Here is a 115343-nt window from a genome sequence, read left to right as displayed (position 1 = left end):
CTGGAACGAGATACACGGCATCGTGCAGCTCGCCGTCGCCGAGGGCACCCTCGCCGAGGCCCGGCTGCGCATCATGGACGGGCACGGCCGGGTGCTGCGCACCGTACGCAGCCGCTCCAAGCCGATCGTGCACGGCGACGCCCCGGGCTCGTTCGAACTGATCGGCACGCTCCAGGAGGTCTCCGAGCCGCCGCCCGAGGCCGCGTCCCGCACCCCGGTGACCGGCGACTGGCGGCGCTCGCGCGAGGCCTTCCTGCTGGACGCGGGGCGGGCGCTCGCCGAGGCCGGGTCCACGGAGGAGGTGCTGCGGGTCGCCGCCGGGCTCTCCATGCCGGGGTTCTCGCCGGACGGTCTCGCGGTGTTCGGTGTCGCGGGCGACCGGCTCACCGTCATCGGGCACCACGGCCAGGAGGACGGCGACGAGTCCCCGTTCACCGACATGGACCTGGCCACGGACTATCCGGGCGCCGAGGTCGTCCGCACCGGGCGCGCGGTCTATCTGTCCTCGCCCGACGAGTACCGCGCCCGCTACCCGGCGGCCTGGCCGCTGGCCGCCCGCTTCGAGCGCAAGTCGTGGGCGTTCCTGCCGCTGGTCGTCGCGGGCCGCACGATCGGCGCGTGGATGGCGGGCTTCATGTACCCGGTGTCGTTCACGCCCGACGAGCGCTCGGTCCTCACCACGGTCGCGCGGATGCTGGCGCAGGCCCTCTCGCGGGCCGGGGTCGCCGAGTCCGAGCGGGAGCTCACCGACGGCCTCCAGAAGACGATGCTGCCCTCGATCGGCCCGGAGATCCCCGGCATGAGCATCGCCGCCCGCTACGTGCCGACCGGCGGCGGCCTCCAGGTCGGCGGCGACTGGTACGACATGATCCCGCTGCCGGGCGGCGGCATCGCCCTGGTCATCGGCGACGTACAGGGCCATGACGTGCGCGCGGCGGGCCTGATGGGGCAGCTCCGGGTCGCCCTGCGCGCCTACGCCTCCGAGGGGCACCGGCCCGACGCCGTACTCTCTCGCGCCTCCCGCTTCCTGCACGGCATCGGCGACGCCGACGAACCCGGGTCCGACCCGCGCTTCGCGACCTGTCTGTACGTCCAGGCCGACCCGGCCACCGGCGTCCTGGAGATCGCCCGTGCCGGGCACCCGGACCCCGCGATCCGGACGGCCGACGGCACCGTCCTCGTCCGCCCCACCGCGGGCGGCCTGCCGCTCGGCGTCGACCCGGACGTGGACTATCCGACGACCCGTCTCGTCCTCGAACCCGGCGAGACGCTGCTCATCTGCACGGACGGGCTGATCGAGACGGGCGGGCACGACCTGGACACCGGCTGGTCGCGGATCCGCGCGGCCCTGGAGTCCGGCCCGGACGAGCGCCTGGAGGAGCTGGCGGACGCCCTGGTGCAGGCGGTGCACGGGCCCTCCTCGCACCACACCACGGGGCCGCTCGCGGACCGCCGCGAGGACGACATCGCGCTGTTGCTGCTGCGCCGCACCCCCCAGTCGGCCGGTGCCACCGTGGCCCGGCGCACCGCGATGACCATCGCCCAGGCCGAGCCCGAGCGGATCGCGGCCGCCCGCCAGCAGTTGCGGGAGCTGCTGCACGACTGGGCCGACACGGATCAGGTCGACTCGGCGGTGCTGCTCGTCTCCGAGATGGTCACCAACGTCCTGGTGCACACCGACGGCGACGCGCTCCTGGTCGCCGAGATGACCCGGCACGGCGCCGAACCCCGCCGGCTGCGCGTGGAGGTCGCGGACGCCTCCGACGACCTGCCGCACAAGCGCCGCCCCGGCGAGCTGGCGTCGTCGGGGCGCGGTCTGGTGCTCATGGAGCTGCTCGCCGACCGCTGGGGCGTGGACCCGCGGGGCGAGGGCAAGAGCATCTGGTTCGAGCTCTACGAACCCTCGACGGCGCCCGAGGACCCGGCGCACCCGGCAGGCCCAGAGGGCCCGGAGGCCTCCGAGCTTCCTGAGCCCCCTGACGCCCCTGAGGCCCCGTCACCCGTTTCACGTGAAACCGAAGGCGGTCCTTCGCCCATGTCGTCCGGCGCGTAACGCCTCCTCAGCTCCCCGAGGACGCCGAATGCGGCGGCCACCAGCGGCACCGCGAGCAGCATCCCGAGAATGCCCGCGACCGCGGCGCCCGCGGTGATCGCCAGCATCACCATCGCGGGGTGCATCTGGACGGTCCGCGACTGGATCATCGGCTGGAGGATGTGCCCCTCCAGCTGCTGCACGGCGAGGATCACCCCGAGCGTCCACAGGGCGATGATCAGCCCCCGGTCGGCGAGCGCGACGAGCACGGCGACGGCCCCGGACAGGGTCGCGCCGAGGTAGGGGATGTACGCGCCGACGAAGACCAGCGCGCCGAGTCCGACCGCGCCCGGCACCTGGAGGATCAGCAGCCCGACGGTGATGCAGATGCCGTCGATGAGCGCGATGAACGTCGTGCCGCGCATGAATCCGGAGATCGCCTCGAACGCCCGGCGCCCCATCGCCTCCAGGACCTCGCCGTGGTGCGGGGCGATGGTGCGCGCGAGCCCCGAGGCCCGGTTGGAGTCCTTCAGAAAGAAGAAGGTGAGCAGCAGCGCGAGCACGCTCGTGGCGAGCAGCGAGCCGAGCGCGGAGAGCCCGGCGATCACCCCGCCCGCCAGGTTGGACCCCCACTTGCCGACCTGGTCCTTGGCGTTGTCGGCGACGTTGCCGAGGTCGTCGGCGCCGACGATGCCCACGTGCTCCCTGAGCCAGTCCCCGGCCTGCCGGAGCGAGTCGACGATCTGCTCGCCGGTGTCGATCAGCGCGGTGACCACGATGTAGCCGGCGCCGCCAACCACCGCGACGAGCGCGACGCAGGTGAGGATGGCGGCCAGCGCGCGCGGCAGTTTCAGCTTCGTCAGCCACTCGAAGACCGGGCCGAGCAGCGCGGTGCCGAGCAACGCGAGCAGCACGGGCGTGACGGCCGACTGGAAGATGATGACCAGCGCGATCCCGACGGCGGCGACGCCGACGACGAGCAGGACGACGCCGCACCAGGCGGCGAGGCGGCGGGCGGGATCGGGGAGAAGTGGCTTACCGGTCTGCACCCTGACAGTTGATCATGCGTGCGAACGCCCCGCCTCCCGGCCGGGTCCGGCCGAGTGACGGGGCGTCATTTATTGCTCGCTCGTCGTGACGCGTCAGCGCATCACGTGTGCGGCAGACGCTCCTTGCTGGGGATGACGCCCAGGCGTCCGGCCTGGAAGTCGTCGAAGGCCTGCTGGAGTTCGGCCTTGTTGTTCATCACGAACGGGCCGTAGTGCGCCATCGGCTCACGGATCGGCTGACCGCCCAGGATGACCACTTCGAGGTCGGGGGTGTTCGCGTCCTGGGACTCGTCGGCGCGCACGGTCAGGGACGAACCCGCACCGAACACGGCGGTCTGGCCCGTGTGCACGGGACGCCGGTCGGCGCCGACGGAGCCCTTGCCAGCGAGCACGTACACGAGCCCGTTGTAGTCCTCGCGCCAGGGCAGCGTCGCCTCGGCGCCCGGGCGGACGGTGGCGTGCACCATCGTGATCGGGGTGTGCGTGATGCCCGGCCCCTCGTTGCCGTCCAGCTCACCGGCGATGACGCGAAGCAGCGCGCCGCCGTCGGCGGTCGTGAGCAGCTTGACCTGGCCGCCGCGGATGTCCTGGTACCGCGGGTTCTTCATCTTGTCCTTGGCGGGCAGGTTGACCCACAGCTGGAGGCCGTGGAACAGACCGCCGCTCATGACGAGCGACTCCGGCGGCGTCTCGATGTGCAGCAGACCCGAGCCGGCCGTCATCCACTGGGTGTCGCCGTTGGTGATGGTGCCGCCACCGCCGTGCGAGTCCTGGTGGATGAAGGTGCCGTCGATGATGTACGTGACGGTCTCGAAGCCGCGGTGCGGGTGCCAGGGGGTGCCCTTGGGCTCGCCGGCCTCGTACTCCACCTCACCCATCTGGTCCATCATGATGAACGGGTCGAGGTACTTGTAGTTGATCCCGGCGAACGCGCGGCGCACCGGGAATCCCTCCCCTTCGAAACCGCTCGGCGCGGTCGTCACAGCGAGCACGGGGCGCGCCACGGCGTCCGCCGGCGCGGCCACGCGGGGCAGGGTCAGCGGGTTCTCGACGGTCACAGCGGGCATGGCGGCCTCCTCGGGGTCTGCCATCAATTTAGTTGAACGGTGAACATCCCGCAAGTCGCCACCTATTCCCGGGCACGCGAAAGGCCCGGACGCGAGGTGCGTCCGGGCCTCTATCAACGATGGGCGACTACTGGCCGCAAGTGGGCGACCGACGACAACGCCGCGAGCGTGCGTGCCAGGCCCCGCGAGCCCGGCCTGATCCAAACGACAAGCCCTAGCCGTACATGCGACGCATCGCGAAATCGACCATCTCCTCGACCGCCTTCGCGTCGAAGACCATCCGGTGCTCGCCCTCCATGTCGAGCACGAAGCCGTACCCGGTGGGCAGCAGGTCGATGACCTCGGCGCCGGTGATGACGAAGTACTTGGACTCCTTGCCCGCGTATCTGCGCAGCTCCTTGAGGGTGCTGAACATCGGGATCACCGGCTGCTGGGTGTTGTGCAGCGCGAGGAAGCCGGGGTTGTCGCCACGCGGGCAGTAGACCTTCGACGAGGCGAAGATCTGCTGGAAGTCCTCGGCGGACATCGAGCCCGTGGTGAACGCGCGGACCGCGTCCGTCAGCGAGGGCGGCGACGGCTCGGGATACAGCGGCGGAGCCTGCTGCCCGTACCCGCCCTGCGGCGGCGCGTACTGCTGCCCGGCGCCCGGGCTCTGGTCGTAGCCGTACATGAAGGGAATGCTACCGAGCCGCTCAAGGACAGGGGCGCCGCGTTCGTCACAGTTGGCCCACTGGGGGTTGATTCTTATTACCCACGGGTAGCATTCTGTTGGTTACTAGTTGGTATGCGTACGAGGACACGGAGCCGTCGCCATGGGGCACTACAAGTCGAATCTCCGCGACATCGAGTTCAACCTCTTCGAGGTGCTCGACCGCGACAAGCTGTACGGCACCGGCCCGTTCGGGGACATGGATGTCGACACCGCAAAGAGCATCCTCGAAGAGGTCGCCCGCCTCTCCGAGAACGACCTCGCGGAGTCCTTCGCGGACGCGGACCGCAACCCGCCGGTCTTCGACCCGGAGACCAACACGGCTCCGGTCCCGGCCTCCTTCAAGAAGTCCTACAAGGCCTTCATGGACGCCGAGTACTGGCGTCTCGGCCTGCCCGAGGAGATCGGCGGCACCACCGCGCCGCGCTCCCTGATCTGGGCCCACGCGGAGCTGATCCTGGGCGCCAACCCGGCGATCTGGATGTACTCCTCCGGCCCGGCGTTCGCCGGCATCCTCTTCGAGGAGGGCAACGAGCAGCAGAAGAAGGCCGCCGAGATCGCCGTCGACAAGCAGTGGGGCTCGACGATGGTGCTGACCGAGCCGGACGCCGGTTCGGACGTCGGCGCCGGCCGCACCAAGGCCGTCGAGCAGGCCGACGGCTCCTGGCACATAGAGGGCGTGAAGCGCTTCATCACGTCCGGTGAGCACGACATGTCGGAGAACATCCTCCACTACGTCCTCGCCCGCCCCGAGGGCCACGGCCCCGGCACCAAGGGCCTCTCGCTCTTCCTCGTCCCGAAGTTCGAGTTCGACTGGGAGACCGGCGAGCTGGGCGAGCGCAACGGTGTCTACGCCACCAACGTCGAGCACAAGATGGGCCTCAAGGCCTCCAACACGTGCGAGATGACCTTCGGCGACCAGCACCCCGCCAAGGGCTGGCTGATCGGCGACAAGCACGACGGCATCCGCCAGATGTTCCGCATCATCGAGTTCGCCCGCATGATGGTCGGCACGAAGGCGATCTCCACGCTGTCGACGGGCTACCTCAACGCCCTCGAGTACGCCAAGGAGCGCGTCCAGGGCTCGGACCTCGCCCGCAGCACGGACAAGACCGCGCCGAAGGTCACCATCACGCACCACCCGGACGTGCGCCGCTCGCTGATGACGCAGAAGGCGTACGCGGAGGGCATGCGCACGCTCGTGCTCTACACGGCCTCCGTGCAGGACGCGATCCAGGTCAAGGAGGCGGCGGGCGAGGACGCGGCCACCGAGCACGCGCTCAACGACCTCCTCCTGCCCATCGTGAAGGGCTACGGCTCCGAGAAGGGCTACGAGCAGCTCGCCCAGTCGCTCCAGACGTTCGGCGGCTCCGGGTTCCTCCAGGAGTACCCGATCGAGCAGTACATCCGGGACTCGAAGATCGACACCCTCTACGAGGGCACGACCGCGATCCAGGGCCAGGACTTCTTCTTCCGGAAGATCGTCCGCAACCAGGGCGCCGCGCTGAACGCGCTCTCCGAGGAGATCAAGAAGTTCCTCGCCGTGGAGACCGGCGGCGAGGAGCTGGCCGCGGCCCGCGAGACGCTCGGCAAGTCGGCCGGCGAGCTGGAGGCCATCGTCGGCCTCATGATCAACGACCTGGTCGCCACCGAGCAGGACGTGAAGTCGATCTACAAGGTCGGCCTCAACACGACCCGCCTGCTGATGGCCTCCGGCGACGTGGTCGTCGGCTACCTGCTCCTCAAGGGTGCGGCCGTCGCCGCCGAGAAGCTCGCCGCGGGTGCCTCCGGCAAGGACGTCGCGTTCTACCAGGGCAAGATCGCCGCTGCGAAGTTCTTCGCCGCGAACGTCCTGCCGGGGGTGACGGGGGCGCGGAAGCTCGCGCAGACGACGAGCGAGTCGGGCGTCGAGATCATGGACCTCGACGAGGCGGCCTTCTAGGACCCGTCGTGGTGTGGCCCGTCGTCCCTGTTGCGGGACGACGGGCCTTTGCCTTTGCCGGTTGCGCGCGCAGTTCCCCGCGCCCCTTTTAGGGGCGCGGGGAACTGCGCAAAGCCACGACGCGGCCGCAGCCCGCACAGCGGACAGACACCACACGCACACCGGCGCGAAGGCCGCCGGAGGCAGGCCACCGGGGCCGCGCCGCACCCGGAGGGACTGGCTACCCTTGGCCGCATGAACACCGCCTCCCGCCCCTTCGATCGTGGGCACACCGACGACCTGATGGCCTTTCTCGCGGCGAGCCCCACGCCGTACCACGCCGTGGCAAACGTGGCCGCACGGCTGGAGAAGGCGGGATTCCAGCAGGTCGCCGAGACCGACGCCTGGGACGGCACGAGCGGCGGCAAGTTCGTCACCCGCGGCGGCGCCGTCATCGCCTGGTACGTCCCGGAGGGCGCCGGCGCCCACACGCCGTTCCGGATCGTCGGCGCGCACACCGACTCCCCGAACCTGCGCGTGAAGCCCCAGCCCGACATGGCGAGCAACGGCTGGCGCCAGATCGCCGTCGAGATCTACGGCGGACCGCTGCTCAACTCCTGGCTCGACCGCGACCTCGGCCTCGCGGGCCGCGTCTCGCTGCGCGACGGCACCGAGCGCCTGGTGAACGTCGACCGCGCCCTGCTGCGCGTCCCGCAGCTCGCCATCCACCTGGACCGATCGGTCACGTCGGACGGCCTGAAACTCGACAAGCAGCGCCACATGCAGCCCATCTGGGGCCTCGGCGGGGACGTCCACGAGGGCGACCTGCTGTCCTTCCTTGAGGACGAGAACGGGCTCGGCCGCGGCGACATCACCGGCTGGGACCTGATGACGTACGCCATCGAGGCTCCCTCCTACCTGGGCCGCGACAAGGAGCTCGTCGCCGGGCCCCGCATGGACAACCTGCTGTCCGTGCACGCCTGCACCGCCGCGCTCGCCGAGGTCGCCAAGCAGGAGGACCTCCCGTACATCCCCGTGCTCGCCGCCTTCGACCACGAGGAGAACGGCTCGCAGTCCGACACCGGCGCCGACGGCCCGCTGCTCGGCACGGTCCTGGAGCGTTCGGTGTTCGCGCGCGGCGGCTCGTACGAGGACCGCGCGCGGGCCTTCGCCGGCACGATCTGCCTCTCCTCCGACACGGGCCACGCCGTGCACCCCAACTACGGCGAGCGCCACGACCCCACGCACCACCCGCGCGCCAACGGCGGACCGATCCTCAAGGTGAACGTCAACAACCGTTACGCGACGGACGGTTCGGGCCGCGCCGTGTTCGCGGCGGCGTGCGACAAGGCGGGCGTCCCGTTCCAGTCGTTCGTGTCGAACAACGCGATGCCGTGCGGCACCACGATCGGCCCGATCACCGCCGCCCGGCACGGCATCAAGACGGTCGACATCGGCACGGCGATCCTCTCCATGCACAGCGTGCGCGAACTGTGCGGCGCCGACGACCCGTACCTGCTGGCGAACGCGCTCACGGCGTTCCTGGAGGGCTGAACTCCGGTGTGAGGGCGAGGGGTTCGGGGGTACCCGGGCCCCTCACTCACGTTCGCACACACCACAGGAGGCGGAGCTGATGAGCCTTGGAGGTTCCATCATCCTGATCGCGGTCGGCGCGATCCTCGCGTTCGCGACCGACTGGCACATGCAGAGCGTCAACCTCGATCTGGTCGGCTGGATCCTGATGATCGTCGGGCTGATCGGCACCTTCGTGTTCCGCAGCGTCGGACGACGCCGGGGCCTGGTCCCGCCCGCCAATCGCACGACCGTGGTCGAGGACGAGCGGGATCGGCACATCTAGACCACCACCGTCAGGTCCCGTCCTCGTCCAGGCCCGCCAGCACCAGCGGCAGCCGCTCGGCCCCGCCCTCGGCGACCCGCACCGGGACGCCCCAGTCCTGCTGGTGGACGTGGCAGGCCGGGTACTCGTTCTCGGGGTCGTCGTCGCAGGACGCGGCCATCGCCGAGACGTGCAGCACGCCCTCGGTGACGGCCGGGTCCAGGGTCAGCTCGCGGGTGAGGTCGGTGCCCGCGCCGTCCCCCGCGGCCAGCAGCTCGGGCGGCGTCGACGAGACGAGGAGGCGGGTCGAGGGCCCGTACCGGGTGTCGAGCTTCTGCCCGGCCGGGGCCTGGAACACCACGTCCAGCCGGAGGCCGCCGCCCGCGACCTCCGTCGCCGCGCGCTGCGTGCGATGGGCGACCGACTCGACGCGCACGGCCTCCTCGGGCAGCCGCAGCCGGGTCAGCCGGTGCCGCGCGGACTCGACGACGACCACGTCGTCCCCGACGACCACCGCGTCGCTGGGCTCGCGCAAATCGGTGGCGAGCGTGGTCACTTGGCCCGTCGAGGGGTCGTAGCGCCGCAAGGCGTGGTTGTACGTGTCCGAGACCGCGACCGAGCCGTCCGGCAGCGCGGTGACGCCCAACGGGTGCTGGAGCAGCGCCTGTTCGGCGTCCCCGTCGCGGTGCCCGAAGTCGAAGAGGCCGGTGCCGACGGCGGTGTGCACGGCGCCGTCCCCGTCCACGTACCGCAGCGCGCTGGTCTCGGAGTCGGCGACCCACAGCCGGTCGCCGGCCGCGGCGAGCCCGGACGGCTGCGCGAACCAGGCCTCGGCGCCGGGGCCGTCCACAAGACCCTCGTTCGTGGTGCCCGCCGCGACGGCGACCGTCCGCGCCTCCGGGTCGTACGTCCACAGCTGGTGCACGCCCGCCATGGCGATCCACACCTTGCCGCCGAAGACGGCGACGTCCCACGGGGAGGAGAGGTCGACCTCCAGGGCAGGACCGCTGGTCGGGGACCCCTGCCACCACTGCTTCCCGGTGCCGGCGAGGGTGGTGACGCCCCCGGTGACGAGGTCGAGCGCACGCAGCGCGTGGTTCACCGTGTCCGCCACGACGACGGTGTTCTCGTCGAGCAGCGCGAGCCCCTGCGGCTCGTTGAACGAGTCGGGACCGAAGCCCCGCTCGCCGCTGCCGATCCGCCGCACGACGCTCTCGCCGTCCTCGGCCAGCTCCACCAGCTGATGCCGCGTCGTGTCGCTGACCAGGAAGTTCCCCGACGGCAGCACGATCGCCTTGCCGGGAAAGCGGAGGTCGGTGGCGACCGGCTCGGGCGCCACGTACGGCCCGTCTCCGCGCCGCAGCGTCCCCTTCGCCGCGTGCTCCGCCTCCAACTCCCCGACCAGCGCCTCGATCGCGTGCGCGTGCCCCTCACCGGCGTGCTGCGCGACGACGTACCCCTCGGGGTCGATCACGACGAGCGTGGGCCAGGCCCGCACCGCGTACTGCTTCCACGTCGCGAGCTCGGGGTCGTCGAGCACCGGGTGCTCGACCCCGTACCGCTCGACGGCGTCGACGACGGCCGCGTGCTCGGCCTCGTGCACGAACTTCGGCGAGTGCACCCCGATGATCACGACGGTGTCCCGGTGCTTCTCCTCCAGCTCCCGCAACTCGTCGAGGACGTGCAGGCAGTTGATGCAGCAAAAGGTCCAGAAATCCAAGATTACGATGCGTCCGCGCAGGTCGGCGAGGGTGTAGCCGGTCCCGCCGGTGTTCAGCCAGCCACCTTTTCCGACCAGTTCGGGGGCGCGGACACGGGCTCGGCGGGTGCTGCGGGCGGGCGCGGAGTCGTTCATGCTTCAAGCGTGCCACGCGTGCCGTGCCGCGGCACCGAGAGCCCTCGCCACGGTGTGGCGGTCGAGCGCTAAGTGGATTCGTATCCCATCCTCGCGCACCGCGATGGGGCTCAGCGGCGCGTCGCTCGACCAGGTCAGGCAGGTCTACGCGGCGGGAGACTCCGGGACGCGCGACACCTCGGGAGTGGTCGGTGTCCTCGTCACGCTGCTGTCGGCGACCGCGTGCAGCCGGGCGTTGGGCGGTGGCTCGCGTGGCTCGGGGTGTGGACGGCGGCGATCCTCGCGCAGGGCGTGCTGCGGGACGGCTTCGGCCTGGGGGCGTGGCTGGGGTTCGTGCTGTCGTACGTGACGAGCGTGCTGCTGTGGTGGTGGACGCAGCATCTGCTGCTCAGGAGCCGGGTGGCGTGGCTGCCGCTGCTGCCGGGAGCGCTGCTCACCGGGGCGGGCGTGGCCGCGCTGTCGTGGGCCTCGCATCTGTACATGCCGCGCGTGCTGAACCGTTCGCTCGCGCAGTTCGGCCCGTTCGGGCTCGTGTTCACGCTGTTGTCGTGGCTGATCGTGCTGTTCACGGTGGTGTGCGTGGGGATCTCGGTGGGTCATGTCGTCGCCCGGGAGCGGCCGGTGGCGCGGCTGCTGCGGACGCCTGGAACGGCGTAGGGCCGCACCCCCGTGCGGCGGTGCGGCCCTACCGGGTCCGTGCGGGGTCAGCGCAGCGGGTTGCCGAACAGCGCCTTGGTGTCCGGGGCGCCGAGGTCCTTCGGGTTGATGGCCTTCGAGCCGGTCGCGGTGATGCCGGTGGCGGTTCCGGGGAACGACCACACGGCGCCGGAGGAGGCGTTCTCCCCGGTCGCGGAGACCGCGAGGTCGCGGTTGCCGTCGCCGTTGGTGTCGAGCAGCTGGCAGCCCGAACCGAACGTGTCGCCCGACTCGGCGACGCCCGGCACGTTCGCCGAGTTCTGGTTGAGCACCTGGGAGCCCTCGCCGGTCACGCCGTCGGCGGAGCCGTGCAGCAGCGCGACGGAGCCGGCGTCGGTCAGACCGCTGAAGTCCTCGCCCGCGATACCGAGGGCGACCTCGGCGCGGCCGTCGCCGTCCACGTCGGCCACGGAGACGCAGGAGCCGAGCTTGTCGCCGTCCTCCTGGGCGCCGTAGAAGCCGGGCAGGGACTGGTCGAAGGTCTGGGTGGCGTCGCCCTTGAGGCCGTCCTTCGAGCCGAACGCGAGAGTCACCTTCTGCATCGTCTCGCCGATGTCGGACTCCTCGGGGTCGGAGCCGACGACCAGGTCGTCGATGCCGTCGCCGTTCACGTCACCGGAGGCCAGTTCCCCCTGGGTCTCCGGTGCCCAGCCGCGCTTGAAGCCCGAACCGCTGCCGTACAGGACTGTGTTGTTCCACACGCCGTCGCCGTTGTACGAGCGCACGGCCAGGTCGTCGCGGCCGTCGCCGTTGAGGTCGCCGACCGCGTTGAAGAACACGGGGCCGGTCGTCGAGTCCGGCCCGTCCACGCAGCCGTAGTCGTCGTCGACGCAGGTCGCGTCGTCCTTGCCGTAGCCCCACCACTCGGACTTGTCCATGAAGTTCAGCTTCTGGGCGGGGGCGCCGGCGCGGGAGACCGGGCCCTTCCACAGGGCGGCGCCCTGATGTTCGGGGTCGTCGCCGTAGCTGCCCATGTCGGCGAGGAGGGCCAGGTCGGCCTTGCCGTCGCCGTCGAAGTCGCCGATCTGGGGCGAGCGTCCGTACGTGGCGATCTTCGTGCCGCCGGTCAGGCCGGAGGCCGAGCCCCAGACGATGACGCTGCCGGCGTCCTTGCTCTTGGAGCCGATCACGAGGTCGCTGTAGCCGTCACCGTCGAGGTCGCCCTTGGTGAGGTACTGGCCGAACGCCTCCTTGGCGGCCGCGGAGCCCGGAATCCCGCTGGTGGAACGGGAGATGAGCTTCTTGTTCGCGGCGTCGAGGCCGTTCGCCGAGCCGTACGTCACCGCGACGTAGCCGGCCCCCGCCTGGCCGGAGATCGTGCCTCCGGGCGCGGCGGTGACGAGGTCGGCGTAGCCGTCGCCGTTGAAGTCCTCCGCCGGGGCCGCCTTGCCCGCGGCGGTGGTGGCCGCCTGCGCCGGGGTCAGCGACACGGCGGTGAGGCCGCCGGCGACGAGGGCCGCGGTCGCCATCGCGATCCGCAGCCTGCGGACACTGTGGGGTCGTGCGCGCAACATGTTGTTCCTTCGGTCGTAAGGTCACGTCCACCCCAAATGACCCATCACTCCCGCCGGTGGTTGCAGCGACCACCGAACTCTCTTTCGTAGAACGCACGTTGGGACAGAATCACAACAAAATCAGAACCGACTGGGGCTCGATTCGGGAGCCCGGCTTCCCTCATCCGGCCCTGAAGAGGGCCGCCAGGGGGATCCGGTACGCGAATTTCGGGCACTGTTCGACGTATGCGCTACGAAGTGAGGGAACGGATCTTCGCCATCGGCGAGGACTACTGGATCGAGGACGAGAACGGCCACAAGGCGTTCCTCGTCGACGGCAAGGCGATGCGGCTGCGGGACACCTTCGAGATCAAGGGGCCCGACGGGCGGGTCCTCATCGACATCCACGAGAAGATGTTCGCGCTGCGCGACACGATGGTGATCGAGCGCGGCGACGAGGAGCTGGCCCGCATCAAGCGCAAGCGGCTGTCCCTGCTGCGCAATCACTACCGGGTGCAGCTGGCCGACGGCAGCACGGAACTCGACGTCAGCGGCAAGATCCTGGACCGGGAGTTCGCCGTCGAGTACGAGGGGGAGCTGCTGGCCGAGATCTCGCGGCGGTGGCTGCGGGTGCGGGACACCTACGGCGTCAACGTGGTCCGCGACGACGCCGATCCGGCGCTCCTGATCGCGGTGGCGGTGTGCGTGATCCACCTGGCGGAGAAGGAACGGGGGGTGGTGGACTGACGCCCGCTCACGGTGCTCCGCCGCCCATCTCCCACTCACCCGCCCCCTCCGGGAGCGTCGGCCGCCGCCTTGGGCAATCTGCCGCCTTGGGCGGCAGGGTGGGCAAGGCGGCGCCCCGGTGCCGCGCGCCCAGGACGAGGGGGCGCCGACCACGGCGCGGCCCAAGAGCCCCGGTGCGGCCCCTATCGACCGGTCGGCGGCGTAAGCCCCAGTTTGCGGTCCTTCAGGGCCGGGAACTTTTCGCGGGTGGCCTCGACCTCCTGCGGGTCGAACTCCACCCGCAGCACCTCTTCACCGGCCCCCGCCTCGCCGAGCACCACACCCCACGGGTCGACCGCGATGCTGTGCGCGGCCTGCGGAACCCCCGCGTGCGTACCGGCACTTCCGCACGCGAGCACGAACGCCTGGTTCTCCACGGCCCGCGCCTGCGCCAGCAGCGTCCAGTGCGAGCGCCGCCGCTCCGGCCACCCCGCCGACACGATCAGCGTCTGCGCGCCCCGGTCGACCAGGCCCCGGTACAGCTCGGGGAAGCGCAGGTCGTAGCACGTGGTCACGCCCACCACGGTCTCCGGCAGGCGCACCGTCACCAGTTCCTCGCCCGCGCCCATCAGCACGGCCTCGCCCTTGTCGAAGCCGAACCGGTGGATCTTGCGGTAGGCGGCGGCGAGTTCGCCGTCGGGGGAGAAGACCAGCGACGTGTTGTAGAGGGGGCCCTCCGGGTCCCGCTCCGGGATCGAGCCCGCGTGCAGCCACACCCCCGCGTCCCGCGCGGCCTTGGCCATCGCTTCGAAGGTCGGCCCCTCCAGCGGTTCGGCCTCCTCGGCGAACCGCTCGTAGGCGAAGGCCCCGGTCGTCCACAGCTCCGGGAGCACGACGAGATCGGCGCGCCCCGCCTCTTCTCGTACCAGTGAACTCACGCGCTCCCGACGGGCGTTGACCGTTTCGGCCGACGTGTCGTCATTTACCGCGATCTGGATGAGCGAGGCGCGCACACTACCACCGTCCTGGCATTCGAGCCGTCGGCTCTACGTCAACAACAGCCCTGCGTTCGTCACACCAAAGCACTGCCGGGGTGCCTACGGGCAGCGTAACTTAGCCTCTCAAGACACCCACGCCCGTGCCCGACGACTGTCTAAACGCCCGTGTACCACCGCTCGAGGGGTCCCTTTCCGTGAGTCTCCACCCCAGCCTTCAGACCTACGCCGACGCCTGGACCCACTCCGTGGAAGCGATATCCGAGCTGGTCACACCGCTCGCCGAGGGTGAATGGAACCGGGCCACACCGTGCCCCGGCTGGTCGGTGCGCGATCTCGTCTCGCACGTGATCGGCGTCGACTGCGAGATGCTCGGCGACCCGCGGCCGATCCACACGCTGCCCCGCGACCTCTACCACGTACAGACCGAGTCGCAGCGCTACCAGGAGATCCAGGTCGACATCCGCCGGCACCACACGGCACCCGAAATGGTCTCCGAGCTCGAGTACACGGTCATCCGCCGCAACCGGCACCTTCGCAACGAGTCGCGCGACCCCTCGACCATCGTGCGCGGACCGCGCGGCATCGAGGAGACCCTCGAATTCGCGATGCGCAGGCGGGCGTTCGACATCTGGGCGCACGAGCAGGATCTGCGCTGGGCCCTCGGCAAGCCCGGCAACCTCGACTCCCCGGGTGCGTACGTCACCCGGGACCTGCTCCTGTCGATCCTCCCGAAGATCGTCACGAAGGACGCGGGGGCTCCCGCGGACTCGGCGGTCGTGCTGGATGTGCACGGGCCGGTGGAGTTCCTGCGTACGGTGCGCGTGGACGCGGACGGCAGGGGCACGGTCGACGGGTCGCCTTCGCTCGGTCCGGCGGTGACGATCGCTCTGGACTGGGAGACGTATGTGCGGTTGTCCTGTGGGCGAGTGGCGGTGGATGCGGTGTCCGACCGGGTGAAGACGGAGGGCGATCCCGCCCTCGCGGGGGCCATCCTGGCGGCGCTACCGGTCACGCCCTGACCCTCCGGGGGACCGGCACCGGCATTACGGCCACAGGGCTCCGCCCCGGACCCCGCGCCTCAATCGCCGGCGGGGCTTCACAAGATCGGGGCTCCGCCCCGGACCCCGCTGCTCAAACGCCGCAGGGGCTTGAATCACCGGCACCGGCCCCGACGCTACGGGCCCGTGCCACCGCCCATCTCCCACCCACCCCCTCCGGGGGCGTCGGCCTCGCAGGGTGCCGCACCAGGCGATCGGCAACCTGCCACCGGCACGGCTCCCACCCGTGACGGTCGACCGCAACCCCTTGGGGTGGCCGCCGACCGCGGCTCCCCGCCCTTGGCGGGCGGCCGTCACCGGCTTGGGCAATCGCCGCCTTGGGCGGCGGGTGGGCAAGGCGGCCCCCGGTGCCGCGCAACAGGGACGACAGCCCGGCCACGAGGCCGGTCGCACGGGGACTGCCGGCCCGGCCACGGTCACACGGGGACGTGGACCGAGGCCACCCGGGAAGCGACCAGGCGTTCCCGTTCCGCGCGGGCCGCTCGCCCGCGCAGACGGAGGATCTGACTCACGCCGAGCGCCTCCAGGACGAACACCGCCGAGAACGCCACCCGGTAGTTGTCACCGGTCGCATCCAGCAGCACCCCCACCGCCAGCAACGTCGTCATCGAGGCGATGAACCCGCCCATGTTGACGATCCCGGACGCGGTCCCCTGCCGCTCCGGCGGATTCGCCGGCCGCGCGAAGTCGAACCCGATCATCGACGCGGGCCCGCACGCCCCGAGCACCACACACATCACCACGAGCAGCCACATCGGCGCCTGCCCCGGCCACACCACCGGCATCGCCCACATCACCGCGGTCGTCGCCACGGTCCCGAGCGCGAGCGGCAACCGCGCCGCATGGTGCCGCGCCACGATCTGCCCGTACACGAGCCCGACCATCATGTTGGAGAGGACGACGAGCGTCAGCAGCTCGCCGGCCGTGCCCCGCGAAAGACCCTGCGCCTCCACCAGGAACGGCAGCCCCCACAGCAGCAGGAACACCATCGCCGGGAACTGCGTCGAGAAGTGCACCCACAGGCCGAGCCGCGTCCCCGGCTCCCGCCAGGTCGCCGCGATCTGCCCGCGCACGTACGCGGCCCCCTTGTGCGTACCGGACAGCGGGGCGGGCTCGTACCCCTCGGGGTGGTCCTTGAGGAACAGCAGCATCAGCACGAGCACCACGACACCCGCGAGCGCGCTGCCTGCGAACGCGGCCGTCCACCCGATGCCGTGCAGCAGTCGTGCAAGGACCAGCGTGGAGACGAGGTTGCCCGCCATCCCGACGAGCCCCGCCAGCTGCGCGACCAGCGGACCGCGCCGCGCCGGGAACCACCGCGTACCGAGCCGCAGCACGCTGATGAACGTCATGGCGTCGCCGCAGCCGAGCAGCGCGCGCGACACCAGCGCCATCGTGTACGAGGAGGAGAACGCGAAGCCCAGCTGCCCGATGGTGAACAGGATCACGCCGAGCGTCAGCACCTTCTTGGTGCCGAGCCGGTCGACCATCAGGCCGACGGGTATCTGCATGCCCGCGTACACGAGCAGCTGGAGAATCGAGAACGTCGACAGCGCGGAGGCGTTGATGTGGAAGCGTTCGACGGCGTCGAGGCCCGCGACACCCAGCGACGTACGGAAGATGACGGCGACGAAGTAGACGGCGACGCCGATCGACCAGACCGCGACGGCCCGCCGACCGCCGGGCGGATCGCCGGGCAGGGACATCGAGGGGGAGGACGGGGAGGTGGCTGAACTCATCGCTCGTCACCCCGCGCCAGGCTCCGCACCCAGCTGACGTGCCGGCGCACGACCGCGACGGCGGCCTCCTCGTCCGCGGCCCGCAGCGCGTCGAGGATCTCGCTGTGCTCGCTGAGCGTCTTCGCGATGCGGTCGGGGTGCGAGCGCATCACGGCGACGCCCATCCTCAACTGCCGGTCGCGCAGCTGGTCGTAGAGGCGGGAGAGGATCTCGTTGCCCCCGCTGCGGACGATCTCCGCGTGGAAGCAGCGGTCGGTGGTGGCGGCCTCGGTGAACTCCCCGGCGGCGGCCTGCGCCCGCTGCTCGTCCAGGAGCTCCTCCAGGCGCGCGATGAGCCGCGGCTGCGCGGGCACCGCCTTGCGCACCGCGTGCTCCTCGACGAGCAGTCGCGTCTCGACGACGTCCGCGATCTCCTGCGCGGAGACCGGCAGGACCAGGGCGCCCTTCTTCGGGTAGAGCTTGAGCAGCCCCTCGACCTCCAGCTTGAGCAGCGCCTCGCGCACGGGCGTGCGGGAGACCCCCACGGCCTCGGCGAGCTCGCCCTCGGTGAGCAGCGTCCCGCCCTCGTAGCGGCGCTCCAGGACGCCTCGCTTGACGTGGTCGTAGACGCGTTCGGCGGCGGGTGGGCGCTTCTCGGTGACGGGCTTTTCGGTGGCGGTCGCAGGCATGCGCACATCATAGATACAACACGTACGCAAGCCGATGGGCGTCCATCATGCGGAATGTCACGCACCCCCCTCCCCGCGCAACCAGGGGAGCCCTCCACGTGTCTCACACGGCGCGACCCTGTTCCCAAGGGGCGTGATTCCAGGGACATTTGGAGCATTTATCTTGAAAACTCGCAGAGCGGGCATCGCCGTCGTCCTTGCCGGTGTCGTGATCACCAGCGGTGCCCTGACCACCACCGCTCAGGCCGCCACCGCACCGGCCAAGCCGAGCATCGCCGCGGCGGGTGGCTATGTCATGAACAACGGGACGGGTTCGAGCCTCTACACGAAGGCCGCGGACACCCGCCGGTCCACCGGCTCCACGACCAAGATCATGACGGCCAAGGTGGTGCTGGCCCAGAAGAACCTGAACCTGGATTCCAAGGTCACGGTCCAGAAGGCGTACAGCGACTACATCGTCAAGAACACCGCGTCGTCGGCCCGTCTGATCGTCGGCGACAAGGTCACCGTCCGCCAGCTGCTGTACGGCCTGATGCTGCCCTCGGGCTGCGACGCCGCGTACGCGCTCGCGGACAAGTTCGGCTCGGGCTCGACCCGGTCGGCGCGCGTGAAGTCCTTCATCGGCAAGATGAACAAGTCCGCGACCGACATGGGCCTGAAGAACACCCACTTCGACTCGTTCGACGGCATCGGCAAGGGCGCCAACTACTCGACGCCGCGCGACCTGACGAAGATCGCGTCGTCGGCGATGAAGAGCTCGACCTTCCGCGCGGTCGTGAAGACGAAGTCGACGAAGCAGAAGGTCACGACGAAGTCCGGCGGCTACCGCTACATGTCGTGGTCCAACACGAACAGCCTGCTCGGTACGTACTCCGGCACCATCGGCGTCAAGACCGGCTCGGGCCCGGAGGCCAAGTACTGCCTGGTCTTCGCGGCGACGCGGAGCGGGAAGACCGTGATCGGGACGGTGCTGAAGTCGACGTCCGTCAACGCGCGGACGTCCGACGCGAAGAAGCTCATGGACTACGGGTTCAAGAAGTAGTGAATCAAGCCCCTCCGGCGATTGAGGAGCGGGGCCTGGGGCAGCGCCCCAGGCCGCAACCCCGTCGCCGGAGGGACATGCGATCAGGCCCAGGTCAGCAAGCGCTTGGGGCGTTCCAGGATCGCCGCCACATCGGCCAGCACCTTGGAGCCCAGCTCCCCGTCGACCAACCGGTGATCGAAGGAGAGCGCCAGCGTCGTCACCTGACGCGGCTTGACCTTGCCCTTGTGGACCCACGGCTGAAGCTTGATCGCTCCGACGGCGAGGATCGCCGATTCACCGGGGTTCAGGATCGGCGTACCGGTGTCGACGCCGAAGACGCCCACATTGGTGATCGTGACGGTCCCGCCCTGCATCGCCCCCGGGGACGTCCTGCCCTCCCGCGCGGTGGCCACCAGCTCGCCCAGCGCGGACGCCAGTTCGGGCAGGGTCTTGGCGTGCGCGTCCTTGATGTTCGGCACGATCAGACCGCGCGGCGTGGCCGCGGCGATGCCCAGGTTCACGTAGTGCTTCTGGACGATCTCCTGGTTCGCCTCGTCCCATGCGGCGCTGACCTCGGGGTTGCGCTTGATCGCGACGAGCAGCGCCTTGGAGATGAGCAGCAGCGGGTTGACCCGAAGCCCCGCCATGTCCTTGTCGCCCTTGAGCTCCTCGACGAGCTTCATCGTGCGCGTCACGTCGATGGTCACGAACTCCGTGACGTGCGGCGCCGTGAACTTCGAGTGCACCATCGCCTGCGCGGTCGCCTTCCGGACGCCCTTGATCGGGATCCGGGTCTCGCGGACGGAGTCGTACGCGGCGGGGGCGGGGGCCGCCGCCGGCTCGGGGGCCTGGGCGGGCACCTCGGGCGCGGGCGCCGGCGCGACGGCCGCGTGCACGTCCTCGCGCGTGATGATCCCGTCGGTGCCGGACGGGATCACGGTGGCGAGGTCGACTCCGAGGTCCTTGGCGAGCTTGCGCACGGGGGGCTTGGCGAGCGGCCGGGTCAGCGTGGCGGTGCCGTTGGCGGTGGTCGCCGCCTCGCCGCCCTCGGCCCCCTTGCGGGCCCGCCGCTTGGTGGAGGACTCGGCGACGCCGTACCCGACGAGCACGGGCTGACGGCCCTGCGGCGCCTCGGCGTCGGCTGCGGCCTCGGCCGGGACCTCGGCCTCCGGCTCGGCCGCGGGCACGGGCTCAGGCGCGTCCCCCGCCACGTCCACCGAAATGATCACCTGGCCGACGTCGACCGTCGTCCCCTCCGGGAAGAGCAGCTCCTTGACCACCCCGTCGTACGGGATCGGCAGCTCGACGGCCGCCTTCGCGGTCTCGACCTCGCAGACGACCTGCCCGTCCTCGACGGAGTCGCCCGGCTGCACGTACCACTTGAGGATCTCGGCCTCGGTCAGGCCTTCGCCCACGTCGGGCATCTTGAACTCACGAGCCATGATTCAGCCCCCTCTCAGTACGCCAGCGAACGGTCGACGGCATCGAGCACCCGGTCGAGCCCCGGCAGGTACTCCTCCTCCAGGCGCGCCGGCGGATACGGCGCGTGGTACCCGCCGACCCGCAGCACGGGCGCCTCCAGGTGGTAGAAGGACCGCTCGGTGATCCGGGCCGCGAGCTCCGCGCCGGAGCCGAGGAAGACGGGCGCCTCGTGCACGATGACGAGGCGGCGGGTCTTCTCCACCGACTTCTGCACGGAGTCGAAGTCCATCGGCGAGATCGAGCGCAGGTCGAGGACCTCCAGGGACTTGCCCTCCTCCTCGGCGGCCGCGGCCGCCTCCAGGCAGACCTTCACCATGGGCCCGTACGCGGCGAGCGTCAGGTCGCTGCCCTCGCGCGCGACGGCGGCCTTGTGCAGATCGCCGGGGACGGCCTCGGTGTCGACCTCGCCCTTGTCCCAGTAGCGGCGCTTGGGCTCGAAGAAGATCACCGGGTCGTCGCTCTGGATGGCCTGCTGGAGCATCCAGTACGCGTCGGAGGAGTTCGAGGGCGAGACGACCTTGAGGCCCGGCACGTGCGCGAACAGCGTCTCGGGCGACTCGCTGTGGTGCTCGACCGCGCCGATGCCGCCGCCGTACGGGATGCGGATGACGACGGGCGTCTTGACCTTGCCGAGCGCGCGGGCGTGCATCTTCGCGAGCTGCGTGACGATCTGGTCGTACGCGGGGAAGACGAAACCGTCGAACTGGATCTCGACGACGGGCCGGTAGCCGCGCAGCGCGAGGCCGATGGCGGTGCCGACGATGCCGGACTCGGCGAGCGGGGTGTCGATGATCCGGTCCTCGCCGAAGTCCTTCTGGAGGCCGTCGGTGACGCGGAAGACGCCGCCGAGCTTGCCGACGTCCTCGCCCATGACGAGGACCTTCGGGTCGTTGTCGAGCGCCGTGCGCAGCGACTCGTTGATCGCCTTGGCGATCGGAAGCTTCTGTACAGCCATGATCGTCAGGCCCCTTCCCCGTCGGCGAACGACGCCTGGTAGGCGGCGAACTGGGCGCGCTCCTCGTCGACGAGCGCGTGCCCGTCCGCGTACACGTTCTCGAAGATCGCCATGAGGTCCGGGTCCGGCATGGCCCGTACGACCTCGCGTACTCGCTTGCCCAACGTCTCGCTCTCGGCGTCGAGTTCCGCGAAGAATCCCTCATCCGTGTCGGTGTGGGACTCCAGGTACGCGCGCAGGCGCAGGATCGGGTCCTTCGCCTCCCAGGCCACGCGCTCGTCGTCGGAGCGGTACTTCGACGGGTCGTCGGACGTGGTGTGCGCGCCCATCCGGTACGTGAACGCCTCGATCAGGGCCGGGCCCTCGCCCTGTCGGGCCCGGTCGAGGGCCCAGCGGGTCACGGCGAGGCAGGCCAGCACGTCGTTGCCGTCCACGCGGACGCCCGGGAAGCCGAAGCCCTGCGCGCGCTGGTAGAGCGGCACGCGCATCTGGCGCTCGGTGGGCTCGGAGATCGCCCACTGGTTGTTCTGGCAGAAGAACACCACCGGGGCGTTGTAGACGGCCCCGAAGTTGAAGGCCTCCAGGACGTCGCCCTGGCTGGAGGCGCCGTCGCCGAAGTACGCGATCACCGCGCTGTCCACGCCGTCCTTGGCGACGCCCATCGCGTAGCCGGTGGCGTGCAGGGTCTGCGAGCCGATGACGATCGTGTACAGGTGGAAGTTGTTGCTGTTCGGGTCCCAGCCGCCGTGGTTCACGCCGCGGAACATGCCGAGCAGGTTCGTCGGGTCGACCCCGCGGCACCAGGCCACGCCGTGCTCGCGGTAGGTCGGGAAGACGTAGTCGTCCTCGCGGGTGGCCCGGCCGGAGCCGATCTGGGCCGCCTCCTGGCCGAGCAGCGACGCCCACAGGCCCAGCTCGCCCTGGCGCTGGAGGGCGGTGGCCTCGGCGTCGAAGCGGCGCGTGAGGACCATGTCGCGGTACAGGGCGCGCAGCTCGTCGTCGGTGATGTCGGCGACGTACTGGTCGTACTCGGGGTTCGAGACCCGCTCGCCCTCAGGGGTCAGCAGCTGCACCAGGTCGCTCTGCGGCGCCTCGGCCGTGGCGGCCTTCTTGGCCGTCCGCTTCGCGGGGGCCTTGGCCGCGGCGGTCTTGCCGGGGGACTTCTTCGCAGACTTCTTCGCAGCGGGCCGCTTGCGCGGCGGCTGTGCCTTCTGCGCTGCGGCAGTGCTGTCGGCACTGTCTACGGTCACGTGTGCTCCTCCGTCGGTCCGGCCCCGGGATTGCCGGATGGCCAGTCGGCTCGGCTCGCCTGATCCGTCCACGCACGGGGTGGGTGCGAGGTGCCGGCAACAGGCGTGACAAGTGCTCCGGCAAGCACCCCTCACCCAGCACGTTACCCAGTGGGGCACACATCTGCGAAACCCCATCTGACCTGCGATTTTGCTTGGATTTCCAAGTAGTTCGTTGGTTGGATTTCCTAGTATCGCGAGGGAAGACGAAGCGTCGCAGGTCACAGCTGTGCGACGGGTCCTGGGTCCAAGCCTGGCAGGGGGCCGGAACACCGGCACGTTATCCCGGTCACCCCGCGATCATCTAGGGCGCGGCAAAGGTTCTTGTGTGAGACTGAGGCCGTGCGCGAAGACGGAAAAATCCATGTATTTCTGCTCGACGACCACGAAGTGGTCCGTCGCGGCGTCCATGAGCTGCTGTCGGTGGAGGACGACATCGAGGTGGTCGGAGAGGCCGGAACGGCCGCCGACGCCCTGGTGCGCATCCCCGCGACCCGGCCGGACGTGGCGGTGCTCGACGTACGCCTGCCGGACGGCAGCGGGGTGGAGGTGTGTCGCGAGATCCGCTCCATGGACGAGTCGGTCAAGTGCCTGATGCTGACGTCGTTCGCGGACGACGAGGCGCTCTTCGACGCGATCATGGCCGGCGCCTCCGGCTACGTCCTCAAGGCGATCCGCGGCAATGAACTGCTCACCGCCGTACGCGACGTCGCCTCCGGCAAGTCGCTGCTCGACCCGGTCGCCACGGCCCGCGTCCTGGAGCGGCTGCGCGACGGCGGCCGCAAGGACGACGACAAGCTCTCCGGCCTCACGGACCAGGAGCGCAAGATCCTGGACCTGATCGGTGAGGGCCTCACGAACCGGGTCATCGGCGAGCGTCTGCACCTCGCCGAGAAGACGATCAAGAACTACGTCTCCAGCCTGCTGTCGAAGCTCGGCATGGAGCGCCGCTCCCAGGCGGCCGCGTACGTGGCCCGTATGCAGGCCGAGAAGCACTGACGGCTCCCCCGCCCCCTTCCGGGACGCCCGCCCCGCACAGGACCTAGGTCACCGGTCCCTGGGGGCGGGCTCCTCTGTTCTCCCGAGGCGCCCACGGCGCACAGTGGTGACATGCCCTCCGATGCGCTGAAGGACCCCCAGGACCAGGCCCGGGCCCAGGACCGCGCCTTCGAGCTGCTCGCCCGTGTGCCCTACGGCCGCGTCGCGACGAGCATGCGCGCCCTGCCCTTCCTCGCCGCCGCCCGGCACGTCGTGGCCGACGGCCGGCTGCTGCTGCGCATGCACCGCGGTTTCGGCTACCACGAGGCGTGCATCGGCAGCGTCGTCGCCTACGGGGCTGACAACCTGGGACAGGAGCGGCCCGGGGACGAGGGCCAGTGGTCGGTGCAGTGCGTGGGCACGTGTGAGCAGATCGAGCCGACCACCGCCGAGCTGGAGCTCTTCGGGCCCGCGCCGCACTACGCCGACGGCGAGCCCTTCGACCCGGTCCACCTGCGCGTCGCCCCGCAGTTCGTGACGGTGCACGAGCTGCGGGGCGGGTTGGCCCATTCAAGCCCCTCCGGCGATTGAGGCGCGGGGTCCGGGGCGGAGCCCCGTGCGTGTGGCCGGGGGCTACTCGCCGCCGCCGGTGTCGCCGCCGGTGTCGCCACCACCGATGACGTCGGTCGGTTCCGAGCTGCCACCGCTGCCACCACCGGGCGGCGTCGCCGGGTCGGACTCCTCCGGGGGCTCGCTCGTCTCCTGCGACTGCGTCGGAGTCGGATCCGTCGGCTCGTCCGTCGGCTCCTCCGACTGCGTCGGCGACGGATTCGTCGTCGTCGGCTCCTGCGTCGGCGTGTACCCGGTGTCGCCACCCGTGCTCGTGCCCGGCTCCTCCGTCGCGCCCTGCGACGCGTCGTCGTCGGCCGACTTGCTGGGCTTCTCGGACTTCTCGGACTGCGTGGCGCTCGGCGACTTCTTGTTGCCGGGGTCCTTGTCGCCGCCGTCGCCGCCGCTGAGCGCCCAGGCGACGCCCACCGCGATCGCGATGACCGCGAGCACGGCGACGATCCACAGCTTGCCGCGGCCGCGGCCCCCGCCGCCGTTCCCGTTCCCGTCGAAGCCGCCGTCGTCGCCGCCCGGCGGGCGCAGCATCGGCTGCTGGGCCGTGCCGGAGTCGCCGGGGTGCTGCATCGCCGTGGTGGCGGCGACGCCCATGGCGGGCGTGGAGCCGCCCTCGTGCGCGTCGATGGGGCCGGTGTTCCAGGTGCCGGTGTGGCCACCCTGCTCGTACAGCATCTGCAGCGCGTACTGGACGAGCCCGCGCATCTCCTCGGCCGTCTGGAACCGGTCGTCCGGGTCCTTGGCGAGCGAGCGCATGACGAGCCCGTTCAGCTCCGGCGGCACCTCGTCCAGGACCTCGGAAGGCAGCACGGGGGTGTCCTGGACGTGCTGGTAGACCACGGAGAGCGGGGTCTCGCCGGTGAACGGCGGGCGCAGCGCGAGGAGTTCGTAGAGCAGGCAGCCGACGGCGTACAGGTCGGAGCGGTGATCGACGGCCTTGCCGAGGGCCTGCTCGGGCGAGAGGTACTGGGGGGTGCCCATGACCATGCCGGTCTGCGTCATGGTCGACTGGGCGCCGTGCAGGGCGCGCGCGATGCCGAAGTCCATCACCTTGACCGCGCCGGTGTTGGTGATGATCACGTTCGCGGGCTTGATGTCGCGGTGCACGATTCCGTGCTGGTGCGAATAGGCGAGCGCTTCCAGGACACCCGAGACGATGATCAGGGCCTGCTCGGCACCCGGGGCCTCCGCGCTGAGCAGGAGGTCGCGGATGGTGCGGCCCTCGACCAGCTCCATGACGATGTACGGGACGGTGCTCCCGGCGACGACGTCCTCGCCGGAGTCGTAGACCGCGACGACCGCGTGGTGGTTGAGCCCCGCGACCGACTGTGCCTCACGCGTGAAACGGGCCTTGGAGACCGGGTCCTCGGCGAGGTCGGAGCGGAGCAGCTTGACGGCTACCTGGCGGCCGAGACGTACGTCCTCGGCCCCGAAGACCTCCGCCATACCGCCCCGGCCGAGTCTGTGGGTGAGCCGATATCGCCCATCCCCCACGAGCCCGCCGTTACCCCACATCTCCGGCGCATCTGACATACCGCCGCCAGTCGCCTCGGGGTCGGACGGGCCCTGAGCGCGCTGCTGCTGTGCCATCAGTCCTCGCCGTCGTTTCTGTCCATGCTCATCTGGGCTGCCGGATCCATACATCGGAGTACGCGCGGTTGCGAAATATCGACTCCGTCGGGTCACGCTACAGGCATCGGCCATGTCGCCGTTCCGAGATGGACCGGACATCCAACCCGTTGCCGTGCAGGCCCTGCAAATCGTGAGCAGCACATTTGTGGGCGGGCGATGGCGATTTCGTGATCACTTGGGGCGATCGGCACCTGCCGCGCGGTGGCCAAGTTCACGCATACGTAGGGGCCCGTCCTGTGACGGGCCCCTACGTATGTGCTTGCTGTGCTGTGTGTTGCCTAGAGGTACGGGCCGCCGGAGCGGCCGACCGTGCGCGGGTCCTCGCCCTCTTCCTCGCCGCCACCGACGCCGGGCGGCAGGGCCCGGCGCATCTGCTCGAGCTGGGCGCGGGCCGCCATCTGCTGGGCGAACAGCGTCGTCTGGATCCCGTGGAAGAGGCCCTCGAGCCAGCCAACCAGCTGGGCCTGCGCGATGCGCAGCTCGGCGTCGCTCGGGGTCGCCTCCTCCGTGAAGGGCAGGGAGAGCCGCTCCAGCTCCTCGACGAGCTCGGGGGCGAGGCCGTCCTCGAGCTCCTTGACCGAGCTGTGGTGGATCTCCTTGAGGCGCTGCCGGCTCGCTTCGTCCAGGGGAGCCGCGCGCACTTCTTCGAGCAGCTGCTTGATCATGCTGCCGATGCGCATCACCTTGGCGGGCTGTTCCACCATGTCGGTCACCGGGATCTCACGGGACTCGTCGCCGCCACCGCCGCCGAGCGCCATGCCGTCCTGTCCCACGACCAGGACCTGCGGGTTCTCCGGCGACTGTTCGTTCCTCGGCATCTCCATGCCGCCATTCTCTCGTACGTGTCCGTCACATCTCCGTGGTGCCCCCGTTCGGCGCTGATCCACCGCCCCCGGGCGGCCCGAAATCCGGCGTGCCTGTTTTATCCGGCTATGTGAGGCTTGGCACAAGCATCTGGACGAACCGGGAGCGGAAGGGGCTGGGGATGGGGCGGCTTCGGTGGGTGGCCGGGCTTCTCTTGTCCGTGCCGCTTTTCCTGGTGGTGCCGGTGGTTCCGGCGTCGTCGGCCGCCCTGTCGTACGCCGCCGAGCCCTCGCCGCACGGGTCCCTCGCGGGGAGCCGGGCGGGGGTGGGCCGGACCCCGCCCGGGCGGGAGCTGCCCACACCGGACACCACCGGGGCCGTGCTGCCCCCGGCCGCCACCGAGCCCCCGCCGGCCGTGCCGCAGGAGCCGCGCCCCGAGCGGACCGCCCCCGAGCCGCAGGCCGTGGGCGAGCCCGGGCCCGGCCCCCTGGTGGACGTGCTGCCGCTGGGGGCGGGGCTGCTGCTCACGGGGCTCGGCATCGGGTTCCTGGCGCTGCGGCTGCGCCGGTGACGCGTAGCGGCTGCTCGTTGGTGAGCGAGCCTGCTACTCGTTGATGAACGGAGGCCGCTACTCGTTGGTGAGCAGGACCTTGCCGATGTGGCCCGACTCCTCCAGGACGCGGTGGCCCTGTGCGGCGTCGCTCATCGGCAGCGTGCGGTCCACGATCGGCCGCACATGGCCGCCCTCGACCAGCGGCCACACGTGCTCGCGCACGGCCGCGACGACCGCCGCCTTCTCGGCCGGCGGGCGGGCCCGCAGCGTGGTCGCGGTGATGGCGCCGCGCTTGCCGAGCAGCGTCGCGATGTTCAGCTCGCCCTTCACCCCGCCCTGCATGCCGATGATGGCGAGCCGGCCGCTGGTGGCGAGGGCGTCGACGTTGCGGTTCAGGTACTTGGCACCCATGTTGTCGAGGATGACGTCGGCGCCCGCCCCGTCCGTGGCGTTCTTGATCTCCTCCACGAAGTCCTGCTCGCGGTAGTTGATCAGGATGTCCGCGCCGAGCTCAGCGCAGAAGTCGAGCTTCTCCTTGGTGCCGGCCGTGACCGCGACCTTCGCACCGACCGCCTTCGCCAGCTGGATCGCCATGGTGCCGATGCCGCTGGAGCCGCCGTGCACGAGGAAGGTCTCGCCGGGCCGCAGGTGGGCGATCATGAAGACGTTGGACCAGACCGTGCAGGTCACCTCGGGCAGCGCGGCGGCCGTGGCCAGGTCGAGGCCCTTCGGCACCGGCAGGAGCTGGCCGGCCGGGACGGCCACCTTCTCCGCGTAGCCGCCGCCCACGAGCAGCCCGCACACCTCATCGCCGACCGACCAGCCGGTGACGCCGTCGCCGAGCGCGACGATCCGGCCGGCGCACTCCAGGCCGGGATAGGGGGAGGTGCCGGGCGGCGGGTTGTAGAAGCCCTGCCGCTGGAGCAGATCGGCGCGGTTGACGGCACTGGAGACCACCTCGACCAGGACCTCGCCCTCGCCGGGTACGGGGTCGGGGACCTCCGTCCAGACGAGCGCCTCGGGTCCGCCGGGTTCCGGGATCGTGATCGCATGCATGGCCGCGAGGCTACTCCCGAGGATCACTCGCGGGGAGGTGGCGTGGACACCGACTCGCGGCCGGGCTCTCAGCCGCGGGGCGTCGGCTTCATGTCCGGTGCCAGCTGGGTCCTCGGCGTGACACGGGTGATGGTGATGAGGCGGTCCGTCAGCTTGAGCGAGCCGACGGCCGAGTCGTCGTAGCCGAGGACCCGGTGGCCCCGGATGACGCTGACGACCAGGTCCTCCGTCTCCTTCGGCTGCAAACCGACCTCGGCCTTGGTGACCGGGCGCTCGACCAGATCGAGGCCGGAGCCCTTCTGGATGAGGTCCTCCATGACCATGCCCGCGTGCGGGCTGAGCACCGAGAGGCCGAGCAGCCGGCCCGCCGCACTGGCACTGGTGATGACCGCGTCGGCGCCGGACTGGCGCAGCAGCGGCGCGTTCTCCTCCTCGCGGACCGCGGCGACGATCTTCGCCCCACGGTTCAACTGCCGCGCGGTGAGCGTCACCAGGACCGCCGTGTCGTCGCGCTGCGTCGCGATGATGATCTTCCGCGCCCGTTGCACCTCGGCCTGCAAGAGGACCGAGCTGCGCGTGGCATCGCCCGTCACACCCGCGTATCCATGGGCGTTGGCGCTCTCGACGACCTTGGGGCTGGGGTCGACCACGACGACCTGCTCGGGCTTCAGTCCGCTCGCGCAGACGGTCTCCACGGCGCTGCGGCCCTTGGTGCCGAAGCCGACGACGACAGTGTGGTCACGCAAGGTGGACCTCCAGCGTTTCAGGCGCCATTCCTCCCGCGTCCGTTCGGTGAGGACTTCGAGCGTGGTGCCGACCAGGATGATCAGAAAGAGCACACGCAGCGGCGTGATGACGAAGATGTTGGTGAGCCGCGCCGCGTCACTGACCGGCGTGATGTCGCCGTATCCCGTGGTCGAGAGCGTGACGGTCGCGTAGTAGAACGAGTCGAGCAGATCGACCCGGCCATCGGAATTGTCGTTGTAGCCGTCGCTGTCGATCCACACGATGAGCGCGGTGACGACGAGCACCGTGAGCGCTATCAGCACGCGCCGGGCCACTTGGAGGAGCGGACGCTCGACGACCTGCCGGGGCAGTTTCACCCGGTAGGTCGCGGTCCGCTCTTCCTCTTGGCGTGCGATGGCGTCATCGCCGGCCAGTTTCACGTGAAACACCCTTCGTTTCCCGCCGGGTTGAGACCGGGCAGGCCGGGGTTCCACGACCATGGCAGGTCGAGAATCTCCACCTCCTGGCCTTGCTTGGCGCCGCCGGGCGGGATGACGGCGAGCCCATCGGCGGCTGCGATGCCGCGCAGCATGGCCGGACCGTTGTAGTGCAGGGGCACCGCCCACTCGTGCCCACTGCCGTCGTCCTGCCGCAGCACGATGGGGATGAGACGGGTGTCGTGGGGGTGGCCGGGCGCGGGGGCGTGCAAGGGAGCGGTGTACGCGTCCGCGTTCGGGCCCTCGTCCAACTGCCGACGCCCGTCGTGGACTTGGCGCTGCGCGGACGTGTGCGTCTGGTCCTGTGCGCGGCCCGAGAGCACTCGCAGCAGCGGCTCGGCGAGCGTGAGCAGGCCGGAGACGGCGGCCAGCGGGTTGCCGGGGAGCCCGACGAGGTGCTGCCCCTCCTTGAGGCGGGCCAGCAGCATCGGGTGGCCAGGGCGGACGGCCACCCCGTCGACGAGGAGTTCGGCGTCGAGCGCGCGCAGCGTGGCGTGCACGTGGTCGACGGGCCCGGACGCGGTGCCGCCGGTGGTCACGACCAGGTCGGCGCTTGCCTCGCGCACCGCTTTGAGCAGCGCCTTCGCGTCGTCGCCGAGCCTGCGCACGGCGGTCACCTCGACGCCGAGCGCGCGCAGCCAGTGCGGGAGCATCGGGCCGAGCGCGTCCCGGATGAGGCCCTCGCGGGGGAGGCCCGCGGTGAGCAACTCGTCGCCGAGGATCAGGACTTCGACCTTCGGTCGCGGGACGACGGTCAGGGTGTCGTAGCCCGCGGCGGCGGCGAGGCCGAGGACGGCCGGGGTGACCAGCGCGCCCGCGGGCAGCAGCAGGTCGCCGCTGCGGCACTCCTGGCCGCGCGGGCGGATGTCCTGGCCGTGGGCGACCGCGCGCAGCGGGTGCAGCTGGCCGCCCGCGTCGATGTGGCCGTGCTCGCTGCGGATGACGGCCGTGGCGTCCGGGGGGACGCGGGCGCCGGTCGCGATCGCCGCTGCCTCTCCGTCGGCCAGCGGGGCGGGCGCTTCGTGCCCGGCGAGCAGTCCTTCGCCGGCGACGGCCCAGGGGCCCGGGCCCGCGACGACCCAGCCGTCCATCGCCGAGGTGTCGAAGGAGGGCAGGTCCGTCAGGGCGGTCAGCGGGGCGGCGAGGACCAGGCCGAGCGCCTGGTCGAGCGGAACGCCGGTCGCCCCGCGGGGGCCGCGCTCGGCGCGTGCGGCGGTGCGCCGGGCAGCGGGCCAGGAGGTCGCGGCGTGCCGGGGTTCGGGGCGGGGCGGCGGGGTGGAGGCGCCCGAGGACGTGGGGGCCTCCGAGGCGTTCGGGGTGGCCGGATCGGGGTGTCGGCCGCCGGCCGCGGTGTCGGCCCGGTCGCCGCTGGGGCGGTCATCGCCGGGACGGTTGCCGCCGGGACGGGCGTCGCGGGGCCGGTTGCCGCTGGGGCGGTTGTCGTTCGCCAGGGCGAGGGCCTCGTCCACGTCGACGTCCATCGGGTCGACGTCCACCGGGGCGGCCTGCGTGGACCGCCCGTTGGGGGCGCTCATCCCGCGTCCGGCGAGGCGGCGTCGCCCGGTTCGGCTCCGGTTCCCTGCTGGGAATCGGCCTCCTGTGCCCAGCGGTTCGCAAGCTCGGCCGCCTTCGCCGCGGCGGACGCCACGGCTTCGGGGCCGCCTCCCGCCTGCGCCGCCGCGTATCCCACGAGGAACGTCGTCAACGGCGCCGCGGGACGCGCGACGCCGTGCGCGGCATCACGGGCGAGGTCGAGCAGGACGCCCGTGTCGACGTCCAGGTCGATGCCCAGTTCGTTCTTGGCTGCGGTGATCCATTCGTCAAGCACTCGTCCATGCTCCCTGATGCGTGACCGGGCGGCGGCGATGTCGTCCCAGGTGTCGCAGTCGAACGACGCGACGGGGTCGGTGATGCGGGTGAGGCTGAGACTACGGGTGAGCAGACGCAGCGGCAGGCCGTCGAGGTCACCGTGTTCGGCCTTGAGTTCGCCGAGTACCCGGCGCAGCGCCGCGGACCGGTAGGCGGCGACGAGCGGCTGGTCCCGGCCGTCCCCGTCGGCCAGCAGGGCGCCGTCGGCCGGATCGCCCTCCAGGGCATCGAGGAGTCGTCGTACGGTCGGCTCCCCCAGGAACGGCAGATCGGCGGAGAGCACGAGAACGCTCTCCGCCGTCGGGTCCTCTGCTGCCTCGAGGCCGCGGATCCCCGCCTCGAGGGCGGCGAGCGGCCCACCGCCCGGCGGCTCCTCGCGGGCCCATACGACGGGGCGCACGGTGCGGCGCGGCGCCGCGACCACCACGGTGGAGCGGGCCCCGGCGCACGCGTGCAGGACGCGGTCGAGCAGCGCGCGGCCGCCGACCCGCACCCCGGGCTTGTCAGCGCCGCCGAGCCGGCGCGCGCCGCCCCCGGCGAGGACGACGACGTCGTACGCGTTCATCCCCCGAGTATGGGCGCACGGTCGATCATTGCCACCGGGCGGGCGGGCATTCCTTGCCATCCGGCCCGGCGGCCCAAGGGGTCACAGGGTGCGCAGCAGCACCGCCGGTTGTTCCACGCAGTCCGCGACGTACCGCAGGAAGCCGCCCGCCGTGCCGCCGTCGCACACCCGGTGGTCGAAGGTGAGCGACAGCTGGACGACCTGGCGGACCGCCAACTCCCCTTCGCGCACCCAGGGCTTGGCGGCGATGCGGCCGACGCCGAGCATGGCCGCCTCGGGGTGGTTGATGATCGGCGTGGAGCCGTCGACGCCGAACACCCCGTAGTTGTTCAACGTGAAGGTGCCGCCGGTGAGCTGCGCGGGGGACAGCGTCCCGGACCGCGCGGCCTCGGTGAGCCGGGCGAACTCGGCGCTCAGCGATTCGGCACCGCGCGCGTGGGCGTCGCGCACGACGGGCACGACCAGGCCCCGCTCGGTCTGCGCGGCGAACCCGAGGTGCACCTCGTCGAGCCGGACGATCTCGCGCCGCTCGGTGTCGACCGTGGCGTTCAGCTCCGGGTAGCGGGCCAGGGCCGCGGTGCAGATGCGGGCGAGGAGCGCGAGCACGGAGATCTTGGGACCCGCGGAGGGGCCGGTCGCGGAATTCATCGCCACGCGCGCGTGCATCAGTTCCGTGGCATCGGCGTCCACCCAGCAGGTCGCGTCGGGTATCTCGCGCCGGCTGCGGGACAGCTTGTCGGCCACGGCGCCGCGAATGCCGCGCAAGGGGGTGCGGTGCTCCTGCCGGACGGGGGCGGGGGCCCCGGCCGGCGCGGGGGCGGCGGGCGCCTCGGCGACGGCGTCCGCCGTGCTCAGCGCGGTCGCCGCCTTCGCTGCCTTCGCCGCCTCTTCTACGTCTCCCCTGAGGATGAGCCCGTCGGGCCCCGACCCGGTCAGCTCCCTGAGGTCCACACCGTGGTCGCGGGCGAGCTTGCGGACGAGCGGGGAGATCACGGGCACGGGGGCCTGGGCGCGCGGGGCGCTCTCCGGTGCGGCGGGCACGCTGTTCAGCGGGGCGGGCCACACCCGCCTGCGCCGGGTCGGCGCGGCGGCCGTGCCGTATCCCACCAGCACGTTCCCGGAGCCCTCGGCCTTCTCCGCCTGCTGCGCCTTCTGCACCTTCTCAGGGGCTGACTGTCGCGCATCCTGGTGCGCCTTCACGGGCTCCTCAGTCGCGTCCGACGACCGTGCGGGAACGTCCGAGAGCGGCACGTCCGAAGCCGACCGCGCGCCCACGGCCACCATCAAGAGCGGCGCCCCGACCGGCAGTTCGCTGCCCTCGTCGCCGAAGCGGGCCGTGACCACACCCCCGTACGGGCACGGCACCTCGACCATCGCCTTGGCCGTCTCCACCTCGACGACGGGCTGGTCGACGGCGACCACGTCGCCGACCCCCACCAGCCACTGCACGATCTCCGCCTCGGTGAGACCCTCCCCGAGGTCGGGCAGCTTGAACTCGAGCACCTGCGCCATTACCCCACCGTCCCTCACTGATCCCATTGCAGCCGCGCCACCGCGTCCAGCACCCGGTCCACTCCGGGCAGATGGTGCCGCTCCAGCATGGGCGGCGGATACGGAATGTCGAAACCGGCCACCCGCAGCACCGGTGCCTCCAAGTGGTGGAAGCAGCGCTCCGTCACGCGCGCGGCGATCTCCCCGCCGGGCCCGCCGAAACCGCCCGACTCGTGCACGACGACCGCGCGTCCCGTGCGCCGGACGGATTCGGCGACCGTCGCGTCGTCGAACGGCACCAGCGAGCGCAGGTCGACCACTTCAAGATCCCACCCCTCCCCCCGGGCCACCTCGGCCGCCTCCAGGCAGACGGGGACGGACGGCCCGTACGTGAGCAGCGTGGCACTGGTGCCGGGTCGGCGAACCACTGCCGTACCTATCGGAAGAACGTCTTCCGGAGCCTCCGGGTTCCACGAATCCTTCGTCCAGTAAAGGCGCTTGGGCTCCAGGAAGACGACCGGGTCGTCGGAGGCGATGGACTGCCGGAGCAGCCCGTACGCGTCCGCGACGGTGGCCGGCGTGACGACGGTGAGGCCCGGCGTCGCCATGTAGTAGGCCTCGGAGGAGTCGCTGTGGTGCTCCACGCCGCCGATCCCGCCGCCGTACGGCACCCGCACGGTGATGGGCAGCGGCATGGCGCCGCGCGTGCGGTTGCGCATCCGCGCGACGTGCGAGATCAGCTGCTCGAAGGCGGGGTAGGCGAACGCGTCGAACTGCATCTCCACGACGGGCCGCAGTCCGTACATCGCCATGCCCACGGCGGAGCCGAGGATGCCCGCCTCGGCGAGCGGGGTGTCCGTGCAGCGGTCCTCGCCGAACTCCTTGGCGAGCCCGTCGGTGATCCGGAAGACACCGCCCAGGGTGCCCACGTCCTCGCCCATGACGTGCACGGACGGGTCCTCGGCCATGGAGTCGCGCAGCGCGCGGCCGAGGGCCTGCGCCATGGTGGCGGGCTTGGTCTTCGGTGGCCGGGCCACTGTGGTCATGCCTGGTCCCCTTCTGCCTCTGCGTCGAGCTCGGCCCGCAGCAGCGCGGCCTGCTCCCTCAGTTGCGGGGTCTGCTCGGCGTACACGTCGCCGAACAGGTCCATCGGGTCGAGCGCGGGGTCCTGGTTCATGCGCGCGCGCAGCTCGGCCGCCTGTTCCTCCGCGCCGTCGCGCACGGCCTGGATGCCGTCCTCGTCGATGAGCCCGCGTCCGGTCAATTCCCGCTCCAGGAGCAGGACCGGGTCGTGCGCGCGCCACATCTCGACCTCGGCGTCGCTGCGGTAGCGGGTCGCGTCGTCGGCGTTCGTGTGCGCGTCCATCCGGTAGGTGACGGCCTCGACGAGCGTCGGACCACCGCCCCCGCGCGCGCGGGCGACGGCGTCGCCGAGCACCTCGTGCAGCGCCGCCGCGTCGTTCCCGTCGACCAGGCGGCCCGGCATCCCGTACCCGACGGCCTTGTGGGCCAGGGACGGCGCCGCGGTCTGCTTGGCCAGCGGCACGGAGATGGCGAACCCGTTGTTCTGCACGAGGAAGACGACCGGCGCCTGCCACACGGCGGCGAAGTTCAGCGCCTCGTGGAAGTCGCCCTCACTGGTGCCGCCGTCGCCGACCATGGCGAGCGCCACCACGTCGTCGCCCTTCAGTTGCACGGCGTGTGCGAGGCCCACGGCGTGCGGGAGCTGGGTCGCGAGCGGGGTGCACAACGGCGCGATGCGGTGCTCGCGCGGGTCGTACCCGGTGTGCCAGTCGCCGCGCAGCAGGGTCAGTGCCTGTACGGGGTCGAGGCCGCGGGCGACGGCGGCGAGGGTGTCGCGGTAGCTGGGAAAGAGCCAGTCCCGCTCCTCCAGGACCAGCGCGGCGGCGACCTCCGCGGCCTCCTGGCCGGTCGTCGAGGGGTACACGGCGAGCCGGCCCTGCTTGGTCAGCGCCGTCGCCTGCGTGTTGTACCTGCGGCCGCGCACCACCTCCGCGTACAGGCGGCGCAGCAGTTCGGGGTCGACGCGGGCGGCCGCGTCCGTGCCGAGGACCCGGTGGGGCTCGGGGTCGGGCAGCAGCGGCGCGGGATCCGTGCGGGGCTGCCAGGCCGGCGGCGGGACGGGCCTGCCCTCTCTCGCGGCCCGCTGGTCCATGACCGTCATGACGACACCTCCTCGTGGGAGCGGCTCGGACGGCGCGTCGGGTGTGATGCGCCTCACCTACCGATTGTTCGGTCGACGGCACATTTTGGCTACAGGCACCTCCAGGCTGTGGACAATCGGTTCTCCACAGCCTGAGATGAACGCAGTACGTCCATGGTAAGGAGGCGGGGGCGGATGGCATCTGAACAAATGGCCGAGGGCTCGGGGAGCCCGGTGCCCGACCCCGCGGCCCGCCCGCTGGACGCCATCGACCGGGACATCCTTCAGCTGCTGTTGAAGGACGGGCGCGCGTCGATACGCTCCGTCGCCGATCAGGTCCATGTGTCCCGGGCGAACGCCTACGCGCGGATCAATCGCCTCATCGAGGACCGCGTGATCCGCGGCTTCGGCGCCCGCGTCAACCACGAGCGGGCGGGCCAGGGCGCCTCCGCCTACATCACCCTCAAGATCGTCCAGAACACCTGGCGGACCGTGCGCGAGCAGTTGCGCCGGCTGCCGGAGGCCTCGCACATCGCGCTGGTCAGCGGCGATTTCGACGTCCTGATCCTGGTGCACACGGAGGACAACAGGGCGCTGCGCGAGCTGGTCCTCACCAAGCTCCAGTCCATCCCCGAGGTGCTGAGCACGCGGACCCTGCTGGTCTTCGAGGAGGAGGACCTGGAGCCGGACTCCTGAGGCCCTCCAAGGGCCCTCTGAGGGCCTCTCAGGGACCCCGGGTAGCCCGGGGTCAGCCGGCCTTGCGCAGCCCCTGGAAGACCAGCTCGACCACGGCGTCCGCCACTTCGCGGTCGCCGAGCCCGCCGCCGTCCGGCCGGTACCACTCCACCAACGAATTGATCATGCCGAAGACGAGCCGCGTGGCGAGCCGCACCTCGATGTCGCCGCGCACGTCCCCGTCGGCCGCCGCCGCCCTGAGCAGCTGGGCGACCTGGTGGTCGAACTCCCTGCGCCGCTCCATCGCCCACCGCTCGGTGTCGGTGTTGCCCCGCACCCGCAACAGGAGCGTCACGTAGGGCAGTTCACCGGTGAGCACCTCGACCATGCGCCGCGTGACGTGCTCCAGGCGCTCGATGGCGCGGCCCTCGCGCGCGGGCTGCTCGTCGAGGATCCCGAAGAGGCCGTCGAGCGCGCGGCTCACGGCGCGGCGCAGCAACTCCTCCTTGCCCGCCACATGGTGGTAGATCGACGACTTGGAGATGCCGGCCGCCTTGGAGAGGTGCTCCATGGACGTGCCGTCGTAGCCGCGTTCGTTGAAGACGGTGACCGCGACGGCGAGCAGGCTGTCGGGCGTGTAGGTGTCACGGCGCGCAGCCGTGTCCCGTCGTGCGGTGGTCATGCGGAGCCCTCCCACTTCTTGGGGGTGTACGAGTGCCGGAAGAGGGCCAGGGACGGCGCGTGCCGCCCCGAGGGGTCGCGTTCGTGCAGTTCCTCGAGCAGCCCGCAGGCCCAGCCGCGACCGAGCCTGCGATTCCACTCCAGGGGCCCCAGCGGGTAGTTGACGCCCAGGCGCATCGCGGTGTCGATGTCGCCCTCGGTGGCCACCCCGCGCGCGAGGGCGTCGTGCGCCAGGTCGACGATCCGTGCCACGGTGCGGGCGACGATCATGCCGGGCACGTCGCCGATGACGCTGACGTCCTTGCCGAGCGCCTGGAACAGGCCGACGGCCTCCCTCAGGGTGCGCGGATTGCCCTCCTGGCAGGTGGCCAGGGCGATGCGGGTGGCCTTGCGGTAGTCGAGGGCGAGATCGAAGTAGACGACGTCGCGGAACTCGACGGACGTCTGGCCGTCCGCCTGCACGAGCTGCCCGCCACTGGGCAGCACGATGCGCGTGCCCTTGTCCTCGTCCTCCTGGACGATCTCGATGCCCGCCTCGCGCATCATCGGGATCAGCTCGCCCGCGGACTCCAGGTCGCCCTCGACGGTCACGCGCGCGGGGGGCGCGGCAGGACCCGCGGTGTGCGGCTCGGGACGGTCGGCGTCCTCCCCGTACGCGTACCAGCCCTGGCCCGACTTGCGGCCCAGGCGACCGGCCTCCACCAGGCGGCGCTGGGCCAGCGAGGGCCGGAACTTCGCGTCCTGGAAGAAGCCCTCCCACACGGAACGCGTCACGGCCTCGTTGACGTCCTGCCCGATCAAGTCGGTGAGCTCGAAGGGCCCCATCCTGAAGCCGCCGCTCTCGCGCAGCACGGCGTCGATGGTGGCGGGGTCGGCGCCCTGCTCCTCGTACACCGCGAACGCCTCGGCGTAGAAGGGCCGCGCGATCCGGTTCACCAGGAAGCCGGGGGTGTCCGCGCAGGCCACCGGGGTCTTGCCCCAGGTGCGGGCGGTCTCGTACGCGCGCGTGGCCGCGGTGACGTCGGTGGCGGCGCCGGAGACGACCTCCACCAGCGGCATCAGGGGAGCCGGGTTGAAGAAGTGCAGCCCCACGAAGCGGCCCGGCCGGCGCAGTGCGCCGCCGATCGCCGTCACGGACAGCGACGAGGTGTTGGTCGCGAGCAGGCAGTCCTCCGCGACGACGTCCTCCAGTTCGCGGAACAGGTCCTGTTTGGCGTCGAGGCGCTCCAGGACGGCCTCGACGACGAGCGTCGCGGGCGCCAACTCGCCGATGGTCTGCGCGGGTTCGAGCCGGTCGACCGCGGCCGCCCGCTCCCCGGCGTCCATGCGGCCCTTCTCGACGAGCCGGTCGAGGCGTGCGGCGATCTCCTCCGCGGCGCTCCTCGCCCGCCCCGGCACGGCGTCGTACAGCCGGACAGGATGCCCCGCGACCAGGGCGACCTGGGCGATGCCCTGTCCCATGGTGCCGGTGCCCACCACGCCGACGAGGCGGTCATGTGCTGTCATGCACGTGATCCTCCCGTACCTCGTCCCGCCATGGGGGTCCGGGGCTCACGGAGTCGATTTCCCCCGGGTTTTCCACAGCTTTTCCGCACCCTCTTGTCCCGACCGATCGTTCGGTTACTCTAACTCTGTTGGTTCGTTCCTGCCCAGCCCAGCCTGCACAGATCCGTCCAGTCCCGCCCAGCTCGCCGGCTCGACGAGGAGCCGCAGCCCAGGAGGAGTTGGTCTCCCATGGCCGCCGCCGCACTCACCGCGCACGACCTGATCGCCAAGCACCGGCCGATGCTCGACCAGACGCTGGAGACGATCCGTACGCGCGCGTACTGGTCCCCGCACCCCGAGCACCCGAAGGCGTACGGGGAGTCCGCCGAGAACGGCAGCCTGGGCATGCCCGAGGGCAAGGCCGCCTTCGACGCCCTGCTCGGCACCCGCCTCGACCTCGGCCAGCCCGGCACGGACGACTTCGTGGGCGGTGAAGTGTCGCCTTACGGGATCGAGTTGGGCGTCACGTATCCGCACGCCGACATCGATGTGCTGCTGCCTGCCATGCGCGCGGGCATGCGCGCGTGGCGCGAGGCGGGCGCCGAGGTGCGCGCGGTGACGTGCCTGGAGATCCTGGCCCGGATCAGCGCGCGGACGCACGAGTTCGCGCACGCGGTCATGCACACCAGCGGTCAGGCCTTCATGATGGCGTTCCAGGCGGGCGGCCCGCACGCGCAGGACCGCGGCCTGGAGGCGGTGGCGTACGCGTACGTGGAGCAGGTGCGGACCCCGGACGCGGCGGCGTGGTCCAAGCCCCAGGGCAAGCGCGATCCCCTGGTCCTGAACAAGGAGTTCACGCCGGTGGCGCGCGGCATCTCGCTGCTGGTCGGCTGCAACACGTTCCCCACGTGGAACGGGTATCCCGGTCTGTTCGCCTCCCTGGCCACCGGCAACCCGGTCCTGGTGAAGCCGCACCCGCGCGCGGTGCTGCCCCTCGCGCTCACCGTGCAGGTGGCGCGCGAGGTCCTCGCCGAGGTGGGCTTCGACCCGAACCTGGTGGCGCTGGCCGCCGAGCGGCCCGGGGAGGGCATCGCCAAGACCCTGGCCGTACGCCCAGAGGTCCGGATCATCGACTACACGGGGTCCACGGCCTTCGGCGACTGGCTGGAGACGAACGCCCGGCAGGCCCAGGTCCACACGGAGAAGGCCGGCGTCAACACGGTCGTCATCGACTCGACGGACAACTACAAGGGCATGCTGGCGAACCTGGCGTTCTCGCTGTCCCTGTACAGCGGCCAGATGTGCACCACGCCGCAGAACCTCCTGGTGCCGCGCGAGGGCATCGGCACGGACGAGGGACCGAAGTCGTACGACGAGGTGGTGGCCGACCTCGCGAAGTCGGTCGGCGGCCTGCTCGGCGACGACGCCCGGGCGAACGGTCTCCTTGGCGCGCTGGTCAACCCGGACGTGAAGGCCCGCCTCGACGCGGCCCCCGGCATCGGCGAGGTCGCGCTGCCCTCGCGGGAGATCAGCAACCCGGACTTCCCGGACGCCGTCGTCCGTACGCCGGTGATCGTGAAGCTGGACGGGGCGCGGAAATACTGGGAGGGGGCGGATGCCGAGACCGCCTACATGAGCGAGTGCTTCGGCCCGGTCTCCTTCGCGGTCTCCGTCGACTCGACCGGCGACGCGGTGGACCTCCTGCGCCGCACCGTGCGCGAGAAGGGCGCCATGACGGTCGGCGCGTACACCACCTCCGAAGCGGTGGCGCAGGCCGTCGAGGACGTCTGCCTGGAGGAGTGCGCGCAGCTCTCGCTCAACCTGACGGGCGGCGTGTACGTGAACCAGACGGCGGCGTTCTCCGACTTCCACGGCTCGGGCGGCAACCCCGCGGCGAACGCGGCACTGTGCGACGGCGCCTTCGTAGCGAACCGCTTCCGGGTGGTGGAGGTACGGCGCGAGGCCGCCCAGGTTCACTAAGGGGCGTGCGTGCTGTGCGCGCTCCAGTGGAAGAGCGTCATGCCGACGCTGGTGGCCAGGTTGTAGCTGGAGACCTGGGGCCGCATCGGCAGTGACACCAACTGGTCGGCACGCGCGCGCAGTTCGGCCGACAGGCCGCTGCGCTCGGACCCGAAGGCCAGCAGGGCGTCGTCGGGCAGCTTCAGCCCGCGGATGTCCGCGCCTTCGGGGTCGAGCGCGTACAGCGGCCCGCTCGGCAGTTCCTCGACCGCGAGCCGCTCCACCGCGGTCGCGAAGTGCAGCCCGGCCCCGCCCCGTACGACGGTGGGGTGCCAGGGGTCGAGGTCACCCGTGGTGACGACCCCGGTGGCGCCGTAGCCGGCGGCCAGGCGGATCACGGCGCCCGCGTTGCCGAGGTTGCGCGGGTTGTCGAGCACGACGACGGGCGTGGTGCGCGCCTGGCGCCCGAGGGCGGCGAGGTTGTCGGCCCGCGCGGGGCGCCCGGCGAGCGCGGCGACCTCGGTGGGGTGCAGCCGCGGCACGAGCCCCCGCAGCACCTCGTCCGGAACCTCCACGAGGAGCCGCGCCAGGTCCCGTACGACATCGGGGGCGAGCTCGTCGGCCAGGGCGAGCGCGGCCGCCCGGTCGACGGCGAGCGCGACCGGGACGTCGGCGCCGAAGCGTACAGCGTGCTTGAGGGCGTGGAACCCGTCCAGCAGCACCGCGGAGTCCGCGAGCCGCCGCCACGTACGCACGGGGTCCTCGGCGGTTCCCGCGCCGTGTGGGCCGCCGGGCCGCTCGTCCCACATGCCGTCCGCGCCGTCCGCCGCACTCGTCCCTTTCACGTCGGGAAGCCTACGTGCGCACGGCCGACTGCTCCGCCGCCACCTTCTCGCCGTCGGCCGCCACCAGCGGGCCGGTCGCGGCCGGCGCCTTCGTAGCGGAGAAAACGCGACTACGCGCGCGTGCGACCCAACCGCCGACGCGCACCAGGAAGGACGTCGGCAGGAACACCGCGTCCGCGGCGATCATCGCGAGCGAGAAGAAGGGCAGCCCGAGCACGACGGCGATGACCGCGTGCTCCAGGATCATGAACACCAGCAGGACGTTCTTGAGGCGCCGGTTGAAGACGGTGAACGGAAAGGCGACCTGCACGGCCACGGTCCCGTACGTCACGAGCAGCACCATCGGCCCGAAGGTGGTCAGCAGGTCGCCCAGGGCGGGCCAGGGCGAGAAGTAGTCCAGGTGGAGCGGGTAGTAGACCGCGGTGCCGTCCTGCCAGCGGCTCCCCTGGATCTTGTACCAGCCCGCCGTCGCGTAGATCAGACACGCCTCGACCATCACCACGAGCAGCCCGGCGTTGTGCATCAGGTTGGCGACGACGTCGCACAGGAGACGCGAATCGCCCCGCGCGTCGCGGCGGTTCACGAGCCACCACAGCGCCTGGGCCGCCCACATGCCCCAGAAGAACAGCAGCCAGCCGCCGCCGACCTGCCCGGTGAACGTGATCGCGGCGAGCACGAGACCAATGGCCCACCACAGCACGATGCCGAACCGGTCCTCGGCCCCGCGCCGCAGCCTGCGGGCGTCCAGCGACCAGACCTGACCGCACCTCGTGAAGACGAGGTAGATCGACATCAGGTGGATGACGTTGTCGCCGCCGTCCCCGATGAACACGCTGCGGTTCTGCAGGGACAGCACACCGATCATGAAGACGACCGACATGGTGCGAGTGCGCCAGCCCAGCATCAGCAGCGCGGACGACACCACCGCCACTGTGTAGACCAGCTCGAACCAGCCCTGCCTGTCGGACCACATGAGCGCGCTGAACGCTTGGTTGTCCGCGGTGAGCTGCTGCGCCATGCCCCAGCTCCACGGCCCGTCGGGGCCGTACATCTCCTGGCGGTGCGGGAACTCGCGCAGCAGGAAGAGCAGCCAGGTCGCGGAGAACCCGATGCGGATCACGGCGCTCTGGTAGGGGGCGAGCGCGGACGCGGTGATCCGCTGGAGGCCGTCGCCCAACTTCTGCTGCATGCGGTCGATCCGCCCCACGGGAAGCGCGCCGTTCATCGGTCACCGCCCGTCGAGGAGTCCGCGGAGAAGTCCGCAGAGCCCGACGAGTCCGTCGAGCCCGTCGAGGACTGCACCCGCACGCGCGTGCCGCTGTCGAGCGGCGCGTCGCTGGAGGTGACCGTCCACCACGGCACCTGCCGGTACACCGGCTTCTGGTTCACCTTCTCGTCACTCCACTTCGGGGGCGCGACACTGGTCGTCTTCGAGCGGATCTGGACGCGCTCCACGGTCTCGCCCTTGCCAGCGGCGCCGAGCCGGTCGAGGCGCAGCACGAGGATGCGGCGCAGGTACTGCTCGGACAGGGTGCCGCGCAGACCGTTGGGCCGGTTCTGCGCGTCGTGCGTGCCCGTGTAGATGTCCCAGGCGCGGCGCAGCTCGTTCTGCTGGGTGTGGCTGGGCAGCAGGTTCCCGTCGATGGCGGCGCCGTCCTGCGCGGACAGCCCGTACCAACGGGTCGCGCGCAGCTCGCCGTCGGGCGTACGCACCTCGGCGCGGGCCTCCACCGCGATGTTCTGCTGCAACGGGTTGGGCGCGAACAGCTTCCAGTTCTGCTCGAACTCCGGGTAGACCCACGCGCCGACCAGCGCACCATGCTGCTTGCTGAGCGTGTTCGACGGCGCGACGTGCAGGAACACCATGAGGATGTGCACGCAGGTGAAGAGCGCGACGCCGATGAGGGCGAGGACGGCGGTCAGCTGGTGGCCGGGGGAGAGCGCCGCGAGGCCGCGCCGCTCGGGGGCCTGCCCGTCGCCCGGCCCAGTGCCCGACGGACTCGACGACTCCAATGGCTCAGACGGCTCCGACGGCTCAGATAGCTCGGACGGCTCCGACAGACGGGGTCGCGGCGGAGCCGCCGGCTCCGTCGTGAGCCGGGCGCCCTCGTCCGCGGCGCCTGCTTCTGTCTCCATCGGTGCTCCCCGATCCCGATCCGGTCCTGTCGGCGCCTGGTCCATCCGCCGCTCGGCGCCCCTCGCGACAAACCGGTTCCGAGCCGTCGCCGCGCGAGACGACGCACCGGAACCGTACTGGGGAGCGCCCGCACGGCACAGACGTCCGAGGTTATCCACAGGCCGACCGCACAGGGTTGACACCCTACGGCGCCGAGACTCACCATTGAATCCAATGAACCGAACGATCGGTCGGGAGTTTCTGGCCCCCGCCCGCGGTCGGGCACCCAAGGTCGAGGGGGACCGGGCATGGCGACAGCAACCCCGCACCACGGCGCAGCCGAAGCACGGGCGGACGGCGCCGCCGAGCCGGGCGACGCCGCGTTCCAGGCCGTGTTCGACGCGGCGGTGGCCGCGGACGAGCGCATCGAGCCCCGCGACTGGATGCCCGACGCCTACCGCGCGACGCTCGTGCGCCAGATCGCCCAGCACGCCCACTCCGAGATCATCGGCATGCAGCCGGAGGCGAACTGGATCACGCGCGCCCCTTCGCTGCGCCGCAAGGCGATCCTGATGGCGAAGGTCCAGGACGAGGCGGGGCACGGCCTCTACCTCTACAGCGCGGCGGAGACCCTCGGCACCGGCCGCGACGAGCTGCTCGACAAGCTGCACAGCGGTCGCCAGAAGTACTCCTCGATCTTCAACTACCCGACGCTGACCTGGGCCGACGTGGGAGCGATCGGCTGGCTCGTGGACGGCGCCGCGATCACCAACCAGGTGCCGCTGTGCCGCTGCTCGTACGGCCCGTACGCGCGGGCGATGGTGCGCGTCTGCAAGGAGGAGTCCTTCCACCAGCGACAGGGGTACGAGCTGCTGCTCGCGCTCAGCCGCGGCACCGAGGCCCAGCACGCGATGGCCCAGGACGCCGTGGACCGCTGGTGGTGGCCCTCCCTGATGATGTTCGGCCCGCCCGACGACGAGTCGGCGCACTCGGCCCAGTCGATGGAGTGGAAGATCAAGCGCCACTCGAACGACGAGCTGCGCCAGCGCTTCGTGGACATCTGCGTCCCCCAGGCCGAATCGCTCGGGCTCACGCTCCCCGACCCCGAACTGAAGTGGAACGAGGAGCGCGGGCAGCACGATTTCGGGCCCATCGACTGGTCGGAGTTCAAGGCGGTCCTCAAGGGCAACGGCCCGTGCAACGAACAGCGCATCACCCAGCGCAGGCGCGCCCACGAAGAGGGCGCGTGGGTGCGCGAGGCCGCCGCGGCCCACGCGGCCAAGCACGCCCCGTCCGGCACGGCGACGCGAGAAGGCAGGGCGGCATGAACGACACCCCGAGCAGCGCCACCGGCACCACATCCGGCACCACATCCGGCACCGCGGACTGGCCCCTGTGGGAGGTCTTCGTGCGATCCCGCCGCGGCCTCTCCCACACGCACGCCGGGAGCCTGCACGCCCCGGACGCGGAGCTGGCGCTGCGCAACGCGCGCGACCTCTACACCCGCCGCGGCGAGGGCGTCTCCCTGTGGGTCGTGCCGTCCGCCGCGATCACCGCCTCGTCGCCCGACGAGAAGGACCCCTTCTTCGAGTCGGCCGCCGACAAGCCCTACCGGCACCCGACGTTCTACGAGATCCCGGAAGGGGTGAAGCACCTGTGACGCGGCCCGGCACACACGACACGGCGGACACCATGTCCGCCGCCCTGGCCCTCGGCGACGACGCCCTGGTGCTCTCGCACCGCCTGGGGGAGTGGGCGGGGCACGCCCCGGTCCTCGAAGAGGAGGTCGCCCTCGCGAACATCGCCCTCGACCTGCTCGGCCAGGCCCGCGTCCTGCTGGGCATGGCCGGTGACGAGGACGAGCTGGCGTACCTGCGCGAGGAGCGCGCCTTCCGCAACGTACAGCTGGTCGAGCAGCCGAACGGGGACTTCGCCCACACCATCGTCCGGCAGCTCTACTTCTCGACCTACCAGCAGCTCCTCTACGCCGAACTGGCCGAGACGGAGACCGAGTTCGCTCCCCTGGCCGCCAAGGCGGTCAAGGAAGTCGCCTACCACCAGGACCACGCCCGGCAGTGGACGCTGCGCCTCGGCGACGGCACGGACGAGAGCCACACACGGATGCAGCGCGCGGTCGACGCACTGTGGCGGTACACCGGCGAGCTGTTCCAGCCGGTCCCCGGCCTGGACGTCGACACACAGGGCCTGCGAGCGGCCTGGACCACCGGCGTCACCGGCACGCTGCGAGAGGCGACACTGATCGTGCCCGAGGGCCCGCAGCTCGGCGCCTGGAGCGCGGGAGCCGGACGGCAGGGCGTGCACACCGAAGCCTTCGGCCGGATGCTCGCCGAGATGCAGCACCTGCACCGCAGCCACCCGGGGGCGTCATGGTGACCACGGCGCGCACCCACCAGGACCAGCGGGACCAGCAGGACCGGGCCGAGCGGGAGACCCCGCTCGAAGCCGAACTGCGCAGGCTGGCCGGGTCCGTGCCCGACCCCGAGCTGCCCGTCCTGAACCTGGAGGAGCTGGGCGTACTGCGCGCCGTGCACACCCGCGGGCCCGACCGCGTGGAGGTCGAGCTGAGCCCGACGTACACCGGGTGCCCCGCGATCGAGACCATGTCGGCCGACATCGAGCGGGTGCTGCACGAGCACGGCATCGCCGAGGTCACCGTCCGCCCGGTGCTCGCCCCGGCCTGGTCGACGGACGACATCACGGCCGAAGGCCGCCGCAAGCTGCGGGAGTTCGGCATAGCGCCGCCGCGGACGACACGCGCACCCGCGGGCCCGGTCGCCGTCTCCCTCGGCCCCACCCGGCACACCGCCTCCCCGCCCGATGCCGAGCCGATCGCCTGCCCGCACTGCGGGTCGACGGAGACCGAGCTGCTGAGCCGGTTCTCCTCCACCGCCTGCAAGGCGCTGCGCCGCTGCCTGTCCTGCCGCGAGCCCTTCGACCACTTCAAGGAGCTGTGATGGCGAGCGAAGGGGGACGGGCCCGCTTCCACCGGCTTCGCGTCGCGGCGGTCGACCGGCTCACCAACGACTCCGTGGCGCTGACCCTCGCCGTGCCGCCCGCGCTGCGCGAGGCCTACCGCTTCACGCCTGGACAGCACCTCGCCCTGCGCCGCACCGTGGGCGGAGCGGAGATCCGGCGCACGTACTCGATCTGCTCGACCGCCCCCGCCCGGGAGGCTCCGAGCAGCCTCCGGGTCGGCGTGCGCCTGGTCGACGACGGCGCCTTCTCCACGTACGCGCACAAGGAGATCGCCGTCGGCGACGAGCTGGAGGTGATGACCCCGGCCGGCCGCTTCACCCTCGACCCCACGCCCGACACCGCCTCGGCGCACTACGCCGCGGTGGTCGGCGGCAGCGGCATCACACCGGTCCTGTCCATCGCCGGCACCCTCCTGGAGCGGGCGCCGCATGCGCGGTTCTGCCTGATACGCAGCGACCGCAGCACCGCGTCGACGATGTTCCTGGAGGAGGTGGCCGACCTGAAGGACCGGTACCCGGACCGGTTCCAGCTGGTCACCGTGCTCTCCCGGGAGGAGCAGCAGGCGGGCCTGGCGTCCGGCCGGCTCGACCAGGCGCGGCTCGCGGAACTGCTGCCCGCGCTGCTCCCGGTGGAGCGGGTGGCGGGCTGGTACCTGTGCGGGCCGTACGGGCTCGTGCAGAGCGCCGAGCGGGCGCTGCGCGCGCTCGGCGTGCGGCGGGAGCGCGTCCACGAGGAGATATTCCACGTCGACGAGGGCCCCTCGGCCCGGGACCGGCGGGCCGCCCCGGCCCCCCACACGCCCACTCCCGCGCACAGCATGGTGACGGCGCAGCTCGACGGCCGCTCGGGCAGCTGGCCCGTCCAGGACGGCGAGTCCCTCCTGGAGACCGTGCTGCGCAACCGGCCGGACGCGCCGTACGCCTGCAAGGGCGGCGTCTGCGGGACCTGCCGCGCGTTCCTGGTCTCCGGCTCGATCCGCATGGACCGGAACTTCGCACTGGAGGCCGAGGAGACGGAGGCGGGCTACGTGCTGGCCTGTCAGTCGCATCCGACCACGGAAAAGGTGCAACTGGACTTCGACCGCTGAACCCGCCGAGCCCACCGAACGCCTGAGGCCCGGGCCTCCTGTTCCCTTCTCGTAGAACTTGTTCTATCTTGACGACCCGTCAGATCGCGGGCGCGATACGGCAGGTACGGCACGAACTGCACGATCGGCAGTAACGGGAGGAAAGGCCAGTGGACTTCACCTTCTCCGAGGAGCAACAGGCGGCCGTCGAGGCGGCGCAGGCGGTGTTCGGGCCGGTCGCGCCGGACGGCGTGCCCAGCCCCTCGCTCACCTCGGGCGCGGTCGCCGAGGACTTCGACCGGGCGCTGTGGGCGAAGGCCGCCGACGCCGATCTGCTCAGCCTGCTGATCGGCCCTGAACACGGCGGGGCAGGGCTCGACGCCATCGCGCTCTGCCTGGTGCTGCGCGAATCGGCGAAGGTCCTCGCCCGGATCCCGCTGCTCGAACACAGCGCGGCCGCGACGGTCGTACAGGCCTGCGGCGGAGCCGAGTTGCGGCAGGAGATCCTCCCCGGCGCCGCACGCGGCGAGCTCGTGCTGACCGTCGCCTCCGCGGGCCGCACCGGACACGACCCCGCCGAACTGGCCGTCACCGCACGCAAGGAGACCGACGCGGACCCGCGGACCTGGGTGCTCGACGGCGTGCAGACGGCCGTGCCCTGGGCCTTCGGCGCCGACCGGATCCTCGTCCCGGCCCACACCGGCGAGGGCGAAGCGGTGCTCGCGGTGCTCCCCGGGCCGTTCTCCGACGTACCGGGGCTCACGCTCGCCGAGCAGCTGTCGACGACCGGGGAGCGCCAGGCCGAGCTGCGCCTGGACGGCGTGCGCGTCGAGGCACGGCACGTCATCGAGGACCCCACGGCCTGGTCCCGCCTGCACGATCTGCTCGCCACCGGGACCTGCGCGCTCGCGCTCGGCCTCGGCGAGGGCGTCCTGAAGATGACCAGTGACTACGCGGGCAAGCGCGAGCAGTTCGGCCACCCCATCGCCACGTTCCAGGCCGTGGCCGTGCAGGCCGCCGACCGCTACATCGACCTGCGCGCCATGGAGGCCACCCTGTGGCAGGCGGCCTGGCGCATCAGCAGCGGGGCAAGCGGCCCGCTACCGGTCTCGGGGGACGTGGCGGTCGCCAAGACCTGGGCGTCCGACGGCGTACGACGCGTCGTGCAGACCGCACAGCACCTGCACGGCGGCTTCGGCGCGGACACGGACTACCCGCTGCACCGCTATCACGCGTGGGCCAAGCACCTGGAGCTCTCGCTCGGCCCGGCCGCCGCCCACGAGGAGGCACTCGGCGACCTGCTGGCGGCGCACCCCCTGGGCTGACGGGCTGAGCGGCCCGGCAAGCAGGGCTCAGGCCACGGCGCCCGGCTGCCCGTTGTCGTCGACGACGGGGCGGCCGGCCGCCTCCCACGCCTGCATGCCGCCGTCGACGTTCGCCGCGTCGACGCCCTGCTGCGCCAGATACATCGTCACCTGGGCGGAGCGCCCGCCGGAGCGGCAGATCACGTTGACCCGGCCGTCCTGCGGCGCCGCCTCGGTCAACTCGCCGTAGCGGGCGACGAATTCGCTCATCGGAATGTGCAGCGCACCCGCCGCGTGACCCGCCTGCCACTCGTCGTCCTCACGGACGTCGAGGAGGAAGTCCTCTTCCTTGAGCTCGTCGACAGCGACCGTGGGCACACCAGAACCGAAAACCATGCCCCCGACGCTACCCTCTCGGGCCACCGGCCCAGGCACCACCGGCCTCAGGAGGCGGTCAGCCGCTCCAGCTCGGCCTCCTGCTCGGCGACCTGCGCGAGCAGTTTCTCGGCGATCTCGTCGAGCAAGGTGTCCGGGTCGTCGGGAGCCATCCGCAGCATCGAGCCGATCGCGCTCTCCTCCAGCTCCTTCGCCACGGCCGTGAGCAGCTCCTTGCGCTGCGCCAGCCACTCGAGGCGGGCGTACAGCTCGTCGCTCTCGGACGGCTGCTGCTCGGCCGGCGCCGGCCCCTTGTCCCACTCCTCGGCCAGCTCACGCAGCAACGCCGCGTCACCCCGGCCGTACGCCGCGTTCACCCGGGAGATGAACTCGTCGCGGCGCTCGCGCTCCGCGTCGTCCTGCGCCAGGTCCGGGTGCGCCTTGCGGGCCAGCTCGCGGTAGAGCTTGCGGGCCTCCTCGCTGGGCCGCACCCGCTGCGGCGGCCGCACCGGCTGATCGGTCAGCATCGCGGTGGCCTCGGGGAACAGCCCGTCCCCGTCCATCCACCCGTGGAACAGTTCCTCGACGCCCGGCATCGGCAGCACCCGCGCCCGCGCCTCGTCGGCCTTGCGGCGGTCCTCCGGGTCACCGCTCCGGGCCGCCAGCGCCTCGGCGATCAACGCCTCCAGCTCGTCGAGCCGCGTGTACATCGGCCCGAGCTTCTGGTGGTGCAGCCGCGAGAAGTTCTCCACCTCGACCCGGAAGGTCTCCACGGCGATCTCGAACTCGATCAACGCCTGCTCGGCAGCGCGCACGGCCCGCTCGAGGCGCTCCTCGGGCCGCTGCGCGGCCTGCTCCGCGTCGCGCTGTTCGGCCCGCTCGTTGAGGCGCTCCTTCAGGCGGTCCTTGAGGCGCTCCCGAGGTTGCTCCTCCGGCTGCCCTGCCACATCGTCGGTCTCCGGGGTCGTCACACGACCAGCGTAGGGCACGGTGTTGACCGGGCCGGAACGGCCGCGGGCAGCCCCTTCCTCGGCGACGCCGCCCTCGGCGGAACCGCCCGCTCCGCGGCCGCCGGCCTCAGACCCCCGCCTCGGCCGCCACCCGGCCCTCGCGCACGGCCCGCACCAGCTCCCCGTGGTCCGCCTCGGTCCGGTCCGCGTAGGCGACGGCGAACGCGGCCACCGCCTCGTCCAGCTCCTCGTTCTTGCCGCAGTACCCGGCGACGAGCCGCGGGTCCGCGCTGTGCGCGTGGGCACGGGCGAGCAGGGCTCCGGTCATCCGGGCGTAGTCGTCGACCTGGTCGGCGGCGAGGGCGGCCGGGTCGACGCTGCCCTTGCGGTTCCTGAACTGCCGCACCTGGAAAGGGTGTTCGTCGACCGTGGTCCAGCCGAGCAGGATGTCGCTGACGACCTGCATCCGCTTCTGCCCGAGCACCACCCGCCGGCCCTCGTGCTCCACGGGCTCCGCCGCGAACCCGGCCGCGGGCAGGTGCGGCAGCAGCGCCGAGGCCCGCGCCTCCTTCACCTGCAGCACGAGCGGCTCGCCCCGGTGGTCGAGGAGCAGCACCACGTAGGAGCGGGTGCCGACGCTGCCGGTGCCGACGACGCGGAACGCCACGTCGTGGATCGCGTACCGCCCGAGCAGCGGCAGCCGGTCCGCGGACAGCGTCTCCAGATAGGGGCCGAGCGCGCTCGCGACCGCCGCGGCCTCCCCGTCGGGCACCGAGCGCAGCACCGGCGGTGCGTCCACGAACCGCCGACCGCCGCCGTCGACGGCGACCGTGGACTTGGCCGCGAACCGTCCGCTGGTGTTCCTGCTGGCCTTCTCGGAGACCCGCTCCAGGGTGCCGAGCAGGTCGCGGGCGTTCGCGTGGGAGACGAGCTCCTCGTCGGCGATCGCGTTCCACGCCTCCAAGGTGGGGAGCTTCGCGAGGAGCCGCATGGTGCGCCGGTAGGCGCCGACGGCGTCGTGCGCCGCTTCCTCGCAGGTGTCCTCGTCGGCGCCCGCCTCCCGGCCCGCGAGCACGAGCGAGGTGGCGAGCCGCTTCAGGTCCCATTCCCAGGGGCCGTGCACCGTCTCGTCGAAGTCGTTCAGGTCGATGACGAGGCCGCCGCGCGCGTCCGCGTACAGGCCGAAGTTGGCCGCGTGCGCGTCACCGCAGATCTGGGCGCCGATACCGGTCACCGGCGTGCGCGCGAGGTCGTACGCCATCAGTCCCGCCGAGCCGCGCAGGAACGCGAAGGGGGTGGCGGCCATGCGTCCGACGCGGATCGGCGTGAGCTCGGGGATCCTGCCGCGGCTCGACTCCTCGACGGCGGCCGGCCCGTCCGGCCGGTCCGGGTCCACCGCGAAGTCCCGGTGCGCGCCGCGCGGCACCTTCCCGCGCAGCGCCTTGCCCATCGTCTTGGGGGAGCCGCCCGATTCCTCGGCCGCCGCGGCGAACCCCGGCACCCGCGGCAGCCGCCGCGCCCCGACCGCTCCGATCGCTCCGGCCTTCGCGTCCTTCGCCGCCCCGCCCTGCCGCGGCACCGCCACGTGTTCCGATCCGCCCACGACCGACCGCCTCCCCCGTCCCGTACGAACGTCGCGCACGAGGCCGCCCCCGCACGTCGCGTGTAATCGGTGACGACCGTACCGCCGCTCCGGGAAACCCGTCAGGGCCTGTGGAAAACCCTCAGCACGTGCACAACTCGCTCACTCCGCGGGCCCGTTCCACCGCCGCCCGCGCTATTTCCGGAACTCCTCCGGGCACGTGCCGCCCTCGGCCCCCAGGTACTTCCCGGCCCAGTCCCCCAGCTCCCGCAGCGCGGGCTGCAACGCGGCGCCCGCCGCCGAGAGCCGGTACGAGACCCGCAGCGGCGGCCCCTCGTCGACCTGCCGCACGACGAGACCGGCCGCTCCGAGCTCGGTCAGCCGGTCGGAGAGCATCCGCTCGCTGATGCCGGGGATGGCCCTGCGCAGGTCCGCGAAGTGTCTCGGCCCGCTCATCAGGACGGACACGATCAGCCCCGTCCACCGCTTGCCCAGCAGTCCGAAGACGCGCGTCATGCCGATGTCGACCGTCGAACACCTCTGGGGTTCGTGGGTCACGACGTCTCCCGCGCACGCCTCGCTCATGTCTTCCCCGCTGCCCACCATGCCTCCAGGGTACTGCGTTCCCGTACGGGGGTGAAAAAAAGTAAGCCCCTGTGCTATTACTAGTTACATACTCAATTACCGCGCCCTCAATCCTCGTGGGGCGCACTCAACCCGCACGGGAGACAACCATGGCCACCCTCCTCCACATCGACTCCTCCGTCTTCGACGGCCAGGCATCCGCGTCCCGTGCCGTCACGGACGCCTTCCGCAAGGCCTGGCAGGAGCAGCACCCCGAGGGCACCGTCGTCTACCGCGACCTGGCCGCCACCCCGGTGCCGCACATCACCGCCGACGCCCACGTGGCCGGCTTCGTCCCCGCCGACGCCCACACGCCGGAGCAGGCCGCCGCCTTCGCCGAGCGCGTCAAGCTCATCGAGGAGCTGGAGCAGGCGGACGCCATCCTGATCGGCGCCCCCATGTACAACTTCTCGATCCCCTCCACGCTGAAGGCATGGCTGGACAACGTGATCCTCATGGGCCGCACCTCCGGCCCCGAGACCCAGTCCGCCAAGGGCACCCCGGTCACCGTCGTCGCCAGCCGCGGTGGCTCCTACGCGCCGGGCACCCCGCGCGAGGGCTTCGAGTACGTGCAGAACTTCCTGGGCGCGACCCTGCGCGACGGCCTCGGCCTCGACCTGGACTTCATCGTCCCGGAGCTGACCATGGCCCCGCAGAACCCGGCGATGGCCGAGCTCGTCCCGCTCTTCGAGGCCTCCCGCGACAAGGCCCTCGCGGACGCCGAGGAGAAGGGCAAGGCGCTCGCCTCCCGCTTCGCCGCCTGAGCACGCGCGCACACCCGAGCACGCGCGCGTAGTGGCGTGACATAACCCACAGGGCCCCGCGACCAGTTGGTCGCGGGGCCCTGTGAGCATGCGCACCCGCCGTCAACGACAGGCAACGCAAAAGCCCCGCAGATCCAAGGATCTGCGGGGCTTTTCGCTGTGCGCGAGGGGGGATTTGAACCCCCACGTCCCGAAGGACACTGGCACCTGAAGCCAGCGCGTCTGCCGTTCCGCCACTCGCGCAATCGAGTGTGTCTTCCGAACTCCGTGCCCTTGCGGGCCCTGTGCCTTCCGACGAACAAAACATTAGCACGCTGCGGAGGGTGGATTCACATCCGTTCCCGGGGGCCTCCCAGCGGGCATCCGGAGGGTGGATCGCCCACGTCCCACAGCCGCGTACGGGACACTGTTCGGAGGCCACCTCTACGATCCCCAGACAAGGGGCCCGGTTGAGGGGCTGTGAGCGTCGACACTCATCGAGCAGGCGGACAGGGGGAACCAGCCGATTTCCCGACGCGTGGATACGATCAGTAAGCAGTACCAAGCAGGCAGGACGGCAACGAAGGAGGAGGTGCCCCATGGGAGTCCTGAAGAAGTTTGAACAGCGCCTGGAGGGGCTGGTCAACGGCACCTTCGCCAAGGTCTTCAAGTCCGAGGTGCAGCCCGTCGAGATCGCAGGCGCACTCCAGCGCGAGTGCGACAACAACGCCACGATCTGGAACCGCGACCGGACCGTCGTCCCCAACGACTTCATCGTGGAGCTCAGCGCGCCCGACTACGAGCGCCTGAGCCCCTACTCGGGCCAGCTCGGCGACGAGCTGTCCGGCATGGTGCGCGACTACGCGAAGCAGCAGCGCTACAGCTTCATGGGCCCCATCAAGGTGCACCTGGAGAAGGCGGACGACCTGGACACGGGTCTGTACCGGGTACGCAGCCGCACCCTCGCGTCCTCCACCAGCCAGGACCGGCCCCAGCAGCAGCGCCCCACCCCGGCCGCCCGCCCGAACCAGGCACCCGGTGGCTACGGACACCCGCAGCCCACCGCGGCCCCGCCGATGCCCTCGGCCCCGCCACCGGGCCGCCCGGCGCAGGCCCCCCAGCCGGCGCCCGCGCCGCAAGGACAGCAGCCCGACGCGGGCCCGCTGCCCGGCGCCCGCGTGCGCCACTGGATCGAGATCAATGGCACACGCCACCAGATCTCCCGCGCCACCCTCGTGCTCGGCCGGTCCACCGAGGCCGACGTGCGGATCGACGACCCCGGCGTATCGCGCCGGCACTGCGAGATCCGGACCGGAACGCCCTCGACGATCCAGGATCTCGGATCCACCAACGGCATCGTGGTGGACGGGCAGCACACCACCCGCGCTACGCTCCGCGACGGCTCGCGGATCGTCGTGGGCCAAACCACCATCGTTTACCGGCAAGCCGAAGGGTGAAGCGGGGGCAATGTCAGAGCTGACCCTGACGGTCATGCGGCTGGGTTTCCTGGCCGTTCTGTGGCTGTTCGTGATCGTGGCCGTCCAGGTCATCCGCAGCGACCTGTTCGGTACGCGCGTCACCGCACGCGGCTCACGCCGTGAGAGCGGACGCTCGCAACAGGCCGCACGACAGGCCGCCGCGCCTCCGCAGCAGCGGCAACAGCAGCAAGGGGGCGGTGGCCGCCAACGGCGCGGCGCCCCCAGCAAGCTGGTCGTCTCCGAAGGCACGCTCACCGGCACCACGGTGGCGCTGCAAGGACAGACGATCACGCTCGGCCGTGCGCACGACAGCACGATCGTGCTCGACGACGACTACGCGTCGAGCCGGCATGCCAGGATCTACCCGGACCGGGACGGCCAGTGGATCGTCGAGGACCTCGGGTCCACCAACGGCACGTATCTCGACCGGACCCGCCTCACGACGCCCCAGCCGATCCCGCTGGGCGCGCCGATCCGCATCGGCAAGACCGTCATCGAGCTGCGGAAGTAGTGCTACGTCATGAATGAGCGCGAGCGGAGCGAGCGGGCCGACGCGGACGTCCGGGCCCTTGCTGCCCCGGACCCCGGCGCGCTCCCGACCGGAGGGTGGGCAGTGTGGTTCGACACGACCGGCTGTACCCGGAGTCTGAGCCAGCTGGGCAGGTGCGCATGAGTCTGTCACTGCGCTTCGCCGCCGGATCACACAAAGGCATGATCCGCGAGGGCAACGAGGACTCCGGCTACGCCGGCCCCCGGCTGCTCGCGATCGCCGACGGCATGGGCGGCCAGGCCGCCGGTGAGGTCGCCTCCTCCGAGGTGATCTCCACCATCGTCGCGCTCGACGACGACGTGCCCGGCTCCGACATCCTGACCTCGCTCGGCACCGCCGTGCAGCGGGCCAACGACCAGCTCCGGATGATGGTCGAGGAGGACCCCCAGCTCGAAGGCATGGGGACCACCCTGACCGCACTGCTGTGGACGGGCCAGCGACTCGGCCTCGTACACGTCGGCGACTCGCGCGCCTACCTGCTGCGCGACGGCGTGCTCACGCAGATCACCCAGGACCACACGTGGGTGCAGCGCCTCGTCGACGAGGGCCGCATCACCGAAGAGGAAGCCACCACGCACCCGCAGCGCTCGCTGCTCATGCGCGCGCTCGGCAGCGGCGACCACGTCGAACCCGACCTCTCCATCCGCGAGGTCCGGGCCGGCGACCGGTACCTGATCTGCTCCGACGGCCTGTCCGGCGTCGTCTCCCACCAGACGATGGAGGAGACCCTCGCCAGCTACCAGGGCCCGCAGGAGACGGTCCAGGACCTGATCCAGCTGGCGCTGCGCGGCGGCGGACCCGACAACATCACCGTGATCGTCGCGGACGTCCTCGACATCGACAGCGGGGACACCCTCGCCGGTCACCTCTCGGACGCCCCCGTGATCGTCGGCGCGGTCGCCGAGAACCAGCAGGCGCTGCACGAAGGCAACGCGATGGAGACGCCCGCGGGCCGCGCCGCGGGACTCGGCCGCCAGGCCCCCGGCGGCTCGGGCGGCGGTGGCGGCGAGTTCGGCCCGCCCGACAGCGGCTCCGTCGAGGGCTTCTCCTACTCCGACGAGGACTTCGTCAAGCCGCGGCCGCGCCGCAGGTGGCTCAAGAGATCCCTCTACACGGTGCTCGCGCTCGCCGTCATCGGCGGCGGACTCTACGGCGGCTACCGCTGGACGCAGACGCAGTACTACGTCGGCACCAACGAGGAGCACGTGGCGCTGTACCGCGGCATCAGCCAGGACCTCGCCTGGGTCAGCCTGTCCAAGGTGGACAAGGACCACCCGGAGATCCAGCTCAAGTACCTGCCGCCCTACCAGCGCAAGCAGGTCGACGCGACCATCGCCGAAGGCGACCTCGCCGCCGCCCAGGACAAGATCCAGGAACTCTCCGCGCAGGCCACCGCATGCGAGAAGCAGGCCGCCCGGGACAAGGCCGAGAACGAGAAGAACGCCAAGACCGGCGAGGGCGAAGCGGGCGGAACCTCCACAGGAGGCACGGCGTCCAAGGCGTCGTACCGCACCGTCACACCCACGCCGACCCCGTCGAAGCCGTCCTCGTCGTCGACCGGCAAGTCCAAGACCTCTCCCACGCCCACCCCTGGCCCCACTCTTTCCGAGGAAGAGCAGCAGCTGGCCAAGGCGTGCGCACAGCAGTAGAAGCCGTTGGGGGCCTCAGCACGCCATGAGTAGTAACTCCACGACCCATACGTCGACCATTGGAGCGATCGGAGCACCCAGCCGGCGCAACACCGAGCTGGCACTCCTCGTGTTCGCCGTGATCATCCCGGTGTTCGCGTACGCCAATGTCGGCCTCGCCCTCGACGGCGAGGTCCCCGCCGGCCTGCTCGGCTACGGCCTCGGCCTCGGCCTGCTCGCGGGCGTCGCCCACATCGTCGTACGGAAGTTCGCGGCGTACGCGGACCCCCTGATGCTGCCGCTGGCCACGCTGCTCAACGGTCTTGGCCTCGTGGTCATCTGGCGGCTCGACCAGTCGAAGCTGCTCCAGTCCATCGACCAGGCCGGCAGCGCCGCACCCAAGCAGCTGATGTACACGGCGATGGGCATCGCGCTCTTCATCGTGGTCCTGATCTTCCTGAAGGACCACCGCGCCCTGCAGCGCTACACCTACATCTCCATGCTCGGCGCCGTGGTCCTGCTGCTGCTCCCGCTCGTTCCGGGCCTCGGCCAGAACATCTACGGCGCCAAGATCTGGATCCACGTCGGCGGCTTCTCCATCCAGCCCGGCGAGTTCGCGAAGATCGTCCTCGCGATCTTCTTCGCCGGCTACCTCATGGTGAAGCGGGACGCCCTGGCACTCGCCTCACGCCGCTTCATGGGCCTGTACCTGCCCCGCGGCCGCGACCTCGGACCGATCCTCGTCGTCTGGGGAATCTCGATCCTCATCCTGGTCTTCGAGACCGACCTCGGAACGTCGCTGCTGTTCTTCGGAATGTTCGTCATCATGCTGTACGTCGCCACCGAGCGGACCAGCTGGATCGTCTTCGGTCTGATGATGTCCGCCGTCGGCGCCGTCGGCGTCGCCACGTTCGAGCCGCACATCCAGCAGCGCGTCGACGCCTGGCTCGACCCGATGAAGGAGTACATGCTCAGCCGGCAGGGCGTGCCCGGCCACTCCGAGCAGGCCATGCAGGCACTGTGGGCCTTCGGCTCCGGCGGCACCCTCGGCACCGGCTGGGGCCAGGGCCACTCCGAACTGATCCGCTTCGCCGCCAACTCCGACTTCGTCCTCGCCACCTTCGGCGAGGAACTGGGCCTCGCGGGCCTCATGGCGATCCTGCTGCTCTACGCACTCATCGTCGAGCGCGGCGTACGCACCGCCCTCGCGGCCCGCGACCCCTTCGGCAAGCTGCTCGCCGTCGGCCTCTCCGGCGCCTTCGCGCTCCAGGTCTTCGTCGTCGCGGGCGGTGTCATGGGCCTCATCCCGCTGACCGGTATGACGATGCCCTTCCTCGCGTACGGCGGATCCTCCGTCATCGCCAACTGGGCGCTCATCGGCATCCTGATCCGGATCAGCGACACCGCGCGGCGGCCCGCCCCGAGCCCCACGCCCAGCCCCGACGCCGAGATGACCCAGGTGGTCCGACCGTGAACAAGCCCCTGCGCCGCATCGCGATCTTCTGCGGACTCCTGGTCCTCGGCCTCCTCATCCGGGACAACTGGCTCCAGTACGTGAAGGCCGACTCGCTCGCCTCCGACAAGGAGAACCGCCGCGTCGCCATCGAGCGGTACTCGACGCCGCGCGGCGACATCATCGTCGACGGCAAGTCCATCACCGGCTCCAAGGCGACCACCGGCACCGACCTCAAGTACAAGCGCACCTGGAAGGACGGGCCCATGTGGTCGCCCGTCACCGGCTACGCCTCCCAGGTCGTCGGCGCCAGCCAGATCGAGAACCTCGAGGACGGCATCCTCAGCGGCAACGACGACCGCCTCTTCTTCCGCAACACCCTCGACATGATCACGGGCAAGCAGAAGGAGGGCGGCAACGTCGTCACCACCCTCAACGCCGACGCGCAGAAGGCCGCCTACGACGGCCTGAAGAACCGCGGCAAGGGTGCCGTCGCCGCCATCGAGCCGTCCACCGGCAAGATCCTCGCGCTCGCCTCCACCCCGTCGTACGACCCGTCGTCCTTCGCCGGGAACTCCATCGACGACGGCAAGACGTTCCAGCGGCTCGACAAGGACAAGGACAAGCCGCTCGTCAACCGCGCGCTGCGCGAGACGTACCCCCCGGGTTCGACGTTCAAGCTGGTGACGGCCGCGGCCGCACTCGAGAGCGGCAAGTACGACCCGGACCAGAAGACCGACACCCCGCTGCCGTGGATCATGCCGGGCACCACGACCCCGTTGAAGAACGAGGGCAACATCCCGTGTGAGAACGCGACGCTGCGCAACGCCCTGCGGGTCTCCTGCAACACCGTCTTCGGCAAGATCGGCTCGGACCTCGGCGTCGACGCGATGCGCGAGGAGGCGGACAAGTTCGGCTTCAACAAGGAGCAGTTCATCCCGGTCCGCTCGAACGCGTCGAACTTCGACGACGACATGAACAAGTCGGAGACCGCGCTCTCCTCGATCGGCCAGTTCAACACCGCCACGACCCCGCTGCAGATGGCGATGGTCGCCTCCGCGATCGCCAACGACGGCAAGCTCATGGAGCCGTACATGGTCGACGAACTGAAGGCCCCGAACCTCGACACCATCGAGAAGACGGACCCGAAGGAGATGAGCCGGCCGCTCTCCGAGCCGAACGCGCAGAAGCTCCAGTCGATGATGGAGACCGTCATCAACGAGGGCACCGGCACCAATGCCAAGATCCCCGGCGTCACCGTCGGCGGCAAGACCGGTACCGCCCAGCACGGTGTCGACAACAGTGAGAAGCCTTACGCCTGGTTCGTCTCCTACGCCAAGACCAGCTCCGGTTCGCCGGTCGCGGTGGCCGTAGTGGTCGAGGACGGCAGCGCCAACCGCGACGACATCTCCGGCGGCGGCCTCGCCGCCCCGATCGCGCGAGACGTGATGAAGGCGGTCGTGGACAGCAAGAAATGAGCCGAGGGAACCCGGTTTCACCGCGCCTTGTGAGCCCGGTCACTCGTTGTTCACATAGATGCACGTGGCGATACCGGTCCTGTCACGGGTCACGGTGGCGACCAGGTCACGCTGGGCAGGCCGGGTACCGTATGGCCCGGACAGCACACCGCCCGACCCGAACGGGACGGTCGGGACCGACGGAGAGGGCTGGTAGGTAATGGAAGAGCCGCGTCGCCTCGGCGGCCGGTACGAGCTGGGCCAGGTGCTCGGCCGTGGTGGCATGGCGGAGGTCTATCTCGCCCATGACACCCGGCTCGGCCGCACCGTGGCGGTGAAGACGCTGCGGGTGGACCTCGCGCGCGACCCGTCGTTCCAGGCCCGGTTCCGCCGGGAGGCCCAGTCGGCCGCCTCGCTCAACCATCCCGCGATCGTGGCGGTGTACGACACGGGCGAGGACTACGTCGACCAGGTCTCCATCCCGTACATCGTGATGGAGTACGTCGACGGATCCACGCTCAGAGAGCTGCTGCACTCCGGCCGCAAGCTGCTGCCGGAGCGCGCCATGGAGATGACCGTCGGCATCCTCCAGGCCCTCGAGTACTCGCACCGCGCGGGCATCGTGCACCGCGACATCAAGCCGGCCAACGTCATGCTGACCCGCACCGGCCAGGTGAAGGTCATGGACTTCGGCATCGCCCGCGCGATGGGCGACGCCGGCATGACCATGACCCAGACCGCCGCCGTCATCGGCACCGCCCAGTACCTCTCCCCGGAGCAGGCCAAGGGCGAACAGGTCGACGCCCGCTCCGACCTGTACTCGACGGGCTGCCTGCTCTACGAGCTGCTGACCGTCCGGCCGCCGTTCGTCGGCGACTCCCCGGTCGCCGTCGCGTACCAGCACGTCCGCGAAGAGGCCCAGGCCCCGTCGGTCTTCGACTCCGAGATCACGCCCGAGATGGACGCCATCGTCCTCAAGGCACTGACCAAGGACCCCGACTACCGCTACCAGTCGGCCGACGAGATGCGCGCCGACATCGAGGCCTGCCTCGACGGCCAGCCCGTCGCCGCCACCGCCGCGATGGGCGCCGTCGGCTACGGCGCGGGACACCCCGACGACCAGCAGACCGCGATGCTGCGCCCGCAGAACGGCGCGGGCCAGACGTCGATGCTGCCGCCGACCAACCCGGACGACGGAGGCTTCGGCTACGACGAGCGGAGCGACCGGCGCCGCCAGGGGAAGAACCGCACATCGACGATCCTCCTCGTCCTCGCGGGCATCCTGGTGCTCGTCGGCGCCGTCCTCATCGGTAGGGAGATCTTCGGCGGCGGAAGCGCCGGCAACGAGTCGTTCAAGGCCCCGAACTTCGTCGGCAAGACGGTCGGCGAGGCCGAGAAGATGGCCGAGAACCGCGACCTCAAGCTGGACTCCAGCAAGTCGGGCCCCTGCGAGGACTACCCCAAGGGCCAGATCTGCTCCCAGACCCCCGAGTCCGGCACCACGGTCGAGAAGAACGACACGGTCACCGTGTCCGTCTCGACGGGGGCGCCCAAGGTGTCCATCCCGGACGTCACGGGTCTGTCCTACGACGAGGCCCGCAGCGAACTGAGCGACAAGGGTTTCTCCAACGTCAACAAGGAAGTCGAGGAGTCCGAGCGCAACCCGGGCACGGTCATCCGACAGGACCCGGACAGCGGCAAGGTCGAAAAGGGCACCGAGATCACCCTGACCGTCGCCAAGAAGAAGGCACTTGTCACCGTCCCGAACGTGGCCGGCGGCAACCTCTCCTGCGACGAGGCCACCCAGCAGCTCCAGGACAACAAGCTCAAGGCGACCTGCGCCGAGGAGGAGAGCACCGCCGCCGAGCCCGGCAAGGTCTTCGCACAGAGCCTCCCCGCGGACAGCCAGGCGGAGCCCGGCTCCACCGTCACGCTGAAGGTCGCCAAGAAGGGCGCGCAGACGCCCGTCCCGAACGTGGTCGGCCAGACCGTGAAGGACGCCAAGAAGATCCTCAACGACGCCGGCTTCAAGAACGTCCAGTTCGCCGACGGCGCCGACCAGGGCGACGCGGCCCGGGTCATCACCCAGGACCCGGCCGCCAACACCGCGTCCGACCCCGCCAACACCACGGTCACCCTGACCACGGTCGGCGGCGGCGGCAACAACGGCGGCAACGACAACGGCGGCATCTTCGGAGGCAACCTCGGCGGCTGACGCTCCGCCACCTGCAACAAGTCCGGAGCCCCGGCCCCCTCCGAGTGAGGGGGCCGGGGCTCCGGTCGTCGTCGGGCGCGTAAGCCCTCTCCGCCTCGCACTCACGTACAGACAGCGAACGTAACTTCATACGATCCGACCCGTTATCCGGACTTGACACCTCCCCAGCGGAAGGAACTCCGGTGATCGACGAATCGGTCCTGATCGAATCCAAATCCCTGCGCCACAGCGTGCTCGACCGCACCGACGTGCTCGACAAGGTAAGGGCCCTGTCACTGCTTCCGGACGGGACACACGTGACGACGGCGATGGTGGCGGCGTACTTCGACGTCGCCGAGACCGTCATCAACAACCTGCTCAGCCGCCACCGGCAAGAACTCACATCCAACGGCCTGCGGGTACTTCGCGGCTTTGAACTGCGCGAATTCAAGGAACTCAACTTGAGTTCCTATCCCCACAGTTTTCCACAGCCCCGCTCCAGCCTCGCGCTGTGGTCCCGCCGAGCCGTCCTCAACGTCGCCATGCTCCTGCGCGACAGCGACATCGCCCGCCAGGTCCGCACCTACCTCCTCGACATCGAATACCTGGCCCGCACCCGCCCCGCCGGCAAACCGGACGCCACCACCCCCGACGCCCCCACCACCGACGCACTCGACGCCCGCATCGACCAGCGCATCGCCGACACCCTCGGCAAGACCGTCGTCCCCATGTTCAACGCCCTGATCGAGACCTCCGGCGAACACCGCCGGGAACTGATCGACCTCCGAACCGGGATCCAGCACGTGGAACACCGGATCCGCCGCCACCACGCGCGACTCCAACGCCTGGAAACAGCGGTGGAGAACCGTCCGCTCCCCGGCACCATGGCGGCCATGGACGCCATGAACGGCCGTCAGTTCGAGAACCACATCGCGTCACTACTCGACCGTGACCACTGCACCGACGTCACCGTCCAAGGAGGCTGGGGAGACCGGGGCATCGACATCACCGCCGAGGCCGGAGTCACGGTCGTGCCCCGCAGCCTGCTGGAGGAGTGGAGCACCGGAGCACCACTGAAGATCCTGGAATGACCTCCCGGAGCCAGGCCAACCGACCAGCGCCCTACCGCAGTTCCTTCGGTGGTGTCCGGTCGCTGTCCACCTTGTCGATCCGCTCCAGCTCGCCCCACACCACGTACCGGTACGTGGACGTGTAGACCGGCGTGCAGGTCGTCAGCGTGATGTACTTTCCGGGCTTCTTCTTGCCCGACTCCTCGGGCACCTTGTCGAGGACGTCCACGTTGTACTTCGAGGTCTCCGGAAGGACGTTGTAGACCTTGTAGACGTACCAGTCGTCCTTCGTCTCGAAGACGATCGGATCGCCCTTCTCGATCTTGTCGATGTTGTGGAACTTGGCGCCGTGCCCGTCCCGGTGCGCGGCCAGCGAGAAGTTGCCGTTCTTCCCGTTCGTCGGCAGCGCCGCCTTCACGGGGTCCGTGTAGTAGCCGGCGACACCATCGTTGAGGATCTTGGTGTCGGTGCCCTTCTCGACCAGCACCTCGCCACCGCTCATCGCGGGCACGTGCAGGAAGCCGATGCCGTTCTTGGTGTCCAGGGCTCCAGGACCGCTGTTGCCCTTCCACTGGTCGCGGATCTTGTCGCCCTGCCTGCCCGCAGCACGATCCGCGACGACGTTGGTCCACCACAGTGAATAGGCGACGAAAAGACCGAGAATCACACCCGCCGTGATGAGCAGTTCACCGAAGACACTGACGGCGGTCGCGATCTTGCCGCGCCGGGGTGACGGCGCGGGCGAGGGGCCCTTTGGTGCGGCTTCTTCCCCATGGTCGGTCGTCGCTGCCACTGCGTCATGCCCCGTCTCTGTGCGCCGTACTGCCCGATGCCTGGTGCCCGGTGGTCCCCGGTTATTCGACGAGCGCGTCCGGCTTGCCCTTGCTCCGCGGACGCTCCTCGACCATCTTGCCCCAGACGATCATTCGATACGTACTGGTGAATTCCGGAGTGCACGTCGTCAGAGTGATGTACCGCCCCGGCTTGGTGAATCCGGAGCCCGCCGGGATCGGGTTCAGCACGGCCGTGTTCGACGGCATCGTCTGCGGGAGGATGCTCGCCATTTTGTACACGTAGTACCTGTCCTGCGTCTCGACCACGATCGGGTCGCCCGGTTCGAGACGGTTGATGAACCGGAACGGCTCGCCGTGCGTATTGCGGTGCCCGGCCACCGCGAAGTTCCCCTGCTTCGCGTCCGGCATCGCGGTCGGAATGCTGTCCTTGTCGTAGTGCCCGACCATCCCCTTGTCGAGCACCTTCGGCTTGCTGATCCCCTCCGCGATCGGCACGACGACGTCCAGCTTCGGGATGTAGAGAATCGCGAAACCCTGCCCCGGCTCGAACGCACCCGGCTTGCGCTTCCCGTTGGCCCAGTCGTCCTCAAGACTGTGCCGGGCGCTGCCGGCGATGTCGTGAGCCCTTATGTTCGACCACCACAGCTGGTAGGTGACGAACAGCAGCATCAACACCCCGATGCTGATGAAGACTTCGCCGACCGCCCGGCTCGCGACCACCCCGGCCCTCGGCTTGGCCGCCCGCGCCGCGGCCCGCGCCTCGACCCGGGTCAACGGCTTGCCGTCCGCCTCCCCATCCGGCTCCTGCCCCGCCGCGGGCGCGGCCGAATGCCGTCCACCGCCCCGCTTGGCGGCCTTCCTGCGCGCGGCCCGGCCACCCGTGGCCGGCGGCGTCCCGACTATTCGCCGGGTGTCCGCCGTCCGCAGGGCAACGGTCTCGTCGTCCCGCGCCGGCTCGGACCCGGACTCCTCCCGTACGGGGGTGTGGGCGGGCTCAGGGGCCTGCTCCTGGGCGTGCTGCACGGCCGCGGGCGCTACGGGCGCCGACTGCGGGACCTGCTGCTGAGCGGCCTGCTGCTGCGCGGCCTGCCGCTGGGCCTGCTGCTGCGCGGCCTGCCGCTGGGCCTGCTGCTGCGCGCCGCCGTACCAGTCCTGGGCGTACCCCTGCGGGTCGTACCACTCCGGCTCCGGCTCGATCCGGCGCTTCGGCTCCTCGACCCGCGGCTGCTCCGGCTGCGCCTCCTGCTCCTGCTCCTGCGCCCCCGACGGCCGGAACCACGGCGACGGATGCTGCCCCGGCAACGGGTCGTTCAGCGGGTCGTCGAGGCGGCTCACGGCATCCTCGAACCCGCCCGCCTCTCCGTCCTGCTCGGGGCGCAATGCGGTCACGCCGAGGCCCTGCCCACGACCGGCGCGAGCCCGGCCGATCTGGCCACGGCGCCCGTGTCCCCGCACTCGACGAGCCAGTTGGCGAGCATCAGGTGCCCGTGCTCCGTGAGCACCGACTCGGGGTGGAACTGCACGCCCTCGACCGGCAGTTCACGGTGGCGCAGACCCATGATGATGCCGTCCTCGGTACGCGCCGTGACCTCCAGCTCCTCCGGAACGGTGCCGGGCTCCGCGGCCAGCGAGTGGTAGCGCGTCGCCGTGAACGGGTCGGGGAGGCCCGCGAAGACCCCCTTCCCCGCGTGCCCGACGAGCGAGGTCTTGCCGTGCAGCAGCTCGGGGGCGCGGTCCACGACACCGCCGTACGCCACCTGCATCGACTGCATACCGAGGCAGACACCGAAGACGGGCACACCGGTCGCCGCGCAGTGCCGCACCATCTCGATGCAGACACCGGCCTGTTCGGGGGCGCCCGGCCCCGGGCTGAGCAGCACGCCGTCGAACCCGTCCTGCGCATGCGAGGTCGTCACCTCGTCGTTGCGCACGACCTCGCACTCGGCACCCAACTGGTACAGGTACTGGACGAGGTTGAAGACGAAGCTGTCGTAGTTGTCGACGACGAGAATGCGGGTCTTTCGCGTGCTCACTGGCCGTTCACCGTCACATCGTTGAAGGGCAGCAGCGGCTCGGCCCAGGGGAAGATGTACTGGAAGAGGACGTACACGACCGCCAGGACGAGCAGGACCGAGATCCCCGCCCTCACCCAGGTGTTCCCCGGCAGATGCCGCCAGATCCAGCCGTACATGCCGGGCTCCCCTTCCACCGTTCTGCGATTACGGCACCAGACTAACGGCGCAGCGCTTTCGGTTTGCCTGCCTCCACAGGCTGAGTGGCATCGAGATGCGCCCAGACGATCAGCCGGTGACTGTGGCCCCACTCCGGCTCACACGTCGTCAGCGTCAGATAGCGCCCGGGCTCCTGGTATCCGGACTTGCGCGGCACCGGGTCGATCACCCCGACATCGCTCGGCAGCGTCTTGTACGGCTTGGTGTCGATGACGTACGTGAACCAGGTCGTCCCGTCGGTGAGCACGACCGGGTCACCCGGCCTGAGCTTCGGGAAGTCCTTGAACGGGTCGCCATAGGTACGACGATGCCCGGCGACCGCGAAGTTCCCCTTCTCCCCGAGCTGGGCCGTGCCCGCGTAGTGCCCGAGCCCCTTCTTGAGGGTGTCGACCTTCGTGTTCTGCAGCACGGGCTTGTTCCACGTGAAACCGAGCCGCGGAATGTACATCACGCCGAAGGGCTTGCCGTCCTTGTACGGGCCCTGCTTCGGCGGCGCCGCACTGGTCCCGCCCTCGGGCGCCGCACTCGCCACCGGCCGCTTCGCCCACTGGTCCTGGAGGTCGTCGATCTGACCGCCCATCGCGCTGTCGGCCTTCACACCGGTCCAGAACAGCACGTAGGCGACAAACAACACGATCAAGGCGCCGACGGTGATGCAGAGTTCGCTGAATGTCCTGATGGCGACACGTACCGACACAGGCCCCCCAGTACGGCGGCTACTCCATGGCTAGTTCACGGGCTTCGCGTAGTGGAGATCCACTGTGCCCGAGTAACCGGGAAGAGTCATCGTCCCGTCGTCCTCGACTTTCCAGCCGAGCCCGTACGCGTTGACGTACAGCATGTAGTTCTGGATCTCCGGCGACGCCGCGACCGCCTGCTTCAGCTTCTCCGGGTCACCGACCGCGGTGATCTTGTACGGGGGCGAGTAGACACGGCCCTGGAGGATCAGGGTGTTGCCGACGCAGCGGACGGCGGACGTGGAGATGAGGCGCTGGTCCATGACCTTGATGCCCTTGGCGCCGCCGTGCCACAGGGCGTTCACCACGGCCTGCAGGTCCTGCTGGTGGATGACCAGGTCGTTGGGCTGCGGGTCGGGGTAGCCGGGGAGCTTGGGAGCGGCGTTCGGCGGGGCGTCGTCGAGTGTGACGGAGATCGCCTCGCCCTTCAGCTTCTTCGTCCCCGACGCCTTCTCCAGGCCGGACAACTTCTCGTCGTCGGCCTTCGTGGAGCCGTTGTCGCGCTCGGCGAGACGCTCGACATCGCCGCGCACCCCGCCGTTGACCGCTTCCAGGTCCTTGTTCTTGCGGCTGCGCTCCTGGATGAGGTCGGAGAGCTTCAGCAGGGACCCGTCCGTCCGGATATTGGTGCCCTTGGCCGTATTGAAACTGGTGAAGAAGATGAGGCCGGCGAGCGCGAAAACGCCCACGGTGAGCAACCGCACGGGCCGCAGGCGCCCACGGGCGGAACTCTTGGCAGGGTCGACGGAATTGCTCAACGTACCCTTATCTCCTTCGACGCCACGGAAGCACTACGCTAACGGACGCCCGGAGGAGCACGGGGAATCCCCACAACTTCCCCTTGTACGCTGCTCCGGAGCCAGCCCACGTACTCTGCGCGGCCACGCAGCGCATCGACAGGAGAGACCCTCGTGCCGAAGTCACGTATCCGCAAGAAGGCCGACTACACGCCGCCGACGGCGTCGAAGCAGGCAGCCAATATCAAGCTGACCAACCGCGGCTGGGTGGCGCCGGTGATGCTGGCGCTGTTCCTTGTCGGGCTCGTCTGGATCGTCGTCTTCTACGTGGCCGACGGCACGCTGCCGATCAAGGCGCTCGGCAACTGGAACATCGTCGTGGGCTTCGGCTTCATCGCCGGCGGCTTCGGCGTCTCCACCCAGTGGAAGTAGCCGCGGAAGTAGCTCTGCCCTGAGCTATCCACTGAGTTATCCACAGACTCCGCTGAAGTTTCCACAGCCGTGGAAAAGGTCGCATGATCTGTGGATAACCCACTGAGCGTTGACGCCGGTGTGACCGGTCCACCTTCGCTCGACCACCTGTTCGCCCCTTGTCCCTCCTGGTCAAACCCAGGTTGATGACGAGGGGCACAGTTGTTCCCCACAGGATGCACAAGATCCGGCACACGCTGTGGACAACCCCGGTCATCATCCGTGGACAACCGGGCTCAGGTGAGCTGCGCGGTCCTGACGACGACGGTGACGACGACGGCGAGCAGAACCAGCCCACAGGCCCCGTACTGCACGAGCGCGCGACGCTCGCGCGGGGCATGGACCATCGCGTAGCCAACGATCAGACCGCCGACGAGCCCGCCGATGTGCGCCTGCCAGGCGATGTTGAAGCCCGGGGTGAACGTGAAGATCAGGTTGATCACGAGCAGCGCGATGACCGGCCGCAGGTCGTAGTTGAGCCGCCGCATCAGGATCGCCGTGGCGCCGAACAGACCGAAGATCGCACCGGAGGCGCCGAGCGAGGGCTGGTTCTGATCGGCGAGCAGGTAGGTCAGCGCGCTGCCGGCCAGACCTGAGACCAGGTACAGCGCGATGTAGCGGGCCCGGCCGAGGGCGGCTTCCAGTGGGCCGCCGATCCACCACAGGCTGAGCATGTTGAAGGCGATGTGGATGTAGGAGCCGTGCAGGAACATCGCGGTGAGCAGCCGGTACCACTGTCCTTCGGCGACGCCTTCGAGGCCGCCGAGGTCGGATGCCAAGGCGAGGCCGATCATCTCGAACCGCTCGGTGAACCGCTCGCCGACCGCCATCTGCACCACGAACACGGCCACACAGATCCCGATCAACACCTTGGTGACCAGGCGCGGATCGGAGGTGATCGCGCCGCCCGCCATGGTCCTCGGCTGGTTCGCGTTCGGCGCGTGCCCGGTCCCCGAGCCGCTGCGCACGCATTCCGGGCATTGGAATCCGACGGAGGCGCTGACCATGCATTCGGGGCAGATGGGCCGCTCGCATCGGGTGCAGCTGATGCCGGTCGGGCGGTCCGGGTGCCGGTAGCAGCCGGGCAGGCCCTGGGCGTCCTTCGGTTCCTGTGGGCTGCCGGGCGCCTGATCCATGGCGGTCGTCCCCTCGGGTCTTTGGTCGAGCGGTCGGGTGTGTGTACGTCGTCGTCGCGCGGTCGCGCAACGCACCGCCCCGCCCCCGTGCCTACGAACAGGCGACGGACGGCGGGGCGCATTGGTTCCCTGCGGGGCTACCGGGTCTCTACGGAGACGGTCTCGATCACTACGTCGTTGACGGGCCGGTCGGTGCGCGGGTTGGTCTGCGTACCGGCGATGGCGTCGACGACCTTCTGGCTGGCCTCGTCGACGACCTCGCCGAAGATGGTGTGCTTGCGGGTCAGCCAGTCGGTGGTCTGGACGGTGATGAAGAACTGCGAGCCGTTCGTGCCGGGTCCCGCGTTGGCCATGGCCAGCAGGTACGGCTTGTCGAAGGCGAGGTCGGGGTGGAACTCGTCCTGGAACTGGTATCCGGGGCCGCCCGTGCCGTTGCCGAGCGGGTCGCCGCCCTGGATCATGAACCCGCCGATGACGCGGTGGAAGATCGTGCCGTCGTAGAGGGGTGCGGTGGACTTCTGCCCGGTCTGCGGGTTGGTCCATTCACGCTCGCCCTTGGCGAGCTCCACGAAGTTCTTGACCGTCTTGGGGGTGTGGTTCGGCAGCAGCCGGACCTCGATGTCGCCCTGGTTGGTCCTGAGAGTGGCGTACAGCTGCTCGGCCACGATCTGCCTTCCGTTGACATTTGTGCCCCCCGATCCTCGCATGGCGCCCTCTCGGTGAACCCGGACGGACTTGTCAGGGTTGTGCGGGGGTTTCGGCAGCCGAAAACCGGTCTACTCGCAGTCGAAGAGGCGCGCCCCGCCACGATCCGTGGCATTGTCGTCGCCAAGTCCCTTTATCAAGCCGTACCAAGCCTTACCACCGCATTGACGCTCCCGGCAGGCATGATCCGCGAAAGGGTGGAAAGGTGAAAAACCTGTACGCCACCGAGGAGGAGGATCCCGTGACCCGCATCGACAGCGTGCGTGCCGCGACCGGCTCTGCGAAGGACAGCGTGCTGCATGCCGCGGAAGTGGTGGCGCCCTACGCCGAGTCGGCGAGGGACCGTGCCACGACGTACGCGCAAGAGGCGCGCGTCGCGCTCGGGCCCAAGGTTTCGCAGGCCGCACACCAGGCGCGTGCTCAGTACGACACGCACCTCGCTCCGCGCCTCGAGCAGGCGCGGACGCATGTCCCGCCGAAGCTCGACCAGGCCGCGCACGACGCGGCGTCCCGTACCCGTGAGGCTGCCCGGCAGGCGGCGGCGTACTCGAAGCCGCGCATCGAGCAGGCGGTGGCCGCGTCCGAGCCGGTTCGCAAGGAGGCCGCGGCCCGTGGCAGTGCGGCCTACTCGGGGCTGCGCGGCGACGTCTCGCCGAAGGAGATCCGCAAGCTGGTGCGCAAGCACGAGCGCCGGGCCCGTTCCGGTCGGATCGCCAAGCGTCTTGTTGTTCTCGGCATCCTCGCGGGCGGTGCGTTCGCCGCGTGGAAGTGGTGGGACAAGCAGGCCAATCCGGACTGGCTGGTGGAGCCGCCGGCCGCCACCGAGGTTCCCGACAGTGCGCCGCTGACCTCTGTCGACGGCAGTGGCCGGGACATCCTCGATCCGGAGGTGCAGGCGAAGCAGGCCGAGGCGGACACGTCCGTGGAGGACGAGCGCTGAGGTCCCGATACGGCGAAAGCCCCTCCGACCAGGAAGTTCTGGTCGGAGGGGCTTTCCGCTGTGGAGCCTAGGGGAGTCGAACCCCTGACATCTGCCATGCAAAGACAGCGCTCTACCAACTGAGCTAAGGCCCCGAAAACGATGCGTTCCACCGGAAGTTTCACGTTCCGGTTCGGCACCGCAGACCAGAGTACCGGTTCACCCCCTGAATCCTGCAAAAAGATTGGGGGTCCCGGCGGGCGACCACTCTCCGTAAGATGCCCCACGTGCTTCGCGGCAGCGAAGGACCGTACTTGGGGAAGCGATGGGGAGACGCAATGGACGCCGCACAGCAGGAAGCCACCGCAAGAGCCAGGGAGCTCCAGCGGAACTGGTACGGGGAGCCGCTGGGGGCGCTCTTCCGTCGGCTGATCGAGGATCTGGGGCTCAACCAGGCCCGCCTCGCGGGGGTGCTCGGGCTTTCCGCCCCCATGCTGTCGCAGCTGATGAGCGGCCAGCGCGCGAAGATCGGCAACCCTGCTGTGGTGCAGCGCGTGCAACTCCTGCAGTCGCTGGCGGGTCAGGTCGCCGACGGCAGTGTCAGTGCGGCCGAGGCCACCGAGCGGATGGACGAGATCAAGAAGTCGCAGGGCGGGTCGGTGCTCAGCAACACCGGGCAGGCGTCGAACAGTTCGGGTGCGCCGACGGTGAAGCGCGTGGTGCGTGAGATCCAGTCGCTGCTGCGTTCCGTTTCGGCCGCGAGCGACATCATCGAGGCGGCGGACTCGCTCGCCCCGAGCCATCCCGAACTGGCAGAGTTCCTCCGGGTGTACGGCGCGGGGCGCACCTCCGACGCGGTCGCCCACTACCAGTCGCACCAGAGCTGACCCCGGTCTGGCGCGGCACTGTGTCCGGCTCCGGGAGGGGAGCGACGCACGACCATGGGTGAGGTCTTCGCCGGCCGGTACGAACTGGCCGATCCGATCGGCCGCGGGGGAGTGGGCGCTGTCTGGCGCGCCTGGGACCACCGGCGCCGCCGCTATGTGGCGGCGAAGGTTCTGCAGCAGTCCGATGCCCACACTCTGCTGCGCTTCGTGCGCGAGCAGGCGCTGCGTATCGATCACCCGCATGTCCTGGCCCCGGCCAGTTGGGCCGCGGACGACGACAAGGTCCTGTTCACCATGGATCTGGTCGCCGGCGGCTCGCTCGTCCACCTGGTCGCGGACTACGGGCCGCTGCCGCCCCAGTTCGTCTGCGTCCTCCTCGATCAGCTCCTTTCGGGGCTCACCGCTGTGCATGCCGAGGGTGTGGTGCACCGCGACATCAAGCCCGCCAATCTTCTGCTCGAGGCCACCGGGACCGGGCTGCCGCATCTGCGTGTGTCCGATTTCGGCATCGCGATGCGCAAGGGCGAGCCGCGTCTGACGGAGGCGGACTATGTCGTGGGTACGCCGGGATACTTCGCGCCCGAGCAGGAGTTGGGCGCGGAGCCCGACTTCCCCGCGGACCTGTTCGCTACGGGGCTCGTCGCGCTTCATCTCCTCGAGGGCGCCATGCCCGACTCCCAGGCGCTGATCGAACACTTCGAGGAACACGGCACTCCGAGGGCGCCGCAGGGCGTGCCGGGGCCGCTGTGGGGCGTCCTCGCCGGGCTGCTGCAACCGGATCCCGATACGCGGTTCCGCACTGCGAACGGGGCCCGCAAGGCCCTTCTCGCCGCCTCCGAACTGCTCCCGGAGCCGGGGCCCGACGACGAGCTGATCGAGGTCTTCGACCAACTCGGCCCTCTCCCCCCGGGCTTCGGCCCGGGCGGTCCGGCGGTACGGGGCCGCCGGGCCCGGCCGGTGAGCGGGTCGGGGACGCCGGAGGTCGGGGTCGGCGCGGCGGGGCACGGGGCGGGGCCGCCGGTGCACGAGCAGTCGACGGCGGGGCGGGGCGCCGACTCCCCGGTTCACGGGGCGGGCACGAGCGGGCAGGGCGCGTTCTCGGCGGGCCATGGGGCCGGTCCGGGCACGGCGATGCCACATATTCCGCCACCACCCACCAACACCCCGCTCCCACCACGACCTTCGGCGCCGCCCGAACCCTTGGGGTTCCCGGAAGGAGGGGCGGCGTTCCCCGAGGGCATGGCGTTCCCCACGCCTTCGACCCCTCCGGCTCCACCCGTGCCCCCAGCTCGCGAGGTGCCTCCGGTGCCCGAGATGCCACCTGCGCCCCCGACCGGCCTCACCCCGCCCCCGGTCGGCCACGCCACGCCACCAGCCACGCACACGAACACGCACACCCCGCCGTCCGGGCCCACGCCGCCACCGCTCCTCCCGGAACCGACGACCGACCGCGAACCCGAGCCCGTACCCGTACCGGCACACGCTCCGGAACCGGCCCCCGAACAATCGCTTCTCGCCCCGCACCCGTCCGCCCCCTCCCCGCTCGACCCTCCCCAGGCCCGTCACTCTCTGTACGCACCCGGCGACGGCGAAGTTCCCCGGCCCCGGCCAGGACCACCCGCGAGGGTGACGATCCCGGTGCTGCTCCTCGCGCTGACCTGCTTCGCGGTGGGCATCTGGGCACTGACCCGCCCCTGATCCCCCGACGCCCTGACCGCTCCCGCCGTGGCCGGACAGTGCCCCGCTCACCCCTGCGCGCGCCGCACCTTCCGTACGGCGACCACCCGCCACAGCACCAGCCACAGCACCAGCGCGGTCCCGGTGCCGACTCCGGTCACCCCCACCAACGTCATCAGGTCGTCCCTCAACGGCGCCGCAGACGAGGCCTCCGCACCTCCCGAAGCTCCAGCACGCCCACTCGCGGAACCAGATCCAGAAGATCCAGAACCCTCACCGGCCCCGGAACCCGACCCCGAAGCCGACCTGGAGCCCGCCTCCGAGCCGGCGGCCCCGACGTCCCATTCCGCCCCGCCTTCCCCCCGCTCGGCGGCCGTCAGGTCCTCGGACGTCACTTGGAACTCTCCCGGGTCCCGCACATAGTCGGGCGCCTGCTTCGCCTCCCCGTCGACGGCCACCCGCAACGTCATCCCGAGGCCCCCGGCACCGGTCTTCTGCGCCATCGCCGGGTTGAGCGTGACCTTGAGCCAGTACCAGCCGGCGAGGCCCGTCGCCGCCTCGTCCCCGCGCGACAGCAGACGGTTTCCGTACGCGACGGGCGGCAGCGGCTCGAACGCGGCCGGCTTCGTGCCACCCGGGTACGCGGCGCCCTTGGTCGCCACCGGCGCCCGCGCGGGGTTGTACAGCTCCATGTCGAGCGCCCCCTGGACCGTTCCCCGGGCTCTGTCATCCGTCGAGCCGTCCAACTCGGCTCCGATGGCGAGCTGTTGCCCCCAGTCCACCGGCACCCGGTAGAAGTGGCTCTGCCCGGGCCCGATCCGGTCCTTCCAGGCGCCGGACGTCAGCGCTCGCGCATCGTTGAACCCGGTGCCCCCGCTGCGCCGCGCGCCGGCCCCCGAGGGCAGCGCCGCCGGCTCCGAAGGCCAGGACCGCGCGCCGGCCCCGGGGGCGGTGGACACGAGGCCCGGTTCGGTGGCCACCCGCAGTTCGAGTCCCCAGTCCCGTTCGCTCGACCCGGCGGCCGCCGTCCGCTCCACGACCACGTAGTACGTCCCGGCCGACTGGCATCGCAGCCCTCCGGGACGTACGGAGCGCTCGACCGCCGCCGCGACCGTCCGCGGATAGGGGCCGGAGCGGAACGTCGCACGTTCGGCGTCGCACTGATTGCCCTGGGCGTCCCGCAGGGACACCGCGATGCCGTCCGCGGCCGCCGCCTTCACTGCCGAACCCAGCGGAGGCACGGCCACGACCGAGGCGTACGCGGTGGCGGCCCCGTCCAGTTCGACGCGGTAGTAGGCGGTGGCGCCGTCCGCCGCCGCGAGTGAACTCCGGTAGGTCGCCCCCGTCTTGAGCTCCGCCGCCGTGGCGCCACTGCGCGCCCCGTCGACGCTCTGGGCGCCCTCGGCGAACTCGTACGGATTTCCGTTCCCCGTCGCCGGCACCGTCGCCGACGCCGCCCCGGGCAGCGCCAACACCAGCACGAGCGCCGCGCACAGGCCCGCCCCGGCAGCGCCCCTCGCCGGGCCCCGGCCGCGCCGCCCCTTCCTCAGCCGCCTCAGGAGTCTCCCCATGGACGGCCATCCTGCCTTTCCACTCCGTGCGGTGTCCGGCGTGCGACGGTTTCCCGCCACGCGATCGCACAGGTGAACACGGACCGGACAGCACAGGGCCCCGGCCGCTGCTGCGACCGGGGCCCTGTGAAGTGACTGCTGTCGATACTCACGAACCCGTGGGCACGGAGTCAGTCGCCTCCGTCCACAGATCCTGCTCGGCGCGATCCGCCTGGATCTGGCGGTACACGAGGAGCCCGCCGATGGCGGCCAGTGCGACCAGGAGAAGCTTCTTCACCGCGCGACCTCGTCTTTCCTTGACGTAGGGGACTTCTGGCGCCCGACTATACACACCGATCGATACCGATCGGTGACCTGGATCCACCTCAACTCGGCCCCTGAGGACAGCAGTAGAAACGGCCCTTTGCGCCCATCCGAGTGGTGTTCATCTGAATATCGACGCCCCGCGAGCGTCGGTCCCCCACTGGCGGGTCCCCATCCACATCATGAGGAAAGTACGCAAATCGCCCAACCTGAAATGAGGGGCCATGACCAAGCAGAAGGTCATGACGGTGTGGACCGTCATCATCTCGGCATTCATCGCGCTGTTCGCGGCGCTCGGACTCACCTCCCCGGCCACCGCGGCCGCCCCGTCAGCTCCCGCTCAGCAGCCGGAGAAGACCCAGACCGCGGCGGTCAGCACCCCCGCCCCCGCGTCGGTCCGCCCGTACTGGGCGTTCAAGAGGTCGCTGCCACCGACGATGAAGCAGCGCATCCGCGCCGAGGCCCACGGTTCCTCCCCCAGCGCCCGCCATCGCCCGCCGGCCGACACGGAACAGCGCAACGCCGACAGCCACCTGGCGTCCGAGTCCCTCACCACGCAGCTGTAGCCCGCACCACGCAGCAGACGTAGACGTCGACGTAGAAGCGCAGCGGTACAGACGGAACAGCAGCACAGACGGAACAACCGGGCGGACAGCTACGCCCGGACGCGGCGGAGCGACGCGGCAGAACCCGACGCAACAGACGCACCGCACAACGACAGAACCGCACAACAGAACAGCAGGACTGTCGAACGAGGCCCCAGCCATCCCCTACGGCTGCGCGGGCCCATCGGCATGTCCGCCCACGATCTCCGCCCAGGCTCCGCCCCGCATACAGCAGAAGACCCCCAAGCGTTTCCGCTTGAGGGTCCTCATGATGTGGGGCTAACAGGATTTGAACCTGTGGCCTCATCCTTATCAGGGATGCGCTCTAACCAACTGAGCTATAGCCCCGCCGCGCTCTGCGGTGTGTGTCCCGCGCGCTGACTCCTGAAGATTAGCGCACTGGGGGGCCAGTCCCAAAATCGATAGTCCTGGCCCGTCCACCAGCGGGTCTTTCAGGCCTCAGGAAGCCGGGGGAACGGTCACTCGTCCTCGGCGAGCGTGAGCTCGACACCGCCGACGAAGCCCGCGGAGAGGTTGTAGATGAACGCGCCGAGCGTCGCCAGGGCCGTGGCCAGGACGACGTCGATGACGGCGATGACCGTCGTGAACATCAGGACGCGCGGCAGCGAAAGGAACGACTGCAGGTCGAAGCCGTTGGACTCGTTCGAGCCCGTGGCCTCGGAGATCGTGCCGCCGACCGTGGAGAAGACCCCCATGGCGTCCATGACCATCCACAGCACGGCGGCCGCGATGATCGTGCAGATGCCGAGCGCGATGGACAGCAGGAAGCTGACCTTCATCACCGACCACGGGTCCGCCTTGGCGACCCGCAGCCGGGCCTTGCGCGTACGCGGGGTGGTGCGCGCCCCGGTGCGCGGCCTGCGGGCCCCGTCCGGTGAGTTCTGGTACGCCTGCGGCGGGTGATACGGCTGGGCCGGCTGCTGCGGGCGCTCGCCCGGCAGGGCACCGCTGCCGCCACCGGACGAGTACTGCTGGGTCTGCGGACCTCGGGTGTCCGTCACAGTTCCCCCCTGGGATCCATGAGACTCGTTCGAGTCGGTCGAGTCGGTTGAGCCTTTGACGTCATCGACGTCGTGAGCGGAGCCACGGCCGCTCTCGGTTTCCGTACCGGTGGATGTCCCGGTAGAGCCTGCGCCCGTGGCTCCGCTCACGATGACTCACTCCTCGCGCTACTCGGCCGAGGACTGTCCGCCCTCGTCCGTTCCGACGGCCGTCTCACCCGCGGTGGAATCGTCGATGTCGGCACCGTCCGCGTCCTGCGGGACGTCGCCGTCGACTTCCTCCGCCTCACGGCCGGCCTCGGCGTTACGAGCGATGCCGACGACGGCATCGCGCTTGCCCAGGTTGATCAGTTGGACGCCCATGGTGTCACGGCCCGTCTCCCTGACCTCGTTGACTCGCGTACGAATCACACCGCCGGACAGCGTGATGGCGAGGATCTCGTCGGTCTCCTCGGTCACCAGCGCGCCGACCAGCTCGCCGCGGTCCTCCACGATCCTGGCGGCCTTGATACCGAGGCCGCCGCGACCCTGGACGCGGTACTCGTCGACGTTGGTCCGCTTCGCGTACCCACCGTCGGTGGCGGTGAAGACGAACGTACCGGCACGCACGACATTCATCGAGAGCAGCTCGTCCTCCTCGCGGAAGCTCATGCCCTTGACGCCGGACGTGGCACGCCCCATCGGACGCAGTGCTTCGTCCGTGGCGGTGAACCGGATGGACTGCGCCTTCTTACTGATGAGCAGCAGGTCGTCCTCGGCGGACACCAGCTCGGCACCGATCAGCTCGTCGTCCGAACCGTCCGCCTTCTCGCGGAGGTTGATGGCGATGACGCCACCGGAGCGCGGCGAGTCGTAGTCCTTCAGCGGCGTCTTCTTGACGAGACCGGCCTTCGTGGCGAGCACCAGGTAGGGCACCGCTTCGTAGTCGCGGATCGCGAGGATCTCGGCGATCGACTCGTCCGGCTGGAAGGCGAGCAGGTTCGCGACGTGCTGACCGCGCGCGTCACGCCCGGCGTCCGGGAGTTCGTACGCCTTCGCGCGGTAGACGCGTCCCTTGTTGGTGAAGAAGAGCAGCCAGTGGTGCGTCGTCGACACGAAGAAGTGGTCGACGATGTCGTCTTCCTTGAGCTTCGTGCCGCGTACGCCCTTGCCGCCGCGCTTCTGGGAGCGGTAATCGTCGGTCTTGGTGCGCTTGACGTAGCCGCCGCGCGTGATGGTGACGACGATGTCCTCTTCGGCGATCAGGTCCTCGATGGACATGTCGCCTTCGAAGGGCACCAGCTTGGTGCGGCGGTCGTCGCCGAACTTGTCGACGATCTGCTGCAGCTCCGAGCTGACGATCTGGCGCTGCCGCTCGGGGGAGGCCAGGATCGCGTTGTACTCGTTGATCTTCTGCTGGAGCTCGTCGTGCTCCTGGACGATCTTCTGGCGCTCCAGGGCGGCCAGTCGGCGCAGCTGCATCTCGAGGATGGCGTTCGCCTGGATCTCGTCGATCGACAGGAGCTCCATGAGGCCCCCGCGCGCGACGTCGACGGTCTCACTGCGCCGGATGAGCGCGATGACCTCGTCGATGGCGTCCAGGGCCTTCAGGAGGCCACGCAGGATGTGTGCGCGCTCCTCGGCCTTGCGCAGGCGGAACTTCGTGCGGCGGACGATGACCTCGATCTGGTGCGTCACCCAGTGGCGGATGAACGCGTCGAGGGACAGCGTGCGCGGCACGCCGTCGACCAGTGCCAGCATGTTGGCGCCGAAGTTCGTCTGCAGGTCGGTGTGCTTGTACAGGTTGTTCAGCACGACCTTGGCGACGGCGTCCCGCTTCAGGACGATGACCAGGCGCTGTCCCGTACGGGACGACGTCTCGTCGCGGACGTCCGCGATGCCGCCGACCTTGCCGTCCTTCACGAGGTCGGCGATCTTCTGGGCGAGGTTGTCCGGGTTGACCTGGTAGGGCAGCTCGGTGACGACCAGGCACTGGCGGTTCTGGATCTCCTCGACTGCGACGACCGCGCGCATCGTGATGGAGCCGCGGCCCGTGCGGTACGCCTCCTCGATGCCCTTGCGGCCCACGACGAGGGCGCCGCTCGGGAAGTCGGGGCCCTTGATGCGCTCGATGAGGGCTTCCAGGAGGTCCTCGTGCGAGGCCTCCGGGTTCTCCAGGTACCACTGGGCGCCGGCCGCCACCTCGCGCAGGTTGTGCGGCGGGATGTTGGTGGCCATGCCGACCGCGATGCCCGCCGAACCGTTGACCAGCAGGTTCGGGAAGCGCGCCGGCAGGACGGTGGGCTCCTGGGAGCGGCCGTCGTAGTTGTCCGTGAAGTCGACGGTCTCCTCGTCGATGTCACGGACCATCTCCATGGACAGCGGCGCCATCTTGCACTCGGTGTAGCGCATGGCGGCCGCGGGGTCGTTGCCCGGGGAACCGAAGTTTCCGTTGGAATCCACCAGCGGCATGCGCATCGACCACGGCTGGGCGAGGCGCACCAGGGCGTCGTAGATCGAGGAGTCGCCGTGCGGGTGGTAGTTGCCCATGACGTCGCCGACGACGCGGGCGCACTTGTAGAAGCCCTTCTCGGGCCGGTAGCCGCCGTCGTACATGGCGTACAGGACGCGGCGGTGGACGGGCTTGAGGCCGTCTCGTACGTCGGGCAGCGCGCGGGACACGATGACGGACATCGCGTAGTCCAGGTAGGAGCGCTGCATCTCCGTCTCGAGCCCTACGGGCTCGATGCGCATCGCGATGGCGCTGCCGTCCACGTTCTCTTCAGGCGGCGGCGTGGGGGTGTTCTCGTCGGCCATTGCTGGTCAAGATCCTTTCTGCGCGGTCAGCTGAGACCGACTCAGATGTCGAGGAAGCGGACGTCCTTGGCGTTGCGCTGGATGAACGAGCGCCGGGCCTCGACGTCCTCGCCCATGAGGACCGAGAACAGGTCGTCGGCCTGGGCGGCGTCGTCGAGCGTGACCTGGCCGAGCACGCGGTGCTCCTGGTCCATGGTCGTGACGCGCAGCTCCTCGGCGTTCATCTCGCCGAGACCCTTGAAGCGCTGGACCGAGTCGTCCTTGATGCGCTTACCGGCCTGCCGGCCCATTTCGATCAGGGCGTCGCGCTCACGGTCCGAGTACGCGTACTCGAAGTCGTCACGGCCCCACTTGATCTTGTAGAGCGGCGGGCGGGACAGGAACACGTGGCCCGCCTCGACCAGCGGCCGCATGAAGCGGAACAGGAAGGTCAGCAGCAGGGTGTTGATGTGCTGGCCGTCGACGTCGGCGTCCGCCATCAGGATGATCTTGTGATAGCGGAGCTTCTCGATGTCGAAGTCCTCGTGGACTCCGGTGCCGAAGGCCGAGATCAGCGCCTGGATCTCCTGGTTGTGCAGGATCTTGTCGATGCGCGCCTTCTCGACGTTCAGGATCTTGCCTCGGATGGGCAGGATGGCCTGGTACATCGGGTCACGGCCGGACTTGGCCGAGCCGCCGGCGGAATCACCCTCGACGATGAAGATCTCGCACTTGGTGGGGTCGTTCGACTGGCAGTCGGAGAGCTTGCCCGGCAGGGACGCGGTCTCCAGGAGGCCCTTGCGACGGGTCAGGTCACGGGCCTTGCGGGCCGCCACGCGCGCGGTGGCCGCCTGGATGGCCTTGCGGATGATGTCCGTGGCCTCGACGGGGTTGCGGTCGAGCCAGTCCTGGAGGTGCTCGTAGACGACCTTCTGGACGAAGGTCTTCGCCTCGGTGTTGCCCAGCTTGGTCTTGGTCTGGCCCTCGAACTGCGGCTCGCTCAGCTTGATCGAGATGATCGCCGTCAGACCCTCGCGGATGTCGTCGCCCGTGAGGTTGTCGTCCTTCTCGCGCAGCAGCTTCTTGTCGCGCGCGTACCGGTTGATGAGACCGGTCATCGCGGCGCGGAAGCCCTCCTCGTGGGTGCCGCCCTCGTGCGTGTGGATCACGTTGGCGAAGGAGTAGACGCCCTCGCTGTAGCTGGTGTTCCACTGCATCGCGACCTCGATGGAAAGGAGCTTGTCCTTGTCCTCGGCCTCGATGTCGATCACGGAGGGGTGGACGACCTCTCCCTTGCGGGAGTTGAGGTACTTCACGAAGTCGACGATGCCGCCTTCGTAGTGGTACGACACCGAACGCGGCTCGAAGGCGGTGTCGTCGCCCGCCTCGTTCGTGTCCGCGCCGGCCGTGGCCTTCGCGATGTCGCGCTCGTCCGTGAGGTTGATCCTCAGGCCCTTGTTGAGGAAGGCCATCTCCTGGAAGCGCCGCGACAGCGTCTCGAAGGAGTACTCGGTGGTCTCGAAGATGTCGCCGTCGGCCCAGAACGTGACCGAGGTGCCGGTCTCGTCCGTGGCCTCGTGCTTGGCGAGCGGGGCCGTCGGGACGCCGGCCTTGTACTCCTGCGTCCAGCGGTGGCCCTCGGTCTTGATCTCGACCGAGACCTTCGTGGACAGCGCGTTGACGACGGAGACGCCCACGCCGTGCAGACCACCGGAGACGGCGTAGCCACCGCCTCCGAACTTGCCGCCCGCGTGCAGGACGGTGAGCACGACCTCGACGGCGGGCTTGCCCTCGGAGGGGATGATGCCCACGGGGATGCCACGGCCGTTGTCGACGACGCGGACGCCGCCGTCGGGCAGGATCGTGACGTCGATCGTGTCCGCGTGACCTGCCAGGGCCTCGTCGACGGAGTTGTCCACGACCTCCTGCACCATGTGGTGAAGGCCACGCTCACCGGTCGAGCCGATGTACATGCCGGGTCGCTTGCGGACCGCGTCCAGCCCTTCGAGGACGGTGATCGCACTGGCGTCGTACGAGGCCTCTGTGGCCTCGACGTGCTCTTCGGCGTCGGTGGACGGGATGTTCTCGTTGGGGTTGCCGGAATCGGCCACGAAGCGCCCTTTCTGGCACAGCACAAGCCAAGCTCCCGGTTGGTGGCCGGAGCGGCTGCGGCGTGTTTGTTCGGTAAGCCCTGATCAGCGTTGCTCGGTGCGTCCCACAAGTGGGGCGGGATTGTCTCCCAGTGTACCGGTAGCTCGGACATAGATGGGGGTTTGGCGGCGCCTGAGTCCGCATGTGCCGCCCTCAACCGGTCTCGGCCGACTCCCCCTATGCGGAGCGGGGCTCCAAGAGGCTCACAGCGGCACTCAGCGCTTCGGGGTGTGAACCACCAGCTACGGCGGCCGATCGCTCACCCGTAGGTGTCGCCGGGACCCGTGCTTCCGGGGGCTCGCAAGGGGCCGTAGCGGCGCGGGCCGCCGCCGGGATTCTTGATGTCGATGCGCCGCACGGCGCCGTGCCCGAGATCCTCGTTCAAGCGCCTGACCAGCTGCGGAGCCAGCATCCGCACCTGCGTCGCCCAGGCCGTCGAATCGCACTGCACCACCAGGACCCGCTCGTCCTCGTCGTACTTCTGCGGAACGCAGTGCTTGGCGAGGTCCTCGCCGACGATCTGCGGCCAGCGCCCCATGACGCCGCCGACCGCGGCCGGCGTCTCCCAGCCGCGCTCGGTGATCAGCCGGTTGATGGCGGGTCCGAGGCCCATCGGGTCCCGCCCGTCCGAGCGCGCCCCGGACCGCAGTCCGCCGCCGCGCCGCGCCTGCTTCTTCTGCTGCGCGGTCTCACCACGCGCGCGTGCCGCCTCCTTCGCCGCCCGCAGGGCGACGCGTGCCAGGTCGACACCAGAAGGCTCGGGATCGCCTTTTGGTTCCCGCGGGCCTTTCGCACCTTCGGGGGATTCGCCGGCGCTCACAGCCGCTCCACCGTTCCGTCCGACACCGCGTAGCGGGTGCCCGCCAGGATGCCCGGTACGTCGTCGTCGACGGCGGCCGTGACCAGAACCTGCTCACCGGGCGCCACGAGCTCCGCGAGACGCTCCCTGCGGCGCACGTCCAGCTCCGCGAAGACGTCGTCGAGGACGAGCACCGGCTCGTTCCCCTCCGCCTTCAGCAGGTCGTACGAGGCCAGGCGCAGCGCCAGCGCGTACGACCAGGACTCGCCGTGGCTGGCGTAGCCCTTGGCGGGCAGCTGGCCGAGCTTGAGGAGCAGTTCGTCGCGGTGCGGGCCGACCAGGGTGACGCCCCGCTCGATCTCCTGCTTGCGCGCCCCCTCAAGGGCGGCCATGAGCTGCTCGTAGAGCTCCTCGCGCGCGTGCCCGACGATTTCGGGGGACGAGGGCTTGTACTCCAGGGCGATCGGCCCGCCGCTCGGCGCCAGCTGCTCGTACGCCTTGTCGGCCAGCGGCTGCAGCGTCGCGATCAGGTCGAGCCGCTGCGCGAGCAGCTCCGCGCCCGCGCGCGCGATGTGCTGGTCCCAGACGTCGAGCGTGGACAGGTCCATGGAGCGCCCGCCGTGCCGCCGCGCGAGCGCCGCGGTCTTCAGGAGCGTGTTGCGCTGCTTCAGGACACGGTCGTAATCGGAGCGCACGCCCGCCATCCGGGGCGAGCGCGCGGTGATCAGCTCGTCGAGGAAGCGCCGGCGCTCGCCGGGGTCGCCCTTCACCAGGGCGAGGTCCTCGGGCGCGAACAGCACCGTCCGGACGATCCCCAGCACGTCACGGGGCTTGACCTGCGAGGACCTGTTGATCCTGGCGCGGTTGGCCTTGCCGGGGTTCAGTTCCAGCTCGACGAGCTGCTGGCGCTCGCCCTGCCGTACCTGTGCGCGGATCACGGCGCGCTCGGCGCCCATGCGCACCAGCGGGGCGTCGGAGGATACGCGGTGGCTGCCGAGTGTGGCGAGGTAGCCGACGGCCTCGACGATGTTCGTCTTGCCCTGTCCGTTCGGGCCCACGAACGCGGTGACGCCCGGGTCGAGTGCGACCTCGGCCCGGGCGTACGAGCGGAAGTCGGCCAGCGACAGATGCGTGACGTGCATGGTCGTGGGCCGACCTCCCCCAGAGTTCTGAACAGCGGTTTTCTACAGGTGCTTCGACAGGGTGTGGATTACTTCTTCTCGACGGCGTGGCCGCCGAACTGGTTGCGCAGCGCCGCGATCATCTTCATCTGCGGCGAGTCCTCCTGGCGGGAGGAGAAGCGGGCGAACAGCGACGCGGTGATCGCGGGCAGCGGGACGGCGTTGTCGATGGCCGCTTCCACGGTCCAGCGGCCCTCGCCCGAGTCGGCGGCGAAGCCGCGCAGCTTGTCGAGGTGGGTGTCCTCGTCGAGGGCGTTGACGGCGAGGTCGAGCAGCCAGGAGCGGATGACCGTGCCCTCCTGCCAGGAGCGGAAGACCTCCCGGACGTTGTCCACGGAGTCGACCTTCTCCAGGAGCTCCCAGCCCTCGGCGTAGGCCTGCATCATGGCGTACTCGATGCCGTTGTGGACCATCTTGGAGAAGTGCCCGGCGCCGACCTTGCCGGCGTGCACGTAGCCGAAGTCGCCCTCGGGCTTGAGCGCGTCGAAGACCGGCTTGACCTTCGCGACGTTCTCCTCGGAGCCACCGACCATCAGGGCGTAGCCGTTCTCCAGGCCCCAGACGCCGCCGGAGACGCCCGCGTCGACGAAGCCGATGCCCTTGGCCGCCAGCTCCTCCGCGTGCTTCTCGTCGTCCGTCCAGCGCGAGTTGCCGCCGTCGACGACGATGTCGCCCTCGGAGAGCAGCTCGCCGAGCTCGTCGATCGTGGACTGGGTCGCGGCGCCGGCCGGGACCATCACCCACACCACACGCGGGCCCTTCAGCTTGCCCACAAGCTCCTCGAGGCTGTGGACGTCCGCGAGGTCCGGGTTGCGGTCGTAGCCGAAGACGGTGTGGCCTGCGCGGCGGATGCGCTCGCGCATGTTGCCGCCCATCTTGCCGAGGCCGACGAGACCGAGCTCCATCAGTGGTTCCTTACGTTGCGACGAGCGTGAGGTGGTGCGGGGGCGGTACGAGAAGCACGCGCGCGTGGCGTCCCGTATCCGCGTCCGAGCCTAAACCCGGACGCTCCCGCACACCTGTGGGCATAGCCGCTCAGGCGAACCCGAGCGGCCTGCCCTCAAGGACCTCAGCCGGAGAGCCGCACCGGCATGATCAGGTACTTGTACGCGTCGTCCGCCTCGGCGTCCACGGCCGGCTTGCCGGAGAGCAGCGCGGGCTTGGTGGACGTCGTGAACGACAGCTGGGCGACCGGGGAGTCGATCGCGCTCAGGCCGTCGAGCAAGAAGGTCGGGTTGAAGGCGATCGAGATGTCGTCGCCCTCCAGGTTGGCGTCCACCCTTTCCACAGCCTGTGCGTCGTCACTGGAGCCGGCCTCCAGGATGAGCACGCCCTGCTCGAAGCTGAGCCGCACCGGAGTGTTGCGCTCGGCGACGAGGGCCACACGCTTGACGGCCTCCACGAAGGGGGCGGTCTCGATGACGGCCACGGAGTTGAACTCCGTCGGGAACAGCGTGCGGTACTTCGGCAGGTCGCCCTCGAGGAGCCGGGTCGTGGTGCGGCGGCCCGCGCCCTCGAAGCCGATGAGGCCCTCGCCCGCGCCGGAGCCGGCGAGCGCCAGCGTGACGGTGTCACCGCTCGTGAGCGCCTTGGCGGTGTCCAGGAGCGTCTTGGCGGGTACCAGGGCGACCGCGGAGGCCTCCGGGTCCTCCGGCTTCCACAGGAACTCGCGGACGGCGAAGCGGTAGCGGTCGGTGGACGCCAGCGTCACCGTGTCGCCCTCGATCTCGATGCGCACACCGGTGAGGACAGGCAGCGTGTCGTCACGGCCGGCCGCGATGGCCACCTGGGAGGCGGCGGCCGCGAAGACCTCACCCGGGACGGTGCCCGTGGCGGTCGGCATCTGCGGCAGCGCCGGGTACTCCTCCACAGGAAGCGTGTGGAGTGTGAATCGCGAGGAGCCGCAGACAACGGTCGCTCGTACACCGTCTGTGGAGATCTCCACCGGACGGTTGGGCAGAGCGCGGCAGATGTCGGCGAGCAGGCGACCGGAGACGAGCACCGTGCCCTCCTCGTCGATCTCCGCGTCCACGGAGACGCGCGCCGAGACCTCGTAGTCGAAGCTCGACAGGCTGAGTGCGCCCTCCTCGGCCTTCAGCAGAAGGCCCGCGAGGACGGGCGCAGGCGGTCGTGCCGGAAGGCTGCGCGCCGCCCAGGCCACCGCCTCCGCGAGTACGTCGCGTTCCACCCGGATCTTCACTTAAGCCGCCTCCTGCTGTTGCTGGCTGCTCTCGCCCTGCTTGGTCTTCGGTCTGCCGTCTGCATCGGCAGACGTGGTGTCGCTCGGCCCACCGATGGGGAGAACACCGGGGAACAGTCTGACGCACCGCACTGACAGTCGTTGCCTGCCTCGGTCAAGTCGCGCCGAACCGAGGCGGAGGTGCCGGGAGCGAGTTGTGCACAGCCCAGTCTTCGAAACGAATTCCCAGCTCTTACTAGTTGGACGTAGTAGTAGGGGCTGTGGAAAGCGTGGATAACCTCTAAAGCGCAGGTCAGAGGCGGTTTTTTGTCCACCGGGGCTGTGGGCCGGGGCGGTGGACAACCGGCGCTCGCTGTGGACGGCGGAAAGTTCTGCACACTCGATGCACAGCCTTGGGCGACTTCTCCCCAGCGCTGTCCCCAGCTTTACCCCGGTTCTCCCCAGCCCAACCGACCACCTTGGTGTGACGCCTTTCACTCGCGGAGGTGAGATGGCGCGTTGCGTTGCCGAACAGTGGACAGCCGTGTGGAGAAGCTGGCGATCGCTGTGCACAACAGACGCGAGCCTGTGGGTCGGCAGTGGACAACGTCATGCACAGCCTGTGGAGAAAAAATCTCTCCACAGGCTGTGGAGAGCACTTTTCCACGAATCCACAGCCCTCTGACCTGGCCTGATGTCCTGTCACTCCGGCGTGCTGTGGATGCAGTCTGGACAACTTCCCAGTCCCCAGGGTGTGGATCGCAAAAACTGGGCTGATCTGTGGAGAACACCCGTAACGCGGCCGGGAATAGAACACCGGTTGAGCGTGCGGTGTCCTCGAGCCGGCGACGGGGACGGCGTCGAGCGTGCCCACAGACGCGAAAAGGGCGCTCCGGGAGTCGTTCCCGAAGCGCCCTGCGGGTCGTAACCGACGTGCTGTCAGCCGTTCTTGATGCGGTTGGTGAGCTCGGTGACCTGGTTGTAGATGGAGCGCCGCTCGGCCATCAGCGCGCGGATCTTGCGGTCCGCGTGCATGACGGTCGTGTGGTCGCGGCCGCCGAACTGAGCGCCGATCTTCGGCAGCGAGAGGTCGGTCAGCTCACGGCACAGGTACATCGCGATCTGCCGGGCCGTCACCAGAACGCGGCTGCGCGAGGATCCGCAGAGGTCCTCCACGGTGAGCCCGAAGTAGTCCGCGGTCGCCGCCATGATCGCCGAAGCCGTGATCTCGGGGGCCGCGTCCTCGCCGCCGGGGATGAGGTCCTTGAGGACGATCTCCGTGAGCCCCAGGTCCACCGGCTGTCTGTTGAGCGACGCGAACGCGGTGACGCGGATCAACGCCCCTTCCAGCTCCCGGATGTTGCGCGAGATGCGGGACGCGATGAACTCGAGCACCTCCGGAGGCGCGTTGAGCTGCTCCTGCACCGCCTTCTTACGAAGGATCGCGATACGGGTCTCCAGCTCGGGCGGCTGGACGTCCGTGATCAGGCCCCACTCGAACCGGTTGCGCAGCCGGTCCTCCAGGGTCACCAGCTGCTTGGGCGGCCGGTCGCTGGACAGCACGATCTGCTTGTTCGCGTTGTGGAGCGTGTTGAAGGTGTGGAAGAACTCCTCCTGCGTCGACTCCTTGTCCGCGAGGAACTGGATGTCGTCGACGAGCAGGATGTCCATCTCGCGGTACCGCTTGCGGAAGGAGTCGCCCTTGCCGTCGCGGATCGAGTTGATGAACTCGTTGGTGAACTCCTCGGAGCTCACGTAGCGCACGCGCGTGCCCGGGTAGAGGCTGCGCGCGTAGTGCCCGATGGCGTGCAGCAGGTGCGTCTTGCCGAGGCCCGACTCCCCGTAGATGAAGAGGGGGTTGTACGCCTTGGCGGGTGCTTCGGCGACGGCGACCGCGGCCGCGTGCGCGAAGCGGTTCGACGCGCCGATGACGAACGTGTCGAAGAGGTACTTGGGGTTCAGGCGTGCCGTCGGCTCGCCGGGGCCGGTCGCCGGCGCGGGCTGCGCCGCCAGGGGGCCCGGGGCCCCGCTGGGCACGCCACGGTTGCCGGGCCCGCCGGGACCGTGGCCGCCGTCCTGGGGTGGCCGTCTGCCCATCGTGGGCTTGCCGGGCTCCCGGCGCTGCGGCCGCTCGCGCGAAGGCTCGTAGGAACCGCGCTCCTCATAGGACGACCGCTCTTCATAAGAAGAGCGGTCCTCGTAGGAACGGTCTTCATAGGGTCGCTCTTCGTAAGAAGAGCGGTCGTCGTAGGAGGAACGGTCTTCGTAAGAGGGGCGGTCCTCATAGGAGGGACGCCCGTCCCCCTTCTGCTCGTACGGGGGGCGCTCCTGCTGGTCGTAGCGGCCGCGCTCCTGCTCGTACGACGGCTGCTGCTGGTCGTAGGGCGACCGCTCCTGCTGCCGGTAGTCGTGCTGCGGCGGCTGGCTGGGCGTCGCGTACGGGTCCCGCTCCGGGAAGCCGAGCCGGGGCTGCTGCCAGTTGTTGTACTCGTCCTGCTGCGGACGCGGCCAGGCGCCCGGCTCGGGGCGCTGGTAGTCCGGGTAGGCGGGCCGGGCGGTCGGAAGCGGGTCGGGGCGGGGCGCCGGAGGCTGTTCTGCTCGCGGGCCCTGGCCGTGCTCGTCGGCGCCACGGCGCTCGTAGCCCTCGTACGCGGGCGGGGGCGCGGGTGCGGGCGCGGGCGCTGGCGCGGGAGCGGGAGCGGGTGCAGCGGCGGGCGGCTCGCCCACGGAGTCGTCGACGGTGATCGCGATCCGGATGGGGCGGCCGCACTCGCGGCTGAGGGTCTCGCTGACGACCGGGGCCAGCCGGCCCTCGAGTACGCCCTTGGCGAATTCGTTCGGCACGGCGAGCAGTGCGGTGTCGGCGACCAGTGCCAACGGCTGGCAGCGCCGGATCCAGTGCTCGTCCTTCGTCTCGACGCCCTGCCCGCGGCCTTCCCCGAGGAGTTGCTCCAGAACTCGTGGCCACACTGCGGCAAGATCGGCAGGTACGTCAGCCACAGGGCACGCTCTCTCGCTGGTCCCACGAACGTGTGATTCCTGGGACGGATCGGGAAGAAAATCGGGTGGTGCGGTGAGAAGGGAACGAATCGGAGTTCAGCCACGGTAGTCAGCGCGACCGCTGCGGTTCAAGTTGTTGTCCCCAGCCTGTGGACAGTGTCCCCCGCATGACGTCGGTTTGACCGGATGGCGTAGCCGCGCGTACCGTAACCAGGTCGAGTTGTCGATGGCTGCTGCCGCCTGCCTCCGATGGGCAAGGTCACGATCCACAGTTCTTGCGGGCCGTGTAGCGGTGCACTCGGGCGTATTCGCGAGCTACTCGTGGGCGCACGGTGACAGCCAGGCGATGTCCCGCCACCACACGTTTTTCAGGAGCCCCCGAGTGAGCAAGCGCACCTTCCAGCCGAACAACCGTCGTCGTGCCAAGACCCACGGCTTCCGCCTTCGCATGCGGACCCGCGCCGGTCGTGCGATTCTCGCCAGCCGTCGTGGCAAGGGTCGCGCCAGCCTGTCCGCCTGATCTCGTAATCAGGTCATGACGTGCTGCCTACCGAGTATCGGCTGAGGCGGCGCGAAGACTTCGCGACCGCGGTACGCCGGGGACGTCGGGCCGGACGCCCGCTTCTCGTCGTTCACCTACGTAGCGGTTCAACGGACCCGCACGCGCCCAGGGAGACTCTCTCCCCGCCGCGTGCGGGTTTCGTCGTGAGCAAGGCCGTGGGTGGTGCCGTCGTACGGAACGCGGTGAAGCGCAGGCTTCGGCACCTCATGCGGGACCGGGTGGCTTCGTTGCCCCCAGGTAGCCTGGTAGTCGTACGCGCGTTGCCCGGAGCGGGCGACGCGACCCACGCACAGCTGGCCCGAGACCTGGATGCCGCCCTCCAGCGGCTGCTGGGAGGGGGCGCGCGATGAAGTACCCACTGCTGGCCTTGATCAAGATCTACCAGTGGACCATCAGTCCATTGCTGGGTCCGGTGTGCAAGTACTACCCGTCGTGCTCCCACTATGGCTTCACCGCCATCGACCGGCACGGGGCAGTCAAGGGAACAGCACTCACCGCCTGGCGCATCCTTCGGTGCAATCCGTGGTCGCTGGGCGGTGTCGACTATGTTCCGCCACGCAAGCGTCCGCGCTGGCACGAGATGCTGCGCGAGGCATGGCGCGGGGACAAAAAAACGACCCCCGCCGTTGAGGGCGACAGCCCCTCTGCACAGGACAATGAGTCCGGAGCGACTTCGCCCAACGCCCAAGGAGCCTGATCAGGGACATGATTTCCGATATCGTCAACGCTGTATCAGGCGTTTTCGCGTTCCTCACGACCCCGGTGTCGTGGGTCATCGTCCAGTTCCACACGGTCTACGGGGCGATCTTCGGCCCTGATACCGGCTGGGCCTGGGGCCTGTCGATCGTGTCCCTGGTGGTCCTGATCCGGATCTGCCTGATCCCGCTCTTCGTGAAGCAGATCAAGTCGACCCGGAACATGCAGCTGCTCCAGCCTCAGATGAAGGCGATCCAGGAGCGCTACAAGAACGACAAGCAGCGTCAGTCCGAAGAGATGATGAAGCTGTACAAGGAGACGGGTACCAACCCGCTCTCCTCGTGCCTTCCGATTCTCGTGCAGTCGCCGTTCTTCTTCGCCCTGTACCACGTGCTCGCGGCCATCGCCGAGGGCAACACGATCGGCGTGATCAACCAGAACCTCCTGGACAGCGCCCAGAAGGCGCACATCTTCGGTGCCCCGCTGGCCGCCAAGTTCACGGACAGCGCCGCCGAGGTCCAGGCCATGGGCGCCTCGCTGACCGATGTCCGCGTGGTCACCGCGATCATGATCATCATGATGTCGGCGTCGCAGTTCTACACGCAGCGCCAGCTGATGACGAAGAACGTCGACCTGACGGTGAAGACGCCGTTCATGCAGCAGCAGAAGATGCTGATGTACGTCTTCCCGCTGATCTTCCTCTTCATGGGCATCAACTTCCCCGTCGGTGTCCTCGTCTACTGGCTGACCACCAACGTGTGGACCATGTGCCAGCAGATGTACGTGATCAACCGGAACCCCACTCCGGGTTCCAAGGCCCAGTCCAAGATGCTCGAGGGTCTGCAGAAGCACGTCGTCGAGCACAGCGCCACGCGGAACAAGCGTGAGCGGAACATCGTCAAGGCGATCGTCGCCAAGGGCCGTGACCGCAACGAGTACGAGCGCAAGTTCATCAACGGACTGAGCAAGGCCGGTCTCGCGGCGCAGGCCGACGGCACCGTGGCCAAGGGCTCCGCCGCGGAAGAGCTGGACGAGGACGGCCTGCCGAAGGGCACCCCGAAGCGCCAGCAGCCCAAGCGCCAGTCCAAGTCGCAGCGCCAGTCCGGTGGCTCGACGGCCCAGGGCGCGGCGAAGGACGACTCCCCCTCGGAGAAGACCTCGCTGGAGAAGCAGGACGAGCCGCAGGATGCGAAGCCGCAGTCCAAGGCCAAGCAGGTCGGCGGTGCCAAGCCCGCGGGCGGCTCGCAGCAGCGCAGCAAGGCCAAGTCCGGGCAGCGCAAGGGCGGCCCGCAGCGGCCGAAGTCCCCGTCCAAGAAGTAAGACCTCGACGTAAGACGTTGGCGCAAGCCTTGACGCAAGAAGGAGCCCATCCCGTGACGGAAGGCACCACCGCCGCTGCTGAGGGTGGCGACACCCTGACCCGCCTCGAGCAGGAGGGTGAGATCGCCGCGGACTACCTCGAGGGTCTGCTGGACATCGCCGACCTCGACGGCGACATCGACATGGACGTGGAGGCCGACCGTGCCGCCGTGTCCATCGTCAGCGATGTGAGCAGCCGCGATCTTCAGAAGCTGGTCGGCCGCGACGGGGAGGTCCTCGAGGCGCTCCAGGAGCTGACCCGCCTCGCGGTGCACCGGGAGACCGGGGACCGCAGCCGCCTGATGCTGGACATCGCCGGCTACCGCGCGAAGAAGCGTGCCGAGCTCAGCGAGCAGGGCGCCAAGGCCGCGGCCGAGGTGAAGAACACCGGTGAGCCGGTCAAGATGAACCCGATGACGCCCTTCGAGCGCAAGGTCGTGCACGACGCCATCAAGGCGGCCGGCCTGCGCAGTGAGTCCGAGGGCGAGGAGCCGCAGCGCTTCGTCGTCGTGCTTCCTGCCTGAACGGCAGCGCACGTCGCCTTCCGGCCCCGTCTGTTTCGCAGGCGGGGCCGATCTTTGTCAGCCTGTTAGTCAGCCACTTACTGCGGTAGAGCGGTACGGAAGGACGGTTCCCGTGACGGAGGCAGCAGAACTCCCCCCGGCCCCGGAGCAGGCCCGGGCGGTATTCGGGGAGCGCTTCCCGGACGCGGTCCGGTACGCGGAGCTTCTCGCCGACGCGGGAGTGCAACGTGGCCTCATCGGGCCTCGCGAGGTGCCGCGTCTGTGGGCGCGGCACATCCTGAACTGCGCCGTGCTCTCCGAGGTGGTCCCCGAGGGCGTCACCGTGTGCGACGTCGGTTCGGGTGCGGGCCTGCCGGGCATTCCGCTCGCGCTGGTCCGCCCCGACCTCAAGATCACCCTGCTGGAGCCGTTGCTCCGTCGTACGACGTTCCTGACGGAAGTCGTCGAACTGCTCGGGCTTGACCATGTGACCGTGGTGCGGGGCCGGGCCGAGGAAGTCCTCGGCAAGCTGACGCCCGTCCATGTCGTCACTGCCCGCGCCGTGGCCCCGCTGGACCGGCTGGCCGCGTGGGGCGTTCCGTTGCTCCGGCCGTACGGGGAGATGCTGGCGCTCAAGGGCGACACGGCGGAGGAAGAGCTCAAGAGCGCTGCCACCGCCCTGAGCAAGCTCGGCGCGGTGGAGACATCGGTGCTGCACGTCGGTGAGGGCGTGGTGGACCCCCTGTCGACCGTCGTGCGTGTAGAGGTCGGGGAGAGTCCCGGCGGTGTGCGTTTCGCGGCGAAGCGCGCCAAGGCGGCCCGCACGGGGCGTGCCCGGCGCAGGCGCTGACACCCAGCAGTACTCCATAAAAGCCGTCAAACGTACCCAACTCGGGGTGTCGCACGGGAGTGCATCGGGCTGCGGTGCATCGTGTTTCACGTGAAACGTCGCTCACTGCTGCAGGGCATCATCAGTCGTGGCCGCGCGGCGGCCGCTCCCCGCGACCGGAAACCCCTCGGATCCCTCGATACGGACATGGAGTTGTCCACAGAGGGGGATTCGTCCACAGAAGCACGGGCCTCGCTGGTTCTCGACCCCGAAGGCATGGGAGGCTCTGTTCATTGCGAGCCTGAAGTCGAGGAGAGTGAATCCTTGCGGTCCGACGCCAACATCGCGGGACCGATGACCGATCCGGTCCCCGGTCCCCGTACCGAGTCGGTGGGGGAGGATGTTTCACGTGAAACGCCGCCCCCGATGGACGACACACCCATCGGTCGTGCTGCCCAACTGGCAGTAGAAGCTCTTGGTCGCGCAGGCGAGGGCCTGCCGCGACCTGAGCAGACCCGCGTCATGGTGGTGGCCAACCAGAAGGGCGGGGTCGGTAAGACCACGACAACGGTCAACCTTGCCGCCTCACTTGCGCTGCACGGCGCACGCGTCCTGGTGGTGGACCTGGACCCACAGGGCAACGCCTCAACGGCTCTGGGTGTCGACCATCACTCCGAAGTGCCCTCCGTCTACGACGTGTTGGTCGACAGCAAGCCGCTCTCCGAAGTCGTCCAGCCCGTCCCCGACGTGGAGGGTCTCTTCTGCGCCCCGGCCACCATCGATCTCGCCGGTGCGGAGATCGAGCTGGTATCCCTGGTCGCGCGGGAGAGCCGACTGCAGCGCGCCATCCAGGCGTACGAGCAGCCGCTGGACTACATCCTCATCGACTGCCCGCCGTCGCTCGGCCTCCTGACGATCAACGCCATGGTCGCCGGCGCGGAGGTGCTGATCCCGATCCAGTGCGAGTACTACGCGCTGGAGGGCCTCGGCCAGCTTCTGCGGAACGTGGATCTCGTGCGCGGACACCTCAACCCCGCCCTGCACGTTTCCACGATCCTGCTCACGATGTACGACGGCCGGACGCGGCTGGCGTCCCAGGTCGCGGACGAAGTCCGTAACCACTTCGCCGGCGAGGTCCTCCGGACGAGCATTCCGCGGTCGGTGCGTATTTCGGAGGCCCCGAGTTACGGGCAGACCGTGTTGACCTACGATCCAGGGTCGAGCGGGGCACTCTCCTACCTCGAAGCGGCACGAGAGATGGCGCTGCGCGGAGTCGGGATTCACTACGAGGCCCCGAGTGCCCACATGGGCGCTCAACTTGACCAGCAGAGTACGGCGGAGGGGATGCAGTGAGTGATCGACGGAGGGGACTTGGCCGAGGACTCGGCGCGCTGATCCCGGCTGCCCCCACACCAGAGAAGACGGGCCCGGCCACGCAGGCGGGAGGGGCGTCGACGTCTCCTGCCTCGGTGCCGGTGCTGACGACCGAGCGTGGAGTGGCGGCTGCCAAGGTGGCCGCGCTGTCGCAGCCTCCTGTTTCACGGGAAACCGAGGAGTCGGCGGCCACGACGGCCGAGGCCTTCGAGCGCCCCGCGGGAGCGCACTTCGCCGAGCTGCCGATCGACGCCATCACACCCAACCCGCGCCAGCCGCGTGAGGTGTTCGACGAGGACGCTCTCGCCGAGCTCATCACGTCCATCAAGGAAGTCGGCCTGCTGCAGCCTGTCGTTGTACGACAGGTGGGGGCCGGCGACTTCGAGCTCATCATGGGCGAGCGGCGCTGGAGGGCCTGCCGAGAGGCGGGGCTCGAGCGCATCCCGGCCATCGTGCGTGCCACGGACGACGAGAAGCTCCTTCTCGACGCGCTCCTGGAGAACCTGCACCGTGCACAGCTGAACCCGCTGGAAGAGGCTGCCGCCTACGACCAGTTGCTCAAGGACTTCAACTGCACGCACGACCAGCTGGCCGACCGGATCGGCCGGTCCCGCCCGCAGGTGTCCAACACGCTGCGTCTGCTGAAGCTTTCGCCGGCCGTCCAGCGCCGGGTGGCCGCGGGTGTGCTGTCGGCAGGGCATGCGCGTGCGCTGCTCTCCGTCGAGGACTCCGAGGAGCAGGACCGGCTGGCCCATCGCATCGTCGCCGAAGGTCTCTCGGTGCGGGCCGTCGAGGAGATCGTGACCCTCATGGGGTCGGGTCCCAAGAGCAACGCACGGGCCAAGGGGCCGCGCGCCGGTACCCGGGTCGCCCCGGCGTTGAGCGAACTGGCCACGCGGCTCTCGGACCGCTTCGAGACGCGGGTGAAGGTCGACCTGGGGCAGAAGAAGGGCAAGATCGTCGTCGAATTCGCCTCGATGGACGACCTGTCGCGCATCCTCGGCTCCCTCGCTCCCGGTGAGGGGCCCGTGCTCCAGAACGGTCTCCCGGAGGAGACGGACGGCGAAGAACAGGACTGATCGCCGCCCCTTTACGAACAGCGAGCGGGCCGTGTTCCGGTGTGTACCGGAACACGGCCCGCTCTTTGCTTGTCTACGGTATCGAGCGAATCCCATCGTGGTTACGATGCGACGGGAAGAGCGCATCCACCCGGTGGCACCTCATAGCAGGAGGCGGGTCATGCGATCGGTGAGTCGCACCGGACTGATGACCGCTGGTCTCGGCCTGGGAGCGGTCGGCGGGTTCGTCGGCAGCCTGCTCAGGGAACGGAGCGCTCTGACGGCCGCCCGCGCAGCGGCGGGCGAAGGAAGCGAGGAACTGCCTTCATGGGGCGTAGGCTCGTACCGCTCACGCTGGACAACCTCCCGGACCTTCCCAACCGCTGTCGTTCGTGCGTCTTCTGGGAACTGGACCCGGTCAGCGGCCAGGCCGCGGTAAAGGCGGGCACGCCCGAACTGGAGAAGGAAGCGTGGATCTCCGCTGTCCTGCTGGAGTGGGGCTCCTGCGGCCGCGTCGTCTATGTGGATGACGTTCCGGTCGGGTTCGTGCTCTATGCACCGCCCGCGTACGTCCCACGGTCCACTGCCTTTCCGACAAGTCCGGTGTCCCCCGATGCCGTTCAGCTCATGACGGCCTGGATCTCTCCCGACTATCAGGGACAGGGGCTGGGCCGGGTGATCGTGCAGACCGTTGCGAAGGATCTGTTGCGCCGAGGCTTCAAGGCGATCGAGGCCTTCGGGGACGCTCAGTGGAAGGGGCCCGCCTGTCTGCTTCCCGCCGACCATCTGTTGGCGGTCGGGTTCAAGACCGTGCGGCCCCATCCCTCGTATCCACGGCTGCGTCTGGAGCTGCGGACGACGCTGTCCTGGAAGGAAGACGTCGAGATGGCCCTGGACCGGCTTCTGGGGGCCGTACAGAAGGAACCGGCACTCCGGCCGCTGTGACGGCTCGATGGGGCCACACAACGGAAACGGGCCGACCCCCGGAAGGGTCGGCCCGTTTGTGTTTCACGTGAAACAACGACCGCCGTCTGTGAAACGGCATCGCGCGATTATTCGGCGATGAAGTCCTCGAGGTCGCGCACGATGGCGGCCTTGGGCTTGGCACCGACGATGGTCTTGGCGACCTCGCCACCCTGGTACACGTTCAGGGTCGGGATCGACATGACGCCGTACTTGGCGGCCGTGCCCGGGTTCTCGTCGATGTTGAGCTTGACGACCTCGATCTTGTCACCGTGCTCGGCGGCGATGGCCTCGAGCGACGGCGCGATCTGGCGGCACGGACCGCACCAGGCGGCCCAGAAGTCGACCAGGACGGGCTTGTCGCTCTTCAGGACGTCCTCGTCGAATGTGGCGTCCGTGACGTTCTTCAGGTTGCCGGCCACAGCAGGCTCCTCATTTCTCGGGGGGATTACTTGAGTAGAAGTTCGGGTCAGACGCTGGCGGTCTGGGTCTTCTCGGGCTCGGCGGCTTCGCCGTCGGCGAGCGAGGCCAGGAAGCGCTCGGCGTCCAGAGCGGCGGAGCAGCCGGTACCGGCTGCCGTGATCGCCTGTCGGTAGGTGTGGTCCACGACGTCGCCGGCGCCGAAGACACCGGCGAGGTTCGTGCGCGTCGAGGGCGCCTCGACCTTCAGGTAGCCCTCGTCGTCCAGCTCGAGCTGGCCCTTGAAGAGCTCCGTGCGCGGGTCGTGGCCGATCGCGATGAACAGGCCGGTGACCGGGAGGTCGGAGGTCTCGCCCGTCTTCAGGTTGCGCAGCGTCAGGCCCTCGAGCTTCGGGTCGCCCTTGACCTCGGCGACCTCGCTGTCCCAGATGAACTTGATCTTCGGGTCGGCGAAGGCACGCTCCTGCATCGCCTTCGAGGCGCGCAGGGTGTCGCGGCGGTGCACGATCGTCACGGACTTGGCGAAGCGCGAAAGGAAGGTGGCCTCCTCCATCGCGGTGTCGCCTCCGCCGATGACGGCGATGTCCTGGTCCTTGAAGAAGAAGCCGTCACAGGTCGCGCACCAGGAGACGCCGCGGCCGGAGAGCGCGTCCTCGTTCGGGAGGCCGAGCTTGCGGTGCTGGGAGCCGGTGGTGACGATGACGGCCTTCGCGCGGTGGACGGTGCCCGCGGTGTCCGTCACGGTCTTGATCTCGCCGCTCAGGTCGACGGCCACGACATCGTCGGGGACGAGCTCGGCGCCGAAGCGCTCGGCCTGGCCGCGCATGTTGTCCATGAGCTCGGGCCCCATGATGCCGTCCTGGAAACCGGGGAAGTTCTCCACGTCGGTCGTGTTCATAAGGGCGCCACCAGCGGTGACGGCGCCCTCGAACACGAGCGGCTTCAGCGACGCGCGCGCGGTGTAGAGCGCCGCCGTGTAGCCGGCGGGCCCGGAGCCGATGATGATCACGTTACGGACGTCGCTCACGGCTTGATTCCTCGTCTCTGCGGGACTGCTGCGTACTGCCGGGGGAGGCCATTCGGAGGACTCTCACCCCACCCAACGGATCCTACGGGGCATGCATTCCCGACGTGCCCGCCACACCTAGCGAGTGCTCTTGGGCGCCCCTGAGCCGTGGTCGTAATCGTGCTTGTACAGCAGCGTGCCGGCTGAGCCGGAGGACGAGCCGACACAGGAGGAATCGACGACGAAGGCGGTGACCCGATGGGCCGGATCGGTCTTGTGCGGCAGCACGACGAGGTAGGCCTTCTTCCCTTCGTACGTGCCGGTCTCCGCGGCGAGCGGGTCCTCGTTCCGGTGGGTTCCGAGCTGGATGCACGGGGGCACCGAGACGGCGCCCTTCTGCATCGGCGCCTTCGTCCCCTGCGTGCTGGGCCCGTTGCCCTCCGTGCCGAAAGTGGAGGATCCGAGCAGCGTCGTGACCTTCGTCTCCAAGGAGTCCTTGGCGAAGGTCGAGGCGCCGGAACTCTTCCGCGCGACGGGTGAGCCGCCCCCGTCGTTCTGGATGAGCAGAGCCCCCACGCCGATCGCGGTGACCGTCAGGACGGCCCCGAGAACGGCTCCAGTGCGCCTCCGACTGGAGCGTGCCTTGCGTCCTGGGCCGGTGGCACCGTGCGCGTGCCCCGCGGGGCGGTCGGCGGGGCGATCTGCGGACCGGTCGGCCGCGGTCGATGTTTCACGTGAAACGGGGCCCGTTTCACGGTCGCTTTCGAAGGCCAGGGCGGCATCGATCCGGCTGGCGATCTCCTCGGGCATGCGCGGCGGATCCGACACGGTACCGAGCGTGCCCCGGATCTCTTCCAGGGTCGCGAGGACATCGGCGCAGAGCGGGCAGCCGTCGAGGTGCTGCTGGACATCGGTCGTACGCGTGGGAGGCAACAGTCCCTCGGCGAGGTCGGAGATCTCGGTGACCTCCGGGTGCTCTGCCGTGTCGGTCGTGGATGTCACGCTCGCCCACCTCCGCCCTTCACCGCAGCCGAATCGCCAGGTCCTGTCTCGTCACGAGGCCCCGCTGCGGGTGGGACGGATGTCCCCTGCGTCCGGTTCCTTCCCGGGGGCGGGTTCTCGCCGGCTTCCTGGCTCCCGCCCTCGTTGCGGAGGTGTGTCAGCAGCGGAAGCAGTTTGGCCCGGCCGCGCGCGCAGCGGCTCTTGACCGTGCCGGTCGGCACGTCGAGAATCTGCGCGGCCTCGGCGACCGGGTAGCCCTGCATGTCGACGAGGACGAGGGCCGCCCGCTGATCGCTGGGCAGCACCGAGAGCGCCTCCAGGAGCTGACGGTGCAGGTCACCGCGCTCGACGGGAGCCTCCGCGGACTCGTGCGGCTCCAGGAGCTGGTCCAGGCGGTCGGCGTCGTCCACGGGCGCCGTCTTGCGCGAGGCCAACTTGCGGGCCCGGTCCAGGCACGCGTTGACGGTGATGCGGTGCAGCCAGGTCGTCACCGCGGACTGGCCGCGGAAGGTGTGGGCGGCGCGATAGGCCGAGACCAGTGCGTCCTGCACCGCGTCGGCGGCTTCCTCCCGGTCCCCCAGGGTGCGCAGGGCCACGGCCCACAGGCGGTCGCGGTGTCGCCGGACGATCTCACCGAAGGCGTCCTTGTCGCCCGCGACATGACGGGCGAGGAGGTCCTGATCGTTTGCTTCGCCGTAGGCGTCGTCCACTGTCGAACCCCCTCCCCGTGGTGAGCCGAACCCGTCAGCCGGTGAACTCCACGTCGGTGATGCCCTGCTTGTAGCCCGCGCTGCTGTAGCCATCCTGGCCTGCGTGGGGCAGGGCAGTCAGCCAGACGAGCAGATAGCGCGTCTTGACCGGGTCATCGGCCGTGATCTTGGCGGAGGTGGTCCTCGAATCCGTCTTGGACCCGATCTGCTTCAGGCCGGACACCGAGCCCGGATCGAGGGACGGAGCGGCGTACAGGGAGACCGTGGTGTGGTCGCCGCCGTATCGGAGCCCTATCGAGGCGGCCGACACGTTCTTGGCGGAACCGAGGTCGTAGACGATGCCGACACCGGGCTTGATGACCATCTTCGGGCCGTCGACGAAGGACTTGGTCCGCCAGTACGTGGACTTACTGTCGTCGTACGTCTTGGCGACGTCGCCCGGTGCCTGGGCGTCTCCTTCGGCGACGTACTCCTTGGCACTGTCGATGGAGAGCGGCTTCGCGTCCGGCTTGCCGTCCTTGCCGTCGTCGTCCGAGGTGTCCGTGGACCCGGAGCTGCCCGCGCTGCCACGGTCCATGAGGGCGTCGGCGAGCTGCCAGCTGCCCAGGCCGAGGGCCGCGATGAGCAGCGCGGAGACGCCCCACTTGAGAGCCTTGCCGGTACGGCTGTGCAGCGGGGGCGGCGGCGTGGGCACGGGCTGGGTGGCGTGCGGGGTGGTGCGGCCGTAGCTCCCCTGCTGGTACGTGGTCCGCTGGTACTCGGGCGGCGCCGTGAAAGCGGGCTCCGGCGGTCGGATCCTGGGCATCTCGCCGATGGCCTTCACCAGGTCCTCCGGCGTGGTGCACGGCGGCTCCTGGCGGGACGCGGTCGCCCCGTCGTTGGCCAGCGCGCGCATGGAGAGCTCCGCCAGACCGCGGTGGACGCCGGCGCGCACCTGGTCGGGAGCGATGAGCCCGACGCCCTTGGGCAGCCCGGAAAGGCCGTAGGCGTCGTCCTCGTACGGCCAGCGCTGGGTGAGCGAGGCGTACAGGAGGGCGCCGATCGCCTCGGTGTCGGCGCGCTGCGGGGTGTCGCAGGTGATGCCGCGCAGCGACGCGTTCACGGCGAGGCCGCGGATGCGCCACTGCCCGGTGGACGTGCGCAGCACGGCGCTCGGCGTCAGACGCAGGTGGGCGAGCCCCTCACGGTGGGCGGCGGCCATGGCGTGGGAGACCTGGCTGACCATCTGGTACGCGTCGTGCGCCTCGAGCGGGGCGAGCGCGAGCAGAGCGGTCAGCTCCGTCGCGTCGGGCAGCCACTCGTGGACGACGTAGACGAGATCGTTCTCCTCGACCGCGTCCAGCACCTGCACGAAACGGGGGTCGCCCAGAAGGGCGGACGAGCGCGCGGCAGCGAGCACCGAACGACCCCGAGGGTGATCGGCGGGCAGGATGTGCACGCCGACGGCCCGGCGAAGCTTCTCGTCCACCGCACGCCAGCTGCTGAAACCGTCCAGACGGGTGACGCACTCCTCGAGCCGGTAGCGTCTGGCGAGCTTGTGGCCGCTGTGCAACTCGGGCGGCGACGCCGCGCCGGGGCTCAGATGAGTACCCGTCTCCGCGGTGTCCACTGCCTCCTCGCGCTCCGGCGCGTCCTGCGCCCCGGTATCGGCCACCCCGTCGGCCGTGGCCTGCTCCGCCTTGTCCGCCTTGGCGGTCAGCGGTTCATCACCGCCGTTGTCGGCCACGTCAACGGCAGCCGTGCTCCGTTCCGCCACCGTCGTTCCTGCCTCCCCATCCGTTGCGCTCACTCCGACGCCAAAGCCAATTGTGCCCACAGTCCGGTGCTATGCACGACACGCGATGGCCACCGGTTGCACGCACTTCCGGCCGACTCAGCGGCCGAGACGGCCACGGACCATACCGACCAGCGAATTCAGTTCTTCGATCCTCATCTTGCGGGCTGCCACGTAGAAGACTCCGAGCAGGGCCGCACTGCCCACGACCAGCGCCGCGATCGAGCCGAGCACGCCGTGGCCGAGTGCTTGCGTGACCGCGTACCCGATTCCGCCACCGATCACCGTCGCCGGCAGCGACGCGAGGCAGAGCCGGGCGTAGGTGCGGACGACGTGCGCGCCGTCCAGGTCGCCGCCGAGCCGGTTGCGCAGCCGCCTCCAGGCCACACCGACGCCGATCGCGTACGCGATGCCGTAGGAGAGCGCCATGCCGACCACGGCCCACTGGGCGGGCAGGATCAGGTAGCAGATGCCCGCTGCGGCGGCGTTGACCGCGGCGACGATCACCGTGTTGTAGAAGGGCGTGCGGGTGTCCTCGTACGCGTAGAAGCCGCGCAGCACGACGTACTGAACGGAGTACGGAATGAGGCCGATGCCGAACGCCATCAGGATGTAGCCCATGGACTGGGCGGACTCGACGCCGCTGGAGCCGAAGAGCAGGGTGCACATCGGTACGCCGAGCGCGACGAACATGAACGAGATCGGGACGATCGCCACGGCCGAGGTGCGCAGGCCCGAGGAGATGTCGTCGCGGACCGCGCCCGGGTCGCCGTCGTGGGCGGAGCGCGAGATGCGCGGCAGCAGCGCGGCCATGACGGAGACGGTGATGATCGCCTGCGGCATGCCCCAGATCAGCTGGGCGTTCGAGTAGCCCATGATGCCGGTGCCGTCGACCGGGGACGCCTCACCCGCCGCGGTGGCGAGCTGGGTGACCACGAGCACGCCCGCCTGGTTGGCGAGGACGAACAGGACGGTCCACTTGGCGAGCTTCACGGCCTTGCCGAGGCCGTGGCCCTTCCAGTCGAAGCGCAGGCGGAACCGGAAGCCGGTCTCGCGCAGGTACGGGATCATCGCGAGCGACTGCACGACGAGGCCGAGCAGGGTGCCGATGCCGAGGAGGCGGATGCCCTCGTCCGGGATGGTCGTGACGCCCATCTGCGACTCGGCCGCGGTCCCGTAGACCCAGATGAACGTGCCGAACGTGAAGATCATGACGATGTTGTTGAGGACCGGGGTCCACATCATCGCGCCGAACTTCCCGCGGGCGTTCAGGACCTGGCCCATCACCACGTGGATGCCCATGAAGAAGATCGTGGGCAGGCAGTAGCGGGCGAAGGCGACGCCGACGCTGTTGGCGTCCTCGTTGCCCGCGACCGTGTTCGACATCAGGTGGATCAGCAGCGGCGCCGCGAAGACGACGACCGCCGTGATGGCGGCCAGTGCCACCATCACCAGAGTGAGCAGACGGTTGGCGAAGGCCTCGCCGCCGTCCTCGTCCTCCTTCATCGAGCGCACCAGCTGCGGCACGAACACCGAGTTCAGGCCGCCGCCGACGGTGAGGATGTAGATCATCGTCGGCAGTGTGTAGGCCACGGACCAGGTGTCACCGAGGAGTCCGGCGCCCAGTGCCGCGGTGATCACCATGGTGCGGACGAAGCCGGTCAGGCGGGAGACGAGCGTGCCCGCCGCCATCACCGCGCTCGACTTCATGAGGCTGGAGGCGCGGCCGCCCTTCTTCGCCGCGGGCGCCGGTGCGGGCGTGGCGGCCGGTGGCGGCGGGGGCTGCGGAGGACCGAGCTGGGTCGTCGGGTTGTCGACGGGCTCGGCCGGCGGGCGGCCCCCGCTGTGGCCGGGCTGCTGGTCGCGGTACAGGTGCGCGAAGGCGTCCGGCTCGTGGCTCTCCTCGGCGGAGTGCGTCACTAGGTCGTCGACGCCCACGAACTGTGTCGTACGGGCGTCGTCGCCGTACGGAAGATGCTGTGTGGGGCCCGCCGGCTCCGGCGCGGGCGTCTGCGCCCACACGCGGGGGTCGGGCTGGTACTGCTGCGCGGGCGGCGGCGCGTACAAGGGCTGCTGCGCCTGCTGCGAGCCCGGGGGCGGCGGCGGGTGCGCGGCGCGGTCGTACAGCGCCTCGGTCACCGGGTCCTGGGCGGTCAGGTCGTGCGCCCGGTACGGATCCTGCTCGTACGCGTCCTGAAGGTACGCGTCCTGCGGATACGCGTCGGGGGCAGGCTGCGGCGGCGGCACCTGCCCCTCGGGCTGTGGTGAACCGGCGTACGGCCGGCCATCGCCCGAGGCGGAGCCGCCCGAGCCGTGGCCACGCTCACCGTCGTACGGCGCGTTCATGGTTACCCCACCTCATCGTCCCCGGCCCAGCGGCCCCGACATCGCTCAACGGTCCACTCTCTCACCCGTGCCCGACGGGTCCGTGCTTTCCGGAGCGGTGTCAGCCGTCGGGTCACTCGGCTGCTGCGGAACGTCTGCCCGCGCGGGGGCTGCCGAGTCGCCCGCCGGCTCGTCGGCCTCTTCGTCGTCCGCGGCCGCGGAGTCGCCCTCAGGGGCGTCCTTGCCGGGCTGCGCGGCGACGGCGCGCTTGCGCTGCTGGTACATCCGGTACCCGGCCAGAACGAGCAGCAGGACACCGCCGGCGATGACGAGCATCACGGTCGGGGTGACCTCGGTGACGTCGACCTTGAAGGCGAGCGGTTCGCCATAGGGGGCACCGTCCTGCGTGTACAGCTGGGCGTGCACCCAGATCGGGCCCGTCGCCTTGGCCGTGGTCGTGAACTTCACGGACTGACTGTGTCCGCTGGCGATCTTCACTTCCTGGTCCTGGAAGGTGTCGCCGCCGATCTTGAGGCGCGTGCCGTTGCCCGAGGTGAGGCGCAGCGTCAGATGGTCGACGTCCTGCCACAGGTTGTTCTGCACCGACACCGGGATCGTCGCGCTGCGCCCGGAGAGCTTCACCTCGGACTTGTCGATCAACGCCACCTGTTCGGCGAGGCCCGACAGATACGAGGAGACGCCGTCGCGGAACTTCCCCGACGTGCCCGACTCGGCACGCCACGACGTCGACATCTCCCGGTCCAACGCGCGGCCGAACGGTGTCACCACGCGGGACTGGTCGGTGAGGACGACCTTGAAGTTCTCGAGGTCGCGCTGGGTCGCCTGGATCTGCTCGAAGGCCGACTGCGGCAGCTCCTGCTTGCGCAGCGACGAGGGGTACGCGCGCGGGACACGCGTGGTGGCGGCGGGGTCGGGCTTCGCCTTCACCGCGGCCGACAAGGTCTGGGGCTGCGTCCACGTGCCTTCCTGCAACGCGTGCAGCGCCCTGGCCATGGTCTGGGCCTGGCTCGCGGTGGGCATGCGCTGCGGAGCCACGACGACGCTGCGCTGCTTGTCCGTCTGCTTGTTCAGCATCAGGGACTGCGCGAGGAACTTCTGCACGGCGAGCGTGGAGTTCTCGGCGACCGTCATGTCGCCCTGGAAAGCGGTCGACAGGCGGCCGTCGGCGACCACGGCCGAGGCGCCACCGCCGATCGGACGGGCGGCGGACGGCGTGTACGTCAGGCCGCCCGTCTCCGGGAAGTGGTCGCTGCGCGCGATGATCTTGTCGGCGCCCGCGGACGTGGCGACCTTGACGATGTCCCGGTCGACGGCGCCTTCCGCGGGCCACGCGTACGACGTGTCCGGCTTGGTGTGCAGGATCGTCTGCACGGTCAGGTTGGCTGCGTCCGTGGCGTCCTTGAGGTGCCCGAGGGAGCCGGTGACCTTCGTGCCCGTGTGCGCGAGCGACGCCAGGTCCGGGTCGGCGAACGGAAGCGTGACCACCTTCTGGCCCTGCACCGCGGTCTCCAGGTCGCTCAGCCACTGCTTGGCGTTCGCCTGGTTCCTGCCCGCCCTGAGCTTCCCGCCGGGCCCCTTGACCTTGTACGGCTCCGTCATGGCGTCGACCGACGCCAGCAGGTCCGGGTCGATCACCCAGGTCACGTCGAGTTCGCTGCCGAGGGCCAGCATCTGCTGGAGGCGGCCGCCCGGACCGATCTGCTTCGCCAGGTCGTTGTCGTCGAAGACCGGCGTCTGCTGTTCGTTCGCCCCCGTCTCGGCGGTGAGATGGGAATCGGAGATCAGCGGCCACAGGGCCGTCGTCTTCGTGCTCGTGTCGGCACCGCTCGGCTGCCAGGGCAGGAAGGTCCGCTGGATGCCGAGCGTCTGCTGGTACGGCTGCGCGGCGGTCTGCCCCATCAGGGCGACGCTCAGCTGGTAGACGCCGTCGGCGCCGAGGTGCAGTGCCTTGACCGGGACGGACAGCGTGAAGTCCTGCGTGACACCGGGTGCGAGCCTGGGGAGCTTCTTGCCGTACTTGCGGGAGACCTCGGTGCCGTCCGCGGCGCCGCCCGTGCCCCTCTTCGCGGCCTCGTCGACGGTCGTGCGGCTGCTGTAGGACGCGCCGACCCGCAGGCCCACGTGGGCGCCGGTGACCGTCTGCTTGCCGTTGTTCGTCACTCTGCCGCTGACCGTGACGGTGTCGCCGTCCGTCGGCGCGCTGGGCGAGAGGGAGTTCACGGCCACGGCGACCGTGCTGGTCCCCGTCGCGCTCGATGCGGCGGTGGTCGGGGTCGCGGCACCGGCCGGGGTCGCGGCAGGCAGCAGCGGCAGCGACGCCAGGAGCGGCGCAGCCGCGAGCAGGGCCCCGGTGCGCCGCAGCAGTCGCCGTGCAGGTGAGGGACTCACCGTTGGGAAGTCTGCCGCCTCGGCCACGTGGTCGTCCGTCCCTCGTCGTCGTCGGTGGTCGCAGATGTGTCCACGCATGGTAACGAGGAGTGCTGTGGCTGAGTGCCACGGTCTGCCCGGCTTGATCGTGGGGGCAAGAGTAGGGGGCCGCCGGTGTGCTCCTGTCGCGGGCCCGGCAAACGGTTCGGTCCGGGGCGCCCGGGCCACGTACCCTGTCCTGTTGTGCCGAACGCCAATGAAGACAACCCCAGCACCCTGAGCCAGGTACAGCACCGCGCGGTCAGTGAGCTGCTGCGGGTATCGCCTGTCGCTGACGATCTCGCCCGCCGGTTCCAGGAGGCCGGGTTCTCCCTCGCCCTGGTCGGCGGCTCGGTGCGGGACGCACTGCTCGGCCGGCTCGGCAACGACTTGGACTTCACCACCGACGCCCGCCCCGAGGACGTGCTGAAGATCGTCCGCCCGTGGGCCGATGCGGTGTGGGAGGTCGGGATCGCGTTCGGCACCGTCGGCTGCCAGAAGGACGGCTACCAGGTCGAGGTCACGACCTACCGCTCGGAGGCGTACGACCGCACGTCGCGCAAGCCCGAGGTGTCGTACGGCGACTCCATCGAAGAGGATCTGGTCCGCCGGGACTTCACCGTCAATGCGATGGCCGTGGCGCTCCCCGAGAAGGAATTCATCGATCCGTACGGCGGCATCAGCGATCTGTCCGAGCGGATGCTCCGCACCCCCGGTACCCCGGAGGACTCCTTCTCCGACGACCCGCTGCGGATGATGCGGGCCGCCCGCTTCGCCGCTCAGCTCGACTTCGAGGTCGCTGCCGAGGTCGTCGCCGCCATGAAGGCCATGGCGAGCCGCATCGAGATCGTCTCCGCGGAGCGGGTACGTGACGAGCTCAACAAGCTGATCCTCTCCGCGCACCCGCGCAAGGGCCTGATGCTGCTCGTCGAGACGGGTCTGGCCGATTCCGTACTGCCCGAGCTGCCGGCTCTGCGCCTCGAGCGTGACGAGCACCACAGGCACAAAGACGTCTACGACCACACGCTGATCGTGCTCGAGCAGGCCATGGCGTTGGAGACCGAAGGGCCGGATCTGACGCTGCGCCTCGCCGCGCTGCTCCACGACATCGGCAAGCCGCGCACACGTCGCTTCGAGCAGGACGGCCGCGTCTCGTTCCACCACCACGAGGTGGTCGGCGCCAAGATGACGAAGAAGCGCATGACCGCGCTCAAGTACTCCAACGACCTGGTGAAGGACGTCTCGCGCCTCGTCGAGCTGCACCTGCGCTTCCACGGCTACGGCACCGGCGAGTGGACGGATTCCGCTGTCCGTCGTTACGTACGGGACGCGGGGCCGCTCCTCGGCCGGCTGCACAAGCTGACCCGTTCCGACTGCACGACGCGCAACAAGCGGAAGGCCAATGCGCTGTCGCGCGCGTACGACGGCCTTGAGGAGCGCATCGAGCGGCTTCAGGAGCAGGAGGAGCTGGACTCGATCCGGCCAGATCTTGACGGAAACCAGATCATGGAGATCCTCGGCGTCAGCCCGGGCCCCGTGATCGGGCAGGCGTACAAGTTCCTGCTGGAGCTGCGCCTCGAGAACGGGCCGATGGAGTACGACGCGGCGGTGTCGGCGCTCAAGGAGTGGTGGGCGGACCGCTCTCAGGACTGAGACGTGCGGAACGCGTCGGGCTCTGTTTCACGTGAAACAGAGCCCGACGCGTTCCCCTACACATATCGGAGGGTGCGCTGTTTCACGTGAAACGCCGCCGCCTGTGCAACGTCAGAGCAGTCGCTCCGTAGAGGATCGCCACCAGGACCACGAGGGGGACCGAGCGGCCGTCCGGCGGCAGCATCAGCGCCGCGACCCCGGCCGCGCCGACGAAGGAGACGTTGACCAGCACGTCGTAGACGGAGAAGGTCCGGCCGCGGAAGCCGTCGTCGATGGAGGACTGGACGACCGTGTCGGTGGCGATCTTCGCGCCCTGTGTGGTCAGGCCGAGAACGAACGCGGCCAGCACGATCGGCGCGGGTTCGAAGGTGAGCCCCAGCGCCAGCTCCAGTACGGACGCGGCGCCGGCGCAGAGGACGATCCACCCCGCCGCGCCGAACCGCCCCACGGCCGCCGGGGTGATGGTCGCCGCGACGAAGAAGCCGGCCCCCGAGACCCCCATGGCGAGGCCGAGCAGGGCCAGGCTCTCGGACTCCGTGGATGACCACGCGTATCGGCACAGCATGAGCACCATGACGAGCAGGGCGCCGTAGCAGAACCGCATCACCGTCATGGCGGCAAGAGCGCGCGCGGCGGGCGGACGCGCCGCCAGATGACGGACACCGGCGGCGAGGTCCCGGGCGGTGCCGGTCACCGCGGCTCCCAGGCGTGGCTGGATCAAGTCCGGGTCGGGGCCGAGGAGCTGGGCGTCCATGCGTAGGGACGCGAGCGCGGCGCACAGGTACAGCAGCGCCCCGATGAGCACGACCGCGGCGTCGGAGTCCGCGGCGATCAGCCGCACGCCAAAGGCGAGGCCTCCGCCCAGGGTCGCCGCGAGGGTCCCCGCGGTCGGTGAGAGGGAGTTGGCCATGACGAGGCGCTCGGAGTCCACGACGCGGGGCAGTGCGGCCGAGAGCCCGGACAGAACGAAGCGGTTGACCGCGGTGACGCACAGCGCGGACGCGTAGAAGAGCCAGTCCGGGGCGTGGCTCAGCATGAGGGCGGCCGTCACGGAGGCGAGCAGCACCCGCAGCAGGTTCCCGTAGAGGAAGACCTGCCGACGTCGCCAGCGGTCGAGGAGGACGCCTGCGAACGGGCCCACAAGGGAGTACGGGAGCAGCAGGACGGCCATGGCCGAAGCGATCGCGGTGGGCGTTGTCTGCTTCTCCGGCGAGAACACCACGTAGGTGGCGAGGGCCACTTGGTACACGCCGTCCGCTCCTTGGGAGAGCAGCCGCAACGTCAACAGACGCCGAAAATCTTGCAGGCGCAGGAGTACGCGCAGGTCGCGGACGACAGCCATGGGGCACAGCCTCACATACGAGGCAGGCCCCCGGCTCGCACAACGTGTGCGAGCCGGGGGCCTCAACAGCCTTCAGAGGGTGGGTGTTTCACGTGAAACACCCGGACCGTCCTTCAGGACGGGGTCAGCGCTCGACCTCGCCCTTGATGAACTTCTCGACGTTCTCGTAGGCCTCGTCGTCGAAGTACTGCACCGGCGGGGACTTCATGAAGTACGAGGACGCGGAGAGGATCGGGCCGCCGATGCCGCGGTCCTTGGCGATCTTCGCGGCACGCAGGGCGTCGATGATGACACCCGCGGAGTTCGGGGAGTCCCAGACCTCGAGCTTGTACTCCAGGTTCAGCGGGACCTCGCCGAAGGCGCGGCCTTCGAGGCGGACGTAGGCCCACTTGCGGTCGTCGAGCCACGCGACGTAGTCGGACGGGCCGATGTGGACGTTGTTCTCGCCCAGCTCGCGGTCGCGGATCTGCGAGGTGACGGCCTGCGTCTTCGAGATCTTCTTCGACTCGAGGCGGTCGCGCTCCAGCATGTTCTTGAAGTCCATGTTGCCGCCGACGTTGAGCTGCATCGTGCGCTCGAGGCGGACACCGCGGTCTTCGAAGAGCTTCGCCATCACGCGGTGCGTGATGGTCGCGCCGACCTGCGACTTGATGTCGTCGCCGACGATCGGGACACCGGCCTCGGTGAACTTGTCCGCCCACTCCTTGGTGCCGGCGATGAAGACCGGCAGAGCGTTGACGAACGCGACCTTGGCGTCGATGGCGCACTGGGCGTAGAACTTCGCCGCGTCGTCGGAGCCGACGGGCAGGTAGCAGACGAGAACGTCGACCTGCTTGTCCTTGAGGATCTGGACGACGTCGACCGGGGCCTCGGAGGACTCCTCGATCGTCTCGCGGTAGTAGCGGCCCAGGCCGTCGAGCGTGTGGCCACGCTGGACCTCGACGCCCTTGTTCGGAACGTCGGCGATCTTGATGGTGTTGTTCTCGGAGGCGCCGATGGCGTCCGAGAGGTCCAGGCCGACCTTCTTCGCGTCGACGTCGAACGCGGCGACGAACTCGACGTCGCCGACGTGGTAGTCGCCGAACTGTACGTGCATCAGGCCCGGGACCTTGGTCTCCGGGTCGGCGTCCTTGTAGAACTCGACGCCCTGCACCAGCGAGGCGGCGCAGTTGCCCACGCCGACGATGGCTACGCGAACCGAACCCATTCCGGTTGCTCCCTGTGTGTACTCGGTGAAGTCCTGACCGGACTTCACGTGGCGGTGTCGTCGGACGGATCCGGCCGGGTACTGTCCCGGTGCCGGGGCAGGCCGCCCGTCTCTCCAGATGTGTCCTGCTGAGCCGCGTCCCCCGGCCCTGACCTTCGCTGGTCACGGCCCGCGCGCTCGCTCTCGATGAGCTCGTTCAGCCAGCGCACTTCGCGCTCCACGGACTCCATGCCGTGCCGCTGCAGCTCGAGCGTGTAGTCGTCCAGGCGCTCGCGGGTGCGGGCGAAGGAGATGCGCATCTTCTCGAGGCGCTCCTCCAGACGGCTGCGACGGCCCTCGAGGACGCGCATGCGCACGTCCCGCGATGTCTGCCCGAAGAAGGCGAAGCGCGCGGCGAAGTGCTCGTCCTCGTATGCATCGGGGCCGGTCTGCGAGAGCAGGTCCTCGAAGTGCTCCTTACCTTCCGCCGTCAATCGATAGACGATCTTGGCGCGACGCCCTGCGAGTGGAGTCGCGGGGGTGTCATCGGGTCCTGAGCCCGGCTCCTCGATCAACCAGCCGTTGGCGACCAGCGTCTTGAGGCAGGGGTACAGCGTCCCGTAGCTGAAGGCTCGGAAGATTCCGAGTGAAGTGTTGAGTCGCTTGCGCAGCTCGTAGCCGTGCATCGGGGACTCGCGGAGCAGGCCGAGTACGGCGAACTCGAGGATGCCTGAGCGTCGGCTCATCGTCGCCCCCTCTCTGCTGCGGTCCCTTGTATCGACTCTTTATGTCGAGCTGATGTATCGACTCGATACATCCCGACGATAGAACTGCTCTTCGGCTGCGGCAAGTGCGATCACGGTGAACGGCGTCACATCACCGATTCGTAGGAATCGAGTTGCCTGATTTGGGGTGAAGTTCGGCCCTAGGAGGGTTTTGACGGTGCGTAGTCTGTCCGCCATGCAGACCACCGGGAACCAAGTGACGCCTGTGAGCGTCGTCGTCCTCGGTGTAGTGCGGGTGAGTGCCGAGAGGGGCGCATCCGTACTCCGGGGGGACCGGAAACCCGACGCCGTTTCCAGGCGCGCGACCTCGCGCCTGCCCGAGGAGTAGTCGTTCGATGAGCGAGCATCGTCGCAAACCGCCGCAGCCGCAGGGCGGTGGGCGCGCGGCCCGTCGCGGAGCATCCGGAGCACCATCGGGCCGCCGTGCGGCACCGCGTGGAGGTTCCGCCTCGCCCGCCGCTTCCTATGACCCCCCGAGTTCAACGGGCCCGCACGGGAGTCCGGCAGAGGATCGCCCGTGGGGAGGCCGAGCCGAAGCCCGTAGAGCCGCTCAGCGCGGCAGTCGGCGCAGGTCGGCCGATGGCGCCGGAGGCGGCGGTGGAGGTCGCCGCGGTGGCGGCGGTTCCGGCGGCGCGTACGGCGCGGGTCACGGCGGTCCCGAGAAAAAGAGGTTCGTCGACTACCCGCGTGCGTACAAGCACGGCTGGCGCCGCTGGGTGCCGTCCTGGCGTCTGGTGACCGGCATGTGCGTCGGCCTGTTCGGCAGCATGATGGTCGCGGCCGGTATCGCGTACGCGCTGGTGGGCGTGCCCGACCCGGCCAAGACGGCGACGGCGCAGAACAACGTCTACTACTGGTCCAACGGCAAACAGATGGTCGCGACCGGTGGTGAGACGAACCGCCAGATCATCAAGTACGAGGACATCCCGAAGTCCATGCGCTACGCCGTCATGTCGGCGGAGAACAAGACGTTCGAGACGGACAAGGGCGTCGACCCGATGGGTATCGCCCGTGCCGTGTTCAACATGGCCAAGGGCGGCGAGACGCAGGGCGGCTCGACCATCACCCAGCAGTACGTGAAGAACGCGATGCTGGACGACCAGTCGCAGACGGTGGCCCGAAAGCTCAAGGAGCTGTTCGTCTCCATAAAGGTCGGCCGGACCGTCGACAAGGACGACGTCATGGCCGGCTATCTGAACTCGGCGTACTACGGGCGCGGTGCCTATGGCATCCAGGCCGCGGCGCGCGCCTACTTCGGCGAGGACGCCACGAAGCTCAACGAGAGCCAGACCGCGTTCCTCGCGGCCGTGCTCAAGGGCTCCACGTACTACGACCCGGCGGGCTCGCCAGGCATCGACCCGGTCAACGCGACGCCGCAGAAGAACCGCGAGCGCGCCACGAAACGCTGGTCGTGGATCCTCGACGAGGAGACGAAGGACGGGCGACTGAGTCAGAGCCGCCGGGCACAGTTCAAGAGCTTCCCCAAGCTGGAGAGCCCGCGCTCCAACGCCCAGCTCGGCGGCCAGACCGGCTACCTCGTCGACCTCGCCAAGTCGAACGCTGTCAAGAACAGCAACGGCAAGATCACCGAGGACGACCTGCAAAAGGGCGGCTACGAGATCCACACCACGTTCAACCAGAACAAGGTGAAGAAGCTCGAGGACGCCGTGAAGAAGGTCCGCAAGGAGAACCTCGAGAAGAACCGCAAGGTCAACGGGAAGTACGTGGACCGGCACGTCCAGTTCGGTGGTGCCTCCGTCAGCCCCAAGACCGGCGCGATCGAGGCGATCTACGGCGGTGAGGACGCCACGAAGCACTTCACCAACAACGCCGACGTCACCGGTGCCCAGGTCGGTTCGACCTTCAAACCCTTCGTCCTCGCGGCGGCCTTCAAGTACGGCGTGAGGAACCCGGACGGCCCCGAGATCCAGGACGCGAGCCAGCGCAGGATCGCCTCCCCCAAGAGCCTGTACAGCGGCAAGAACGGGCTCAAGATCAAGGACTGGAAGGGGGACATCTGGACCAACGAGAAGGGCAAGCAGTGGAACCAGACCAACGACGGTAAGCAGTCGTACAACAGGCCCAGCTACCAGATCGATCTGCGCGAGGCCATGCGCGAGTCCGTGAACTCGGCCTATGTGCAGCTGGGCATGGATGTGGGCCTGGACAAGGTGCGGGCGTCCGCGAAGTCGGCCGGCATCCTGGACGACAGCTTCGCCGACTCCAACTACCCCTCGTTCTCCCTCGGTACGTCCGACCCGAGCGCGATCCGCATGGCGGGCGCCTACGGCACGTTCGCGACCAGCGGCCAGCAGAACGACCCGTACTCGGTGACCTCCGTCGACCGTGAGGGCGAGAACGTCTTCCGGCACGAGACCAAGCCGAAGCGCGCCTTCGACACGAAGGTCGCCGACAACGTCACCGACGTCCTCAAGACCGTCGTCGACAAGGGCACGGGTACGGCGGCGCGGCTGCCGGGCCGCGACGTGGCCGGCAAGACCGGCACCACCGACGGCAACAAGTCGGCCTGGTTCGTGGGCTACACCAAGCAGCTGTCCACCGCGATCACGATGTACCGGATGGACGACAACGAGAAGTCCCAGAACCGCAAGTTCCTGGAGATGTACGGCACCGGTGGTCAGGAGAAGATCCACGGTGCGTCGTTCCCGTCCGAGATCTGGCACGACTACATGGCGCAGGCGTTGAGGGGCCAGCCGAACGAGCCGTTCCCGGCGCCGGAGCCCATCGGACAGATCGTGGGCGCGACCCCGAGTCCCACGCCGACCCCGTCGGCCACGGTGACTCCGTCGGAGACCGCCTCGCCGTCCCCGTCGACCAGCGAGAGCTCGTCGCCGTCCCCGTCGCCCACGGAGACGTGCAGCAACTGGGACTGGGCCTGCAAGAACGAGAACGGTGGGAACACCGGGGGCACGGACACCGGAGGCGCGACCGACGGCGGTGCCTCGTCGACACCGACCGACGGGAGTACCGACGACTCCGGAGGCCCGGGCAACGGCAATGGAGGCGCCCTCTTCGGAGGCCCGGACAAGTAGCCGACCCGGCCACAACGCACCGTGTTTCACGTGAAACACGGTGCGTTCGACGGCAGTCGAGGGCCGTCACACCCATCGGGTGTGGCGGCCCTCGCCCCGTTCTCAGCCTCGTACGGCAGGATGTGCCGCATGCCCAGTGCAGAGACGACGAGCACGAATCCGCAGCAGCCTGAGCCGGAGCAGGTACGGCCGACGAGAGAGGACGAGGTCGCGGCCGCCGGAGCCGAGTTCATCGGCGGTCCCATCGGACGACGGGCCCTGCTCGGGGCTTCCCGGTGGACGCCCGCGCGGGTCATCGCACTCGTCATGCTCGGCATGTTCGCGCTCGGCATGGTCCAGAAGTTCCCCTGCTACGACGGCGCCTGGTTCTACGGGGCCAGCTCCCAGTACACCCACGCCTGCTACTCGGACATCCCGCACCTCTACCAGGGGCGCGGCTTCGCCGACGGCCTCGTGCCGTACTTCGACAAGCTCTCCGGCGACATGGACTACCTCGAGTACCCGGTGCTCACCGGTGTGTTCATGGAGGTCGCCGCGTGGCTGACGCCCGGCAGCGGCTCCATCCAGCACCAGGAGCAGGTGTACTGGATGGTCAACGCCGGGATACTGATGATCTGCGCGGCGGTGATCGCCGTGTGCGTCACCCGCACCCACCGCAGGCGCCCCTGGGACGCCCTGCTCGTCGCCCTGGCACCCGCCTTCGCGCTGACGGCCACCATCAACTGGGATCTCTTCGCGGTGGCGCTCACAGCGGCCGCGATGCTGATGTGGTCGCGGGGCAGGGCCTTCGCGTTCGGTGTGCTGCTCGGGCTCGCGACGGCCGCCAAGCTGTATCCGGTGCTGCTGCTCGGACCGCTCTTCGTGCTGTGCTGGCGGGCCGGCAGGTGGCGGGAGTTCGGCAGGGCGGCCCTCGGCGCCGCTGTCGCGTGGCTGGCCGTGAACCTGCCGGTGATGATGCTGGCGCCCCAGGGCTGGTCGAAGTTCTACACGTTCAGCCAGGAGCGCGGAGTCGACTTCGGCTCGTTCTGGCTGATCATCTCGCAGCACCGGGACACGCCCCTCGACACCAACGTCGTCAACACCCTGGCCACGACGCTGATGATCCTCGCCTGCCTGGGCGTCGCGGCGCTGACGCTCACCGCACCGCGTCGGCCGCGCTTCTCACAGCTCGCGTTCCTGGTGGTCGCGGCCTTCATCCTCACCAACAAGGTCTACTCGCCGCAGTACGTCCTGTGGCTGATCCCGCTCGCAGCGCTCGCGCGCCCCAAGTGGCGCGACTTCCTCATCTGGCAGGCGTGCGAGGTCGCGTACTTCCTGGGGATCTGGCTGTACCTCGCGTACACGACGAGCGGGGACAAGCATCAGGGGCTGCCCGAGGACGGGTACCAACTGGTGGTCGCCGCGCACCTGTTGGGCACGCTCTATCTCTGCGCGGTCATCGTGCGGGACATCTGGCTGCCCGACCGGGACGTGGTGCGCCGCTCCGGTGAGGACGACCCCACGGGGGGTGTTCTGGACGGCGCCAAGGACGTCTTCGTGCTGGGCCAGGCGGCTCGTCCGCGGCGGCACCGGCACGCCGCCCACGTCATGGAGGGGCTGCCGGCGGTCGACTGGGGCCGGACACCGGAGGGTTCACTCTGAGCGGAC

Annotated in this window: 100 protein-coding genes, 3 tRNA genes and 1 pseudogene (1 of these 104 only partly in view); 44 read left to right on the top strand and 60 right to left on the bottom strand. The window is 69.9% G+C overall.

Annotated features, from left to right (window positions below):
• Positions 1-1924 (top strand): annotated as a pseudogene (locus tag ACIA8D_RS05825) (SpoIIE family protein phosphatase) (its annotated part extends 197 nt beyond the left edge of the window); the annotation flags it as partial.
• Here the strand turns inward: ACIA8D_RS05825 and ACIA8D_RS05820 are convergent.
• The 3 genes from ACIA8D_RS05820 to ACIA8D_RS05810 form a co-directional block, all read right to left on the bottom strand.
• Positions 1894-3081, bottom strand: coding sequence for an AI-2E family transporter (locus ACIA8D_RS05820; protein WP_399229010.1), 1188 nt, complete (start codon positions 3079-3081; stop codon positions 1894-1896). The pseudogene ACIA8D_RS05825 and the gene ACIA8D_RS05820 sit on opposite strands and share 31 nt — an antisense overlap.
• A 101-nt stretch (positions 3082-3182) precedes the next feature.
• A complete protein-coding gene (locus ACIA8D_RS05815; RefSeq protein WP_399229009.1) occupies positions 3183-4148 on the bottom strand; it encodes a pirin family protein in 966 nt (321 codons plus the stop codon).
• Positions 4149-4362: 214 nt separating this feature from the next.
• Positions 4363-4818, bottom strand: coding sequence for an SseB family protein (locus tag ACIA8D_RS05810; protein ID WP_399229007.1), 456 nt, complete (start codon positions 4816-4818; stop codon positions 4363-4365).
• A gap of 142 nt (positions 4819-4960) precedes the next feature.
• On the opposite strand from ACIA8D_RS05810, the gene ACIA8D_RS05805 reads away from it, so the two are divergent.
• The 3 genes from ACIA8D_RS05805 to ACIA8D_RS05795 all read left to right on the top strand — a co-directional run bounded on the left by ACIA8D_RS05805 (position 4961) and on the right by ACIA8D_RS05795 (position 8636).
• On the top strand, positions 4961-6799 hold the full coding sequence (locus ACIA8D_RS05805; protein ID WP_399229005.1) for an acyl-CoA dehydrogenase: 1839 nt from the start codon (positions 4961-4963) through the stop codon (positions 6797-6799).
• Positions 6800-7033: 234 nt separating this feature from the next.
• Positions 7034-8332 carry a M18 family aminopeptidase gene (locus ACIA8D_RS05800; protein WP_399229004.1) on the top strand — a complete coding sequence of 433 codons (1299 nt, stop codon included), beginning with the start codon at positions 7034-7036 and terminating at the stop codon, positions 8330-8332.
• A 79-nt stretch (positions 8333-8411) separates the two neighbouring features.
• Positions 8412-8636, top strand: a complete 225-nt coding sequence (locus ACIA8D_RS05795) for a DUF6458 family protein (RefSeq protein WP_399229002.1) — start codon at positions 8412-8414, stop codon at positions 8634-8636.
• A 10-nt stretch (positions 8637-8646) separates the two neighbouring features.
• On the opposite strand, the gene ACIA8D_RS05790 is transcribed toward ACIA8D_RS05795, so the two are convergent.
• Complete coding sequence (locus ACIA8D_RS05790) at positions 8647-10470, bottom strand: NHL domain-containing thioredoxin family protein (RefSeq protein ID WP_399229000.1); 1824 nt, start codon at positions 10468-10470, stop codon at positions 8647-8649.
• Positions 10471-10692: 222 nt separating this feature from the next.
• Between ACIA8D_RS05790 and ACIA8D_RS05785 the strand changes: the two genes are divergently transcribed.
• Positions 10693-11127 (top strand): hypothetical protein, encoded by a 435-nt coding sequence (locus ACIA8D_RS05785; protein ID WP_399228999.1) that lies wholly within the window; start codon positions 10693-10695, stop codon positions 11125-11127.
• Between the two features lie 47 nt (positions 11128-11174).
• Here ACIA8D_RS05785 and ACIA8D_RS05780 read toward each other — a convergent pair whose 3' ends face one another.
• Complete coding sequence (locus ACIA8D_RS05780; protein ID WP_399228998.1) at positions 11175-12680, bottom strand: FG-GAP-like repeat-containing protein; 1506 nt, start codon at positions 12678-12680, stop codon at positions 11175-11177.
• 225 nt (positions 12681-12905) lie between these two features.
• Between ACIA8D_RS05780 and ACIA8D_RS05775 the strand changes: the two genes are divergently transcribed.
• A complete protein-coding gene (locus tag ACIA8D_RS05775; RefSeq protein WP_399228996.1) occupies positions 12906-13406 on the top strand; it encodes an LURP-one-related/scramblase family protein in 501 nt (166 codons plus the stop codon).
• Positions 13407-13588: 182 nt separating this feature from the next.
• On the opposite strand, the gene ACIA8D_RS05770 is transcribed toward ACIA8D_RS05775, so the two are convergent.
• Positions 13589-14398, bottom strand: coding sequence for a carbon-nitrogen family hydrolase (locus tag ACIA8D_RS05770; RefSeq protein ID WP_399228995.1), 810 nt, complete (start codon positions 14396-14398; stop codon positions 13589-13591).
• A 179-nt stretch (positions 14399-14577) separates the two neighbouring features.
• Between ACIA8D_RS05770 and ACIA8D_RS05765 the strand changes: the two genes are divergently transcribed.
• Positions 14578-15402 (top strand): maleylpyruvate isomerase family mycothiol-dependent enzyme, encoded by an 825-nt coding sequence (locus ACIA8D_RS05765; RefSeq protein WP_399228993.1) that lies wholly within the window; start codon positions 14578-14580, stop codon positions 15400-15402.
• Positions 15403-15857: 455 nt separating this feature from the next.
• Here the strand turns inward: ACIA8D_RS05765 and ACIA8D_RS05760 are convergent, their stop codons facing one another.
• Together ACIA8D_RS05760 and ACIA8D_RS05755 are read right to left on the bottom strand one after the other, a co-directional pair.
• Positions 15858-17180, bottom strand: a complete 1323-nt coding sequence (locus ACIA8D_RS05760) for a nitrate/nitrite transporter (RefSeq protein ID WP_399228991.1) — start codon at positions 17178-17180, stop codon at positions 15858-15860.
• Positions 17177-17848, bottom strand: a complete 672-nt coding sequence (locus ACIA8D_RS05755) for a GntR family transcriptional regulator (RefSeq protein ID WP_399228989.1) — start codon at positions 17846-17848, stop codon at positions 17177-17179. Before ACIA8D_RS05755 ends, ACIA8D_RS05760 begins: the two co-directional genes overlap by 4 nt.
• A 160-nt stretch (positions 17849-18008) precedes the next feature.
• Here ACIA8D_RS05755 and ACIA8D_RS05750 point away from each other — a divergent pair, with 160 nt between their 5' ends.
• Complete coding sequence (locus ACIA8D_RS05750; RefSeq protein WP_399229113.1) at positions 18009-18890, top strand: D-alanyl-D-alanine carboxypeptidase family protein; 882 nt, start codon at positions 18009-18011, stop codon at positions 18888-18890.
• A gap of 83 nt (positions 18891-18973) precedes the next feature.
• On the opposite strand, the gene ACIA8D_RS05745 is transcribed toward ACIA8D_RS05750, so the two are convergent.
• The 3 genes from ACIA8D_RS05745 to pdhA (ACIA8D_RS05735) are packed head-to-tail and all read right to left on the bottom strand — an operon-like array spanning position 18974 to position 22559.
• Positions 18974-20314, bottom strand: a complete 1341-nt coding sequence (locus ACIA8D_RS05745) for a dihydrolipoamide acetyltransferase family protein (RefSeq protein ID WP_399228988.1) — start codon at positions 20312-20314, stop codon at positions 18974-18976.
• A 14-nt stretch (positions 20315-20328) separates the two neighbouring features.
• Complete coding sequence (locus ACIA8D_RS05740) at positions 20329-21309, bottom strand: alpha-ketoacid dehydrogenase subunit beta (protein WP_399228987.1); 981 nt, start codon at positions 21307-21309, stop codon at positions 20329-20331.
• 5 nt (positions 21310-21314) lie between these two features.
• Positions 21315-22559, bottom strand: coding sequence for a pyruvate dehydrogenase (acetyl-transferring) E1 component subunit alpha (gene pdhA / locus ACIA8D_RS05735; RefSeq protein ID WP_399228985.1), 1245 nt, complete (start codon positions 22557-22559; stop codon positions 21315-21317).
• 381 nt (positions 22560-22940) lie between these two features.
• Between pdhA (ACIA8D_RS05735) and ACIA8D_RS05730 the strand changes: the two genes are divergently transcribed.
• A complete protein-coding gene (locus ACIA8D_RS05730; protein ID WP_399228983.1) occupies positions 22941-23597 on the top strand; it encodes a response regulator in 657 nt (218 codons plus the stop codon).
• A 111-nt stretch (positions 23598-23708) separates the two neighbouring features.
• Positions 23709-24167, top strand: coding sequence for a pyridoxamine 5'-phosphate oxidase family protein (locus ACIA8D_RS05725; protein WP_399228981.1), 459 nt, complete (start codon positions 23709-23711; stop codon positions 24165-24167).
• Between the two features lie 42 nt (positions 24168-24209).
• Here the strand turns inward: ACIA8D_RS05725 and ACIA8D_RS05720 are convergent, their stop codons facing one another.
• Complete coding sequence (locus ACIA8D_RS05720) at positions 24210-25790, bottom strand: protein kinase (RefSeq protein ID WP_399228979.1); 1581 nt, start codon at positions 25788-25790, stop codon at positions 24210-24212.
• A 320-nt stretch (positions 25791-26110) separates the two neighbouring features.
• On the bottom strand, positions 26111-26656 hold the full coding sequence (locus ACIA8D_RS05715) for a bacterial proteasome activator family protein (RefSeq protein ID WP_399228976.1): 546 nt from the start codon (positions 26654-26656) through the stop codon (positions 26111-26113).
• Between the two features lie 194 nt (positions 26657-26850).
• On the opposite strand from ACIA8D_RS05715, the gene ACIA8D_RS05710 reads away from it, so the two are divergent.
• Complete coding sequence (locus tag ACIA8D_RS05710; protein WP_399228974.1) at positions 26851-27207, top strand: hypothetical protein; 357 nt, start codon at positions 26851-26853, stop codon at positions 27205-27207.
• Positions 27208-27264: 57 nt separating this feature from the next.
• On the opposite strand, the gene ACIA8D_RS05705 is transcribed toward ACIA8D_RS05710, so the two are convergent.
• From ACIA8D_RS05705 to pdhA (ACIA8D_RS05675), 7 genes are all read right to left on the bottom strand, one after another.
• Complete coding sequence (locus tag ACIA8D_RS05705; protein WP_399228971.1) at positions 27265-28245, bottom strand: NAD(P)H-quinone oxidoreductase; 981 nt, start codon at positions 28243-28245, stop codon at positions 27265-27267.
• A 68-nt stretch (positions 28246-28313) separates the two neighbouring features.
• A complete protein-coding gene (locus ACIA8D_RS05700) occupies positions 28314-29411 on the bottom strand; it encodes a potassium channel family protein (protein ID WP_399228970.1) in 1098 nt (365 codons plus the stop codon).
• Positions 29408-31003: a molybdopterin-binding protein gene (locus tag ACIA8D_RS05695; protein ID WP_399228968.1), complete on the bottom strand. Its 1596-nt coding sequence runs from the start codon at positions 31001-31003 to the stop codon at positions 29408-29410. Before ACIA8D_RS05695 ends, ACIA8D_RS05700 begins: the two co-directional genes overlap by 4 nt.
• On the bottom strand, positions 31000-31902 hold the full coding sequence (locus ACIA8D_RS05690; RefSeq protein WP_399228967.1) for an NTP transferase domain-containing protein: 903 nt from the start codon (positions 31900-31902) through the stop codon (positions 31000-31002). The genes ACIA8D_RS05695 and ACIA8D_RS05690 overlap by 4 nt, the downstream gene beginning before the upstream one ends.
• 81 nt (positions 31903-31983) lie before the next feature.
• Complete coding sequence (locus ACIA8D_RS05685) at positions 31984-33414, bottom strand: dihydrolipoamide acetyltransferase family protein (RefSeq protein ID WP_399228965.1); 1431 nt, start codon at positions 33412-33414, stop codon at positions 31984-31986.
• A gap of 14 nt (positions 33415-33428) precedes the next feature.
• On the bottom strand, positions 33429-34439 hold the full coding sequence (locus tag ACIA8D_RS05680) for an alpha-ketoacid dehydrogenase subunit beta (protein WP_399228963.1): 1011 nt from the start codon (positions 34437-34439) through the stop codon (positions 33429-33431).
• Positions 34436-35578 carry a pyruvate dehydrogenase (acetyl-transferring) E1 component subunit alpha gene (gene pdhA / locus ACIA8D_RS05675; protein ID WP_399228961.1) on the bottom strand — a complete coding sequence of 381 codons (1143 nt, stop codon included), beginning with the start codon at positions 35576-35578 and terminating at the stop codon, positions 34436-34438. The genes ACIA8D_RS05680 and pdhA (ACIA8D_RS05675) overlap by 4 nt, the downstream gene beginning before the upstream one ends.
• A 174-nt stretch (positions 35579-35752) precedes the next feature.
• Here pdhA (ACIA8D_RS05675) and ACIA8D_RS05670 point away from each other — a divergent pair, with 174 nt between their 5' ends.
• Positions 35753-36253, top strand: coding sequence for an Lrp/AsnC family transcriptional regulator (locus ACIA8D_RS05670; protein ID WP_399228959.1), 501 nt, complete (start codon positions 35753-35755; stop codon positions 36251-36253).
• A 52-nt stretch (positions 36254-36305) separates the two neighbouring features.
• Here ACIA8D_RS05670 and ACIA8D_RS05665 read toward each other — a convergent pair whose 3' ends face one another.
• Both ACIA8D_RS05665 and ACIA8D_RS05660 read right to left on the bottom strand, forming a co-directional pair.
• Entirely contained in the window at positions 36306-36914 is a 609-nt protein-coding gene (locus ACIA8D_RS05665; RefSeq protein WP_399228957.1) for a TetR/AcrR family transcriptional regulator, read from the bottom strand.
• On the bottom strand, positions 36911-38419 hold the full coding sequence (locus ACIA8D_RS05660; protein ID WP_399228955.1) for a 3-hydroxyacyl-CoA dehydrogenase: 1509 nt from the start codon (positions 38417-38419) through the stop codon (positions 36911-36913). Before ACIA8D_RS05660 ends, ACIA8D_RS05665 begins: the two co-directional genes overlap by 4 nt.
• A gap of 228 nt (positions 38420-38647) precedes the next feature.
• On the opposite strand from ACIA8D_RS05660, the gene paaN reads away from it, so the two are divergent.
• Positions 38648-40378, top strand: coding sequence for a phenylacetic acid degradation protein PaaN (paaN, locus tag ACIA8D_RS05655; protein WP_399228953.1), 1731 nt, complete (start codon positions 38648-38650; stop codon positions 40376-40378).
• Here the strand turns inward: paaN and ACIA8D_RS05650 are convergent.
• Genes ACIA8D_RS05650 through ACIA8D_RS05640 form a run of 3 tightly spaced genes read right to left on the bottom strand, consistent with a single transcriptional unit; the run spans position 40375 to position 43215 of the window.
• Positions 40375-41166 carry a TrmH family RNA methyltransferase gene (locus tag ACIA8D_RS05650; protein ID WP_399229111.1) on the bottom strand — a complete coding sequence of 264 codons (792 nt, stop codon included), beginning with the start codon at positions 41164-41166 and terminating at the stop codon, positions 40375-40377. The two genes, paaN and ACIA8D_RS05650, sit on opposite strands and share 4 nt — an antisense overlap.
• Before the next feature lie 46 nt (positions 41167-41212).
• Entirely contained in the window at positions 41213-42391 is a 1179-nt protein-coding gene (locus tag ACIA8D_RS05645) for an HTTM domain-containing protein (protein WP_399228951.1), read from the bottom strand.
• A gap of 32 nt (positions 42392-42423) precedes the next feature.
• Positions 42424-43215, bottom strand: coding sequence for a DUF5819 family protein (locus tag ACIA8D_RS05640; protein ID WP_399228949.1), 792 nt, complete (start codon positions 43213-43215; stop codon positions 42424-42426).
• A 411-nt stretch (positions 43216-43626) separates the two neighbouring features.
• Between ACIA8D_RS05640 and paaA the strand changes: the two genes are divergently transcribed.
• From paaA to ACIA8D_RS05610, 6 genes are all read left to right on the top strand, one after another.
• On the top strand, positions 43627-44646 hold the full coding sequence (paaA, locus tag ACIA8D_RS05635; protein ID WP_399228947.1) for a 1,2-phenylacetyl-CoA epoxidase subunit PaaA: 1020 nt from the start codon (positions 43627-43629) through the stop codon (positions 44644-44646).
• Positions 44643-44978 (top strand): 1,2-phenylacetyl-CoA epoxidase subunit PaaB, encoded by a 336-nt coding sequence (gene paaB, locus ACIA8D_RS05630; RefSeq protein WP_399228945.1) that lies wholly within the window; start codon positions 44643-44645, stop codon positions 44976-44978. The genes paaA and paaB overlap by 4 nt, the downstream gene beginning before the upstream one ends.
• Before the next feature lie 32 nt (positions 44979-45010).
• Positions 45011-45712: a 1,2-phenylacetyl-CoA epoxidase subunit PaaC gene (paaC, locus tag ACIA8D_RS05625; RefSeq protein WP_399228943.1), complete on the top strand. Its 702-nt coding sequence runs from the start codon at positions 45011-45013 to the stop codon at positions 45710-45712.
• Entirely contained in the window at positions 45706-46293 is a 588-nt protein-coding gene (gene paaD / locus ACIA8D_RS05620) for a 1,2-phenylacetyl-CoA epoxidase subunit PaaD (RefSeq protein WP_399228941.1), read from the top strand. The genes paaC and paaD overlap by 7 nt, the downstream gene beginning before the upstream one ends.
• Complete coding sequence (paaE, locus tag ACIA8D_RS05615; RefSeq protein ID WP_399228939.1) at positions 46293-47402, top strand: 1,2-phenylacetyl-CoA epoxidase subunit PaaE; 1110 nt, start codon at positions 46293-46295, stop codon at positions 47400-47402. The genes paaD and paaE overlap by 1 nt, the downstream gene beginning before the upstream one ends.
• A gap of 149 nt (positions 47403-47551) precedes the next feature.
• Positions 47552-48706, top strand: a complete 1155-nt coding sequence (locus tag ACIA8D_RS05610) for an acyl-CoA dehydrogenase family protein (protein WP_399228938.1) — start codon at positions 47552-47554, stop codon at positions 48704-48706.
• 27 nt (positions 48707-48733) lie between these two features.
• Here ACIA8D_RS05610 and ACIA8D_RS05605 read toward each other — a convergent pair whose 3' ends face one another.
• The 4 genes from ACIA8D_RS05605 to ACIA8D_RS05590 form a co-directional block, all read right to left on the bottom strand.
• Entirely contained in the window at positions 48734-49063 is a 330-nt protein-coding gene (locus ACIA8D_RS05605; RefSeq protein ID WP_399229109.1) for a rhodanese-like domain-containing protein, read from the bottom strand.
• A 65-nt stretch (positions 49064-49128) separates the two neighbouring features.
• On the bottom strand, positions 49129-50031 hold the full coding sequence (locus ACIA8D_RS05600) for a J domain-containing protein (RefSeq protein WP_399228935.1): 903 nt from the start codon (positions 50029-50031) through the stop codon (positions 49129-49131).
• Between the two features lie 106 nt (positions 50032-50137).
• Positions 50138-51589: a DUF2252 domain-containing protein gene (locus ACIA8D_RS05595; protein ID WP_399229108.1), complete on the bottom strand. Its 1452-nt coding sequence runs from the start codon at positions 51587-51589 to the stop codon at positions 50138-50140.
• Positions 51590-51787: 198 nt separating this feature from the next.
• Positions 51788-52177: a winged helix-turn-helix transcriptional regulator gene (locus tag ACIA8D_RS05590; protein ID WP_399229106.1), complete on the bottom strand. Its 390-nt coding sequence runs from the start codon at positions 52175-52177 to the stop codon at positions 51788-51790.
• Between the two features lie 149 nt (positions 52178-52326).
• On the opposite strand from ACIA8D_RS05590, the gene ACIA8D_RS05585 reads away from it, so the two are divergent.
• The gene (locus ACIA8D_RS05585; protein WP_399228933.1) at positions 52327-52980 is read left to right on the top strand and encodes an FMN-dependent NADH-azoreductase; all 654 of its coding nucleotides are present in this window, start codon (positions 52327-52329) and stop codon (positions 52978-52980) included.
• A gap of 160 nt (positions 52981-53140) precedes the next feature.
• Here ACIA8D_RS05585 and ACIA8D_RS05580 read toward each other — a convergent pair.
• Positions 53141-53223: transfer RNA gene (locus ACIA8D_RS05580), tRNA-Leu, on the bottom strand.
• A 335-nt stretch (positions 53224-53558) separates the two neighbouring features.
• On the opposite strand from ACIA8D_RS05580, the gene ACIA8D_RS05575 reads away from it, so the two are divergent.
• From ACIA8D_RS05575 to ACIA8D_RS05545, 7 genes are all read left to right on the top strand, one after another.
• On the top strand, positions 53559-54416 hold the full coding sequence (locus ACIA8D_RS05575; protein WP_399228932.1) for an FhaA domain-containing protein: 858 nt from the start codon (positions 53559-53561) through the stop codon (positions 54414-54416).
• A 10-nt stretch (positions 54417-54426) separates the two neighbouring features.
• Entirely contained in the window at positions 54427-54948 is a 522-nt protein-coding gene (locus tag ACIA8D_RS05570; protein WP_385759148.1) for an FHA domain-containing protein, read from the top strand.
• Positions 54949-55106: 158 nt separating this feature from the next.
• Positions 55107-56636: a Stp1/IreP family PP2C-type Ser/Thr phosphatase gene (locus ACIA8D_RS05565; RefSeq protein WP_399228930.1), complete on the top strand. Its 1530-nt coding sequence runs from the start codon at positions 55107-55109 to the stop codon at positions 56634-56636.
• A gap of 25 nt (positions 56637-56661) precedes the next feature.
• Positions 56662-58089 (top strand): FtsW/RodA/SpoVE family cell cycle protein, encoded by a 1428-nt coding sequence (locus ACIA8D_RS05560; protein ID WP_399228928.1) that lies wholly within the window; start codon positions 56662-56664, stop codon positions 58087-58089.
• Positions 58086-59546: a peptidoglycan D,D-transpeptidase FtsI family protein gene (locus ACIA8D_RS05555; protein ID WP_399228926.1), complete on the top strand. Its 1461-nt coding sequence runs from the start codon at positions 58086-58088 to the stop codon at positions 59544-59546. Before ACIA8D_RS05560 ends, ACIA8D_RS05555 begins: the two co-directional genes overlap by 4 nt.
• Before the next feature lie 199 nt (positions 59547-59745).
• A complete protein-coding gene (gene pknB, locus ACIA8D_RS05550) occupies positions 59746-61740 on the top strand; it encodes a Stk1 family PASTA domain-containing Ser/Thr kinase (protein ID WP_399228924.1) in 1995 nt (664 codons plus the stop codon).
• Between the two features lie 182 nt (positions 61741-61922).
• Positions 61923-62810, top strand: coding sequence for a restriction endonuclease (locus ACIA8D_RS05545; RefSeq protein ID WP_399228923.1), 888 nt, complete (start codon positions 61923-61925; stop codon positions 62808-62810).
• Between the two features lie 31 nt (positions 62811-62841).
• Here the strand turns inward: ACIA8D_RS05545 and ACIA8D_RS05540 are convergent, their stop codons facing one another.
• From ACIA8D_RS05540 to ACIA8D_RS05515, 6 genes are all read right to left on the bottom strand, one after another.
• Positions 62842-63582 carry a class E sortase gene (locus ACIA8D_RS05540; protein WP_399228921.1) on the bottom strand — a complete coding sequence of 247 codons (741 nt, stop codon included), beginning with the start codon at positions 63580-63582 and terminating at the stop codon, positions 62842-62844.
• A gap of 61 nt (positions 63583-63643) precedes the next feature.
• Positions 63644-64972, bottom strand: a complete 1329-nt coding sequence (locus tag ACIA8D_RS05535; protein ID WP_399228920.1) for a class E sortase — start codon at positions 64970-64972, stop codon at positions 63644-63646.
• Positions 64969-65616 (bottom strand): aminodeoxychorismate/anthranilate synthase component II, encoded by a 648-nt coding sequence (locus tag ACIA8D_RS05530; RefSeq protein ID WP_399228918.1) that lies wholly within the window; start codon positions 65614-65616, stop codon positions 64969-64971. Before ACIA8D_RS05530 ends, ACIA8D_RS05535 begins: the two co-directional genes overlap by 4 nt.
• Positions 65613-65774 (bottom strand): hypothetical protein, encoded by a 162-nt coding sequence (locus ACIA8D_RS05525; RefSeq protein ID WP_385759119.1) that lies wholly within the window; start codon positions 65772-65774, stop codon positions 65613-65615. Before ACIA8D_RS05525 ends, ACIA8D_RS05530 begins: the two co-directional genes overlap by 4 nt.
• Before the next feature lie 41 nt (positions 65775-65815).
• Positions 65816-66511, bottom strand: a complete 696-nt coding sequence (locus tag ACIA8D_RS05520) for a class E sortase (RefSeq protein ID WP_399228917.1) — start codon at positions 66509-66511, stop codon at positions 65816-65818.
• Positions 66512-66541: 30 nt separating this feature from the next.
• Positions 66542-67309 (bottom strand): DUF881 domain-containing protein, encoded by a 768-nt coding sequence (locus tag ACIA8D_RS05515; protein WP_399228915.1) that lies wholly within the window; start codon positions 67307-67309, stop codon positions 66542-66544.
• Between the two features lie 153 nt (positions 67310-67462).
• Between ACIA8D_RS05515 and crgA the strand changes: the two genes are divergently transcribed.
• The gene (gene crgA / locus ACIA8D_RS05510; RefSeq protein WP_399228913.1) at positions 67463-67720 is read left to right on the top strand and encodes a cell division protein CrgA; all 258 of its coding nucleotides are present in this window, start codon (positions 67463-67465) and stop codon (positions 67718-67720) included.
• A 275-nt stretch (positions 67721-67995) separates the two neighbouring features.
• On the opposite strand, the gene ACIA8D_RS05505 is transcribed toward crgA, so the two are convergent.
• A complete protein-coding gene (locus ACIA8D_RS05505) occupies positions 67996-68895 on the bottom strand; it encodes a rhomboid family intramembrane serine protease (RefSeq protein ID WP_399228912.1) in 900 nt (299 codons plus the stop codon).
• A gap of 137 nt (positions 68896-69032) precedes the next feature.
• Positions 69033-69560 (bottom strand): peptidylprolyl isomerase, encoded by a 528-nt coding sequence (locus tag ACIA8D_RS05500; protein ID WP_399228910.1) that lies wholly within the window; start codon positions 69558-69560, stop codon positions 69033-69035.
• 281 nt (positions 69561-69841) lie between these two features.
• Here ACIA8D_RS05500 and ACIA8D_RS05495 point away from each other — a divergent pair, with 281 nt between their 5' ends.
• Positions 69842-70540 carry a DUF5324 family protein gene (locus ACIA8D_RS05495; protein WP_399229103.1) on the top strand — a complete coding sequence of 233 codons (699 nt, stop codon included), beginning with the start codon at positions 69842-69844 and terminating at the stop codon, positions 70538-70540.
• 61 nt (positions 70541-70601) lie between these two features.
• On the opposite strand, the gene ACIA8D_RS05490 is transcribed toward ACIA8D_RS05495, so the two are convergent.
• Positions 70602-70674: transfer RNA gene (locus tag ACIA8D_RS05490), tRNA-Ala, on the bottom strand.
• 183 nt (positions 70675-70857) lie between these two features.
• On the opposite strand from ACIA8D_RS05490, the gene ACIA8D_RS05485 reads away from it, so the two are divergent.
• Positions 70858-71406, top strand: a complete 549-nt coding sequence (locus ACIA8D_RS05485; RefSeq protein ID WP_399228908.1) for a helix-turn-helix domain-containing protein — start codon at positions 70858-70860, stop codon at positions 71404-71406.
• A 54-nt stretch (positions 71407-71460) separates the two neighbouring features.
• On the top strand, positions 71461-73104 hold the full coding sequence (locus ACIA8D_RS05480; RefSeq protein WP_399228906.1) for a serine/threonine-protein kinase: 1644 nt from the start codon (positions 71461-71463) through the stop codon (positions 73102-73104).
• A gap of 47 nt (positions 73105-73151) precedes the next feature.
• Here the strand turns inward: ACIA8D_RS05480 and ACIA8D_RS05475 are convergent, their stop codons facing one another.
• Positions 73152-74654 (bottom strand): hypothetical protein, encoded by a 1503-nt coding sequence (locus tag ACIA8D_RS05475; RefSeq protein ID WP_399228904.1) that lies wholly within the window; start codon positions 74652-74654, stop codon positions 73152-73154.
• 148 nt (positions 74655-74802) lie between these two features.
• On the bottom strand, positions 74803-74931 hold the full coding sequence (locus ACIA8D_RS05470) for a DLW-39 family protein (protein WP_003999697.1): 129 nt from the start codon (positions 74929-74931) through the stop codon (positions 74803-74805).
• A gap of 250 nt (positions 74932-75181) precedes the next feature.
• Between ACIA8D_RS05470 and ACIA8D_RS05465 the strand changes: the two genes are divergently transcribed.
• Entirely contained in the window at positions 75182-75523 is a 342-nt protein-coding gene (locus ACIA8D_RS05465; protein ID WP_399228903.1) for a DUF6344 domain-containing protein, read from the top strand.
• A 313-nt stretch (positions 75524-75836) separates the two neighbouring features.
• Here ACIA8D_RS05465 and ACIA8D_RS05460 read toward each other — a convergent pair.
• The 9 genes from ACIA8D_RS05460 to dnaA all read right to left on the bottom strand — a co-directional run bounded on the left by ACIA8D_RS05460 (position 75837) and on the right by dnaA (position 88669).
• Positions 75837-75910 (bottom strand) — tRNA-Ile (locus ACIA8D_RS05460).
• 131 nt (positions 75911-76041) lie between these two features.
• Positions 76042-76734: a DUF3566 domain-containing protein gene (locus ACIA8D_RS05455; RefSeq protein ID WP_399228901.1), complete on the bottom strand. Its 693-nt coding sequence runs from the start codon at positions 76732-76734 to the stop codon at positions 76042-76044.
• 18 nt (positions 76735-76752) lie between these two features.
• On the bottom strand, positions 76753-79380 hold the full coding sequence (gyrA, locus tag ACIA8D_RS05450; protein WP_399228900.1) for a DNA gyrase subunit A: 2628 nt from the start codon (positions 79378-79380) through the stop codon (positions 76753-76755).
• A 41-nt stretch (positions 79381-79421) separates the two neighbouring features.
• Complete coding sequence (gene gyrB / locus ACIA8D_RS05445) at positions 79422-81470, bottom strand: DNA topoisomerase (ATP-hydrolyzing) subunit B (RefSeq protein WP_399228897.1); 2049 nt, start codon at positions 81468-81470, stop codon at positions 79422-79424.
• Between the two features lie 299 nt (positions 81471-81769).
• Positions 81770-82330 carry a DUF721 domain-containing protein gene (locus ACIA8D_RS05440; protein ID WP_399228895.1) on the bottom strand — a complete coding sequence of 187 codons (561 nt, stop codon included), beginning with the start codon at positions 82328-82330 and terminating at the stop codon, positions 81770-81772.
• Positions 82327-83451, bottom strand: coding sequence for a DNA replication/repair protein RecF (gene recF, locus ACIA8D_RS05435; protein ID WP_399228893.1), 1125 nt, complete (start codon positions 83449-83451; stop codon positions 82327-82329). Before recF ends, ACIA8D_RS05440 begins: the two co-directional genes overlap by 4 nt.
• A gap of 68 nt (positions 83452-83519) precedes the next feature.
• Positions 83520-84395: a phosphogluconate dehydrogenase (NAD(+)-dependent, decarboxylating) gene (gene gnd / locus ACIA8D_RS05430; protein ID WP_399228891.1), complete on the bottom strand. Its 876-nt coding sequence runs from the start codon at positions 84393-84395 to the stop codon at positions 83520-83522.
• Between the two features lie 164 nt (positions 84396-84559).
• On the bottom strand, positions 84560-85690 hold the full coding sequence (gene dnaN / locus ACIA8D_RS05425; protein ID WP_266711965.1) for a DNA polymerase III subunit beta: 1131 nt from the start codon (positions 85688-85690) through the stop codon (positions 84560-84562).
• A 918-nt stretch (positions 85691-86608) separates the two neighbouring features.
• Positions 86609-88669 carry a chromosomal replication initiator protein DnaA gene (dnaA, locus tag ACIA8D_RS05420; protein ID WP_399228889.1) on the bottom strand — a complete coding sequence of 687 codons (2061 nt, stop codon included), beginning with the start codon at positions 88667-88669 and terminating at the stop codon, positions 86609-86611.
• 382 nt (positions 88670-89051) lie between these two features.
• On the opposite strand from dnaA, the gene rpmH reads away from it, so the two are divergent.
• From rpmH to ACIA8D_RS05375, 9 genes are all read left to right on the top strand, one after another.
• Entirely contained in the window at positions 89052-89189 is a 138-nt protein-coding gene (gene rpmH, locus ACIA8D_RS05415) for a 50S ribosomal protein L34 (RefSeq protein ID WP_010985740.1), read from the top strand.
• Positions 89190-89209: 20 nt separating this feature from the next.
• A complete protein-coding gene (gene rnpA, locus ACIA8D_RS05410; RefSeq protein WP_385759066.1) occupies positions 89210-89581 on the top strand; it encodes a ribonuclease P protein component in 372 nt (123 codons plus the stop codon).
• A complete protein-coding gene (gene yidD / locus ACIA8D_RS05405) occupies positions 89578-89928 on the top strand; it encodes a membrane protein insertion efficiency factor YidD (RefSeq protein WP_399228887.1) in 351 nt (116 codons plus the stop codon). Before rnpA ends, yidD begins: the two co-directional genes overlap by 4 nt.
• An 8-nt stretch (positions 89929-89936) precedes the next feature.
• Entirely contained in the window at positions 89937-91247 is a 1311-nt protein-coding gene (gene yidC / locus ACIA8D_RS05400) for a membrane protein insertase YidC (protein WP_399228885.1), read from the top strand.
• A 53-nt stretch (positions 91248-91300) separates the two neighbouring features.
• Positions 91301-91810, top strand: coding sequence for a protein jag (locus tag ACIA8D_RS05395; RefSeq protein WP_399228884.1), 510 nt, complete (start codon positions 91301-91303; stop codon positions 91808-91810).
• Between the two features lie 112 nt (positions 91811-91922).
• Positions 91923-92639, top strand: coding sequence for a 16S rRNA (guanine(527)-N(7))-methyltransferase RsmG (gene rsmG / locus ACIA8D_RS05390; RefSeq protein WP_399228882.1), 717 nt, complete (start codon positions 91923-91925; stop codon positions 92637-92639).
• Between the two features lie 255 nt (positions 92640-92894).
• The gene (locus ACIA8D_RS05385) at positions 92895-93971 is read left to right on the top strand and encodes an AAA family ATPase (RefSeq protein WP_399229101.1); all 1077 of its coding nucleotides are present in this window, start codon (positions 92895-92897) and stop codon (positions 93969-93971) included.
• On the top strand, positions 93968-95071 hold the full coding sequence (locus ACIA8D_RS05380) for a ParB/RepB/Spo0J family partition protein (protein WP_399228880.1): 1104 nt from the start codon (positions 93968-93970) through the stop codon (positions 95069-95071). The genes ACIA8D_RS05385 and ACIA8D_RS05380 overlap by 4 nt, the downstream gene beginning before the upstream one ends.
• Positions 95072-95377: 306 nt before the next feature.
• Positions 95378-95995 (top strand): GNAT family N-acetyltransferase, encoded by a 618-nt coding sequence (locus ACIA8D_RS05375; RefSeq protein ID WP_399228878.1) that lies wholly within the window; start codon positions 95378-95380, stop codon positions 95993-95995.
• A 107-nt stretch (positions 95996-96102) separates the two neighbouring features.
• Here ACIA8D_RS05375 and trxA read toward each other — a convergent pair whose 3' ends face one another.
• The 7 genes from trxA to ACIA8D_RS05340 all read right to left on the bottom strand — a co-directional run bounded on the left by trxA (position 96103) and on the right by ACIA8D_RS05340 (position 105686).
• Positions 96103-96435, bottom strand: a complete 333-nt coding sequence (gene trxA, locus ACIA8D_RS05370; protein WP_389282929.1) for a thioredoxin — start codon at positions 96433-96435, stop codon at positions 96103-96105.
• 47 nt (positions 96436-96482) lie between these two features.
• Positions 96483-97460: a thioredoxin-disulfide reductase gene (gene trxB, locus ACIA8D_RS05365; RefSeq protein WP_399228876.1), complete on the bottom strand. Its 978-nt coding sequence runs from the start codon at positions 97458-97460 to the stop codon at positions 96483-96485.
• A gap of 117 nt (positions 97461-97577) precedes the next feature.
• Complete coding sequence (locus ACIA8D_RS05360; RefSeq protein WP_399228875.1) at positions 97578-98441, bottom strand: anti-sigma factor family protein; 864 nt, start codon at positions 98439-98441, stop codon at positions 97578-97580.
• Complete coding sequence (gene sigM, locus ACIA8D_RS05355) at positions 98438-99151, bottom strand: RNA polymerase sigma factor SigM (protein ID WP_399228873.1); 714 nt, start codon at positions 99149-99151, stop codon at positions 98438-98440. Before sigM ends, ACIA8D_RS05360 begins: the two co-directional genes overlap by 4 nt.
• Before the next feature lie 34 nt (positions 99152-99185).
• The gene (locus ACIA8D_RS05350) at positions 99186-100907 is read right to left on the bottom strand and encodes a protein kinase family protein (protein WP_399228871.1); all 1722 of its coding nucleotides are present in this window, start codon (positions 100905-100907) and stop codon (positions 99186-99188) included.
• A gap of 117 nt (positions 100908-101024) precedes the next feature.
• On the bottom strand, positions 101025-103271 hold the full coding sequence (gene murJ / locus ACIA8D_RS05345) for a murein biosynthesis integral membrane protein MurJ (protein WP_399228869.1): 2247 nt from the start codon (positions 103269-103271) through the stop codon (positions 101025-101027).
• A gap of 45 nt (positions 103272-103316) precedes the next feature.
• Positions 103317-105686: a DUF6049 family protein gene (locus ACIA8D_RS05340; protein ID WP_399228868.1), complete on the bottom strand. Its 2370-nt coding sequence runs from the start codon at positions 105684-105686 to the stop codon at positions 103317-103319.
• A 195-nt stretch (positions 105687-105881) separates the two neighbouring features.
• Here ACIA8D_RS05340 and ACIA8D_RS05335 point away from each other — a divergent pair, with 195 nt between their 5' ends.
• A complete protein-coding gene (locus tag ACIA8D_RS05335; protein ID WP_399228866.1) occupies positions 105882-107330 on the top strand; it encodes a CCA tRNA nucleotidyltransferase in 1449 nt (482 codons plus the stop codon).
• 82 nt (positions 107331-107412) lie between these two features.
• Here the strand turns inward: ACIA8D_RS05335 and ACIA8D_RS05330 are convergent, their stop codons facing one another.
• The 3 genes from ACIA8D_RS05330 to ACIA8D_RS05320 form a co-directional block, all read right to left on the bottom strand.
• Positions 107413-108672: an MFS transporter gene (locus tag ACIA8D_RS05330; RefSeq protein ID WP_399228865.1), complete on the bottom strand. Its 1260-nt coding sequence runs from the start codon at positions 108670-108672 to the stop codon at positions 107413-107415.
• A gap of 124 nt (positions 108673-108796) precedes the next feature.
• Positions 108797-109879 (bottom strand): inositol-3-phosphate synthase, encoded by a 1083-nt coding sequence (locus ACIA8D_RS05325; RefSeq protein ID WP_399228863.1) that lies wholly within the window; start codon positions 109877-109879, stop codon positions 108797-108799.
• Between the two features lie 44 nt (positions 109880-109923).
• A complete protein-coding gene (locus ACIA8D_RS05320) occupies positions 109924-110604 on the bottom strand; it encodes a helix-turn-helix transcriptional regulator (protein WP_399228862.1) in 681 nt (226 codons plus the stop codon).
• 374 nt (positions 110605-110978) lie between these two features.
• Between ACIA8D_RS05320 and ACIA8D_RS05315 the strand changes: the two genes are divergently transcribed.
• Positions 110979-113696, top strand: coding sequence for a transglycosylase domain-containing protein (locus ACIA8D_RS05315; RefSeq protein ID WP_399228860.1), 2718 nt, complete (start codon positions 110979-110981; stop codon positions 113694-113696).
• Between the two features lie 129 nt (positions 113697-113825).
• On the top strand, positions 113826-115337 hold the full coding sequence (locus ACIA8D_RS05310) for a glycosyltransferase family 87 protein (protein ID WP_399228859.1): 1512 nt from the start codon (positions 113826-113828) through the stop codon (positions 115335-115337).
• Positions 115338-115343 lie beyond the last annotated feature (6 nt).

The organism is Streptomyces sp. NPDC051684, assembly GCF_044453445.1.
In the GTDB taxonomy this organism is placed as follows: domain Bacteria; phylum Actinomycetota; class Actinomycetes; order Streptomycetales; family Streptomycetaceae; genus Streptomyces.
The sequence above is the reverse complement of the archived record's forward strand: the minus strand, read 5'-3'. Positions and strand labels throughout refer to the sequence as shown.

Coding starts and splice junctions, on each gene's coding strand:
- ACIA8D_RS05815 (WP_399229009.1), bottom strand. CDS start 4,148: ATGCCCGCTGTGACCGTCGAGAACCCGCTGACCCTGCCCCGCGTGGCC.
- ACIA8D_RS05810 (WP_399229007.1), bottom strand. CDS start 4,818: ATGTACGGCTACGACCAGAGCCCGGGCGCCGGGCAGCAGTACGCGCCG.
- ACIA8D_RS05805 (WP_399229005.1), top strand. CDS start 4,961: ATGGGGCACTACAAGTCGAATCTCCGCGACATCGAGTTCAACCTCTTC.
- ACIA8D_RS05800 (WP_399229004.1), top strand. CDS start 7,034: ATGAACACCGCCTCCCGCCCCTTCGATCGTGGGCACACCGACGACCTG.
- ACIA8D_RS05795 (WP_399229002.1), top strand. CDS start 8,412: ATGAGCCTTGGAGGTTCCATCATCCTGATCGCGGTCGGCGCGATCCTC.
- ACIA8D_RS05790 (WP_399229000.1), bottom strand. CDS start 10,470: ATGAACGACTCCGCGCCCGCCCGCAGCACCCGCCGAGCCCGTGTCCGC.
- ACIA8D_RS05780 (WP_399228998.1), bottom strand. CDS start 12,680: ATGTTGCGCGCACGACCCCACAGTGTCCGCAGGCTGCGGATCGCGATG.
- ACIA8D_RS05775 (WP_399228996.1), top strand. CDS start 12,906: ATGCGCTACGAAGTGAGGGAACGGATCTTCGCCATCGGCGAGGACTAC.
- ACIA8D_RS05760 (WP_399228991.1), bottom strand. CDS start 17,180: ATGAGTTCAGCCACCTCCCCGTCCTCCCCCTCGATGTCCCTGCCCGGC.
- ACIA8D_RS05755 (WP_399228989.1), bottom strand. CDS start 17,848: ATGCCTGCGACCGCCACCGAAAAGCCCGTCACCGAGAAGCGCCCACCC.
- ACIA8D_RS05745 (WP_399228988.1), bottom strand. CDS start 20,314: ATGGCTCGTGAGTTCAAGATGCCCGACGTGGGCGAAGGCCTGACCGAG.
- ACIA8D_RS05740 (WP_399228987.1), bottom strand. CDS start 21,309: ATGGCTGTACAGAAGCTTCCGATCGCCAAGGCGATCAACGAGTCGCTG.
- ACIA8D_RS05725 (WP_399228981.1), top strand. CDS start 23,709: ATGCCCTCCGATGCGCTGAAGGACCCCCAGGACCAGGCCCGGGCCCAG.
- ACIA8D_RS05720 (WP_399228979.1), bottom strand. CDS start 25,790: ATGGCACAGCAGCAGCGCGCTCAGGGCCCGTCCGACCCCGAGGCGACT.
- ACIA8D_RS05715 (WP_399228976.1), bottom strand. CDS start 26,656: ATGGAGATGCCGAGGAACGAACAGTCGCCGGAGAACCCGCAGGTCCTG.
- ACIA8D_RS05705 (WP_399228971.1), bottom strand. CDS start 28,245: ATGCATGCGATCACGATCCCGGAACCCGGCGGACCCGAGGCGCTCGTC.
- ACIA8D_RS05695 (WP_399228968.1), bottom strand. CDS start 31,003: ATGAGCGCCCCCAACGGGCGGTCCACGCAGGCCGCCCCGGTGGACGTC.
- ACIA8D_RS05690 (WP_399228967.1), bottom strand. CDS start 31,902: ATGAACGCGTACGACGTCGTCGTCCTCGCCGGGGGCGGCGCGCGCCGG.
- ACIA8D_RS05685 (WP_399228965.1), bottom strand. CDS start 33,414: ATGGCGCAGGTGCTCGAGTTCAAGCTGCCCGACCTCGGGGAGGGTCTC.
- ACIA8D_RS05680 (WP_399228963.1), bottom strand. CDS start 34,439: ATGACCACAGTGGCCCGGCCACCGAAGACCAAGCCCGCCACCATGGCG.
- pdhA (WP_399228961.1), bottom strand. CDS start 35,578: ATGACGGTCATGGACCAGCGGGCCGCGAGAGAGGGCAGGCCCGTCCCG.
- ACIA8D_RS05670 (WP_399228959.1), top strand. CDS start 35,753: ATGGCATCTGAACAAATGGCCGAGGGCTCGGGGAGCCCGGTGCCCGAC.
- ACIA8D_RS05665 (WP_399228957.1), bottom strand. CDS start 36,914: ATGACCACCGCACGACGGGACACGGCTGCGCGCCGTGACACCTACACG.
- ACIA8D_RS05660 (WP_399228955.1), bottom strand. CDS start 38,419: ATGACAGCACATGACCGCCTCGTCGGCGTGGTGGGCACCGGCACCATG.
- paaN (WP_399228953.1), top strand. CDS start 38,648: ATGGCCGCCGCCGCACTCACCGCGCACGACCTGATCGCCAAGCACCGG.
- ACIA8D_RS05650 (WP_399229111.1), bottom strand. CDS start 41,166: ATGTGGGACGAGCGGCCCGGCGGCCCACACGGCGCGGGAACCGCCGAG.
- ACIA8D_RS05645 (WP_399228951.1), bottom strand. CDS start 42,391: ATGCAGCAGAAGTTGGGCGACGGCCTCCAGCGGATCACCGCGTCCGCG.
- paaA (WP_399228947.1), top strand. CDS start 43,627: ATGGCGACAGCAACCCCGCACCACGGCGCAGCCGAAGCACGGGCGGAC.
- paaB (WP_399228945.1), top strand. CDS start 44,643: ATGAACGACACCCCGAGCAGCGCCACCGGCACCACATCCGGCACCACA.
- paaC (WP_399228943.1), top strand. CDS start 45,011: ATGTCCGCCGCCCTGGCCCTCGGCGACGACGCCCTGGTGCTCTCGCAC.
- paaD (WP_399228941.1), top strand. CDS start 45,706: ATGGTGACCACGGCGCGCACCCACCAGGACCAGCGGGACCAGCAGGAC.
- paaE (WP_399228939.1), top strand. CDS start 46,293: ATGGCGAGCGAAGGGGGACGGGCCCGCTTCCACCGGCTTCGCGTCGCG.
- ACIA8D_RS05590 (WP_399229106.1), bottom strand. CDS start 52,177: ATGAGCGAGGCGTGCGCGGGAGACGTCGTGACCCACGAACCCCAGAGG.
- ACIA8D_RS05585 (WP_399228933.1), top strand. CDS start 52,327: ATGGCCACCCTCCTCCACATCGACTCCTCCGTCTTCGACGGCCAGGCA.
- ACIA8D_RS05575 (WP_399228932.1), top strand. CDS start 53,559: ATGGGAGTCCTGAAGAAGTTTGAACAGCGCCTGGAGGGGCTGGTCAAC.
- ACIA8D_RS05570 (WP_385759148.1), top strand. CDS start 54,427: ATGTCAGAGCTGACCCTGACGGTCATGCGGCTGGGTTTCCTGGCCGTT.
- ACIA8D_RS05565 (WP_399228930.1), top strand. CDS start 55,107: ATGAGTCTGTCACTGCGCTTCGCCGCCGGATCACACAAAGGCATGATC.
- ACIA8D_RS05560 (WP_399228928.1), top strand. CDS start 56,662: ATGAGTAGTAACTCCACGACCCATACGTCGACCATTGGAGCGATCGGA.
- pknB (WP_399228924.1), top strand. CDS start 59,746: ATGGAAGAGCCGCGTCGCCTCGGCGGCCGGTACGAGCTGGGCCAGGTG.
- ACIA8D_RS05525 (WP_385759119.1), bottom strand. CDS start 65,774: ATGTACGGCTGGATCTGGCGGCATCTGCCGGGGAACACCTGGGTGAGG.
- ACIA8D_RS05505 (WP_399228912.1), bottom strand. CDS start 68,895: ATGGATCAGGCGCCCGGCAGCCCACAGGAACCGAAGGACGCCCAGGGC.
- ACIA8D_RS05485 (WP_399228908.1), top strand. CDS start 70,858: ATGGACGCCGCACAGCAGGAAGCCACCGCAAGAGCCAGGGAGCTCCAG.
- ACIA8D_RS05480 (WP_399228906.1), top strand. CDS start 71,461: ATGGGTGAGGTCTTCGCCGGCCGGTACGAACTGGCCGATCCGATCGGC.
- ACIA8D_RS05475 (WP_399228904.1), bottom strand. CDS start 74,654: ATGGGGAGACTCCTGAGGCGGCTGAGGAAGGGGCGGCGCGGCCGGGGC.
- ACIA8D_RS05465 (WP_399228903.1), top strand. CDS start 75,182: ATGACCAAGCAGAAGGTCATGACGGTGTGGACCGTCATCATCTCGGCA.
- gyrA (WP_399228900.1), bottom strand. CDS start 79,380: ATGGCCGACGAGAACACCCCCACGCCGCCGCCTGAAGAGAACGTGGAC.
- recF (WP_399228893.1), bottom strand. CDS start 83,451: ATGCACGTCACGCATCTGTCGCTGGCCGACTTCCGCTCGTACGCCCGG.
- gnd (WP_399228891.1), bottom strand. CDS start 84,395: ATGGAGCTCGGTCTCGTCGGCCTCGGCAAGATGGGCGGCAACATGCGC.
- yidD (WP_399228887.1), top strand. CDS start 89,578: ATGAAGTACCCACTGCTGGCCTTGATCAAGATCTACCAGTGGACCATC.
- yidC (WP_399228885.1), top strand. CDS start 89,937: ATGATTTCCGATATCGTCAACGCTGTATCAGGCGTTTTCGCGTTCCTC.
- ACIA8D_RS05385 (WP_399229101.1), top strand. CDS start 92,895: ATGGGAGGCTCTGTTCATTGCGAGCCTGAAGTCGAGGAGAGTGAATCC.
- ACIA8D_RS05375 (WP_399228878.1), top strand. CDS start 95,378: ATGGGGCGTAGGCTCGTACCGCTCACGCTGGACAACCTCCCGGACCTT.
- murJ (WP_399228869.1), bottom strand. CDS start 103,271: ATGAACGCGCCGTACGACGGTGAGCGTGGCCACGGCTCGGGCGGCTCC.
- ACIA8D_RS05330 (WP_399228865.1), bottom strand. CDS start 108,672: ATGGCTGTCGTCCGCGACCTGCGCGTACTCCTGCGCCTGCAAGATTTT.
- ACIA8D_RS05325 (WP_399228863.1), bottom strand. CDS start 109,879: ATGGGTTCGGTTCGCGTAGCCATCGTCGGCGTGGGCAACTGCGCCGCC.
- ACIA8D_RS05320 (WP_399228862.1), bottom strand. CDS start 110,604: ATGAGCCGACGCTCAGGCATCCTCGAGTTCGCCGTACTCGGCCTGCTC.
- ACIA8D_RS05315 (WP_399228860.1), top strand. CDS start 110,979: ATGAGCGAGCATCGTCGCAAACCGCCGCAGCCGCAGGGCGGTGGGCGC.
- ACIA8D_RS05310 (WP_399228859.1), top strand. CDS start 113,826: ATGCCCAGTGCAGAGACGACGAGCACGAATCCGCAGCAGCCTGAGCCG.